The sequence below is a fragment of the Vibrio sp. FF266 genome (assembly GCF_041439695.1).
GTDB classification, from domain to species: Bacteria; Pseudomonadota; Gammaproteobacteria; order Enterobacterales; family Vibrionaceae; genus Vibrio; species Vibrio tasmaniensis_A.
Genome location: NZ_JBGOOO010000004.1, coordinates 1 through 94,031, shown reverse-complemented (window position 1 = coordinate 94,031; position 94,031 = coordinate 1). Strand labels below are relative to the sequence as shown.

The window sequence follows — 94,031 nt, the reverse complement described above, 5'->3', positions numbered from 1 at the left end:
TCGTCTTCGCCTTCTTGCTCTACCGCTTCAGCTTGTTCCGTTGCTTCTACTTGAGGTTCGGTTTCAACTTGTTGTGCAGCTTCAACTTGCGGTTCATGGTCTAACTGAGGTTCAGTATCTAACTGAGACTCAACAGCAGGAACCACCGGCTCTTCCGCTACTTCATCAACTTGTGCCAATGTTTCTTGTTGAGCCGTGTCATCTTCAATCAGCCAATCATCGTCTTCTGGCACACCGAATTCATTTGGAACAATCTCTGGCATATGCGCAGCACGCTCTGGCTCTGGCTCTGGCTCTGGCTCTGGCTCTGGCTCTGGCAAGGATTCAACGACATCTTCAAACTGATCGCTACCTTGGATTTTCGGTTCAAAGTCAAAATCAGAGGCAACGTTCGTAGGCGACTCTACATCGTCTATGGCTTCGGCTAACCAGTCTTCAACCGTCTCTTCATCATCTTCAGAGATATCATTTAAAGACGATGGCGATACTTGCTCTTCATAACTAGCAGCGATGTCTTCACGCTGTTCTTGGGCGTCGGCTTCTTTCGGCTCTGGTTCTGCTTCTTGTTGTACAGTTTCTTCTTGAACTCGCTCTTCAAAAACTGGTTTGTCAAAATCAGAATTCTCAGAGAGCAGTGAGTCGATATCCAGTTCATCATCTTCAACCGATGATGCGGTTTCTTCAGCGGATACTATTTCTTCCGCTGACACTTCATTGCTGGCTGAAAGAGACGCTTGCTCTGGTTCAACCGTATTTTCAATTAATGACTCAACAGGCTCTTCTGTCGCTGGCAATAAATCATTGTCATCAGAAGTCATTAACTCATCAATCAATGCTTCGTCTGTTGTTTCTAGCGAGTCATCAAGTAAAGCATCTGTTGCCGGCGCGACACCGAACAAATCATCGATAAAGTCATCACGATTAAAGGCTTCATCATTTTCTGGCTTAACGTCAGCACTGTCTTGAATCATTTCCGAATCTAACGATCCATCACTAACGACTTCAGCTTGTGGTGTTGCATTAATGTCCGATGCTTGCTCAGACTCAACTTCAGGTGTTTCTGAGGTTAACGGAGTAAGCTCGACGTCTGAATCCTTTTCAGACTCATCGCTGCCGTTGTCAAAACCAAAGGCTTCGTCTAACTCTTTATCAAACGCCTTCCCTTCAGGTTCAAGCTCGTCTTCAATGCCACTTGTCAGTAGATCATCAAATGGATCTAAAGATTCTGAATCTTGTTCATCGGTTTCACCGACTGATAGATCATTACCTAGCAGTTCATCTAACGTCTCGTCACCTTCGACGGTAACTTGAGCATCATTGGCATCATCGTCTAGAAAATCATCTAGTAGGTCTGTGCTCTCGGCATCGAGTTCAAAGTCATCATCAGAATCATCAATCAACTCATCCAAGGTTTCAGTACTGTCTTCCGAAATATCTAGCTCATCATCGGTCGACAAGCCTGAGAGTTCTTCGAGTTCAGATAATGAGTCAAAACCTAGAGGATCACTCTCAGAATCATCATCCGATTCATCTTCCAACATATCATCTAGGAGATCTGTTGAATTACTGAGATCAACATCATCCCCTGTCAATTGCTCATCGAGCAGGTCGACACTGCCTTGAGTTTCTTCACTTTCGGTTGGCAGATCAAACTGAGAAAGGATGTTATCGATATCATCATCAGACGCCAAAGCGCTGTTTAGATTCTCAGCAACCTCGTCATCATTATCGAGATTCACAGGCTCATTGACTTGATCGTTCTGAGCCGCAACCTGAGCGAAGATGTCATCAATATCATCTTCTACACTAGGAGCCGAAGGTTGTGACGTCTGCTGCTCTGAGATCAACGAATCAATATCAAATTCATCGTTGCTCACGCCCGAAGGTGCAGTATCGCTCTGTTGTTCAGAGATAAGCGCATCAATGTCAAAATCATCGGTTGCTGATGTGTCGGTATTAGAAATCGAATCACTTTGCTCTTCTGAGATTAAAGCATCAATATCGAAGCTATCATCATCTTCATCATCAAGCGCAAATAGATCGTCTAATAGAGATTGGTCTAGTTCGTTAGAGCCTAGATCTTCAGTCTCAGAATCCTGTGATAGTAGCGATTCAATATCTTCATTCGACATTGAGTTATCATCTGAAAGATCAAAGTCGGCCTCATCAGAACCGAGTTCGCTTTCTGATGTTTTATCAAGTGCGCGCTCCATCTCTTCAAGACCAAGCGCCTTGTCATCGCCATTGACACTAATGCCGTTACTGCTATCTAACTCCAGATCATCGAAGTTAGTGTCTAAGTCACCATTTTCGCCAATACTCGCAAATGGGTCATCATCGTCATCATCGAGATTAAAATCGAGATCAGAATCATCTAAACCTGCAAATACATCTTCTTCAGGCGATGCTTGGTCATCAAATAACTTATCAGCATCATCTTCATTGCCAAATTGTTCATCGTCTAAAGACAATTCATTATCAAAGTCGTCCATCTCGTCGCCTAAAGCGATAGGCGCGACGCTACTTGCATCTGATTGAATTGGTTGGTCTTGTGTCGGCTGCTGCTCATCATTTTTAGAACGGCGCCCCAACAAAATCACTATGATAAGACCAAGTAGCAGACCTGGAATAACCGCAAGAGCAGTAACTAACCAACCATTTGATAACAATTGATCCATGGCACTTGGAGCCATTTTTGCAATCTCAGCGTTCTTTCTACGCTCTTCATCAAGCAGCTTTTCCACTTCGCTACGAATGCGGTCTTCATCACTAAGTTCTGTTTTTAGCTCATCCACTTCCAATTGAACATTCGACAACATCAAACGAAGTTGATGGTTTTTCTCTTCAAGTGACAATAGCTCAGTTTCTGAAAGCTCTAGCTGTTTCTCTAGCTTGTTCATCTCTCGGGTTGGAGCCGATTGAGCTGGAGATGATTGAGTTGGAGACAATGGCTTTTTAGCGACTTCAGCTGTGCTTACTTGCTTTGCAGGAGCAACATTGTTTGAGCTTACATCAGGGCGGCTTGACGCTTGCGCTGTTTTTGGCTTTGACACTGCGGGTTTAGTCACAGGAGCATCGAGCTTAGCAAGGTGCGCATTCATGATGTTAACGGCTTGCTGTGTAGAACTCGCACGTGCTTGCTCTAAAGAAGGCACTCGTAAATTACTGGCAGGCAGCAAGCTGTGGATATTCTGGTTTTCAAACGCTTGTGGATTTAGACGATAAATAGCCAACAAGGTTTGCTGAACTGAAACGGAATTATCAGGGCGTAACTTTGAGGCAATTGACCACAATGTTTCCGACCCCAAAGTTGGGCCGTAAAAACGAGAAGGCCCAGCACGATTCAACTGTGCTCTTTGAAGAGGTTCGGAAAACGTAGGCGCTGATTGTATCTGACCATTAGGCCCTACAACTCGAATGGAATCTGCACGAACAACGGAAATCTGAGTCGCCATGAGAATGGCAAAAGGCATTAACCACGGCTTGAAAAATTGAAACATAAAAGGCTCAGCTAGGTGCTTAAATTCGAATAAATTGATGAACTGTTAAATATATCGGATAAACGACGTAAAGCTATAGAGATGAAAACAAAAAATGTGTTGCAGCGACAATATTCGCAGCAATTTCACACAATTTGACTAACAATATTTTCAATCGATTAAAAAAGCCCCACTAAAAGAGTGAGGCTTGTTTATCAAAGCAGTGAAGCTTAGAAGTAATCGCGAATCAGAACTTCCGCGATTTGAACTGCGTTTGTTGCTGCGCCTTTACGAACGTTATCAGCGACAACCCACATGTTCACACCGCTGTGATGGCTGATGTCGTTACGAATACGACCAACCATTACGTGGTCTTTACCACCAGCATCACGAACCTGAGTTGGGAAGTCTAGAGCTTGGAAAACTTCAACGCCTTCCGTGTTCTCTAGAAGCTGAATAACTTGCTCAGCACCGATTGGCGCGCGAGTTTCAATGTGTAGAGATTCAGCGTGACCATAGAACACAGGAACACGAACACAAGTCGGGTTAACGGTGATTGATGAATCAGCAAAGATCTTTTGAGTTTCCCAAACCATCTTCATTTCTTCACGTGTGTAGCCGTTCTCTGTAAATTCATCGATTTGAGGAATACAGTTGAACGCGATCTGCTGTGAGAACGCTGACTTGTCAGCTGGCATACCGTTAAGAAGCTTAGCCGTTTGACCTGCTAGCTCATCGATACCCGGCTTACCTGCACCAGACACAGATTGGTAAGTTGAAACGTTAATACGCTCAAGGCCCACTTCATCGTGAATCGGTTTAAGTGCTACTACCATCTGAATAGTAGAACAGTTCGGGTTCGCAATGATGTTGCGGTTACGGAACTCAGCAATCGCTTCAGGATTCACTTCAGGCACAACCAGAGGAACATCGTATTCGTAACGGAAACGTGAGGTGTTATCGATAACAACCACACCTTCGTCAGCGGCGATTGGAGCCCAACGTTCTGAAAGCTCGCTACCTGCAGAGAAAAACGCAATATGTACTTGAGACCAGTCGAAGTCTTCTACATTTTGTACTTGTATTGTTTTGCCGTTAAAACGGGAAGTTTTGCCTTCACTACGTTCACTTGCTAGTAAGTGCATTTCACCGACAGGGAATTTACGCTCTTTAAGTACTTCAAGAATGGTTTCACCAACCGCACCAGTCGCACCTAAAATAGCAATATTAAATTCTTGGCTCATTGTTTCTCTCTTTTATAAAGTTGGCTTTACCATAAAACCGAGTTTAGATAACGGCGTTAAATTACAAGATTCGTCGCCCGTTAACTCGACTGCACTGTACTCTCTGCGGTCCCAATATTCTTTACGCATCTTGTCAAAAGAACCCGGCGTAGAGATATTGCGACGGAATAAGGCGTCGTCTTTGCGCACATCATAGATCAACTGAGTCAAATTGTGCAGTGTTGCTTCATCCCAAGCTCTATCTAATTTCATTTGAGGCACTGGTGCTGTCGGCAGAAGGTCGCTTGCATAAGCACGCTGTTCAGTACCTAAAAACTCACAATAACTGTTGAAGATCATCGTGGTACCACGTGCTTTACCCTCTAAACCGTAGCCCGCTACGTGAGGAGTTGCAAAAGCAAGCAGTGGAAGTAGCTCAAAATCGACTTCAGGTTCAAACTCAAACACATCAAGAACGGCAGTGAAACCATCGGCTTTTTGCAAGCGAGCTTTTAACGCTTGGTTATCAACAACTGGGCCACGAGCTGCATTAATCAGAATTTGGTCAGCACGTAAATTGTTCAGTACTTGCTCATTGATCAAATGATGCGTTGGGAACTCACCTGTCTTAGTGATTGGCGTATGCAGAGTGATGACGTCTGACTGCTCAAGCAGAGTATCTAGCTCAGTAAATTCGCGAGTATCACCCTCTTGTTGTTTTAGAGGATCGCTCAGCAGAACTTTAATACCAATACCTTCAAGGCACTTTGCTAAATAGCTACCCACTTGGCCACAGCCGATAATACCGACCGTTTTTTCGAATACAGAGAAACCTTGCTGCTGAGCCAACACCATCATCGCGCTGAACGCGTACTCAGCTACACCCACCTTGTTACAGCCTGGGGCTGCAGTAAAGAAAATGCCACGTTCTTTCATCAATTCTTGGTCGACATGATCCATACCTGCCGTCGCTGTGCCGACAAACTTCAGCTTATTGGCTTTGCTGATCAATGACTCGTTCACCTTGGTGACAGAGCGAATCATCAAAGCGTCTACGTCAACTAGGTCGTCAGCCGTTAATGTGCGACCAGACTTCATTGTCACTTCACCTAGCTGGCTAAAAAGCGCTTCAGCATAAGGCATATTTTCATCGATTAAGATTTTCATTGGGAAGGTACTTTCGTTGGGGTCTGTCGACCTTAAATGTGAATTGAAATGATTGTGCAAAATTCCACACACGGTGTCGAGTCGCAATTGGAATACATTATAAATAAAGGGCTGAATCGCCTAGTCTGCACAAACAAAAGCAGTAATAAGAACCAAGACCTAAAATCAAAAAGCAAAAAGCAAAAGTCAGAAGACTAAAACGAAAAATGCCCGATTGAATAAACAATCGGGCAAACATCCAGAACAAAAGGATCCTATCTCGCTCTCCAGGAGACAGAGTCTTGCGTCTGTTCAACCAGTACTAACCAAAGCCAGTACTGATCAAGCTCTGGAAACCTTTCAACTTCTAAATCTTGATTTAAAAAGCTATTTTCTAAAGCGAAGCTTACAAAGCTAGGGTTAAAAAACACGCTTAAAACCATATTTATAAAAGCTATGTTCTGATGGTCATGATTACTGGGTGACCTGTGCGTGTTGAATCAGCACTCACGTCACCCATTAACGATTAACCTTTTATTAATTTAACCTTAGCTTCAATTAGCCTTGGTATTTTTTGATTACTAGCGTTGCGTTCGTACCGCCGAAACCAAAGCTGTTAGACATAACCGTTGTTAGCTCTTGTTCACGAGCTTCGGTTACGATGTCTAGGCCTTCGCCCGCTTCGTCTAGGTTTGCAACGTTAATGCTTGGTGCGATGAAGCCGTTATCAAGCATTAGCGTTGAGTAAATTGCTTCGTGTACACCAGCCGCACCTAGAGCGTGACCTGTCATCGCTTTAGTTGCTGAGATTGCAGGGCTGTTGCCGCCAAAGACTTCTTGGATTGCGCCAAGTTCTTTAACGTCACCTACAGGAGTTGAAGTACCGTGAGTGTTCACGTAGTCAACGCCATCAACGTTTTGCATTGCCATCTTCATACAACGAACCGCGCCTTCACCAGAAGGAGCAACCATGTCGTAGCCATCTGAAGTTGCGCCGTAACCCACGATCTCACCGTAAATTTTTGCGCCACGAGCAACAGCGTGCTCAAGTTCTTCGATAACTAGCATACCGCCGCCACCAGAGATAACGAAACCGTCACGGTCAGCATCGTAAGTACGAGAAGCCAATTCTGGCGTGTCGTTGTACTTAGTAGAAAGTGCGCCCATTGCGTCGAACATCATAGTCAGAGACCAATCTAGTTCTTCACCGCCACCAGCGAATACTACGTCTTGCTTACCAAGTTGGATAAGCTCCATTGCGTGACCGATACAGTGTGCAGATGTTGCACATGCAGAACTCATAGAGTAGTTCACACCGCGGATTTTGAAAGGTGTTGCTAGACAAGCAGAAACCGTAGAAGCCATTGTACGTGGAACCATGTATGGGCCAACGCGCTTCACGCCTTTTTCACGGATGATGTCTACTGCGTTTACTTGGTTTAGAGATGAAGCACCACCTGAACCCGCTACGATACCCGTGCGGTCATTAGATACTTGATCTTCAGTTAAACCAGAGTCAGCAATTGCTTGCTCCATTGAAAGATAAGCGAATGCCGCTGCATCACCCATAAAGCGCATTTTTTTGCGATCGATATGGTCAGCAGGGTTCATTTTTAGGTTACCCCATACTTGAGAGCGCAAGCCATTTTCCTTGAACTGCTCTGAAGTGGTAATACCTGATTTACCCTCTTTCAGTGATGCTAAAACTTCTTCGACGTTGTTACCGATACTTGAAACAATACCCATACCGGTGATTACGACTCGTTTCATGTGACATTCCTATAATTCTAAATTCAGCTAGATGATAACTAAGAAGCCTAACAAAAGTGGTCAGCTTTCCTAGAAATTCGTACAATCCCTACCAACATATCGCTTCAAATCACAAAATGATAGATTTTATGACTTCAATTACTAATGCAGAGCTGGAATGGAATGAGTCTGGCACGCCAGTTTCAGACCAATTTGACGACGTTTACTTCTCTAATGTTAACGGTTTAGAAGAAACTCGCTACGTCTTTTTAAAACAAAACCACCTTCCAGAGCGTTGGGTTGAACATCAACAACGCCGTTTTGTGATTGCTGAAACCGGTTTTGGTACAGGTTTAAACTTTCTCGCAGTCTGGCAATGGTTCGATGCTTTTCTTAAAGATAACCCACAAGCTATGACCAAAGAGTTACATTTCATCAGTTTTGAAAAATATCCTTTAAATAAAGATGATCTAATCAAAGCGCACCAATCGTGGCCAGAATTAGCGGAGTATGCGACACAACTCCAAGAACACTACCCGATTGCCCTGCCCGAATGTCACCGCATTGTGTTAGGCGATGGTGCTATCACGCTTGATTTGTGGTTTGGTGATATTAAGGATTGTATGCCAAACGTGCCGACCCCTAGCAAAGGTTTAGTCGCTGCGTGGTTCTTAGACGGTTTTGCTCCAAGCAAAAACCCTGAAATGTGGAATCAAAACCTATTCAACGGCATGGCCAAACTGGCAAAACAAGATTGCAGCTGTGCAACGTTTACCGCTGCCGGTTTTGTTCGCCGCGGTTTAATCGAAGCTGGCTTTGCGATGAAAAAAGTTAAAGGCTTTGGTACTAAGCGGGAAATGATTGCCGGGCGACTTGGTGAGAAGCACGCTCACACCAACATTAAACCTTGGTCTGGCCTTTCAGAGCACAGTGAATCACAAGACATTGCGATCATTGGTGGTGGTGTCGCCAGTGCTGCATTAGCCAAAACGCTAAGCCGACGTGGTAAAAACATCACCCTTTATTGTGAACACCAACAAGCTGCGGGCAATGCCTCTGGCAACAATCAAGGTGCCATTTATCCGCTACTCAGCGAAGCGACATCGAACGTGTCTCGCGTGTTTGGTCCAGGGTTACTGTTTGCTCGCCAATTTATGAATCAAGCGGCTCAGTCTGTCCAATTTGATTACAGCTGGTGTGGCGTGAACATTTTGATGTGGGATGAAGGTTCCACTAAAAAGCTCAATCGCATGTTAGAAGGCAATTTCCACACAGATCTGATTCAGCGTTTAACGCCAGAGCAAGCCAACGAAAAGATTGGCTTACCAGTCGATAAAGAGAGTGTCTACTTTCCACTGGGAGGTTGGTTAAGCCCTCTCCAATTGACTCAAGGTTTGATTGGCAGGTTAGAAGAGACCAACCAAGTGAGCGCACACTATCAACATCAAGTAACGCAACTTGAGTGGCTCGAAGCTGAACAACAATGGTTACTGACGATTGAGACACCTCAAGGCGAGATTCAAACCAAGCACGACCAAGTGGTTATTGCTAATGGGCACAAATTTACTCAGTTTGAACAAACTCGACCCGTACCTCTGACGCCAGTTAAAGGGCAAGTGAGTCATATCCCGACCACAGAAAATCTCAGCCAGTTAAAAACGGTATTGTGCTTTGATGGCTACCTGACGCCACAAAACCCAAATAATGGTCACCACTGTATTGGCGCGAATTACGATAAAACCAATATCGACCAAGAATTTGATATTGAGGTGCAACAATATAATGGCGAGCGCTTACACGGGTCGCTACCAGAACAAGCGTGGACCAAAGATGTCGATACCAGTGGCAACTTAGCGCGCCAAGGTATCCGAAGCGTGAGTCGAGATCACCTACCATTCGTCGGTAATGTTGGTGATTTTGAATCCATCAAAGAGCAATATCAGAATTTGCACAACTTTAATCCGCAGCGTGATGCTATCGACAGTATCGAACCTGTTATCAGCTATCCGAACTTGTTCTGCTTTATCGGTTTAGGTTCGCGTGGTTTGAGCTCTACTCCTCTTTTAGCAGAAGTCTTAGCATCACAAATTTGTGGCGATCCACTACCTCTTCCGGTTGATGTGCTCGAAGCCATTCATCCAAGTCGAATGTGGATTAGAAGATTACGTAAAGGCAAAGCGTTAACAGAAGGTTGGGTTTCAACGAAACAAACCAGTGCGGAATAGTCGATTCTAGACTAGGTCTAAATATTCAAATAAGTGTTAGTACAACCCACAAAAAAAGCCCGAGCATTTCTCAATGCTCGGGCTTTGTTTTTCTAATCTTGTTTACGTCGCTGCTTCTTATTCTAGAGCAGTACGTTACTTTGCAGCGGCTCGTAACTTTACATCAGCTGGCTACTTAGGAGCTATTCGCTTTACGTTCCGCTTTTATAGCTTAGCAATCGCGTCTTTAATTTGAGCTGCAATCTCTTCATTACTGATTGAACCCGACTCAAAATTAAAATTATCGTAGAAGCTAGGTACTGACAACGATGCTTTAACGTTACCGCCAAAGTATGGCGCTGAACCTGTTGCTGCGCCAAGTACTGTTTGTGCGCCGCCTGGGCCTGGTGATGTCGCTAGGTAAACCGCAGGCTTCTCACCAAACACTGAACGTTCAATACGTGTCGCCCAGTCAAATAGGTTTTTGTAAGCTGCAGGATAGTGGCCGTTGTGCTCTGCGAAAGAGATAACAAATGCGTCTGCTTCTGCTAGGTCACGCAAGAATGCTTGGGCGCCTTCCGCTTGGCCAATCTCTTTTTCAGTGTCTTCACTGAACATAGGAACGTTGTAATCGTTGATGTTTAGAACTTTGACTTCAGCACCTTCAATCAAGTTAGCTGCGTAAGTTGCTAGTGCTTTATTGATAGAGGTAGAGCTTGTGCTTGCGCCAAATGCGATAACTTTCATGATGTGACCTTTTCTGTAATTCCGTTAAGTGGGATTAGAATAACGTAGTCAGAAAATGGAACCATCACAAGAAATGAACGGACTCATTCAAAAATTTCGAATGAGTCTCAAATTATTGGTTCGCTCAAAAATGAGGAGGAAGAGTAATGAGCGAATTACGGTAGACGAATAATGCTAGACGAATAAAATTAAGCTTGGTTTTGCAGCTCAACCCAAAGGTCATTAACGATAGTGCGGTCTGCTGGCGTTAGTTCAGAACGCGCGTCTTCTAGGCTCTTCTCAATACGTAATTTAACTTCTGCTACGTCTTCAATGCCGTCTTCTTCACATGAAGCCACTGAGAGAGAAATATGACCACGTAAGTAACCACCAGCAAACAGTTCATCGTCTGATGCGTTTTCAATGCGAGCATCAATTACTTCAAGTAGTTTTTCTTCAAATTCGATAATCATAATATTCTCTTATTTCACAATAAATTGGCTAGTACATAAAGGTGCAACATCATAGAAACTGCGTAATGCTTCAGAGAGCATTTTCACGCGAGGCGGAAGGCCAGCTTCAAAGATACCCATGACTTCGCTGTGTACTTTATTCATAAAGGCCAAACGATCTGGCTCAAAATCGCCGTGTAGATTGTCACAGCTGACATTAAAAGGAAAGCCTGCACTGGTCGCAATGATCCATTCATACGCTTGTGGGCGAATTTCTACTTTTTCAAACTCAGCTTGAACCGACTCAGTTCGGCCATCAGGCTCATACCAGTAACCAAAATCTTCCAATAAACGACGCTCAGGACCAGCCACACACCAGTGTGCTATCTCGTGAAGTGCTGACGCGTAAAAGCCGCGAGCAAATACGATACGGTGATGAGAAACCTCCCCATCGGCTGGCAGGTAAATAGGCTCGTCCGCTCCCAGTTCTAGCTTGGTATTGAAGCTCTCGAAAAAGGTTTGATTGAAAATGTCGATGATATCTGGGTATTGGTACGTCATAAGATCAAATTTAAATAAAAAGAACTGGGGCATTTTGCGTTTTTTTAAGCGATCGGTAAAGCCCTATCACTGGCAATGACATTAGGTTCATCATAATACTTTACGATGACAATCGATTGCTGATCCCAGATTACACCATTTTGAGGTGAATGATTAGTTTAGCTAATCTGAAATGCCTATTCACGGTACAAATATTCATTCGTCAATCAGCGTTTTTACTACTACACTCGCGCTTCATTTTTATATCCCTATGGCCTATAAGACTCCAATTTATAGACCTAAATTATAGAGCTACAGCAATGCTACTAAGTGTTTTGTATATCATTGGCATCACGGCAGAAGCCATGACCGGCGCTCTCAGCGCTGGCAAACAAAAAATGGATTGGTTTGGTGTAATGTTGGTTGCAAGTGCAACGGCAATTGGCGGCGGAACAGTACGAGATATCTTACTCGGCCATTACCCTTTAGGTTGGGTTGAAAACCCACAATATCTGGCGATCACCTGTATCGCGGGTGTTATCACAACAGGACTGGCTAAATGGGTAATCAAGCTAAAAGGCTTGTTCATTCGTTTAGATGCTCTAGGTCTTATCGTGTTCAGTATCATTGGCACTAAAGTCGCGATGACCATGGGTCTGCACCCAATGATCTGTATGGTGTCTGCCTTGGTCACTGGCGTGTTCGGTGGCCTGTTGCGCGATCTTATCTGCCGTCAAACACCATTGGTTCTGCATGAAGAGCTGTATGCATCTGTCGCCCTTGTCGCTTCAGGTTTATACCTAGGTTTGCTTGAGCTTGGCATTAACGACGTAACCGCAACGATTGTTACGCTTGTGGTTGGTTACTTGCTGCGTATGGCGGCCGTAAGATTCAAATGGCGCTTGCCTTCGTTCCAGCTTGATACGGAAAGCTCTGTACATTAGATATTCTCAATGACGCAGAATATAAAAAGGGTTGCTTCAGTACGAAGCAACCCTTTTTGGTTTCTCTCAAATCTGTTCTGAATAAAACGAAGCAGAACTAGATTTTTGGCGTTTCTGTTGTCACACCAAAGTTTTGACCACGGTGACGCAGTAAGTGGTCAAGCAACACGATAGCCAGCATCGCTTCAGCAATAGGCACTGCACGGATACCAACACATGGATCGTGACGACCTTTAGTGATTAACTGCGTTGCTTCACCGTCTTTAGTGATCGTGTCACCAGGAACGGTAATGCTTGATGTTGGTTTAAGCGCAATGCTTGCCACAATATCTTGGCCAGTAGAAATACCACCTAAGATACCGCCAGCATGGTTGCTGCTGAAACCTTCCGGAGTTAATGGATCACGGTGTTCACTACCGCGTTGATTAACCACATCAAAGCCATCACCAATCTCAACACCTTTCACCGCATTGATGCTCATTAGAGCGTGCGCGATGTCTGCATCTAGACGATCAAAGATTGGCTCACCAAGGCCTACAGGCACTTTAGTCGCAACTACTTGAATCTTCGCACCGATCGAGTTGCCTTCTTTTAGCAAATCACGAATCAGTTGGTCAAATTCAGGTACTTTGTCGGCATCAGGACAGAAGAAAGCGTTGTTTTCGATCTCGTTCCAATCCACTTTATCAATTGAGATATCACCCATTTGAGAAAGATAAGCTTGGATTTCAACACCAAATTCTTGCTTAAGGTATTTCTTCGCAATCGCACCTGCCGCAACACGCATTGCAGTTTCACGAGCAGAAGAGCGACCGCCACCTCGGTAATCACGCACACCGTACTTTTGATGGTAGGTATAATCAGCGTGGCCAGGGCGGAACTTGTCTTTAATTTCGGAATAGTCTTTAGAGCGTTGGTCTGTATTTTCAATCAATAGACCAATAGAAGTACCCGTAGTCTGGCCTTCAAATACACCGGATAAAATCTTTACTTCATCCGCTTCACGGCGAGCCGTTGTATAACGAGAAGTACCTGGGCGACGACGATCCAAATCTCTTTGAAGGTCTGCTTCGGTAATTTCTAATCCTGGTGGGCACCCATCTACGATACATCCTAGTGCGATACCGTGACTTTCTCCGAACGTAGTCACGCGGAAATGTTGTCCGATACTGTTTCCTGCCATTACTTCCTCTAAATCAGCCATTGAGCAGAAGGTTTGATTCCTAAACCTACGGGTTAACAGCTTTACTTGTCTATTCTTCGTGAATTCATAGTGGCTTTATTACCAAATGATGTAAACCCCAAAAAACCAACAATTTTAACTTTCTATTACATGAGCCGAATGAAATGAATAACGAGGGGAAATGAGTGGTGCTTTAAAGTGGTGATTTTGAATAGTTTCATGGCCAGTTAACAAAGGTTAATGAACTCGGTTTGAATACTATCTATGTTGTAGCCCAAAATAATAAGGAGAAAAGTGATGATCGAGTGGAGAGTTAAAAAATTTTCGGAGCTGTCTGTTCAAGAGCTCTATGATTTCTTACAGCAAAGAGTCGATATTTTTATCGTCGATATGAACACACCCTATAGTGATCTAGACGGCAAAGATAGCCATCCAGAAACCTATCACGTCATGGGTTATGAGAACGGGCAACTAGTAGCTTACAGTCGAATTATGGCTCAGAAGCTTGGATACCCCGTAGATGTTCTCCCTCTGCTCGATTCTGATGCAGATGATGTTTGTATCGGGCGAGTGATCGTAGCAAAGGATTATCGCGGTAAACAGATTGGTAACCAGCTGATGCAAGTAAGCTTTGATACGACCCGCGAGGTGTATCCTGACTGTTCAATTTTTATTTCGGCACAAGCACACCTCAAAGACTACTATGGTAAATTCGGCTTCGACGTTGTCACCGACAGTTACTTGGAAGATGGGTGCAGTATGTTAGGTCTTAGATATACCCCACAGTTAGTAGTCGTTTAGCAATAACCGAAAGACAGAGACATCTAAATACAAAACATGGTATTGATAGATTAAGCTGTTCTGAAATGCAAAAAACCCGACAACTCAGAGACTTATCGGGTTTCTTTAAATAGTGGTACGCCCTGAAGGATTCGAACCTTCGACCACCTCCTTAGAAGGGAGGTGCTCTATCCAGCTGAGCTAAGGGCGCGCTACAGGAAAGGATTATACGAATTCGAATCAGTAAAGCAACGGCTTTGTGTAACATTCTGATCCAAGTGAGTAAAAAAAGGGCAATGAGATTATAAGTGTTGGAAAATAGAACAAAGCAAACGTTTGCTTGATGGTAATCAAAAAGATTTTCTGGAATAATGCGCCAAAAACATCAGCCACTAACTTGAATATCAATACTAAGGAAATTCATGACTGCTCAAAATATTGATGGAAAGCTAATTTCTCAAACGGTTCGCTCTGAAGTTGCGGCTCGTGTAAAAGCTCGCACTCAAGCTGGATTACGCGCTCCGGGCCTAGCGGTTGTTTTAGTGGGTGAAGACCCTGCTTCTCAGGTTTACGTAGGAAGTAAACGTAAAGCATGTGAAGAAGTTGGCTTCGTATCTAAATCTTACGACTTGCCAGCCACTGCGACAGAAGACGAATTATTAACACTGGTAGACCAACTGAACGAAGACCCGGAGATTGACGGTATTCTTGTTCAACTTCCTCTACCAGCTGGTATTGATAGCACTCAAGTTCTTGAGCGCATCACGCCGGAAAAAGACGTTGATGGCTTCCACCCATACAACGTAGGTCGTTTGGCTCAGCGTATGCCTAAGCTTCGCTCTTGTACGCCTAAAGGCATCATTACGCTGCTTGACCGTTATAACATCGACTTACGTGGCAAACACGCGGTTGTGGTTGGCGCATCAAACATCGTAGGTCGCCCAATGACGTTAGAGCTTCTTCTAGCCGGTTGTACGACGACAACATGTCACCGCTTCACCAAAGACCTTGAGGGTCATGTACGTCAAGCAGATGTTGTTGTGGTAGCAGTTGGTAAGCCTAACTTCATTCCTGGTGCTTGGATTAAGAAAGGGGCTGTTGTGGTCGATGTAGGCATCAACCGTTTGGAATCTGGCAAACTCGTTGGCGACGTTGAATACGATGTCGCGAAAGAGAGCGCAAGCTTCATCACACCAGTTCCGGGTGGTGTTGGTCCAATGACTGTAGCAAGCCTAATTGAGAACACAATGATCGCTTGTGAGCAGTTTCACTCGAAATAGTCCGCAATGACAGCTTCGATAGTAATACCGTTGGCATGAATTGCCTCGCCCTAGAGTAAAACAAGCTAGAGCAGAATTAGAAAGCCGCAACGTGATGAACGTTGCGGCTTTTTTGAATCAAGGCAACTCGCTTCTGATGCAGTGCTCGTTGCTACTTATCTGGTATCTCGATTTTTTCCGTCTGTTCAGAAGGCGGCAATAAACTAATGATCGCACACTCCGTTGATATGAGTTTTTCCAAATCAGAACCTTGTGTTACTAAACGGAAATCACCACCAGTAATCACACCGAGTGGAATCGCTTTAGGATACAGCGCGTTAAACTCATTAAGGTCAAACGCATCGGTCAATCCCGTGCTCTTAATTTGGCTGCCTTGAGCCATCAAGGAGTTAAGCTTGGAATAGGTAATTCCTTCCGAAAACAGGCTTCTGTTACCATCTCGGCTCACTGAATGCCTTTCGTGTTTAGTTTCTGTCGATTCAAGCTCAAACACCTTATTTTCACCAAACTCATCTTGATAATGCATGCTGACTAATGGATTGGTTTGACGATAAGGCGAGACGATCATCGCGCGCCCTATCCCGTCCAATTCCAGATTATTTTCCGCGTGGCTTGAGGCTGGGTTACCAAAATAGACACTCAGGTTATCCATACGCGCCAAACGAATGCTTTCCCAGTTGGTATCGGCAAGTACACTGTTGATATTTTGTGTCGCCAGCACCTTGGCAAACTGTCTTGCAAAATGAGTCGCGCCAAAGAAGATAACCCCTTGCGCTTTCTCTTGAGTCACACCCAACCTTCTCGCCCACCAACTTGCGGTAAGGCTTTGAATCACAACCGTACCGATGATGACCAAGAACACCATTGGCACCAGTAGATCAGCCCCTTCAATCAATTGCTTCTCTTGAAGTTTGATAGCAAACAGAGAAGAAACCGCGGCAGCCACGATCCCGCGCGGCGCCATCCAGCTCAAAAACCATTTATCCGCAGAAGTAAGATCCGTACCGATCCCGCTGACCCACACGCTCAAAGGACGCGCCACCAGCATCACTATCGCTAACAGGCCAACCCCACCCCAACCTATCGAGAGGAAGGTTCCTGAATCGAGCCTGCTCGCTAACAGAATAAACAACGCAGAAATAAGCAACACGGTTAAGGTTTCTTTGAATTCGATGATGTCTTCGATATCCAAGCCCTTCACGTTGGCAAGCCAGATCCCCATGATGGTCACGGTTAATAAACCCGATTCTTCACTCAGGTCATTGGAAAACGAGAACGCCGCCAACATTAGCGTCAGCACAGCCACATTACGTAAATAGTGCGGTACCCAATGCCCTTGCAGCATCTTGGCAATCAAATGGCCACCGATGATCCCTAAGCCTAAACCTATGACTAACGTCAGGCCCAGAGCTGACAGAACGTGTCCGGTAGGGTCGGCAGAAGAAACGATGTACTCGTAAACGAGAACCGCAAACAGAGCGCCAATCGGATCAATCACTATCCCTTCCCATCGCAAGATACTGCCTAAGGAGGATTTAGGCTGAATACTGCGAAGCATGGGTACGATCACCGTTGGGCCAGTTACCACGACTAATGCACCAAACAGTGCGGCTAACGGCCAACTAAAGTCCACAAAGTAGTAAGCACCCACCACGATACACGCCCATGTAATCAACATGCCGAAACTCACGAGATGAGTCACCATCCGACCATGGCCTCTGATTTCTTTGAAATTTAGGGTTAATGCCCCTTCAAACAGGATGATGGCAACGCCTAATGAAATCATAGGAAACAGCACATCACCGAAAATGGCATCGGGATTTAGAATATTCAGGCCAGGACCTAACAACAGGCCAACGATTAGGAGAGGAAGAATAGCGGGAAGACGTAAACGCCAGCCGAGCAGCTGACAAGCTAAAGACAAGAGTCCAATTAACGCCAAAGAAGAAGTAATCGACAAATCCATTTGTGCCCCTAAAAGGTTTGCACCACACCCTGTGGTACAAACTATTCAATGAAATAAGAAAGCCTACGTTCTTACACTATAGGCTCTCTTTTTCACGCTAACCGAATATTATTGTGATTAATCAGTCACTTTACTATAGGGGAAATAAAGTGACTGACTCATCCACTCTGTACTTATCATCTAGCTACAGAGAAAGCACCACGCCAGCGATCGCAGCGCTCATTAAGTTGGCAAGCACACCCGCACAAATCGCTTTGAAGCCATATTGTGAGATGAAAGAGCGACGCTCAGGAACTAAGCTACCCAAACCGCCAATCAGAATCGCCATGGTAGAGATGTTAGCAAAACCACATAGTGCAAAAGTAACGATCGCTTTTGAGTGCTCACTCAGTGCATCTTTTACGTCCATTAACTGGATGAAAGCCACAAATTCGTTCACAACAATCTTATTACCGATCAGCGAACCTGCAACCACAGCTTCAGACCACGGTACACCGATCAGCCATGCAACGGGTGCGAACACATAACCTAGGATAAGTTCGAAGCTTAGGTTTACGCCAAACCAGCCACCAACAATACCTAACAAGCCATTCAGCATCGCAATCACACTGATAAAGGCTAGAAGTGTCGCACCCACCGCAACGGCAATACGAAGTCCAGACATAGCCCCATCTGCCATTGCCTCAACTACGTTTGTTGCTCGTGGAATCTCTACACCAGACTCAATATTTTCTTGAACATCCTCTGGGCTGCCTGGTACTAAGATTTTAGCCATCAATAGACCAGCTGGTGCCGACATGAATGCCGCAGCGATCAGATAGTTTAGGTCAACACCCAGCGATGCATAACCCACTAGCGTGCCGCCAGCAACAGAAGCCAAACCACATACCATCACAGCAAACAGTTGTGAGTCCGTCATATGTTTTAGGTAAGGCTTAACCACCAATGGCGCTTCGATCATGCCAACAAAAATGTTTGCCGTTGCAGATAGTGACTCCGCACGACCTGTGCCTAGAAACTTCTGCAAAGCACCGCCGATTATGTTGATCACCTTTGGCATAAAGCCGATGTGATACAAACCTGAAATCAATGCAGAGAAAAAGATAATGATGCCGAGAACGTTAATAGCGAAAACAAATCCGTTATTCGTTAGGCCGCCGAATAGGAAGTTAATCCCCTCTTGACCGTAGTTGATCAAGCTAGACACCGCACCAGTAGCTGCATTCAGCGCTTCTTTACCCATTGGCACATAAAGAACCAATAGCGCGAATGAGATTTGCAGTAAGAAAGCCAAAGAGACAGTTCTTAGCGGGATATTTTTTCTGTCCGTAGATAGTAACCAAGCGGCTACTAAAATAGTGATAATTCCAAGTAGGGAAGCCATATGCGTCAACCTAAAAGTTGTAGGTAGGAAAGGCGACGCATTGTATAGAGGAAATCGTTTGCGGCAAGGTGCGGTTGTTAATGTGATGTTGGGATTATCAGCAACTTGCCCAAGATTAGATTAAAGCATTGAATTTTAATGGATTAACTTGTTCAAAAAGCATACTTTTTCCATATGGAAATTATATTTATGAATTAGGAAACAATTAACGATGCAGCTCAACGCAAGTTTTGAGGTTTTTGTCCCAATACGTCGGCGAACCAACATGCTGTTTGATGAACTCAATCACTGCTGAAAGCTTCTTTGGCATGTTCTTTCGACTCGGATAGACGGCATAGAATGGCATCAACTGACTGGCTCTCCATTCTGGTAATACTTGGATTAACTTGCCTGTTCTAAACTCCTCTTTGACTAAATAAGTCGCCAAATAAGCAACACCCCATCCAGATACAGCTGCGTCTCGTACCGCCTCAGCCAAATCCACCGAGTAATCGCCCGCCACTTTGACACTGAGGTTTTCTTGCCCGTTATCAAACGCCCATGACGTGTAGTCTCGTTCACGGCTGCGATAGATAAGACAGTTATGGTCAATCAGATCAGATGGCACATGAGGAGTACCAGCTTTAATCAGATAATCCGGTGATGCGGCTACCACAAATTGGCTGTCGGCTAAACGCTGCGCAATATAACCTTCTGGCAGGTCTTCATTATTGGTGATCCAAAGATCCAAGCGCTCCTCAATCATATCCACTTTGTAATCGAACAAATGCACTTCAATTCTCAGCTGCGGATAGAGCTGTCTGAGCTGATCAATCGCTGGAATGATATGCAGTGTGCCAAATGACTGAGACAAGCCTATGCGGAATATTCCAGAAATGTCGTCACGCTGGCTATCCATATCCATTTGAGCCGCTTTCACCGTATTGAACAGCTGCTCACAATGCTGATAGAACACTTCCCCTGCTTCAGTTAGTGTCAGGCTGCGTGTGGTTCTTTGCACCAGCTTGATACCTATCGAATCCTCGAGCAAAGCAACTTGCTTACTGATGTGAGACACCGACACATTCAAACTTTTTGCTGCACTGGTAAAGCCTTCATGCTTGATTAACGCATGGAATATCACCATCTGTGCGGCTCTATCTGTTAGCACAAGGTCACCTTTAAAAATCTCTGAAATATAAAAGAAAAAGGACTCCGAAGAGTCCTTTAGTTCGTTCTGCCTATGGTAGACCAAATGCTATTCAAAGCGACCTAAATCTGTTAATCAAATTAGGTCGATTAATCAAACTTAATTCTGTCTGCTAAGTGGCTAACTGCCAAAGCAAAGTAGTAAGAACGATTCCACTTCATTAACACATTGTAGTTGTTGTAAATGAGGTAAGAACGGCCAGTTTCATCGTCTGGCATAATTAGCCAAGCTTTAATATCTTCATCAAGCGTTGGTAGTGGGCGATCGTCAAAGCGCTTAATACCGAGTTCAGACCACTCTTTTAAGTATTTCGCTTTGTCTTCGCCTCGGCCTTGCATTTCAATAGACACAGTCGACGGTACGTGAACCTGACGGCCCCAAGTATATTTGTCATCCCAACCCGATTGGCTGAGATAATTCGCCGCTGAAGCAAATACATCTTCTTCAGTACCCCAAATATCTTTCTTGCCGTCGCCGTTACCGTCAGCGGCATAAGCTAAGAATGAGCTTGGCATAAACTGAGGCTGCCCCATCGCACCAGCCCAGGATCCTTTCATCTCTTGTGGTGCAATATGGCCTTGATCAAGAATCTTCAACGCCGCCATCGCTTCGCTACGGAAGAAGGCTTCTCTACGTCCTTCATAGGCCATAGTCGTGAGAGCATCAATAACACTGTAGTTACCCGTGAACTTACCAAAGTTACTCTCAACACCCCATAGCGCGACAATGAATCTTGGTTGAACACCATATTCATCACCAATGCGCTTCAACGCTGAATAATGCTTCTTATAAAGCGATCTCGCCTGCTTCACTTTCCAATCTGGAACCGCGCGTGGAATGTATTCATCCAGAGTCAGTTTTTTCTCAGGTTGATTCTTATCGGCTTTCACCGCTCTTGGCTTAAACGTCACACCATCAAAGGCCTGATCAATGATCGTTTCAGAGATGCCTTCTGCACGGCCTTGTTGCTTTAGTTTCTCTACATATTGCTCAAAGCTCAGCTCTTCAGCCTGAACTGAACCAATCGTCAGGCTATTACCCAATAGTAATGCCGACACAGCCAATATGGTTTTCGAAAATTTACTCAACGATCACTCCTCCCTGAATTAAGGTAGCTATCACTCTTCGTCTTGAACGTTTTGCTGAGCTTTACGCTCTTTATGAAGTTCAAGTTCATTAACCGGTGGTGGCGGAACCTGCAAAAAGAAACCATCGGTGTTCAGTGATTCTCTCACTTTATCGATGTTCACTTGCGCCAGTTTACGGCCATCCATTTTAATTACCATTACAAAACTAGGTTTACCAAACATTTGCATCAATGCGTCAGGAACTTGTGAGAAATCATCCTTCTTAGGGATATAAAGGTATGTTCCTTCTTTCTTTGAACTTTTATATATAGAACACAGCATGACAAACCTTTTTATTGTTTATGACTACAAAACTCTCACTTACGAGATCAATAGTTTATGTTAAGGGAAATATTGGGAACAAAACGTTCATTTGACAACAAGATTACTTGCTGTGCTTGGTTTGGGAATATAACATGATAAACCAAGTTTCAGGCAACGCCCTTTATTTTATTGATAAAGAAATTGTACCAATCCGCTATTGAGGTCCTGTAGTTTTCGATGTCTAGTAATCCAGATCTAAAAGGTAGCAGTTTTACGCTATCTGTTTTGCACTTATCCGATGATCAAGTCGAAAATGCGGTGTCTTTTCTTCAAGAAAAAGTAAACCAAGCTCCCACTTTTTTCGCTGCTGCGCCTGTTGTTATCAATATTAGCAAAGTCGCGGGTGATATCGATTTTGTGCAACTGAAAGAGGGTATATCTCAAGCGGGCATGATCCCAGTAGGTGTGGCTGGTTGTTCGGATAAACGTATGCAGAACCTAGCGAAAGAAGCTGGTTTTGCAGTGATGACAGCCAGTAAATCACCTTCTCAAGCTCCAGCGAAGATGGCTCCGATAAAAGTGGTGAGAACGCCTATTCGTTCTGGTCAGCAAGTGTATGCAAAAGATGGCGATCTATTGATCCTCAGCCATGTGAGTGCTGGCGCAGAAGTCATAGCCGATGGCAGCATCCATATCCATGGTACTTTACGCGGTCGTGCGATTGCAGGCGCGAGTGGTCAAACTGAAGCAAAAATAATTTGTAATGATTTACAAGCCGAGCTGGTCTCCATTGCTGGAAATTACTGGCTCAGCGATCAAATTGAAAGCGAGTACTGGCAGAAGAAAACCATGTTCAGTCTGGCAAACGATGTATTACACGTTGATGTCCTCGCAATATAAGAGAAATAAAAAGGAAAACAAAATGGCACGCATTATCGTTGTAACGTCAGGTAAAGGCGGGGTAGGCAAAACGACCTCCAGTGCAGCTATTGCCTCAGGCTTAGCTTTAAAAGGGAAGAAAACCGCAGTTATCGACTTTGATATCGGTCTGCGTAACCTAGATTTAATCATGGGTTGTGAGCGTCGTGTTGTGTACGACTTCGTTAACGTTATCAATGGCGAAGCGACACTGAACCAAGCGATGATCAAAGACAAGCGCACAGAGAATCTATTCATTCTTCCGGCTTCTCAAACTCGTGATAAAGATGCATTAACAAAAGATGGTGTTCGTCGTGTATTTGATGAACTAGATGAAATGGGCTTTGATTTCATCATCTGTGATTCTCCTGCAGGTATCGAGCAAGGCGCTCTGATGGCGCTTTACTTTGCTGATGAAGCGATTGTTACGACTAACCCAGAAGTTTCTTCTGTACGCGATTCAGACCGTATTCTCGGTATTCTTGATTCTAAGTCTCGTCGTTCAGAAGATGGCTTAGAACCAGTGAAAACGCACCTTTTACTGACTCGCTACAACCCAGCACGTGTAACTCAAGGTGAGATGCTAAGTGTTGAAGACGTTGAAGAGATTCTTCACATCTCTCTACTGGGTGTCATCCCAGAGAGCCAAGCAGTACTGAACGCGTCGAACAAAGGTGTTCCAGTTATTTTTGACGAAGCAACCGATGCAGGTATGGCTTACAATGATACTGTAGAGCGACTACTGGGTAGCCAAGTGGACTTCCGTTTCTTAACGGAACAGAAGAAAGGCATCTTCAAAAGACTGTTCGGGGGCTAATTCGCAATGTCATTACTAGAGTTTTTTAGACCACAAAAAAAGACAACCGCAAACCTAGCTAAAGAGCGTTTGCAGATCATTGTTGCCGAGCGACGCAGCCATGACGACCCAGCACCGTCTTATCTGCCGCAACTAAAAGAAGACATCTTGAAGTGTATTGCGAAGTACGTTGACGTCGATCCATCAATGGTTGATCTGACTTTCGAACACAAAGATGACGACATCTCAGTATTAGAACTGAACGTCAAACTTCCAGAAGAAGACCGATAAGCAGAGCTCGAGCTGTGCTTATCACGATTCAATAAAAAAGAGAGCCTAGGCTCTCTTTTTTGGTATTTGAACTTGTGTCTAAACGCTATAAAAGATTAAGAATTCTGCATACGCTTTTTCAGTCGAGCTAAATCAATTTCACTAGAGCGAACAGTCAACTTAATACACTCGTAATCGTACTCTTCTTTAACCACACTCATGTTTGAGCGAATCTCGCCGATAATGCCTTGTCCAGAATAAGGGATAGTGATCTCTTCTTCGATCATACCTTCTTCAGCAACACCAACGATGTACTTGTGCAGTTTCGTAATATCTAGCGGATCACGAGTCGACGTTAGCATCGCATCTGGGAATTCTTCGATCAGCTCTAATTGCTGTTCTTCAGTCAATCTATCGCACTTATTCAGCACTAATAGTTTTTCGCTGCCTTCAACACCCACTTGTGCTAATACGTCGTGTACCACATCAAGTTGTGCGCGGAATGAAACATCAGAAGCATCAACCACATAAAGCAACAATGAAGCATCGTGCGCTTCTGCTAGCGTTGAGTGGAATGATGCAACCAGATCGTGTGGCAATTTCTTGATGAAACCCACTGTATCTGAAACCAGAATACGCGGTTGAGTAATCGGCTGAAGCGCACGAACCGTCGTATCTAGCGTTGCGAACAGTTTATCTTCACCCACCACTTCGGTTGCGGTCATTGCACGCATCATCGAAGATTTACCGGCATTGGTGTAGCCAACTAAAGCAACAGTGAAAAGCTCCGCGCGCCTTGTGCGTCGGGTCTTCATTTCATCTTGTACGCTTACTAGCTCACGCTTAAGCGCAGCAATTTGGTCACGTACGTTACGACGGTCTAGCTCTAGTGAAGTTTCACCGGCGCCCTGACCCATTTGACGCTCTTTATCGCCCTCAGCCGTTTCACGAAGACGTGGCACTAAGTAGTTTAAACGAGCGATATCAACTTGCAGACGAGCAGTACGAGTACGAGCGTGGCGGCTAAAGATTTCGATGATGATGCCAGTACGGTCAAATACTTCCACACCCAAACTCGCCTCAACAGTACGCATTTGAGATGGACTTAAATCACAGTCAAATACCACAACATCAGCGGCACCGTATTGGAAATTGCCCGTTGGAAGATCATCAAAATCTAGCTCATCGATTTCAGAATCAAACAAACCCGACTCATCAAGAAAGTCTTCATCTTCAGCTTCTTCAATAGAGCCTTGGTAACCAGTTAGATGTGCAATTTCGGCGAGCTTACCTGCACCCAACACATTCTGTCTTTGAGATGAACTGTGGTGTTGCGATTGCGTACCGACGACTTTAAACCCTAGGGTTGTCACTAAGCGAGCAAGTTCGGCAAGAGACTCTTTTGCTTCGTCACCTTTAAAATCCGGTGTCGTAATAGAAATAAGTAAAGCGTTATTCGCCGCTGGTTTTGCTGTTAGTTTCATGTATTCTTCTGTTTATGCACCAAGGTGCAGCCTAGTTTCTGGTCTAAAGTAGTGTGATCCTACGCGTTTCTACGTCAGCTTTATAGAGCTAAGGGATACTAAATCACGATATTATTGCAGTAGAAGCATATATATCGTTTATCCCTCTGTTTTTATAAGGGATAAAAAGCAAGTATAGACAACGAAAAAGGCAGCATCACGTTACTTATTAGTAGTTGGTGATACTGCCTTTGATTTAGACATGAACTTTGATTGTTAAACTAACTCAGCAACTAGAAGTTAGAAGTCGATTCTCGCTTCGGTTTGAGCATCGAAGAATACCGCCTTTGATAAGTCAAAATGAAGCGGTGCCATTTGCCCAACCGACACTTCAAATTCTGGCGATAAACGACACGCGACTTCTTGGTCGTTCACTTTAACCATTGCGATGGTATCTGGCCCTGTTGGTTCTAATACTTCCAATTGCAGGTCTAGCTTTGTGGTTGCCGACACATCATCACCTTCTTGCTCGGTAATGTGCTCAGGACGTAGCCCTATTACCAATTCCTTGCCGTCTTGGTCGCGCATACTTTGTGGTAAACGAATGTGGTGTTCTTGATCTGCCGTGCCCACAACCTTAATGATTGGATTCTGGTCCTCATCCAAGTCCACCATGGTTTTAATGAAGTTCATTGATGGTGAGCCCATAAAGCCCGCTACGAACATATTGTTGGGTTTGGTATAGATCTCTTGTGGCGTACCTAGCTGCTGCAGTTCACCGTCTTTCATTACTGCGATGCGATCCGCAAGAGTCATAGCTTCGATCTGATCATGGGTTACATAAACAATTGTGGTATTCAGCTTCTGGTGCAGACGTTTAATCTGATGGCGCATTTCAACACGCAGCTTGGCATCCAAGTTGGAAAGCGGCTCATCAAACAGATACAGCTTAGGACGACGAGCTAGAGCACGTCCCATCGCGACACGTTGACGCTGACCACCAGAAAGCTGCGACGGTTTACGATCCAACAACTGTTCGATTTGCAGCATTTCCGCTACTCGGTTTACCTCTGCATCGATCTCTTGTTGCGGCATCTTACGAATCTTCAAACCGAAAGCGATATTGCCGCGTACCGTCATATTGGGATAAAGCGCGTAAGACTGGAATACCATCGCAATGTCGCGGTCTTTAGGTTCAACCTGAGCCACGTCAACACCATCAATCACGATTTCACCCGAACTAATATTTTCGAGCCCAGCAATGGTGTTCATTAGGGTGGACTTTCCACACCCCGAAGGGCCGACAAGTATCAAAAATTCCCCCGAATCGATACTGATGTCGATGCCCTTTAACGTTTCGTTGTCCGCGTTGCGATAGGTTTTACGGATCTGTTTTAAATCTAATGTTGCCATGGGTAATTATCCTTTTACTGATCCTGCCGTTAGGCCACGAACAAAATATTTTCCTGCGAAGACGTACACCAACAGCGTTGGCAAGGCGGCGATGATCGCGGCAGCCATGTCGACGTTATATTCTTTAACGCCAGTGCTGGTGTTGACTAGGTTGTTTAATGCTACGGTAATCGGCTGTGTCTCTGAGCCTGAGTACACTACCCCGAATAAGAAATCATTCCAGATTGCGGTGAACTGCCAGATCACTGTCACCATGATGATAGGTGTAGAGATTGGTAATAAGATCTTAAAGAAAATGGTAAAGAAGCCTGCGCCATCCAGTTTTGCCGCTTTGATCAATTCATCAGGAATCGAGATGTAGAAGTTACGGAAAAACAGAGTAGTAAACGCCATGCCGTAGATAACGTGCACAATCACCAAGCCAATAGTTGTGTTCGCCAAACCCATTTTTCCTAACATGGTTGCCATTGGAAGCAACACCACTTGGAATGGAATAAAGCAGCCAAACAACAACAAGCTAAAGAACAGGTTTGAACCTCTAAATTGCCATTTCGTCACGACATAACCATTGAATGCACCGAGCAATGTTGAGATCGCAACCGCAGGTATCACCATTTGGAATGAGTTCCAAAAGTAACCTTTGATGCCTTCACATTTCACGCCCGTACAAGCGGTGTCCCACGCTTTATACCAAGCATCAAACACCCACTCTTTCGGCAAGCTCATCAAGTTACCTGCCTTTATGTCTGGCAGAGTTTTGAATGACGTCAGAGCCATTACGAACAATGGCATCAAATACACCAAACAGAAGAAAAGCAGTGCTGAATAAATAAAGATTCGAGCAAAATTGATGTTATTCATCATGACTTTTTCTCCCTAAGTTCAGAGTAAAGATAAGGCACGAGAATCGCTAAGATACCAGCAAGCATCATCATGGCACTGGCAGCACCAAGGCCAATTTGTCCGCGAGTAAAAGAGTGTGCGTACATGAATAGCGCAGGAAGATCCGATGAATAACCGGGGCCACCCGCTGTCATTGCCGTCACAAGGTCGAAGCTCTTAATCGCAATGTGAGAAGTAATGATCACCGCACTGAAGACCACAGGGCGCAAACAAGGCAGAATGATTTTGAGATAGATGGTAGGTAAGCTTGCCCCATCAATTTGCGCCGCTTTGATGATTGAAGAATCGATGCCACGCAGACCTGCTAAGAACATCGCCATCACAAACCCTGAAGACTGCCAAAGTGCCGCGATAACCAAGGTATACACCGACATTTCGGAGTCGACTAGCCAGTCAAATTTGAAGTCAGTAAATCCCCAATCTTGCATCAGTTTTTCAATGCCAAGACCCGGATTAAGAATCCATTTCCACGCCGTACCCGTCACAATGAATGACAACGCCATTGGGTAGAGATAGATGGTACGAATCGCCCCTTCTTGACGGATATTCTGGTCAAGCAATACCGCTAAACCAACACCAAGCAAGATGGCAATCGCCATAAATAGAAAACCAAACACACCGAGGTTGGTGATTGAGGTAATCCAGCGATCGTTATCCATCAGCTTTTCATATTGGGTTAAACCAACGAAATTAAAGCTCGGCAGAAATCGAGAGTTGGTGAACGACAACGCTGCCGTCCAAAATATGTAGCCGTAGATACACACCACGGTCACTAACGCAGTCGGCGCCAGTACAATTTTAGGTAACCAATGTTGCAACCTGTCAGCAAAACTCGGTTTCGGTGCAGGCTGGCTCCTTGTGGGTTTTGGAGTCGACTCAGTCAAAACATGCTCCATAACTTATCCTTGTTGCACAATCGAGCCAATGGCTTACCTTTCGGCACCACATCAGCATCACGCATATCAGAATTGGGAGTGAAGAGCAGATAGGCTCCCTACGAGCCTACCCACCCTGGGGGTTCGATAAAGCAACACAGCCCGTCACTCACGTGCGTTGTGTGTCACTTATCAAGTTAGATTAGATAGCCGCTTTCACTGCTTTTGCTAACTTAGCTGCCGCTTGTTTAGGATCGGCATCTTTCTCGTTGAAGAAGTTGGTCACTACGTCATAGATAGCGCCTTGAGCATAGCTTGTTGTCGCTAGGCCATGAGCCATACTCGGAACAAGATCGCCCGATTCAGCACTCGCTTTGAAGGTAGCCATTGAATCCAACGCACATTGGTCGAATTTAGACATGTCCATATCTAGACGTACAGGGATAGAACCTTTGTTAAGGTTGAAGACTTCTTGGAAATCTTTGGTAAGAATGGTTTTCGCTAGGTCTTGCTGCGCTTTTTGGTTCTCTTGGTCGCTTAACTCAAAGAACGCAAAGCTATCGATATTGAAAGTAAATTGGCCGGCAGTACCTGGAGCTGGTGCACAGATGTAATCTTTACCCGGCACTTTGCCTGCCGCAGTAAATTCACCTTTCGCCCAGTCACCCATGATCTGCATCGCTGCTTCACCATTGATAACCATTGAGGTTGCTACATTCCAATCACGACCAGGAGAGTTGCTGTCGATGTAATCACGCATCTTTTTGAACTTGGTGAACACTTCCACCATTTTGTCGCCAGATAATACGTCCATATCAAGATCAACGAACGCTTTGTTGTAGTCTTCACTGCCTAGTACATCAAGTGCCACGGCTTCGAATACGGTCGCGTCTTGCCAAGGCTGACCACCGTGAGCTAATGGAATGAAGCCAGCCGCTTTAATCTTGTCTGCAGCAACAAAGAACTCATCTAATGTCGTTGGAACTGTCACACCCGATTTTTCTAAAACAACAGGGTTTGCCCAAAGCCAGTTAACACGGTGAACGTTGACAGGAACTGCCACATATTCACCATCCCACTTCATCACTTTAGTCACTACTTCTGGAAGTAGTTCATCCCATTGTTCTTGTTTAGCAGTCGCATCGAGAGACGTTAGAAAACCTAAACCACCCCACTCCTGAATATCATGACCTTTAATCTGCGCTGCAGAAGGTGGATTGCCCGATACTGCTCGCGTTTTCAAAACAGTCATCGCACTTTCACCGCCGCCACCAGCAACTGCGAAGTCTTTCCAAGTATGGCCTTGTTGTTCAATCATCTCTTTCAGTACGGCAGCGGATTTCGCTTCGCCACCGGCAGTCCACCAGTGGAGCACTTCCACTTCACCAGCTTGAGAAAATGTTGAGGCAGCAAGAAGAGATAGAGTAAGTAGGGTTTTATTGATTTTCATTATTATCTTCCATGTTTAGCGGACTCGACGTCCGGTTCATTAAAGAGTCTACTTATTCTGACTGGTAAGATTGAAACAAAAGGTAAGCCCAATGTAACAGGATTGTTACACTACACTTCTAAGCCTGTTGGGATATAGACTTTGACTTCCAAGCCACCTTGAGAGGAGTTGCGAATAATGAGATCTCCACCGTGTCCGTGCAGGATATTTCGGCAGATCCCGAGGCCAAGTCCGTGTCCTTGATCATCCGTTGCTAGCCTAAAATAGGGTTCAAAAACCATCTCTAACTTGTCTTCAGGAATGCCATTCCCACGGTCTTGAATAGTCACGACAACCCAAAGCTCATCACCACTAACTTCCACGACAGCTGATGAACCATACTTAACCGCGTTGTCAATTAAGTTGGTCAGTACACGCTTAATCGCCAGTGGTTTCGCGACCAGTGGCTCAATGACGACCGGCTCAAACTCAACTTTTGTCTGATACTGGTTATGAGATTCAATAACAGAAAGTACCATTTCGTTGAGGTCAATAATGGCATTATTCTCGTGTAGATCGGTGTCTCTCACCGCTTGCAAAGCACCTTTGACCATCATCTCGAGCTCATCGAGATCTTTATTGAATTTGTCTTTTTTTACTTCACTCTCCAACAACTCTGCACGCAATCTAAGGCGTGTTATTGGTGTCTTTAAGTCATGGGAGATCGCAGAAAAAAGGTGCTCTCGGTCGGCAACATAGCGACGAATCCGTTGCTGCATGCGATTAAAGGCTCGGGTTGCGGTGACCAGTTCAGTCGCCCCTTCTTCGTTTAGCGGAGGCTGCTGAATATCCATACTCATCTCATTGGCCGCCCTTGCTAACTTTTTCAGAGGACGCACTTGGCGACGAATCATTAAATAAGTCAACACCAGTAGAATAAGCGTTGAAGAGACTAAGAAGATCACCTGCTCTCTGCCAAGAATCGTATCGTCGAGTTTCACATATGGCGCTGGCAACAACGCAGCGATATATACCCATTCGTGGCTGGTTAATTCTATTTGAACCACCAGAATTGGCGGATTAAGAGGCTCTAACGTTAAAGTATGATGTGCCCACGATCGCGGGAGATCGCTTAAATAGATGTCATTTTTGAGCAAGCGAAGGTGTTCAGGTCGAGAAAAATCTACCCGAACTGATTCGACTTTATTGAGCTTGTTACTTAAAACACTTTCTATAGCTTCTATCGATGCGGTTTTTAAGCGGGTGTCAGGGATAGGCTCAACAATCAAAGCCTCTTTATTGAAAGAAACAAAGAAACGCGTACCGCCCATATTGCGGATTTGATCCAACACGATATGACGATATTTAACGGGTAGAGATTGGAAAAAAGTCACCGTTGAAGCAAACATGTTCGCCATGCTCGACGAAGCAGAACGAATCCCTTCCAGCTCTTTGTGTTTTGATTCGCTATACCATATAGACGTTGCGATGCCCTGAGCTATTACTACGGCTAACAGCGTCAACAATAAGGTTCTTGCGACTAACGAATTTGGTTTCAACCAACTCATCCAGTTCATACGAGATATTTCATCCAGAATACTTCATTGGAAATACTTTATTAGCGTTACTTGATTAACAGTAGGTCATACTTAGTGTTCATACTGAACCGGCACAGCAAGAATGTAGCCATTACCGCGCATGGTTTTGATGTAGTGAGGGTATTTACCACTGTCACCCAGTCGGCTTCTCAGGCGACTAAGCTGTACATCAATACCACGTTCAAAAGGCAGCGCTTCACGGCCTCTGGTAGCGAAAGAGATGGTGTCACGGTCGAGAACTTCGTTAGGGCGAGTTAAAAACAACATCAACAAAGAAAAGTCACTGCCCGATAAGTCCATCTCTTCTGAGCTTTCATTGTGATAGATTCGATGCGCGAGCGTATCGAGCGTCCAATCACCAAAAATAATCTGCTTTGGCAATGCATCACTTGGCTTGTCGTCCACCACTTGTACACGGCGTAATAGAGCTTTGATTCGAGCCATTAACTGACGAGGACTAAACGGCTTGGCGATGTAATCATCTGCACCAATTTCTAAGCCGATAATCTGATCGGTTTCATCCGATACCGCTGTCAGCATAATGATAGGCACATTGGATTGTTTTCGGACTCGCTGACACAAGGTAAAACCGTCGTCACCGGGGAGCATCACATCAAGCAGAATCAGGTCTGGATAACCATTGTTTTGCAGATGAGTTTCGAGTTCAACACCATCTCCCACCGAAGAAACATCGAAACCCGATTTTGTGAGGTACTCTTCCAGCAGCTCGCAGATTTCTTGATCATCATCCACCACGAGAATTCGAGTATTTGTTGGCATCGCCCAAACCTATTAAATTTACAACTTATTCACATAGTGTATAGGCTGGCCGATTATTTGATTATTGACATGTTTGTAAAGTTAGACGAACAAACAGATAAAGATCACATCTTAGTGACCTCTACCTGTACTTAGCGACTCAAAGAATCATAGGAGGTTAAGAGGAACAGCTGATTTCCATGGCTTTGCCCCACTCAGGCGGCAAGGCAGCAAGATGTTCGTAGTCAGGATGTTCCGCATAAGGGTCTGCCAGCACCACCATTAGTGCATCAATATCGCTGCTATCACCGCGCTCAGCTTTATCTATCGCAAGCTGGGCTAGGTAGTTTCTGAGGATGTATTTCGGGTTTACTTGTCGCATCTTTTCACAGCGATCGGCCACTGAACTCTCTTCCAATTCACAGCGTTGCAAGTAGTTATTCACCCATAGCTTTGCGGCCTCGCGGTCGATAACCAAATCAATCACGTCTTGCGGCGGCAATGTATCTAGGTTCGACAACGTTCTAAAGAATCTTGGGTAGTCGACTTTGTTTTGTGACATCAGTTCGAACAACGATTCAAACAAGCGACTGTCACCTTCGTGTTTCGAAAGCAATCCTAACTTACGGCGCATCAGCTGACTGAAATAACCGTTCATTTGTGGCTCGTACTGTTCTAACGCGGCCTCTAGATCTGCTTTATCCACCAGCGGCGAAAGCGAGTGAGCCAGTGCCGACAAATTCCATAATCCAATTCTAGGCTGCTGATTAAAGGCATAACGACCTTGATAGTCGGAGTGATTACAGATCAAGCGAGGGTCATATTCATCTAAGAAGGCGAACGGGCCATAATCGAAGGTTTGGCCGATGATCGACATGTTATCGGTGTTCATCACCCCATGAGCAAAACCATTCGCTTGCCACAGCGCGACCATTTCCGCAGTACGATCAACAATCTGATAAAACATAGCAGCGTAGGGTTTCTCTTCATCGAGGCATTCCGGGAAGTGCCATTCGATGACTTTATCGGCCAGTAATTTATGTTCTGCCAACTGATTGGTATAAAACAGATGTTCAAAGTGACCGAAACGGATGTGTGACTCAGCAGCACGCACCAGCAATGCGCCCCACTCTTGTTTCTCTCGATAAACGGGCGTGTCGCTAGTCATCATTGCCAATGCGCGAGTGGTTGGGATATTAAGCCCTGCCATCGCTTCACTACATAAGTACTCACGAACCGTTGAGCGAATAACCGCACGACCATCGCCCATACGTGAATAGGGGGTTTTACCTGCACCTTTAAGATGCAAGTCGAACGTTTCACCACTTTTTGCGACAACTTGAGCCAATAACAGCCCTCTTCCATCACCTAAATCCGGATTATAAGAACCAAACTGGTGGCCTGCGTATTTCATTGCTACAGGCGAAAACTGCTCAGGCTCAACATTGCCAGATAACGTCTCAAGCAATTCCTCTGAGGCACCTTCAAATAGCGGAAAGCCGAGTTCATTCGCAAGGTTATGGTTCCATGCGAGCCATTGGACATTGCTGAGCGGTGTAGGTTGAATTGGGGTATAGAACAGTCGAGGTAATGCAGTAAATCGATTGTTAAATGAAATAGAATCCCAGACAGACATGAGAGATACATTGTAGATAAAAGATAACTTAAGATTATCACAGTTTGATAACAACTTCAGATCAGGTTATGCAGTGAGTCTATTGAGATAAAGGGGTTAATGAGACAAAGAGATTATTCAGAGAAAAAGGTTACTGAGAGGAAGGTACAGCTAAGAAAAGGTTAAGTGGCTAGCCTGATGAGAAGAGCCACATTTACGAGTGTAAGAGTTCTAACTTTGAAGACTTTTTGAAAAGTATATTCATAATAAAACTGAAAATATAGAGCCATGAAGCTGACTACATTAGAGCAAGAATACCCAGAAGAGAAAGGGTAGAGAAAATCCAAGTACGACTGATTACGCCAAAATTACTGTGTTGAATCATTTCTTGATGCTGCATATATCTCTCCTGAGAATGTGATGGTGTAACACCAATATATCGACTTTATGCCGATATCAGCAAGCACATTAATATTAACCTTTTATTACAGCCTGAATAATTTTCTGTAACTATTCAGGCCTTTGATAAATTGAAAATTACGCTCGGCTTGTAGTAGAAAGCAGCGCCCCTGCACCGATAAAGACACCACCAGTCACAAGATTAAAAACCTTGGCTCTACCTTTAGCAAACAACCAATTTGATGATTTCGCACCTAGGTAGGCATAAACCAGTAACCAAGACAATTCCATCACAACGAAGGTCAAAGCGAACACCAAAAATTGAGGAAATAGCGCTATCGATGGGTCAATAAACTGAGGAAAAAGTGCGGTAAAAAACAGGATAGCTTTTGGGTTACTCGCACCAACAATAAAGCCACTGACATAATGCTGTGCAGCGCTTTCTTTAACAGGTTGAGAGCCTGCTTGTTGATTCGATAACTTGTCGTAATCTTGCTGACTCGATCGTAACGACTTCCAACCGAGATAAATAAGGTAAGCAGCCCCCGTCCACTTAATGATATTAAACACCACTTCAGACGAAGCAATAATTACCCCTAGCCCGGTAAACGATAAGGTTAGAATGCCAGTAATCGCAGTTAAGCTCCCCAAGGCGGTAAATATCGATAACTTAAAGCCAGATTGCACACCCTTAGTCATGCACAACAAAGAGCTTGGCCCTGGTGATGCCGTTAAGATCAACACCGCTAGCAAATAATAAATCCATGTATCAAAGGTCATCGCGAATTCTCCTTAACTCACTAAAACGACTAAATATTGAGCACCAATATGTGATAGCTATTCATATTAAGCAACTAAATATTGAGCACGTTCACTCTGTGTTGCTTACTTATCCATTAAATTTTGGCAATAAAAAACGCCATGCATTACTGCATGGCGTTTAAATTCAAACGTTTCAAATAGAACGTCTTATCAGGTTCTAACCTTAAGTTTCCAGCCTAATCTCTAAGCTAAATCCCTAAGCTAACGACTAATAGTAACCTAGTCTTTGTAGATAGAGAACTCATCCGCGCAAGCAACAAGCTGCTCACGAGTGATCATGAATACGCCATGACCACCGTTAGAGAATTCAATCCAAGTGAATGGAATCTCTGGGTACTGATCCATCATGTGAACCATTGAGTTGCCCACTTCACAGATAAGAATACCGTCGTCAGTTAGGTAGTCAGGTGCGTTAGCTAAGATACGACGAACCAATTTCAGACCGTCTGTACCCGCTGCTAGGCCAAGTTCTGGCTCGTGAGTAAACTCATCTGGCAGGCTGTTCATATCTTCTTCGTCCACGTAAGGTGGGTTAGATACGATCAGGTTGTATTTCTCTTTTGGCAAGTCACGGAAAAGATCTGAACGGATTGGGAACACTTGCTGCTCCATGCCGTGATCTTGGACGTTCTGCTCTGCAACTTGCAATGCATCTGTAGAGATATCAATCGCATCTACTTCTGCGTCAGGGAATGCATGAGCACAAGCAATAGCAATACAACCACTACCTGTACACATATCCATGATGCGAGTTGGCTCTTCAATTAACCAAGGTTGGAATTGAGCTTCGATCAGCTCACCAATTGGAGAGCGAGGCACAAGAACGCGCTCATCAACGAAGAACTCAAGGCCACAGAACCAAGCTTTATTGGTTAAGTAAGCCGTTGGTGTACGCTCATTGATACGCTTGATTACGCGCTCAACAATACGCAGACGTTCGCTACTTGTTAGACGAGAGTTCATCACATGCGAAGGAACATCAATCGGTAGATAAAGAGTAGGTAAAATTAGTTGTACCGCCTCATCCCACGCGTTATCAGTGCCGTGACCATAAAATAGGCCCGCTGCGTTAAAGCGACTAACAGTCCAACGAATCACATCTTGAAGCGTGTGTAGTTCTGATACCGCTTCTTCTACAAAAATCTTATCCAAAATTGTCTCCGAAAAGCGCTACAATACTGCTAATTACGTTTCTAATTAGAATTCATAACCTGATGAGCAAAAAAGACACCGACTTCGATGACGATTTCGCCCTGTTCAACGATGCAGTAAAGGGCGTTAAAAAGTTGCAACAGGATACCATAGTCCAGCAGCCAAAAAGAAATGCCAAGCAAAAAGAAATTACTCGAACGGCAAGACAAGCCAGTGATAGCGAGTTTTATTTCTCGGATGAGTTCATTCCGCATCTTAGCGAAGAAGGGCCGACACGTTATGCACGCGATGATGTCTCTAAATATGAGGTGAAGCGCTTACGTCGTGGTGTCTATGTACCGGATGTGTATCTTGATATGCACGGTATGACTCAACAAGAAGCCAAACGTGAACTTGGGGCTATGATTGCACACTGCGTGAAAGAGAGCGTAGCTTGTGCCTGTGTACAGCACGGCATTGGTAAACACATCCTTAAACAGAAAGTGCCTTTGTGGTTAGCGCAGCACCCAGATGTGATGGCTTTTCACCAAGCACCTTTAGAGTTCGGTGGCCATGGGGCGCTACTGGTTTTACTTGCTATCCCAGATAAATAGCCATCGACTTGCTCTTTATTCTAAAAAGTACGTCCAGCACCTTGTCGTTTGGTCGAAATAATCCGTTAGAAACAACAAAGGGCATCTCAATAATCATGAGGTGCCCTTAAATTTATCTTGAGGAAACGGGCTCAGCTATGGATTAATGTTCCAAAGCAACTCGCCTTTTTGTTTTTCAAGGTCGAATTCAATACACGCGAGCCCTGAGGTTGGGAACATAGGTGGCGCCATGCCCGTCGCAAATTCAGCCGTTAAATAGCCCACTAGAGGTAAATGAGAAACAAATAAAATGGTCTCTAGCTTTTCTACTTCAGCCATTGCTATGGTCAAATCAAACACATCGTCAGACATTCCGTAAGGCGTAATGTCATCACAGGTTTCTACTTTCTTTCCAGAAAACGCTTGAGAGATTTCTAACCACGTTTCTTGTGCCCTCAAGTAAGGGCTCACAAGCACTTTATCGAACTGGCTAAACCCTTGCTCATTTGCAGCTTGTGCTACCGCAAGAGACGCCATTTTACCGCGCTTCGTTAACGCACGTTCTGCATCCGAGTTAGCAAAATGTTCTGCTTCACCGTGGCGCATTATGAATATTTTCATGTTCAGTCCTGTCTACGTAACATTTCGAAAGTCGATATATCCCATATCAGCGATACGCTACTTAGCGTTTGGCTCTCAAACTAGAGAAACCGCAGTCTATATAAATAATTATATCAAGTCACTTGCTAAAGAGTTCGACTTTCTTAACAATCTTATTAAAAGAAAATAAATCACTGATAAAAATCGATAAAAGTGATTTAGAAGTCGCCAAAAAGCACTTCATATCCCAAAATATGATCGCGAGGTTTGCACCTTAAATCATCGCGTACATAATTTAAAAACCACCTTCTCTGGAGATGCATCTGTGCATTTAAGCCCTAATGATGAACATCAATACCGTTACGTAACATTGGATAACGGGTTGAGAGTACTGTTAGTTCACGATCAGAACGCTCAAAAAGCTGCAGCCGCACTCGCCGTTAATGTCGGGCATTTTGATGACCCTACAGACCGAGAGGGTTTAGCTCACTACTTAGAGCATATGCTATTTTTGGGAACTGAAAAGTATCCAAAGGTCGGAGAGTTCCAAAGTTTTATCAGTCAGCATGGTGGTAGCAACAACGCTTGGACAGGAACCGAACACACCTGCTTCTTTTTTGATGTTGAATTGAATGCCTTTGAAAATGCACTCGATCGCTTCAGCCAATTTTTTACCGCCCCCCTGTTCAACGAAGAAGCCTTAGACAAAGAACGCCAAGCCGTTGATTCAGAGTATAAAATGAAATTCAACGACGACTCGCGACGATTGTACCAAGTGACCAAAGAGTTGGTGAATAACAATCACCCATTCTCGAAGTTTTCTGTCGGTAATATCGATACGTTGGGTGACCGAAACGGCGAGACGATTCGACAAGAGATCTTAGCTTTCCACCAGCAGCAGTACTCTTCAGACTTAATGACACTGACGCTGTCTGGCAATCAATCACTGGACGAGATGCAAAGCTGGGTTGAAGAGCGTTTTAGCTCGATCACCAACCACAAACTACAAGGCAAGAAGGTTGAAGTACCGATTGTTGGCGAATTAAGCACGGGTGTACAAGTACACGTTAAACCGATCAAAGAAGTGCGCAAACTTATCTTAACCTTCCCAATGCCAAGCATGGATGAACACTACGGTATTAAACCATTATCGTTCTTTGCACACCTTATCGGTTACGAAGGCGAAGGCAGTTTGATGATGCAACTCAAAGAGAAAGGCTGGATTACTTCCCTCTCAGCAGGTGGCGGCGCAAGTGGCAGTAACTATCGTGATTTTACGGTCAGTTGCTCATTAACCATCGAAGGTTTAACCAAAACCGATAACATCATCCAAGCGGTGTTCCAGTACATTAAGTTGATTGAACAACAAGGTATTGAAGAGTGGCGTTACCTCGAAAAACGGGCTGTTTTGGAATCAGCCTTCCGCTTTCAAGAGCCCTCAAGACCACTTGATGTCGTCAGCCATCTCGTTATCAACATGCAGCATTACCAAGAGCAAGATGTAGTGTATGGCGATTACAAAATGTCGCATTTCGACGAAGAGTTACAACGTTCTCTGCTTCCTTACTTAACCGTCGACAACATGCGGGTCACCATTGTTGCTCAAGGGTTCGAATATGACAGAGAAGCGAAATGGTACTTTACGCCCTATTCGCTCACACCATTTAGCGCTGAGCAAGTTCAATGCTTTACATGCATTAACCCCGGCTGGCAGTTTGAGCTCCCAAGCAAAAACCCATTTATTTGCTACGACTTAGACCCTGCAGAGCTCGAAGGTGACGCTAAGCACCCACAACTGTTAGAAGAGCTGGACGGCTTTAAGTTATGGCACCTCCAAGACCATCAATTTCGAGTTCCAAAAGGTGTGGTGTATATCGCTATAGATAGCCCACACTCAGTTGCCACCCCGAGAAACATCGTTAAAACACGCTTGTGTGTAGAGATGTTCTTAGACTCGCTTGAAAAAGATACGTATCAAGCTGAGATTGCTGGCATGGGCTACAACATGTATACCCATCAAGGTGGTGTCACACTTACTCTATCTGGATTTAGCGAGAAACAGCCACAGCTGCTCAATATGATTCTTGAACGTTTCCAAGCACGCGACTTTAGTTCAACACGATTCGAAACGATTAAGCATCAATTGCTCAGAAACTGGAATAACGCATCGCAAGACCGTCCTATCTCGCAGCTATTCAATGCGATGACGGGAATCTTACAGCCAAATAACCCGCCCTATTCCGTCTTAATTGAAGCGCTGGAAACAATAGAAGTCGACGAGCTTTCTTCTTTTGTTCAAGCTATTTTGGCTGAACTGCATGTCGAAATGTTTGTGTATGGTGACTGGAAAAAATCCGATGCGAACAAGATGGCTGAAACGCTAAAAGATGCCCTGCGTGTTCAAGACCAAGCTTACGAAGAGTCACTGCGCCCTTTAATCATGCTGGGTGATAACGGTAGTTTCCAACGCGAAGTGGTGTGTAATCAAGATGATTCAGCCATCGTGGTTTACTACCAATGTTCAGATATATCACCTACAAATATTGCACTGTATTCATTGGCCAACCACTTGATGTCAGCCACTTTCTTCCACGAGATTCGTACCAAGCAGCAGCTAGGCTATATGGTCGGCACTGGTAATATGCCATTGAACCGACACCCAGGTATTGTGTTGTATGTGCAATCGCCTAATGCAGCCCCAGCAGATCTGTTGGCTTCAATAGACGAGTTCCTCAATGCCTTTTACATGGTATTGCTAGAGCTTAACGACTATCAATGGCACAGCAGTAAACGCGGTCTTTGGAATCAAATTTCAACGCCAGATACCACCTTGCGTGGTCGCGCTCAACGCTTATGGGTTGCGATAGGCAATAAGGATTTGGAATTCAATCAGAGGGATCGTGTGTTAGAAGAGCTCAAAGGTCTGACTCGCTCAGACATGATGCGCTTTGTGGTTAGCCAACTAAAACCTCGTACAGCGAATCGTCTGATTATGCATGCGCACGGCAATGCTCATAATGAAGAAGAGAAGTTGTCGGCAGGTGTTGAGATTGGCTCAATTGATGAGTTTCAGTTGCGTCCTAAAGACTGTGAGCTTGGTTAGTCGTTCTTATTAAAAAGATCAGAAGGTTGATGTGAAAGCATCAACCTTTTTTATTGAATGCAGCACAAGAGCAGATCTCCTATTACGCTCCTTCGTCGCTTTAGGAGATGACGGTAGTTTTGATTGAGTTGTGTTTGACCACTTTCCTAATTAACACAATAGCTTACTTGTTACATCTCAATCGTCATTCCCGAGAAGGAGAAACGACTGAGTCGGGAATCTCCTTCTTTTGCATACTCCCATAAAAATGAAGCCCGCATCAATTGCTTGATACGGGCTTTATAATCAAAGTGCTAGAAAGTTACTAATAGAAAGAGTTACTTGTAGAAAGACTCATCCAACCCTGCACGTGTCAGTAGGCCATCACATGGCGCGAAACGATCACCGTACTTTTTGGCGAAATCGTTCATCATCTCTACCAGTGACTTAATACCGAGTTGATCCATATAACGGAACGGACCACCTAGGAATGGCGGGAAGCCGATACCGAAAATAGCACCAATATCGCCATCTCGCGGGCTACGGATAATGCCATCATCCAAACAACGAACCGCTTCGTTGAGCATAGGCAGTACACAGCGCATTGCGATATCGTTGTCGCTTAGCTTAGGTTCAGGTTGCAGCTTAAGCAGCTTGTAAACTGACTTATCGACTTCCTTCTTTTTACCTTTGTAAGTGTAGAAACCTTTGCCTGTCTTACGGCCTTTACGGTTGTCATTCAAAAGAATGTCGAACACATCAGGGCCTTGGAAACGTTCGCCTAATTCATTGACCAGAATCGGGATGATCTTCGCACCGATATCAACACCCACCTCGTCTAACAAAGTAATTGGGCCTACCGGGAAACCGAAATCCAACAATGTGCTGTCGAGCTTTTCAATCGGCTCATTTGCCAATAACAGATGCGCCGCTTCATTCATGTACGGAGCAAGGATACGGTTCACGTAGAAACCTGCCGTGTCTTTAACAACAATCGGCGTTTTACCTTGCTTCTTCGCTAATGCAACCACCGTCGAAATCGTCTCTTCTGACGTTGTTTCATGAGGAATAACTTCAACCAGTGGCATTTTTTCTGCTGGGCTGAAGTAGTGAAGACCGACTACGTTTTCTGGTCGCTGCGCCTTCTCTGCAATCTTATGGATTGGCAGTGAAGACGTGTTGGTCGCAAAGATAGTCTCTGACTTGGCATTGGCTTCAATGTCTGCAACCATTGATTGCTTAAGGTCGAGATCTTCAAATACCGCTTCAATCACCACATCCGTGTGGTTAAAACTCGTAAAGTCGATGCCACCAGACAGTTGTAACATCTTACTCTCAAGGCCAGCTCGGCTCAGAATACGACGTTTACGTTGCTTATCGAACAACTTGTAATTGTAGTTAAGTGCATTGAGCACACCTTCATTAGACACATCTTTAATACGAACCGGTACTTTCGCTTTAGCAACACTGACGTGGCTGATACCAGCGCCCATTAGACCGCCACCTAGCACACCAACACGCTTAACCGCTTTCGGTTCTGCGTCTGCGCCGTGTTCTTTTTTCATTTCAGTCGTTGCAAAGAAAATCGAACGAAGGGCTTTGGATTCTGCGGTCATCACCAATTCAGAGAAACGCTTCGCTTCGTACTGAAGACCTTTATCAAAGCCGTTCTCTAAGCCATAACGAATCACATCAAGAATCGCATCAGCGGCTGGGTAATTACCGCGTGTTTTCTGATTGGTCTTCTTTGAAGCCTGTTCAAAAATAACCTTGCGACCAAGACCCGTACGTGAAATTAGTTTTTCTTTGGCCGAAGCTTGGCTTTTAGACGCCAAGCGCTTACCTTTTTTCCCGCCTGAGTTCTTTTCAACAAAGCTCTTAGCCACTTCCAGCAAGATAGTTTCTGGCACACAAGCATCCACGACACCTAGCGATTTCGCTTTTTTAGCACGCAGTTGCTTACCCGTAAGAATAAGGTCAAGAGAAGGCAGTAAACCGATAAGACGAGGAAGACGTTGCGTACCACCAGATCCTGGTAACAGACCAAGTTGGACTTCTGGCAGACCTAAGCGAGTCTTATCTGAATCAGTACATACGCGGTAATCACACGATAGTGCCAGCTCTAAGCCACCACCTAAACATGGGCCGTGAATCGCTGCAACAACAGGATAAGGCAAATCAGAAAGTGCTTGGAACATCTCCTGCCCCTGACGAGCAAGAGATTGCGCTTCATCTGCTGTCTTGCAAGCATCAAGCATTCGTACGTCAGCGCCAGCAATAAAATTATCTGGCTTCAATGAATGAACGATTAAGCCTTTAACTCGGCTTTGCTTTTCCTTCAACTGCTCGAAGATTGCTTTCATTTCTTCGGCAAATGCCGCTTGTAGCGTGTTCATTTTTTCGTTTGGTACATCGATCGCAAGCCATGCAATATCTTGGTCATCGATAGTTAAAGAAAACGCGGTCGCCGGTTTTACGGCTTCATCATTTGAAACCGTCTTATCACTTTTAGATACAGTCACTGGCTTTGAACCCGTTTTTTTGACTGCTTTCTTTTCTTTTTTCACATCAAGAGTCGTAGACATTATTCCACCTCCAAGATCATTGCTGCACCTAAGCCACCAGCCGCACAAGCAGTATTCAATGCTAGGCCACCACCACGACGTTTAAGTTCACGCAGTGTCTGAGTCATCATACGCGCGCCAGTCGCTGCAAACGGGTGTCCGTAAGCAATTGAGCTACCCAGCACGTTGAACTTCTCCATATCAATCTCACCGATCGCTTTGTCACGGCCAAGATTCTTCTGAGCAAATTCATCGCTTGCGAACATTTTGACGTTAGCCAGAACTTGAGCTGCAAACGCTTCGTGCATCTCGATAAGTGTTAGGTCTGATAATTCTAGTCCTGTGTTCTTCAATACTTGAGAGGTCGCGTACGTCGGCCCCATCAGCATATCCGTTTCAACACCAATCGCTGAGAACGCGTAACCACGAATGTAACCAAGCACTTCTAAGCCTAGCTCTTTCGCTTTTCCTTCGCGCATCAACATCACTGCGGCACCGCCATCGGTAAGAGGCGTGGCATTGGCTGCCGTTACACTGCCGTATTGTCTGTCGAATGCAGGGCGCAATTTAGCGTAACCTTCAACCGTCGAGTCGTGGCGAATGTTGTTGTCTTCTGCTAGGTACTTTTTATAAGGCGCGGGGAATGCCGTCATCACTTCGTCTTTAATCTTGCCTTCTTTCCATGCTTGAGAAGCCAAAGAGTGAGAACGGTGAGCAAGTGCATCTTGAGCTTCGCGAGTAATACCATGTGTCTTAGCCATCTGCTCAGCAGTTTGTCCCATAGACAAACCTGTCGAGTATTCTGCGACTGCTGGTGGTACTGGCATCAAATCTTTGACTGAAAATGTTTTAAGAATCTTCAGTTTTTGACCTATGGTTTTCGTTTTACTCAGTGCTAATAAGTTCGCCGCTAACTTTTTCGAAACACCGATTGGCAATACAGAAGAAGAATCCGCGCCGCCCGCAATACCAACATCAATCGTGCCAGCCATAATGCTCTCGGTCACGTTGACTGCAGCTTGGAAGCTAGTCGCACATGCTCGCGTCACACTGTAGGCATCAGTATTAATGTCCATGCCTGTACCCAGCACGATTTCACGTGCAATGTTCGGTGCTTCTGGCATTTGCACTACTTGCCCGAACACGACTTGTTCGATAAGCGCAGGATCGACATCAGTTCTTGCAAGCATTTCGCTCACCACCATTTTGCCTAGGTCAACCGCAGGCACTTGGCTAAATTCTGTGCTCTGACGAGCGAATGGGGTTCGTAGTCCAGCGACAACGGCAACACGTTCTCCAGAACGCGTTTTGACTTCCTGTTTGCCCATGGTTTCTCCTTAAGGTTAAGAGGTCTGACCTGAATCATTGTAAACAAGTTGTTAATTAAATCAAACAGGCGTTTAAATAAACGTGATACGAGTATCCCACTGCTTGAAAATCTAACTGAACATTCAGGCGAACCTTTTTGAGGGAAAGGTTGTCGTAAGATACTAAACTATTGCAAGCAAAGCTGTTATCGCTATGTAAGGAATGGTTTTCTTGAGGCAAAAAAAAACCACACAAAACTGTGTGGTCGGAATGTATATAAAGCAATTAACTTAACGCCAATTGAAATAATCAGTTTCCTGATTAGGAGAAAGTAAAGTCAGCCTTCAAAAGGAAGTGTCGTCTTGCTCAACATGCTAGCCACGAATGACTAACTAGACGACAAGGTGTACTATAGCGTTTTCGAGGGCTTAAATTTTGAAGTAGATCAATTTTAATGTGATTTTACGACTTCCTGCCGACGTTAGCCCTAAAAACGAAACAGCATATGTAACGAAGCACAACGTATAGAAGACAGCTATACGCAGAGCAATTATGGAGGCTCGTGTGTCAATAATAAAAATGTTTGGAAAGAAAACAGCCAAGCGTCCGGTCAACTCTGATATGGACAAACAAAGAAAATACGAAGCACTCGTGCGCGCCTATCATCGTGACCTCTTTCGCTATGCCTATTGGCTATGCAAAGACAAAAGCATTGCCGAAGATTTAGTTCAAGAAACTTGCCTTCGTGCATGGAAGTCACTCGATAGCCTACAAGATGAAAAAGCCGCAAAGTCATGGCTGATTACTATCTTGCGCCGCGAGAATGCTCGACGTTTTGAACGCAAACAATTTGATCTGGTTGATATCGACGATCATGGTAACGATGCTAGCATCAGTGATGACCCACATCATCAACACCAATGGTTGCAAGCGCAGATCATGAAACTTGAAATCGAATACCGTGAACCCCTCTTCTTACAAGTGATTGGTGGTTTTAGTGGTGATGAGATCGCCGATATTCTCGATCTTAACAAAAATACGGTGATGACACGTTTATTCAGAGCTCGAAATCAGTTGAAAGAGATGCTGGATACAGAAGAGGCAGAGAGGGGGCAACATAATGGATGATTTGGAATTTCGTCGTCGTGTATTGTCGGAACCTAAGCAACGTACACAAGACATTATTGATGCAGCAGCGAATAGTGAAGCCAATAGTAATTTCTTAGACGATGTACTATCACTTGATAAGCAAATCCATTCAGCATTGAATGTGGATGTGCCAGACGATCTGGCAGATCGTATCCTATTCAATCAGACCTCAAGCGAAGAGAGCAAAGTAGTAAGGCCTACGTTTGCTCGACGAGCGATGGCAATGGCTGCTTCTGTGGCATTCGTTGCAGGTTTATTGGTTGGTCAAGTCAACTGGAGCAACGCGTTGGTATCTCCAGCTCAAGCAAGCTTGGCGGATACTGCAATGAAACATGTTGTTGATGAAAAGAGCTTCGTTAGTGCACTTGATGAAAATGTATCATCTCAACAAATCAACGCAAAAATGAACCCGTTTGCTTTTCAGTTTGATGAAGCCTTCCCTTACCACGTCTATTACCTGAACCACTGTGGTTTTGGCAAATCCAACGCAATGCACATGGTTTTCCAAGGCGAAAAAGGCAAAGTCACGCTGTTTTTAACTGGCATTCCGACTGACAAGTCTATCGACTTTGATGAAAAAGGCATGTCAGGCTCGGTAACACCGATCGATGGCAGCAGTTTGATCCTTGTAGGGGAAGATGGCGAGGATGTATCTAAAATCGCCGAAAAGCTGACAAAAATGATCAAACCAATGAGCTAATTTGCTCTCAAAGCCCCGTAATAAAAGGCCCAGCAAGTATATCACTGATATTGCTGGGCTTTATTTATCAATAAATCGCAAAACCATTCACCACACCAATACCTCTAGAGTTAAAACTCTAAAAAACAGCATTTCTCTCCATTTTCGTGCCAGATAGGCGTCATTTCCATAATTTTACCCTCAAAATTTCCAATGGTCGGATTTGTATATCGTATACTTCCGAATAGGATCAGCCAACATTGAGCAATTGCTCAAATTAATCGCCCTGTAGAGGCGGATATATAAAGGAATAAATGAATGACTACCAACAACACGCGTCTGTTTAAAAAGTCTCTTTTAGCAGTAACAATCACACTGGCATCTTCGCAAGCGATGGCAGCAGGTTTCCAACTTAACGCACAATCAGCAACCGGCATCGGCCGTGCTTTTGCTGGTGATGCAGTAATCGCAGATAACGCGTCAGTAATGGCACGTAACCCTGCAGCAATGGCACTATTTGATAAAACTGAGCTATCTCTTGGTTTTGAAAGCATCACTTCAATGATTGAAGTCAACGACGTTAACTACGTTGGTGGCAAAGTTCCGGTAAATAATACTGATGATGTAGGTGACACATCAATCGCGCCTAACATCCACCTTATCGTTCCAGTAAATGATAAATTTGCTTGGGGTATCAATGCCTACTCAAACTTCGGTACTAAAACAGAGTTTGACGACAACTACCCGGCAGCTGAATACGGTGGCTTAACGGATGTTAAGAGCGTCAACTTTGGTCTTGCAGGTTCTTACCGACTAGACGACCAATGGAGCTTCGGTGCAGGTTTAGACCTTATTTATGGTCAAGGTACGATGAAACGTACCGCTGGTGCTGGTTTTGGTAAAGGAAATCCATCTAAGGGAATTCCACCGGCAGGCACCTCTTTATTAAACGTCGACAAAGCTGATGGTTGGGCTGTTGGCTTTAATGTTGGTACCGTTTACGAATTAGATGAAAACAACCGTTTTGGTCTAGCGTACCGTTATAGCCCTGAAATCACCGCTAAAGATGACAAGGGCCAAGAAATCACGCTACCACTACCAGACATCGCTGAATTCTCTGGTTTCCACAAAATTGAAGATACTAAGTTCGCAGTTCACTACTCTGTACAATGGATCGGCTGGGGTGACTTCGACCAGATCGAATTTAGAAACTTAGATCTAGCAACATCACCAGTTGGTGGGGCAAATGGTAGCTACAATAAAGAATACAAATGGCAAGATGGTTGGCACTACGCAATTGGTGGTACTTACTACCTAAACGATACGTGGACACTACGTACCGGTTACATGTATGACACCAGTGCGCAAGACGAACTGACATCTATCTCTGTTCCGGATTCAGACCGTCAGTGGTTCTCTGCTGGTTTCACTTACCACATTGATACCGCTTCAAACGTAGACTTCGGCTTTACATACTTGTTAGGTGACGATGTGAAGGTTTCAGAAACCTCTTCAGGTACGCCACTAACAGCGACGACACATGCTGATGCAATCCTATTAGGTCTTCAGTACAGCCGCAGCTTCTAATATAAAATTAGCTATAACCCCAAAGGGTCGCATTATGCGACCCTTTTTTGTTTTCCTAAACCACTGACCAACCTAAATTTAAGCTTACAACTGTAGCCTGCAGAGCAAATATACAGCTACAGGTGTACGCTCAAACCTCGCAACACAGCCGAAACATTTAGATGATTTCTCTAATAATTAAACACATTTGCTCATTTAATCCCTAAAACACTGTTTTATTCGAATTTCATTTTTAAAGTAATAACTCTAAAAGTAGAATCACGCCACTAAATACTTATGATTCAGTGAACATAATAATGAAAATGAATAAAACTCTTCTATCTTCTGCAGTGGCAGTTGGATTACTTTCGACTTCTACCGTAACTAACGCGGCAGGTTTTCAACTAGCAGAATACTCAGCAACAGGTTTAGGCCGCGCTTACGCTGGTGAAGCAGCAATGGCTGACGGTGCAGACGCGCAATGGCGTAACCCTGCTATGCTGACTTACCTAGAAGGCACACAGGTTTCTGTGGGTGGTATCTACGTTGACCCAAATATTGATATTGAAGGGACTTCTACAACTCCTCGCGGAAAAACAACATCTAACTCTAGTGACTTCGCGCACAGTGCTTTTATTCCAAATTTTTATGCTTCTCATAAGTACAATGACAAATTTGCGTTGGGTTTTGCTGCAGGCACAAACTACGGTATGGCAACGGACCTGGGTAAAGACTTTGGTGGTGCAAACCATGGTAACGAAGCAAGTGTGACTACTATGGAGCTGAACTTGAACGCTGCATACCAGGTACTAGAGAGTGTTTCTATTGGTGGTGGCGTACGTTACATCATGGCTGAAGGTAGCTTTGGTGCAGTATCAACTAAAAACTCTCTTATTCCAGTGAAGTCTGGTACCTCTTTGAAATACATGGAAGGTGATGACACGGCATGGGGTTGGCAAGTTGGTACCGCTTGGGACATTAATGAAGACAACCGCCTTGGCTTTACCTACAAATCAGAAGTTGACCTGACTTTAGAAGGCTATGCAAAAGGCTTTGGTTTCAACCCAACAAAACCAGAAGCACACAAAAGTGGTTCAATGGACCTCGCTCTTCCGGCAACAGCTGAACTTGCTAGCTTCCACCAGCTGACAGACACTGTAGCGGTTCACGCAAGTATTAACTGGACGAACTGGAGCAGCTTTAAAGAGCTTGTTGCTGATTTCCCTGGCGAAAAAAGCGTAGAGATCAAGCAAGAGAACTGGGAAGACAACTACCGTTTTGCAATCGGTACTACTTACCAAATGACCTCTAAACTAGCACTGCGTTCTGGTATTGCCTACGATACTTCAGCGGTAAGCGAAGAGCACCGTACTGCGACGATCCCAGAAACAGACCGCACTTGGTTAAGTATCGGTGCGGGCTACCAATGGTCTGAACAGCTAACTCTGGATGCAGGCTTCACTTACATTCTAGCGAAAGACGCGAAAATGCATGAAAAAGATCCAAAAGCAGATTACTTTGGTGGTAGCTTCGAAGGCGAAGTGACAGGCAGCATCTGGTTAGTCGGTATCCAAGCTAACTACCGCTTCTAGACTAGTTACCTAATTATCTACTTACCGAAAGGTAGAAAAGTAGAAAACATTAAAAAGGCTCGATGTTGAATTAACATCGAGCCTTTCTCTTATCTGCTTATCTAAGCTTTGTATTTAGTAATCTTCGAGATACTCATCAATGAAATCTTCCTCCTCAAGATCAACCTCTTCTGGCTCGATCTCAGCTTTAAAATCTTGACGTTGGATGTAAATATCACGAGTCAAAGCATATGGATCTGGAGAGTCATCTAATAAGGCTTCTTGCGAGGCCAACTGAGCACGTGTTTCCATACCTTCAAAGGCCCACTTCCCTAACTTTGCCCAAAAGGTAAACAGAGACAAAGGTACATATAAGCTATCCACTTGCTCTGTTACTTGTCGGGTCGTCACAGGGCCATATCCCGGCAGCATAAAATACGGTCCATTCCCTACCCCATAATGACCAATCGCATCAGAAAACGACTTTTCGTCATATTTGGTGATCCCCGCTTCGCTAGCAATATCAATCAGACCAAGAAGACCAAAGGTAGAGTTAATCCAAAAACGATTGAAATGATCGAGCGCTTTCCCACCATTACCCATAATGAGATTATTGAGCATACTTGATGGCTCATCTAAGTTGGCTAAAAAATTGGAAATACCAGAGCGAATTGGTACAGGGGTATAGTCAACATAGGCAAGAGAAACAGGTCGAACCAAATAAGGGTCGAGATACTCGTAGTTGATATCCCACATCGCTCGGTTGAAACCTTCAAAAGGGTCGTTCGGATGGGACTCTTCTACATATTCAGAGGTTTCGAGGTTATCACCGCCATTGCTTTCATCTGGTACGCTCGAACAACCTACCGTTAAGCTTGCGATGAAGAGTAAACTCGAAAGTCTTAAAACACTGATAGACATATCACCTTTTCCATAAGGAATAATAAAAAAGGCCAGCAATCGCTGGCCTCAATTGGTTGCGTAAGTCTATACCGTTTTTTAATAAATCGGAATAGCTAACACCTATGCAAAGTAATGATTAATATTGCTTATTGATATCAATGGTAACTGGGGCACCCAGTTCAACCACTTCACTTTCACCGTACCAATCACCGTCTCGAGTTGAAACGTTACCATCTGTATCAAGCCTAGCTCTAACCATTAGAGTTTCAAGGCTGGACAGCTTCTGCCCTTCCAACATGCTGTTGCCATCATCAAGAACGACAGTACGAGGGAAAGTTCCTAGCGGATAACGAGCCGCAGCAATCGGCATTGGTGAGCCGTCTGCTCTGTGCACTGATACAACTAACACTGAACTAGGGGCAGCATTCACATCACCAGATAATTCAAGCGTTACAGCAACAGTTTTACCTTGGTCAACGCCCATAGCATTGCCCATTTTCTTCTGTGCACTTTCAATACTGCGCGACAACATTTCATAGCGACTGTCTTGTGGACCAATCATCTGTTGCATGATGCTCCAGTACTTAACAGCACCTGGGTAGTCTTGACGCTCAAACGCATCAAACGCTAGCAACGAGAACACACGAAGATCAACATAGTCGTTTTGAATCAAACGGCTCAAAATTAAACGAGCTTGGTTTTGATCCGCATCATCAGGTGAAAGCATCAATGCTTGTGCATAACCTAGCTGAACATCTTCATTCTTTGGCTCAAGCTTGTAAGCTCTTTGCATCGAATCTTTCGCAGTTTCCGCGTCGCGGTTAGCCAATGCAATACGACCTAATAGTAACCAACCTGTCGAATCTTTTGGTTGATAGTGCAGACGAGTACGAAGTGCCAGAGTCAAGTCTTCTAGTTCATCATCCGTTAATGCACCACCTTCCGATGACATTAGCTTTTTAGACAACTCAGGAAGGTTTGAACTCACTTCTTGCCAGTGTTGGACTTTATCCAGAGCACCAAACTGAAAGTACATACCATATGTAACAACCACGACTAGGACAATAGATGGTACTACGACGCCCAATGTTGAGATTTGGGTCTTCTTCATCTCTTTCTGCGCAGGTACATCATCAAGTAGAGACTGTTTCAAATCAGCGATCAGCTCTTGTTGGTTATCAACAAGGCCTTCTTCTGCTTCTACTTCGAGCTCAACGAGACGATCTTTATAGAATGCTTTGTTCAACTCGTCGCGAAGCATTTCATCATTGTTCGCCTTCTTATTTATGAAGGGCAGAACAATTAAGAAAATAGCTGCTAGCGAAAGGATAATGGTAGAAATCCAAAATAGAGTCATTACTTCTTATCTCCGTCGTTCTCTTCATCGAGTAACGCTTTTAAACGAGCTTCTTTGTCTGCATCCCAGTCTTTATCTGACTCTACTGCTTTCGACTTTGACTTTCGGCTTCGTAAAATGATCAAACCGAAACCAAACACGACTACCGCAAACGGACCAACCCAAAGGATTGATGTGGCTAATGTGAGTGGTGGGTTGTAAGTAACAAAGTTACCGTAGCGAGCAATCATGTAATCAATGATGTCTTGCTTCGACTTGCCATCTTTTGTCATTTCATACACTTTTTGGCGTAAATCAACCGCAAGCTCTGCGTTCGAATCACCAATGGTGTTGTTCTGACATTTAGGGCAACGCAGCGTGTTGCTTAGCTCTTTGAACTGCTGCTCTTGATCAACGGTATCAAATTCATGAAATTCGATAGGCGCAGCAGAAACAGTCGCCGAAATAGCAAATGTAGCGAATAGAGCAATCAGTGTCTTCTTAATCATTTCGCTTCCTCCAACAACTCTTGGTACATCGGCTCAAGCGTCGATGCCCAGTTAGTTGGGTTCACGTCACCAACATGGCGATAACGAACTACGCCGTTAGCATCAATGAGGAAAGTCTCTGGAGCGCCATACACACCAAGGTCAAGACCTAGCATGCCGTTACCATCGAACAGGCTGATCAAGTATGGATTGCCCAGCTCTTTTAACCAACCTACCGCTTTATTGCGATCATCTTTGTAGTTAAGGCCAATAATCTTAACGCCTTGACCCGCTAACTTATTCAAGTAAGAGTGCTCTGCATAACAAGTAGGACACCAAGTCGCCCACACATTTAGAAGCAGTGGCTCACCTTTAAAGATAGCTTGATCATGGAACTTACCCGGTTGCTCTAAGTCTTCTAAACCGAACTCAGGTACTGGCTTACCAATCAATACCGATTCAAGTTTAGTCGGGTCATCGCCCGACTGGTTACGCATTAATTGAGTCGCAAAGATTCCAGCTAGAACCATGAACGCAATCAATGGAATGAATAAAATCTTCTTGTTCATTCGAATTAAGCCTCCTGCTCTTTAGTAGACTTTTTCGTTGGCTTACGGAAGCGGTAACGACGGTCACTGATAGCAATAACACCACCAATCGACATAATCAGAGAACCAGCCCAGATCCAACGTACAAATGGTTTGTAGTAGATACGCACAGCCCAAGATTTATTGTCGTCTAAACGCTCACCCATTGCGATGTAAAGGTCGCGCGTTACGCCACGATCAATCGCCGCTTCTGTCATCATCGACTTAGCGGTTGTGTAGAAACGTTTTTCAGCGTGAAGCGTGTTGATGTATTTGCCTTCTTTGGTAATTTCAAAGTCAGCAATGTAACCATCGTAGTTAGGGCCATCTTTGTCACGAACTCCTGTAAACAGGAAGCTGTACTCTTCAAGTTGGTAGCTTTCACCTGGTGCTAAGCGTACGTCACGTTCGATGCTGTAGTTTTGCACCATCGCAATACCAATCACTGTCACGGCCAAACCAATGTGACCACACATCATCGCCCAGTGGCTACGAGGTAGCTTAGTCAGGCCTTTCAGGAATGTATGACGGTGTGTCGCACGTTCATGAAGCTCAAAGCCATGCATGAAGATAATCCAGAATGCCATTACCCAACCGGCAAAAGCGGTACCGCTGAAACGGTCAGCCAAAATCGTAACCATTAGCGCACTTAAGCCCAGTGAGAATACACCTGAGATCAGCATAGGTTTAACGAGCTTAGATAGGTTGTCACGTTTCCAACGGATCAGTGGACCGATACCTAATAGGAACGAGAACGGGATCATTAACCAGAAGAACAACATATCAAAGAATGGTGCACCGATAGATACCGAGCCCAAGCCTAACTGTTTATGAACTAATGGCAGCAAGGTACCAACTAACACAACCACAAGTGCAGCAATCAATAGGATGTTGTTGCCGAGTAGCGCGTTTTCACGAGAAACCAAATCGAAGTTACCACGTACACGAACCGATGCGCCTTTAACAGCAAACAACAACAGTGAACCACCGATAACGAACACTAAGAAACCTAGAATAAACATACCACGGGCAGGATCCGACGCGAATGCGTGAACCGATACCAAGATGCCCGAACGAACTAAGAATGTACCTAGTAAGCTTAGTGAGAATGCAGAGATAGCCAGCAAGACTGTCCAAGCTTTAAATGTGCCACGCTTTTCGGTTACCGCTAGTGAGTGCATTAGAGCAGTACCAGCTAACCAAGGCATGAATGAAGCGTTTTCTACTGGATCCCAGAACCACCAGCCACCCCAGCCAAGTTCGTAGTAAGCCCACCATGAACCAAGTGCGATACCTACTGTTAGGAATAACCAAGCAGCGATTGTCCAAGGACGAGACCAACGAGCCCATGCCGTATCTAAACGACCGCTCATTAGAGAAGCGATTGCAAAAGAGAACGCTACCGAGAAACCTACATAACCCATGTAAAGCATTGGCGGGTGAATAATCAAACCCGGATCTTGCAGTAGTGGGTTCAAGTCACGGCCATCAACAGGGAAGAAAGGCAATGTACGTAAAAACGGGTTAGACGTTACGATAATGAACAGCAAGAAGCCGACAGTAATTAAACCCATAATCGCCAGTACGCGAGCCACAGACTCTTGAGGCATACCACGACTAAACGTTGCAACTGCTACCGTCCAACCCGCTTGGATTAGAACCCAAAGCAGTAGTGAGCCTTCATGAGCCCCCCAAACCGCGGTAATTCGGTAGTACCAAGGTAGTTGGCTATTCGAGTTACTTGCTACGTATTGAATCGTAAAATCATTTGTGTAGAACGCGTAACACAAGATAAAGAACGAAATCGCTAGGAATCCGAACATACCCCACGACAGCGGTCGTGCACTGTTCATCAATAATGTGTTATTTCGAGCGGCTCCATACAGTGGGAGCACGCTTAGCAGCAGTGCAAGTCCCAAAGACAGGATCATCGCAAAATGGCCGATCTCGGCTATCATTGAGCATTTCCTTCTTTTTGTTCAGTCGTGTATTGCAAAGGCTCATGAGTTTTCTTCATTGCTTCAGCAACTTCAGAAGGCATATATTCTTCATCGTGCTTTGCCAACACCTCAAACGCTTCAATTGTCGTTGCATCCTTAAGGACACCTTGAGCAACAATACCTTGGCCTTCACGGAAAAGATCAGGAAGGATGCCATCATATAGAATCGTCACTTTAGGGCCTACATCAGCCAAATCGAAGCTAACACGCAATGATTCATTGTCACGGCTTACAGAGCCGACTACAACCATGCCACCAATACGTAAGCGTTGACCCACTTCAGGTTTTTTACCATCTTTGCCGTTGACTAGCTCGGTTGGTGTATAGAACAGATCCATGTTCTGGTTAAGTGCATAAACCATCAATCCAACAGTTGCACTGATACCAAAAAAGATCGCTAAGATAATGCCTAGCCTCTTTTTGCGTCTTGGGTTCATAGAGTGTTCTCCATATTTTTTGCTGCATCAATACGAGCTTGACGGTCAATCTTAGCTTGTACTTCATTTAATAATTGCTTACCACGACGAACGCTTACGACCAGTAAAATGATCATCGCGAGGAATGTGATTCCAAATGCACTCCATACATATGAGGCGTAGCCACCCATGGCAAAGAAATCACTCAGAGATTCAAAATACATAATTACCTACCCTACTACGCTTTATTAGCCGCTAGCTTGCGAACCCATGGACGGTGACTCTCTTTACTGATGATTTCGTTTCTAAAACGAACCATAGTCACAGCACCAAAGAAAAAGGCAAAACCGAAGATGTTAAGAAGAAGCGGCCATAGCATGTCACTTGAAATAGAAGGCTTATCAAACTTAGTAATTGTTGCGCCTTGGTGGAGTGTGTTCCACCACTCTACTGAAAAGTGAATGATAGGTAGGTTGATGACACCAACGATGGCCAAAATACCGGCTGCTTTTGCTGCGGTTTTTTGGTCGTCAAACGCATGGTGCAGTGCAATAACACCTAAATATAGGAATAGAAGAATCAGCTCTGAGGTTAAACGTGCATCCCAAACCCACCAAGCACCCCACATTGGTTTACCCCAAACAGCGCCAGTTAGTAACGCAATAAAGGTAAATACAGCACCGATAGGCGCCATAGCCAACGCAGCCATGTCTGACAGCCTTACCTGCCATACCAAACCGATAAAGGCGGCAATTGCCATCGACATGTATACACCCATAGACCAAATTGCAGACGGAACATGGATATAGATAATTCGGAAGCTATCGCCTTGCTGGTAATCAGAAGGGGCAAATGCAAGCCCCCATACAGTACCGGCGGATAGACACAATAGCGCTAGGATCGAAAACCATGGCAGAAGTTTACCAGCAAGCTGATAAGAGGTTTCTGCTTTAGCGTAGGGATGGAGCCATTTCCACATGTTGTAATCTCACTCTTACTTCATATTGCTTACAGCTATCACAGCTATAATTATTATAATTTATTTGGCTTACAGCTTCTTTCAGTGACTCTAGGAGTTTGAAGGCTTTAAATAGTTCACTTTGAACATGCAAAGTGCTAGTGAGTGCGTAGTTAATCTTAACCAGGTAATTAACTAGTTAACACTCACTCTCAGTGCTGCACTGATGGCAAATGGGGTGAGCGTCATCGCGCCCATTAACATTGCCCCTAACACCGCTAATTGTCCGTTATACGCAACGCCTAACGCTGCGGCATCAATCGCTGATGTAGCAAATATAAGAATTGGGATATACAACGGCAAAATAAGCAGACTTAACAGCACACCACCTTTTTGTAACCCAACCGTTAAAGCCACACCAATCGCACCAATAAAGCTTAATGCAGGCGTACCGACCGATAACGTTAAGACTACCGATAACCAAGTATCGAAATCCAAGGACAGCAGTACCGCCAACAACGGACTGATCAATATTAATGGTAACCCTGTCAATAACCAGTGCGCTATGACCTTGGACAAGACTACCAACTGCAACGGGATGGGCATCAACATCATCTGCTCAAGCGCGCCATCTTGAAAATCATCACGAAACAAACGCTCTAAAGAGAGCAATGCAGAAAGCAAAGCCGCTACCCAAACAATACCTGCAGCAATACGTGCAAGTAGGTTTGGCTCAGGGCCGATACTCAATGGGAAAAGGGTGATGACAATAATAAAAAACCACAGAGGGTTAAAGATATCGGCTTGGCGACGAAATGCGATCAATAGCTCACGTCGGATGATCGTTGTCATTGAAGAGATCATATTACTCACCCAACTTTATTTTTCTTAGTTTCGGGCTATCAGCAAACATATCTTGGTGTGTGGTTAATAACACAATGCCACCGTTATCTGCATGCTGAGAAAAAAGAGACTCCAAAACCTTAACACCCTGCTTGTCTATTGCAGTCAGCGGTTCGTCTAGAATCCATAACATTTGCTTACTCAACCAAAGACGAGCCAATGCCACACGGCGCTGTTGCCCCGCTGAAAGTTGCCCTGCTGGTACGTCTTCTCTACCAGCAAGCCCCACTTGAGCCAATGCATTGTAAAGTTCTTCCTTACTCGTTCCACTGCTGTGAATCGATTGATAGAAGCTCAGATTTTCATAGGCACTGAGCTCGCGTTTCACGCCAGTTTGGTGACCAAGAAAAAGCAAATTTTGGTGATACATATCTCGGTTCGACTCAATAGATTCGCCATCCCAAGAGATAGTGCCGTCATCGCGGTCGCCTAGCCCGGTGATAATCCTAAGGAGTGTCGTTTTCCCAGTACCGTTACGACCTTCAACTTGAACCAGTTCACCGGGTTTCAATTGAAAAGACAACGATTCAAACAGAACCCTGTCGTCACGAATAGCAGTTAAATTTGAGACTTCTAGCATAGGTAAATTTAGTCGAGTAATGAGGGGGCTATAGTAGCACACCAATAAGGTGACAAAACAGGACTAGGCGTTTTCGAAAGGACAAACTCCGTAAGAAACTGTTACCACCGCATCACAATTTACACATTTTCATCAACAAACAATATATTGCATTAGATACAAATACTTATAAACATCGTTCTATATAGGTATAACAGGCACAAAAAAAGAAGCCGAAGCTTCTTTTAAGAGGTGTACGTGATGAACATCAATTGCTCATTACGCAGTAAGCGCTAAATTTAACGACGTCGAGTCGGGTCTCTACGATCACGAGAGGATGCAGGTGGTTCATCATACGATGAAGGGTTACTTCTTAACGAAGGGATTTTTTCCTTACCTGCGAGCTTATTCTGCAGAGACATCATCAGCTCAGCTTCTGCCTTAGGTAATTCACACTCTTCGATCAGTTCGTTTATCCCAGCACCAAGCTGAACCATTTTAGTTGCACGTGTATACAAACGCCCATCGGTGTCCGCATGTTCCAACTCAACAATACGTTCATTCAAGTGTTTTATCAGATCTTGCTGTTCCGTCACTTTCTGACCAAGGCCAACCACAACAGAGCGAACTTCAAGTAATTGCTTACTCGATTTTTGAAGCTCTTTGTCCAAGTTACGAACTTGCAGGCGTGACGTATCGATCTGCTTTTGAATTGCACTTTTTACTTTGCTAATCAAAATCACGATGAATAACGTAAAAACCCCAACTCCGACTATCAGAGCAATAGGGTTTAAAGGAAGCGCTTCAAACATTACAGGTGAGCCATCTCATCCCATTCGTCTTCACTTAACAGCTTGTTCAGATCGACTAAGATAAGAAGCTTGCCATCACGGTTACTAACACCTTGGATGAACTTAGCACTTTCATCAGTACCAACACTTGGTGTCGTGTCGATCTCAGAAGAACGCAGGTAAACAACTTCAGCAACACTATCTACTAAAATGCCAATAACTTGACGCTCAGACTCAATAACGATAATACGTGTGTTATCTGTGATTTCACCTTGCATCAAACCAAAACGAGAACGAGTGTCAATAACAGTAACAACGTTACCACGCAGGTTGATAATACCTAACACGTAGTCTGGAGCACCCGGTACTGGAGCAATCTCGCTGTAACGCAATACTTCACGTACTTGCATTACATTGATGCCGTAAGTTTCTTCTTCTAGTTGAAATGTCACCCATTGAAGTACTTCATCATTTGTTTGATCTTTTCTTACTTCAACTTCACTCATATGAGACATAGATAATCCTCTTGCCGTCGTTACCGACCACTGTTGTTAACTTGATGCTTATATTGTACCAATCGTAGTACTAGCCCAATGCTTTTACGTCTAGCCCTGCATTTAGCATGGCGGTTAATGCTTCAACATGGATCAAAGCACACATTTTTTCTTTTACCATACCAGCGAGCCATGGCCGTTTCCCTGCCGTTTCTCGCCAGCGTACTTTATCTGTATTAAGCAGTTCGGTACCTTTAAGCTCTGTGCTCGCAAGCCCCCATAAGCTTTCGCCAAGCATGACTATATATTGATAATTTTCTTTATAATCATCACATAATAGCTTTTCAGGCATCACCCATTTGGCGGTATCAACCACGTCTAGCTTACTATCTCGATTAGTTTGCAACCCCAAATACCAAGCAGGTTTGCCAATAATATGACTTAACTCTTCAAGGCGATGAATACCCCCGAGCTCATCAAGTGGCACAGCAAACGTCACACCGTTCACATCAAAATACAACACTTGAAAATCTTCAGTTCTAGCCGTCGTTTCCCATGATGTAAACTGATCTGCTCCACCGGCGTGAGTTTCAAGTTCGGTAACTGGCTCAATTTGAGGAGATTCAAGATCGGGTTCAGTAGCCTTAACTTCAATGTGCTCAGTTTCGACCACTTCCGTTTCGACCGCTTCGGCGAGTAGTTCACTTTCAACGGCTAATTCTGGTTCAGGAAGATCCCAATCTTGAATTTCAGGGTCTACAGACACTTGAACTGATTCGACTGCAGCATCAAACATTTGCATGTCTGCCTGTTGAGCAATTTGCTGCGTGTTCTGATCCATCAACTCATCTAGATTCAGCTCATCGACAACATTAGTCGCTTCTAAACGACTCAGAAGTTTCTGAACATCCTCAAGATTCGGCACTTCAAATTCTGCAGCGCGTATTTCGGCGTAGCTTGAATAATGACTTGTCGTTAATTGTAGCTCTGGCTCTGGCTCTGGCTCTGGCTCTGGCTCTGGCTCTGGCTCTGGCTCTGGCTCTTTAGTTTGTGATTCGCCGCTAGACTCGTCAACAAGAAAAGCATCAGATTCAAAGTTTTCATCGCCTAACAGCGCGGTAAAGTAATCATCGATTGCTTGTTCACTCGATAAACTTGGTTGCGTCAATGTCGATTCGTTATTCGCGCTCATTTATCGCTAACCTCTCGAGATAAATAAGCAGCTGTTTATAAGCAAATACACCACGGCTACCCGATGCGAAATGAGATGCTGGCAAACGTTTTAGACTGGCATCGCGAAACTTGGTATCAATCGGCACAGCAGAGGTCCAAACTTGGTTTGGATAGTCATCTTTAAGCTGAGTCAATGTTTGCAATGATGCTTTCGTTCGCTTGTCGTACATCGTCGGGACAATCGTCACCTTAAACGGTGTTTTGCGAGACTTCTGCATAATGGTTAGAGTGCGAATCATGCGCTCTAAACCCTTCATCGCCAAAAATTCAGTCTGTACCGGAATCAAGATACGATCACTGGCAGCCAACGCATTCACCATCATCACACCAAGAATAGGCGGACAATCGATAAGCACGTAGTCATAGTCATCTTTCAAAGCGGCTAAAGCACGCTTTAAGATCAAGCCCATACCACTTCGATTTCCCATTACACGGTCTAATGTCGCCAATGACATGTGTGCGGGAATAATATCGATACCTTCAATTTCGGTCTGTATAGTCAACGCTCTCACAGCTTGCGTAGAAAACTCACGCAGCTGGAACAGATCAAACAGGCTCGATTCCACCGTATCTGAGTCGTAACCCAGATAGGTGGTTAGTGATGCATGTGGGTCAGTATCAACCAACAACACACGATGACCCTTTAAGGCAAGTAAGCCAGCTAGGGTCACTGTCGTCGTCGTTTTCCCAACGCCACCTTTTTGGTTTGCAACACTCCAAACAATCATGTCGATTTACCTAAGCTAACCCAACTTCGACCAAAATCCGTTCCGCAACGCGGTCTAGAGGTAGGTCTTCAGTAGAAATGCCAGCTTTTGCTACAGCTTGAGGCATACCATATACAACACAACTATCTTCGTCTTGCGCCCAAATGGTCGAACCCGCTGTTTTTAACATGCGAGAACCTTCTCGACCATCAGCACCCATACCGGTCAGTATCATAGACAACACTTTATCGCCGTAGATCTTAGCTGCAGAACCAAAAGTGACATCCACACAAGGCTTGTAGTTCATTCGGTCACCACCATCGATAATCTTCAGACGCGCCGAACCCGGGCGACCATCAATCATCATTTGCTTTCCGCCTGGAGCAAGATAAGCCACCCCAGGTTTCAACAGGTCTCCATCTTGAGCTTCACGAACTTCAATCTTACACAGGGTATTCAATCGGCTAGCAAAAGCAGCGGTGAACGTTGCTGGCATATGCTGCACTAACACAATCGGATGCGGGTAGCTGGCAGGGATGCGTGTCAAAATTTTCTGTAGTGCAACTGGCCCACCAGTAGAAGTACCAATTGCAGTTAATTGATACTTTTTACCCGAAGCTCTGAATTTCGCGGTTGAAGCAACCGCGGGTTTAGCAGCAGGGGCTGTTGCTGAAATAGATTGGCGCAATGGCGCTGATGTTGACGCCGTAGCTGTTGCGGTAGCTCTTGGCGCAACAGGAGTGCGTCGCATAAACGCGCGCTTTGCAGCAATCTGAATCACGCGCTGTTGAAGCAATGCGACAGCATCGTCACGGTTACGAGCGATGTCTTCAAATTTCTTAGGTAAGAAATCTAGAGCACCCGCGTCTAACGCATCTAACGTTGCTCTTGCACCATCATGCGTTAACGATGAAAACATCAAAATAGGCGTTGGAGACGCAGCCATAATTTCACGAACGGCAGTAATACCGTCCATGACAGGCATCTCGATGTCCATGGTAATTACGTCAGGTCTTAGCTTTTTCGCTTTCTCAACCGCTTCTTTACCGTTTACTGCTACATCGATGACTTCTAGGCGAGCCTCCGAGTTGATGATCTCGCTTACTCTACGACGAAAGAAGCTCGAATCATCAACGACTAATACTTTAATCGCCATATTTATCCTTAAGTTAAATTCTTGATGCAGCTGCGTACTGCTTCAACAAGTCCGGCACATCTAAAATCAATGCTATGTGACCGTCACTTGTAATTGTCGCACCTGCCATTCCTGGCGTGCCTTGTAGAAGCTTATCAAGTGGCTTAATAACCACTTCTTCTTGGCCGATAAGCGCATCGACAACAAAACCAACACGTTGACTACCAAGTTGCACAATAACAACATGACCATGACCTTGACGTCCTTCAACAAGACCTTCTTTAGGTGTAAGCCAATTTTGTAAGTAGAACAGTGGAATAGACTTATCACGAACGATAATCGTTAGCTGGCCATCAACCACGTTTGTGCGGCTTAGGTCTAGGTGGAAAATTTCATTTACAGAAGCCAGTGGCAATGCGAACGGGTGACCCGCAACACCGACCATTAAGGTTGGTAGAATCGCAAGTGTCAACGGAACCTTAATGGTTATCTTGGTGCCTTGGCCCATCTCTGAGTCGATATCAATTGAACCATTCAGTGTGTTGATCGCTGTTTTCACAACGTCCATACCTACACCACGGCCAGAGATATCTGAGATCTTTTCTTTACTTGAAAAGCCAGGAGCAAAGATTAGATTGAAACACTCTTTATTTGTTAGGCGAGACGCTGCATCATCATCCATCAGACCGCGCTTAACCGCGATAGCACGAAGCTTATCAGGGTCCATACCGCCGCCATCATCAACGATAGCCAGTTCAATGTGGTCGCCTTCTTGAGAGGCAGACAGAATCACTTTACCGGTTTTAGATTTACCCGCAGCAACACGGTCGTCCGGCATTTCGATACCATGATCGACAGAGTTTCTCACCAAGTGAATCAGGGGATCAGCAAGTGCTTCTACTAAGTTTTTATCAAGATCCGTTTCTTCGCCACGCATTTCAAGAACGATGTCTTTCTTCAAGGTACGAGCAAGGTCACGGACAACGCGTGGGAATCGACCAAATACTTTCTTGATCGGCTGCATACGCGTCTTCATTACTGCACCTTGTAGGTCAGCAGTAACAACGTCTAAGTTAGAGACAGCTTTCGACATTTCTTCGTCATTGCTGTTTAAACCTAAGCTAACAAGACGGTTACGGACCAATACTAGCTCACCCACCATGTTCATGATGGTATCCAGTGTTGATGTATCAACACGAACTGTGGCTTCAGCTTGCTGCTTCTTCGCAGGCGCTTTAACTTCAGCTTTTGCTGGTACGCTAGGCTTAGGCTCTGCTTTTACAGCAACAGGAGCAGGCTGTGGTTTAGGAGCGACTTTCGGCGCAACAGGCTCAGGCTTCGCTTGTACAGGCTTAGTCGCAGCATCCAACTCTTCAATTGAAGGGCCGTTACCTGAACCGTGTAACTGGTCAAGTAAACTCTCAAACTCAGCATCAGTCATTAGGTCATCGCCTTCAGACTTTACTGGTGCTTTGGCTACCGGAGCGACTGGAGGAGGTGGTGGCGTTGAGCTTGCAGCTGTCGGGCTTTGACCTGCACCATGCAACTCATCTAACAACTTTTCAAATTCGTCGTCAGTAATGTCACCACTCGCAGCTACTGGCTGAGGTGCCACAGGTGCTGGCGCTGGTGTGTCTACAGATGATGTCGTTGGTGAACCACCCTTACCGTGAAGTTCATCAAGTAAACGCTCAAATTCATCTTCAGAAATATCATCCACGGAAGATGCACTGATGTTTGAACTTTCAACAGTAGGTTCCGGAGCAATAACAGGCTCAGGAGCTGCAACGATAGGCTCAGAGATAACCGGTGCTGGAGCTTCTACTGCCACAACTTCATCTTCAGACTCTGGCTTACAGAGGCGATGAAGTTCATCCAGTAAAGATTGGTCTGCTGGTACTAAAGCTTCCTCATCTTGCACGGCTTTAAACTGTACATTGACTGTATCTAAAGCCTGTAGCATCGTATCCATCAGTCCTGATGTTACACTGCGTTGGCCATTTCTTAGAATGTCGAACACATTCTCAGCACCATGACAAGTATCCACCAGCTCGGTCAATGCTAGGAAACCAGCACCACCTTTTACTGTATGGAAACCACGGAAAATAGCGTTTAGTAGTTCTTTGTCGTCAGGGTTATTCTCTAGCTCTACCAGTTGTTCTGATAGAAGTTCGAGGATCTCTCCTGCTTCGACTAAAAAGTCCTGAAGAATATCTTCGTCTAAATCGTAGCTCATACGTTACCTTTAAAATCCAAGACTGGATAACAAATCGTCGACTTCATCTTGAGATGCAACAGCATCCTCACGAGCTTCTGGGTTCATGATCGGACCCTCTGGAGTAATAGATGACTTCTTATCTGTCTCTGGTGTTGGTTCTATTTGATTCGCACCGAATACGGTGAGAATCTCTACCAGACGTCCTTCAACCTCATTCACCAAGGTAATAACTTTGCTAATAATCTGCCCAGTTAAATCTTGGAAATCCTGAGCCATCAAGATTTCAGTCAGTTGTCCACGTAGTTCAGTACTATCACCTTCTACTTGGACAAGTAATCCATCAATGCGGTGGCATAAAGCTTTGAATGTTACTAGCTCAATGCGGCCATGCATCAGTTCATTCCATTGAGGCCTTACTTGAAGTAAACACTCGTGTAAATTAGTTGCAATTGGCATACAGCGATCGACAGCGTCCATCGTTTTGTTCGCCGCAACTTCCGTTTTATCAATGACATATTGAAGGCGATCCCTGGCGTCAGGGATTTCATCATTTGCGATAACGTTAATACGCTCGTCAAAGTTGAATTGTGTCAAAGAATCATGGAGGTCACGAGTCAGACTGCCTATTTCTTGAAGCATTGGGTTATCTTGAAGATTAAAATTATCTTCATAAATGCTTCTAACAAGAGAATCAGCACCTTGCTGCTCGTCGTTTTCAAGCAGCTCTACTAATTTTTTTGCTTGTTCTAATGAAATCATCCTGAGTCCGGCCTTACTCCGCATAGTTTGTGACGCTTCAGCTTTAGAGGTAAACGGGAAACAAAAAAGTTAATGTCTCTCTATGAAGCGCCTGAAACAGGTTATTATGAGTGCTTATAAACGCTCAAAAATCTTGTCGAGTTTCTCTTTTAGAGTTGCGGCAGTGAACGGCTTCACAATGTAACCATTAACACCCGCTTGCGCTGCTTCGATGATCTGCTCACGCTTAGCTTCTGCTGTGATCATAAGCACTGGAAGGTGCTTAAGTTCAGCGTCTGCACGGACGTGTTTTAGAAGATCAATACCTTGCATACCCGGCATGTTCCAGTCAGTTACCACGAAATCAAATTCGCCTTTTTTCAGCATAGGTAACGCGGTCAAGCCATCGTCTGCTTCTTGAGTGTTGTTGAAACCTAAATCACGAAGTAGGTTTTTAACAATTCGGCGCATCGTTGAAAAATCATCAACAATGAGAATTTTCATGTTTTTGTTCAAATTAGCCTCCACTGAATAAAATCAGTGTTGTTAGTCGTTCTGTGTCCAAGCACTTAACTTAGTGCGTAAACGCTGCATAGATTGGCTTAGTATTTGGCTGACACGAGATTCGCTGACACCTAATACTTCCCCAATCTCTTTTAAATTGAGTTCTTCGTCGTAATAAAGTGAAAGCACGAGGCCTTCTCTTTCCGGAAGTTGTTTTATCGAGTCGATCAAAGCTTGGCGGAATGATTCATCTGCAACCCCTTGAAAAGGCGTATTATCTTGAGAATCTTCATTCGGAGATATTACATCATCAGAGACACCTAAGTCTTCTATCCCTACCAATTTTGAGCAATTAATATCAGTTAAAGCACTGTGATACTGGTCTAAACTCAGCCCCATGTGCTTTGCCACCTCAGCATCACTGGGATCGCGATTGAGAGTGCCCTCTAATTCCGCGATTGCACTACTGATTTCTCGATTGTTTTTATGAACCGATCTCGGGACCCAATCCCCGCGGCGAATGTCATCCAACATTGCTCCACGAATTCGAATACCTGCGTACGTCTCAAAGCTTGCGCCTTTGGTACCATCATAGTTCTGTTGTGCTTCAATCAGGCCAATCATGCCGGCTTGAATCAAGTCATCAACTAATACATTAGGCGGTAATCGCCCCAACAAATGATGAGCGATACGCTTAACCAACACAGAGTACTTCTCAAAAAAAGCCTGCTGGCTATTGTGATTAGCATGTTGATCGTAAGTAAGCGCTTTATTCACCAAATGGTTCCTCTATAAATTCAGTACGGTTCAGCAGCCTTTCAACAAAAAACTCCAAGTGTCCGCTTGGTGTTTTTGGTATTGGCCAGGTCAATGCCTTATTAGCCAAAGAGCTGATTGCCAATGCAGCTGGAGAGCGAGGAAACGCATCGACTACGATTTTCTGTCTCTTAACTGATTGACGTACTTTATCATCTAAAGGAATACATGCTACGAGTTCGAGGCTCACATTCAAGAAGCGCTCTGTGACCAAAGTCAACTTTGCAAATAATTCTCGGCCTTCGCGGTAGCTTCTGACCATATTTGCAACAATTTTGAATCGCTGTACTTGGTGCTCTCGACTCAACAGCTTAATCAATGCATATGCATCAGTAATCGACGTTGGTTCATCACAAACCACCACAACCACGTCCTGCGCAGCTCTTGAGAAGCTGATGACCATATCGGATATACCCGCTGCGGTATCAACCAATAAGATATCCATCTCGTCTTCAAGCGAACCAAAAGCACGAATCAATCCAGCGTGTTGAGCGTGTGAAAGTTCAGTCATGCTTTGTGTGCCTGATGTCGCTGGAATAATTTTAATTCCGTGCGGCCCTTCGACAATCGCATCCTTAAGTTCACACTCGCCAGCCAACACATGCCCAAGATTTCGTTTAGAACGAATGCCGAGCATGATGTCTACGTTAGCTAATCCTAAATCGGCATCCAGTACCATGACTTTCTTGCCTTGGCGAGCCATACAAATAGCCATACCTAACGTTACATTCGATTTACCTACGCCTCCCTTGCCACCCGTTACAGCGATAACTTTTGTTAGTGAAGGCTGGGTTAAGCGACGGAGGCCGCTAGCTTGATCGTGTATCATATTCTCATTCATATTTATCCGCCGCCTAGAGCCCTTCAGAATCGCTATTCCAGTAATGAGGTTCATTCTCTGTCGATTTTTCTAATAACTCATTGGCCTTAGCAATCATGTACTTTGGCTGAGCAATAACGATATCTTCAGGAACTCGTTGACCATTTGCTATATAAGCAACTGGCAATGCATTTTGTATTACCACACTGATGAACTCACCCAAACTAAGCGATTCGTCCAGCTTCGTCAGGATACATCCCGACAGCGGGATTCTTCTAAAGTGTTCAATGGTTTCTTGTAGTACTTTGCGTTGCGCGGTTGCGGGTAACACAAGGTAACTATTGATAACGGAACCACTCTCTTGCATCAATGTGTCTAACTGCTCAGATAGGCGAACATCTCGCTGCCCCATACCGGCAGTATCGACTAGAATCAGGCGACGATTACGTAACTGATATATTACATCGGCCAATTCACTAGAATCTTTAGCAACTCTTACAGGACAACCCATAATTCGACCATAAATCGATAACTGCTCATGTGCACCTATGCGATATGTGTCTGTTGTCACAAGAGCAACGTTGTCTGCACCGTACTCCATTGCAGCACGGGCTGCGAGCTTAGCAACGGTTGTTGTTTTACCTACGCCAGTCGGGCCAAGTAAGGCCACAATACCGCCGCGTTTTAAAATATCTTTTTGTGTTACTGAGATTTGATCAGCGACCAGAGCAAGCAAGGCTTTCCATGCTCGTGCTGGTTTTGTGTCTTCTGGAATGTAACAGGCCATTTGATCGGCGAGTTCTGCCGAAACACCCATACGTTCTAGGCGCTTGATAAGCATCGCTCGCAAAGGTTCGCGACGTTCGACTTCTTGCCACATGAGCCCAGATACTTGATGCTCTAACAAACGACGAATTGAAGTCATCTCGTCGCGCATCGTTTCCATTTCAGTATCTGAACCTTTGAATTGAGTGTTCTCTCGACCACGATCATAACGGGTAGGATCTAAGCGAGGTGCTGGACGTTCTACTCTGCGATCTTCGGCAATCAATTTAGATAAACCCGTTTCACGAGCAAAGGCCGAGTCAAGGCTGCCGCTAGAATGCTGGCTACTCTGAGGTTGATGACCGTTACTTGACTGGCGATTGAGCAATGCTGATAACGAGTCTTCGTTTTCAGCGCGATGTTGTTGCTCATCGTCGGCGCCATGACTGTATTGCTTTAGCATATTCGCAAAGCGCTTGGTCATTGAGCGTCCACCTTCTGCATTTGGCTGGATGCTAACCTTGTCATCATCTAATTGACGACGCCCAGTTGGCAATTTGGGCTCAGACATTTGAGTGTACTGGCTTTGCGTAGGCTGCTGAGGTTTATTGAGTCTGGGACTTGCTGTCGACGGGCTGGAATCGCCATCAATAGCGGCAACAATTTCCACACCACCTGCGACCTTTTTGTTAGACATGATCACCGCTTCTGAGCCAAGTTCTTCTTTAACTTGGAGCAGAGCTGTTCGCATATCTTTTGCAAAAAATCGTTTAATTTTCAATTCGATCGTCCGTTCTAATTAGGCGGCTTAATTACCAACAGCTTGTACTATGCGTATCTGCTTTTCGTCTGGTATCTCTTGGTAAGATAATACTCTCAAGCTTGGGATCGTGTTTTTCACGAACTTAGCCAGAGTCGAACGTAAAACACCAGAGGTCAATAATACCGCTGGCTCACCTTTCAGTTCTTGCTCTTGTGTCGCGTTACTGAGTGAGGTCTGTAAACGTTCGGCTAAACCAGGTTCAATACCAGCAGATTCTCCGCCGGATGCCTGCATGGTTTGATGCAAGATTTGTTCCAACTCGGGAATTAAGGTTATAACTGGTAATTCTGGCTCTATACCATTGATTTCTTGAACAATTAGTCGTTTTAGTGAGATACGAACAGCTGCAGTTAATATGTCAGGTTCTTGACTCTTAGAAGAGTACTCCGACAAAGTTTGGACAATGGTTCGAATATCACGAATTGGAATCGCTTCATTCAGAAGGTTTTGCAGAACTTTCACAACCACACCAAGCTGTAATTGATCCGGTACAAAACCTTCCACCAGCTTAGGTGTTGATCGGCTAAGCATCTCAAGTAAGTTTTGAACTTCTTCGTGGCCAATCAACTGTGAAGCGTTATTCGTTAATTGCTGGCTAAGGTGTGTGGCAAGTACGGTTGAAGAGTCTACAACCGTATAACCTAAGGCTTGTGCGTGTTCACGCTGCTCTTCACGAATCCAGACGGCTTCAAGGCCAAAGGCAGGGTCAATCGTCGGCTCTCCATCTATCATCCCATAGACTTGGCCAGGGTTAATCGCGAGCTCCATGTCCGGCTTGATCTCAGCCTCACCAACCGCTACCCCCATCAGGGTAATTCGATAGCTATTTGGTGTCAGTTCCAGATTATCGCGAATGTGTACTGCTGGAATCAAGAAACCAAAATCTTGAGACAGCTTTTTCCGTACACCTTTCACGCGCTCAAGCAATTCACCACCTTGGTCTCTATCGACCAAAGGAATCAAGCGGTACCCCACTTCGAGACCAATAATATCTACCGGTTGAACATCATCCCAAGACAGTTCTTTTTGCGATGCGGGCTTATCACCATTGGCATTAGCGGTTGCAGGTAGATTTTTCTCTTCTACCTTTGCCTTGTTCTTTTTATCGATAAAGTAAGCCCCAGCCCCAGCAACCACAGCAAGGCTCAAGAAGGAGAAATGTGGCATACCAGGAACAATACCCATGATGCCGAGGATAGCAGCGGTGATCATTAGGGCTTTAGGATTATCGAACATTTGGAAGACAAGTTGTTCGCCCATGTCTTCATCAGTATTTTGACGCGTTACCATCATCGCCGCAGCAATAGAAAGTAACAGCGATGGAATTTGTGCAACCAGACCATCACCGATAGTCAGTAGCGTGTAGATTTCGATGGCTTCACCAAAACCAAGGTCAAACTGAGCCATACCGATACTCAAGCCGCCAATGATGTTGATGAACAATATCAAGATACCGGCTATTGCATCGCCTTTAACAAACTTAGATGCACCGTCCATCGAGCCGTAAAAGTCAGCCTCTTTGGTCACTTCAAAACGTCGAGTACGAGCCTGATCTTGGTCGATCAAACCCGCATTCAAGTCGGCATCGATTGCCATCTGTTTACCTGGTAGGGCATCTAGGGTGAAACGCGCACTTACTTCCGAAATACGACCCGCACCTTTGGTTACAACCATGAAGTTGATGATCATCAAAATCAAGAACACCACTAGACCTACCGCGTAGTTGCCGCCGATAACCACGTTACCGAAGGCTTCGATAACGTTACCGGCCGCGTCACCACCTTCGTGACCATGAAGCAATACCACACGCGTCGAAGCAACGTTCAAAGCTAATCGAAGTAGAGTCGCAATCAAAAGTACGGTCGGGAATGCAGCGAAGTCCAAAGGCCTGCGGGTATAAACCGAAACCAGTAACACAACCATGGACAGTGCAATGTTGAAAGTGAAGAACATGTCCAACAAGAAGGCTGGTATTGGCAACACCACCATAGCGAGCGTCGCAAGTACCATAACGGGTGCGCCAATTGCAGGCATCGCACGATTAGGGATTTTAGGCAGCTTGTCCGCAAAAGGCAGGGAGAATTTCATAAGTCTAGACAGTTTCGCTATGTTGTAGCCATCTCACTAAGCTATTTGAGGCTCAGGTCTAAGCTATGTTGCTATGGTTTATAGTGCATAGGTTCAAATGCACAGGTTTATAATACTAAGCTTTATATGCTCGGGATTTATAACGCTAGGATTTATAATGACTGGGCTTATAATACTCAGATTTACAATGCTAAGGTTATTAATGATCGGCTTATAATATTCGGGGTTGATATAGCAAACACTGTACCAACACTTTTCGTCAAATTATTGCCATCGCCTCTTTAAAAAGAGGATTAGCTAGCCCGCTATTATCAGGGTTCATCAAGCAGAGCTCAAGCAATTGATCTAATGTCGTAAATCAGGTGGGATCGGCATATTAGAATCTTGGAGTTTTGGCCTCTCTCCGCCTCGTTTTCGGTACTGTTTCAGCTGAAATACATATGCAAGAACTTGAGCAACCGCTGTAAACAGACCGTCAGGAATTTGTTGTTCTAACTCGGTAGTGTGATAAAGCGCCCTAGCCAATGGTGGCGCAGGAACAATATAGATGTCATTTTCACGTGCAATTTCACGAATCTTCATTGCCATATGATCAACACCTTTAGCCACTACAACGGGGGCTTTGTCTTGATTCTGCTTATAGCGTAGAGCCACCGAGAAGTGCTCCGGGTTGGTCACTATCACATCCGCTTGAGGTACGTCAGCCATCATACGGCGCTGGGCTGCTTCTCTTTGCAACATACGAATGCGGCCCTTAACTTCAGGTTTACCTTCAGTATCTTTGTGCTCATCTTTAATTTCTTGTTTGGTCATCTTCAGCTGATCGGCGTGTTGCCAAATCTGGAACGGGATATCAATCGCCACCACGATAAGCAAAGAGCAGCTGATCAGTAGAATAAAATTGAGCAAGATATCTAAAGCGTGGAAGATATTCTGTGGGTATACCTCCATGCTCAGTTGCATTAAATCGTGTTGAGAAGCTTGAATAAGATAGATGGCCATTCCCGAAACAAGTGCCACTTTCAAGATAGATTTCAACAGTTCAACCCAACTCTGCAGGCCAAACATACGCTTAATACCACTGAGTGGGTTTAGCTTAGACGCCTTAGGCATCGCCGCCTGCATAGAGAAATTAATCCCCCCGACACCCGCCGCACCAATGACGGCTGCAACAAATAAGGTTATCAGGATTAAGAACAGCGGGAACAACAGGTTCACTAATGCGCCACCCGCAATTTCGAGAAGTTTTGTGGTATCAAAAACTTCTTCCCGACTCAGAGAAAACAGACGTTGCATTGTTTCGAACAAAGCTTTCGCCATCGATTCACCAAACCACATTAAAGCAATCGCACCAACAATAAGTACCGACGCCGACGCTAACTCTTTTGACCTTGCAACCTGCCCTTTATCTTTGGCCTGTTGCAAGCGTTTGGGCGTGGCGTCTTCCGTGCGTTCTTGACCGTCTGACTCTGCCATTTTAGTCTCCTAGCACTCTAACCTGATTAGACGACATATCTGTTGTTCGGTTTGTATCCAGAATAACTCATAGTGACTAAACAAGCCGCCAAGGATATACCAACAAAGCAATAGGCCCACGAGTAGCGCAAATGAGAAACCCAAAGAAAAGATATTTAGTTGAGGCGCCGCACGCGTCATTACACCAAACGAAAGGTTAATCGTCAGCAGCGCAATAATACCAGACAATGACATTGCTAATGCTGTTTTGAACATGATACCCAACCACAGAGCAAGCTCTCTATAATCAACAGAGGTCAAACTTCCACTGCCAATGGGTAAAGTCTTAAAGCTGAACACCACCAGCTGCAGCATTTTCAAGTGACCGTCAGTCTCCAAAAAAAACATGGTCGCTAGCAACATAAACAATTGGCCCAGTACTGGCGTGTTTTGCCCGTTAGCCGGATCCACCATAGAGGCGAAACCCAAGCTTGATTGCATACCCAAGATCTGGCCGAGCATTACGAAAGTTTGAATCATAAATTGGGTGACAAACCCCATGGCAACGCCAATCACGATTTGTTCAAATACAGTCAAGAAACCTTGGAAAGAGAGCAGTTCAATCTCTTTAGGAACAGCGGGGATCGCAGGCATCACCGCAAAGGTGATCGCTAAACCTAAATACAGACGAATACGCGGCGACACAAAGCGTGCACCGGTTACTGTCATCACCATCAGCATGGCTGAGATGCGAGTGTAGGGCCAAAAATAATTGGCTAACCACTCTAGTACAAGGCTCGTTGGGTATTCCATATCGGTTTAGTAAAGAACTTGTGGCAAGCGTTCGATGAGTTCGAAAAAGAACTCCATCATCATTTGGGTCATCCAATGCGCAAACATCATCAACGCTAATAACGTCACGATCAAACGTGGTAGGAAACTTAAAGTTTGTTCATTGATCGAAGTAGCCGCTTGGAAAACAGCCACAACCAAACCAATCAGCAGGCTAGGAATAATTATGGCGCACACCATAATTAGTACCATCCAAAGGGCATCTTGGAACAAATCTACGAATATTTCAGGATTCATGCTTCCCCCAGCTACAAGGCAAAACTGCCGGCGAGTGTGGAGAGTATCAAATTCCAACCATCAACAAGGACGAACAACATCAACTTAAACGGCAACGATACAATCATTGGTGACAACATCATCATACCCATGGCCATCAAAACTGATGCCACCACCAAGTCGATAATTAGGAACGGCAAGAACAACATAAAGCCTATCTGGAAAGCTGTTTTCAATTCAGACGTGATAAACGCAGGAATCAGAACCGCCATTGAAACATCTTCTGGGTTAGTTACTTGCGCACCGGATATCTCAACAAAAGTTTCAAGATCTTTGATTCGAGTCTGTTTAAGCATAAAAGACTTAATCGGCCCTTGGGCAACATCAAACGCCTGTCGCGCTGATATCTGTTCATTCAAATAAGGCTGAACAGCTTGTTCATTGACCTGACTGATTACTGGCGACATGATGAAGAAGGTCAGAAATATCGCAATGCCAATAATCACTTGGTTTGAAGGTGTTTGTTGGAGACCCATTGCCTGACGCAAAATAGACATCACAACCACAATGCGGGTGAACGATGTCATCAAAATAACCATCGCCGGCAAGAAGCCAAGCATGGTCATTAACGCAAGAATTTGCAGGTTAATCGAGTAGTCTTCACCGCCATTGGCATTGGTGGTCATGGTAAATGCAGGTATGCCGCCACCATTACCGGTTAAGCTACCAGTGGTCATAGTCTTCGATTTGGCTTGATCTTGCTGCATCGTACTGATGGTGACCGACTCAGATCCAGCGGTATTCGCAGGAATGACAGTGCCATCTTCAACCTGTGCAAATACTGACACGCTAAATACGAGAGAGCAGAATATGATGAGCTGAACCAACCACACTTTCACCGTACGGAAAAATCCGGCATGGCAAAAGTAAAATGGATTCAAAAATCCGTTACTTGTTTGCATCTTTTTTTATTAGCTGGGAAAGCTGACTTGAAAATGTACTTTTTTCCAGCATCTCCTGAGTGAGAGGTTTATCGAGCTTAGAGATCAGCTGAATCGATTGTGTGGTAATGCCTACCAAGAACTGTTCATCACCCGCTTGTACAATAGCGATACGTTCTTTTGTGCCTACCGGAATTTGCCTAATAATAGCCAAACCTTGTTGATTCGACATCGCAGGCACTTGCATTCGCTTCAGTAGCCAAGCAATAAATAAAATGAAGGCTATAACGAAAATTAGCGACCCAAAGGTGGTCGCTAAATCGAGAGAAGGAGGCGTTGCCGCAAAGGCAATAGAAGGAGTAGCAAGTAGCCCTACTCCCAAGACTCTACGAGACAAACCTGTCATTCCGAGAGAAGAGCCCGCCAGTCTTTGAGACAAGAAGCCCATTAACGCAACTTCTTAATTCGTTCTGTTTGACTAATAACGTCTGTCAAACGAATACCAAATTTGTCATTCACCACAACCACTTCTCCATGAGCAATCAGAGTGCCGTTAACCATCACGTCAAGTGACTCACCAGCAATTCTATCTAGCTCAACAACCGAACCTTGGTTCAATTGAAGTAAGTTACGGATACTAATTTGAGAGCGGCCGACTTCCATTGAGATAGTCACTGGGATATCCATAATGGTATCCAGCTTACGACGCTCATCTTCTGAAATTGGAGACGATGAGTCGGTTAACTCATCAAGTGGTGCCGCGAGAACATCATCAACATCGATTGACGGTGCTGAAGGGTCTTCACCAAGTGCTGCAGCCCATTCGTCTGCTAGCTTTTGATCTTCACTAGGTTCCATTACCAATTCCTATACTTTTATCTACTTTGCTATTCTTCATCTTCGCTATTTTCCAACTCAGACATTAAGTCTTTGCCAAGAAAGGCGAGATCGGTTTTGACCACATGAGGTCTTTCAATTTTTTCAGAAATCTGTACCGCGAGCTTCTCTCCGGAACGGCCCATTTTAACACGATAGGTCGGCAGTTCTTCAACAAACATGGTTGCATGCTCAGGCATATTCATCGGGATAACATCCCCAGGACGAAGTTCCATCAAATCACGCAAAGAGATATCTTGCTCGAGCAAATTGACACGGAAGTTGACTGGCACATCCATGATTTCATCACGCAATGCTGAACTCCAACGAACGTCGGTTTCCATTTTATCTGATTGGACACCAGCATCCAGCAGTTCACGAATCGGCTCAACCATTGAGTAAGGCATAACCACATGGAAATCACCGCCGCCGCCATCGACTTCAATGTGAAATGAACTCACAACAATCACTTCGGTTGGACTCACAATGTTAGCCATACTTGGGTTTACTTCAGAGTCCAAGTATTCAAACTCAACGCCCATAACGGGAGACCAAGCTTCTTTGTAATCTTCAAAAACAATTTTCAGTAGTAACTGAATAATTCGTCTTTCTGTTGGTGTAAATTCGCGACCTTCAATCTTGGCATGAAAACGACCATCACCACCAAAAAAGTTCTCTACGAGAATGAAAACTAGCCGAGCTTCCATCGTAATTAGCGCAGTACCTTTTAACGGGCGGAAGCGAACCATGTTTAAACTTGTGGGTACATAGAGTGTGTTCTGGTACTCACCAAATTTCATCATCTGTACGCCGTTGATCGACACTTCAGCCGTCTTACGCAACATATTAAACAAGCTAATACGCATATGGCGTGCGAAACGCTCGTTAATAAGTTCAAGGGTCGGCATTCGACCACGAACGATTCGATCTTGTGATGAGAAATCAAAATTGACCGTATTGTCACTTTCGGTTTCTAAGACATCTTCAACGTCTTCAACATCATCAACGCCATGTAATAGCGCATCAATTTCGTCTTGGCTTAATAAATCGGTCACATATTACCTATTGAATTACAAAGTCAGTGAATAACACTTTTTCAATTACCGGCTGGCCAACAGCTTGAGTTAAGCTTGCTTTAATATCTTCAGTCGCCTTGTTCCGCAGTTCAACTCTCCCGGCAGGAGATCGTAATTGATCGACCGTCGCCGAAGCGAATGTGGCAAGTAGTGCGCTTTCAACAAGTGGAGAGTGGTATCGAGCGAGAACTTCATTCTTCATACCACGTACCATCAGCTGTACTTTTATCTGAACTAAGCGATCTTTCTTATCGCCCGTAACGTTAAATAAGAAAGCTTGAGGCACATTAACATAGACCACTGGATCGGCACCCATGAGTTGAACCTCAGCTGACGACCCAGCACCCTCAGCCTTATCATCGGAACCCATTAAGAAAAATGCGGCACCACCACCTCCAAGTAACAGCACAACAACCGCGATAGCGATAATGAGGAGCTTACTCTTTCCTTTCGGTGTTTCTTGTTCTTCTGCCATATTCAGCTCTAACTTCCTGTTCTTCTATTAACTAACGGTACTTTCTATTAACTAACTGTTCTTCTATAAACTAACGGTTCTTTCTATTAGCTAAGTGTTTTAGCCTGATACTAGGCATAATAACTAATTCCATCACGCTTTGACGTGACATTCAATTCAAGATTGCTGTTGCTATCAAGGTTTTCATCACCTTGACCATCATTTATACGGTTAGAGCCTGATTGTTGCTCGCCATTATTGTACCTGTCTTGCCCCTGACCAGTATTCTGTTGCTGAACTGAAGACTCAGCAAGCTGCATCCCTTGCTGAGCGAGCATCTCCCTCAAACGAGGTAAAGTTTGTTCAATAACCTCTCTCGCTTGTTGGCTACCGACAGTAAAGTGCACGTTCGCCACATCATTATTCATGGTCATGCGAATTTTCATCTGCCCCAACTCTGGTGGGTCAAGACGGATATCCAAGTTCTTAAGATTCTTAGACATCATCATTTGGACTTTTTCCGCCACCTGGTCGTTCGCTAACTCTTTAGTGAGTTGCAAAGGAGCCTGTTGCGCCGCTTGAATTTCAGCTCGCGTAGGTGCTGAACCCACCGTAGCTGTACCTTGTGCGCCAGCGGCCGAGGCTATCTGCTGAGCAAAGGTCGAATCTTTAGAATCTTCTTTAGCACCGGCTTTGCCCAAACCAGACAATGCCGCGGCACCTGCGCCCGCTTTAAGAAGCGCATCAGTAGAGCCTGCTTTTGTAGTGACTGGCGCTGCATTCATCGCGATCCCTTGCGCGGTTAAAGCTGGATCCAACGTTGCTTGCTGCTGAGGTGAAGCAACATTAGCTTGTTGAGCGGCTGCATGTGCATTGTTGGCGTGCAGCATTGCTGCCTTATCCGTAAGAGCATTGTTTGTTGATTGAGAAGCGGCCTGCGCTGACACTTGTTGTGCAGCCGTCGCTACAGCTGCTGTTGATGCCGCCGCAGCTAAAGCTTTAGTTTCGCTTGAATCCGTATTATCCCAATCAATAGCAGCGGGGTCACCAGACGCGCTGTTCACAGCCGGAGCTTGATTTAGCAAAGCCGTTGCTTGTTGTTGAACGTTAGTGAGCTGTTGATTCAACAGGTCTAAGTTAGAGGTCGCTTTAGCCAAAGCGGCTTGCTCATCAACCGTCAACTTAGCACCACTTTGTTGCTTCTTAAGCAAGCTATCGACAACAGACTGTTCTGATTCGATTTGTCCATTCAATTGTTTTAGTGCTTTGGTATGGGCATCAACCTGCTTGGCGAGTTCAATATCCGCAGCTGAGATCGCTTGGCTCTGTTCGGCCACCGCGGCGCTAGCCGCATTCTTTTGACTCAGCTCTCGGTTCATACTGGCTTCAATTTGTTCTGGAGTGACGCCTTTATCCATCAACTGTCGGATTTCATCATCAGTCAGCTGAGACACACCCTTACCTCCGGTAAGAACAGCGATTTCAGAATCCACCTCAAGACTATTCTCTTGGATTGCTGCATTCGTTTGTTGTCTCGCCTCATCCGTAACGGAGGCTACTGCAACTGAAGCACCGGAGATATTACCTTGGGCGTTATCTACCTGACCTTGCTGAGGCAAGCCTTTGCCGTTTGGCGCTTGATTTAGAGTTTTGTTTGCCTCATCCAATTGACCAAGCAATTTATTGCCTTCATTCATCGCTGCATTAGCTTGCGATGCTTGCGTAGAGCCATCTACAGCTGATGTACCCTGAGTTTGGGATTGAGCAACCTGTTCTTTAGAATCATTCGTCGTAACCTGCGCATCTTTACCATCCGCCTTATCAGCGACAGTGCTATCAGTGCCCGAATTGGCTTTGAGCTTAGCCTCAGTTCCAGACACAGCCTCTGCAGATGTTTCCTCAGCAGCTTTCTCGCCTTCTACTTCTGAAGCTGCTTGCTTGCTTTGCGCTTCGCTTACTTCGTCAGTAGCCTTTGATTCAGCTGAATCACCTTTGTTCGCTTCGGCTGACGCTTCACCTTCGGTAGAGGCCTGTTTAGCATCAGGTTTCGCGGTGCTTTCTGTGTCTTTTGCTGCGACTTTACTGTCACTTTCTTCAAAGCCTAGTGCTTCTTTGAAAGACTCAAAGAAACCTTTAGAGTCTCCAGTTTCTTCTACCTTTGAAGAGGCAGAACCGGAGTCCAACAACGATGACGTTTTGTTGGTCGCTGAATTTGAGGAAAGACTAACATTCATATATACAAGCTCTATCTACTAGCTTTGCTGCCTTGAATCAGACAACAAAAAGAAAGTCGGGTGCTTTTTATGCCTTTGGTGAGCATAACTCGCAATTTGATATAAAACAGAGCAAGAAACATGCCTATAAGTTTTAAGTCTGCCATCTGCAGAGCAACACTTGCGTCATTCGTGAATTAGGTTCAAATCTTCTTTCGGCTATATAACAGAGTCGAGAACTCATCCATTTGCTTTTGCTCTCTTTGATCTTGCAGCTTTGCTTTTTCTTTCTGCTTTTTCTCCATCAACCATTCGTAGGATTTACGCTTTTTTCGTAACTCCATCCAATAGTTTTGGCAGTTATCGACCTGATTTTTAAAGTGGTGTTCCGCTTCTCTCTGCTTAGAGAGCGTTTCATCTAATTGCGTTAAGAAACGGTTTAAGTGACCATATTGGCTAGCCGTTAATCCGGCCTTACCTCGGTCAACAAGTTGCTGGCAGTAATCAAGTCGATATTTTTCAATCTGTTCGACCTGTTCGTAGTAACCCTGCAGCTCGACATTCGCTTGATTCAGCGCCAATACAGCTTGGTTCTCTTGGTCTTTCGCTTGATCGAGAAGAAATTCTAACGCGTTATCCATGATTGACCTTATTCAACACGACCTAACCGCCTAACACATGCTTTAACATGTTGACGCACATATCATAGGGAACCGTTTCTTTCATTTTCTGTTGTAAGTACTCGTCCAACCTCGGTTTCAAAGTGAAAGCACTGTCGATTGCAGGGTCTGTTCCCGGCTTGTAAGCACCAATCGAAACCAAATCTTGATTTTTCCGGCATATAGACAGCACTTGTCTAACGGCTTTCGACATCAAGACATGTTCTTCGGTGGTGATTTGAGGCATAACACGACTGACGGATTTCTCAACATCAATCGCGGGATAGTGACCAGCATCAGCCATCTCACGAGATAAAACAATGTGACCATCAAGAATCGCTCGCGATGCATCGGCAATAGGGTCTTGTAAATCATCACCTTCTGTTAACACGGTAAAGAAAGCAGTGATAGAACCTTGTTCATCGTTACCATTACCTGCTCGCTCCACCAGCGCAGGAAGCTTGGCAAACACAGACGGCGGATAGCCTTTGGTTGCTGGCGGCTCACCCACAGACAGAGCGATTTCACGCTGCGCCTGAGCGAAACGAGTCAATGAGTCCATCAGTAGTAGAACATCTAGACCTTGGTCTCGGAAATACTCGGCTACAGCCAGTGCGGTTTGACAGCCTTTTAAACGCATCAATGGAGACGAATCCGCAGGAGCGGCGACCACAACAGAACGCTTACGACCATCTTCGCCAAGGATCTCTTCAATAAATTCTTTTACTTCACGTCCACGCTCACCAATCAATCCCACCACAACCACTTGTGCGGTTGTGCCACGAGTCATCATCCCAAGCGTGACCGACTTGCCTACACCGGAACCTGCAAACAGGCCGATACGCTGCCCTTTGCCCACCGTTAGTAAGCCATTAATCGCTTTTAAGCCAACATCAAGTGGCTCAGAGATAGGTTTACGAGCTAAAGGGTTGATTGGCTCAGCATTAAAGGAAGCGCGTTGCTCGGTATAGATTGGACCTAAACCGTCAAGCGGATTACCTACGCCATCGATAACACGACCAAGCAACTCCATTCCAACAGGGATACCGCTTTCTGATGTCATCGGTGTCACGCGAGCGCCCGGTAAGATCCCGGTAATTTGTTCACTGGGCATCAAAAACAGGTTATCGCCAGAAAAGCCAACCACTTCGGCTTCCATCTGACCAGACATGGTCTCTACTAAGCATAAGCTGCCAATTGGCGCTTTGCAGCCGGTCGCTTCAAGCGTTAGACCAACAACACGAACTAGTTTGCCTGATGCAATTGGTCGCGACTTTAGCCCCTCGACTTTGTATTGGCTAAGACGGTTCGCTAACTCAAGCATTACTCATAACCTTGATGACGATTTACACCACAGAAGCTTTGAATGACGTTCTTCACGCGCTCTTCCATGCGGTAGTTAACACTCGATTCACCCGCTTCAATTTGTACGTCGCCGCGATTAAGTGCAGGCTCTGATACCAACGTCCAATTACGAGAGTCCAATTCCGTTTCGCCATACGCTGAGCGTATTATTGCAACGTCTTCAGGGTTTAGCTTCAATGTGATCGCGTGACCTGAGATTGGCAATGACTCTACCGATTCTTTCACGGTATCTAGTATGATTTGTGGGTTGGTTTGCACTTCAACATGAACCACTTCTTTGACCATAGTCAGCACCATGTCCACCAGTTGCTTCTCTACCTGAGCATTCATCAGCTCTAATGGCTGAGCGAACTGGTTGGCTAGCCCCATAAAGATGGCGACTTGCTGCTGAATGTACTCTTGACCAGCAGTAACGCCTTCAAGTTTGCCGGCTTCGTTACCCTCTTCGTGACCTGCGGCAAACCCTTCTTCTTTGCCTTTTTCGTAGCCCTGTTTAAAGCCAGCCTCTTGTCCTTGATGAAGCCCTTCCTGATAAGCGCCTTGCTTGATCAGTTCGATTTGGTCTTCAGTTAGAACCAGCTCTTCGTCTTCAATGGCTTCTTCAACCGTTGGCATCCAGCCAGGATCGTAGTTAAAAGCCGTTTCTTTGGCTTGTTTGTTCACATCAGAGGTATAGTCAGGCAGCCCCCATTTCTGAGGTTGGGCAACCGTATTATCTTCTTCAGGGCGAAGGAAGCCACGTTTTCTATCACCTGACATATCAGTACCTATCTATGAGTTCGTCCAACTGCGTTGTAGATTCAAGCAATTACACGGTAGTTAATCTGTGGTTTGAAGTTGGATAAAGAAAAGCCCCAACAATGTGGGGCTCTTGAGGTTTCTGTATTAAAGGAACTCGTCGGCGCCACCAGACAGCATAATCTCGCCACTGTCTGCCATCTTCCTCGCAATACCCAAGATCTCTTTCTGAGCCGCTTCTACATCAGAGACTTTAACTGGCGGCATCGCCTCAATATCGTCTCTCATCATATCAGCTGCACGCGTAGACATGTTCTTGAAGATCTTCTCACGTAGGCTTTCATCAGCACCTTTAAGCGCTTTCTGTAGAACGTCTTGTGGGACATCACGCAGCAATCGCTGAACACCTTGGTCATCAACTTCAATAAGGTTTTCAAAGACAAACATAAGATCTTGGATCTGTGTTGCCATGTCTTCGTCTTGATCTCGAATTTGCCCCATCAAGATGCCTTCTACATTATTGTCCATGTAGTTCATGATCTCAGCAGCGGCTTTCAGGCCACCAATTTTGGCAGCTTGAGCACCCGCTTGACCCGCAAACTGTTTCTCCATGATTTCATTCAATTCAGCGAGAGCTGAAGGTTGAACTTCTTCAAGGTTAGCAATACGCATCATCAAATCAAGACGAACACGCTCAGGGAATTGAGACAAGATCTCAGCAGACTGATCCGATTCCAAGTAAGACAGTACGATCGTTTGAATCTGTGGGTGCTCGTTGATAATGATGCTTGCCACCTGACGAGGGTCCATCCACTTAAGAGAATCCAAACCTTTAGAACCAGTACCTAAAAGGATCTGATCAACAAGGTTATTCGCCTTATCTTCACCTAGAGCAGCCACCAACGCATTACGCATGAAGTCTTCACTGCCCATACCGATGTTGGTGTACTTCTGAATATCATCTAAAAAAGCGCGGTGCACAGCACCTACTTTTTCTTGAGACCAATCCGTTGAACGAGCCATTGCACTACCAACACGCTGAACCTGTTTAGGTTCCAGGTGGCGAATGATACCCGCAGCATCTTCTTCACTTAAACTTAGCAACAAGATCGCAGCGCGCTCTTCGCCTGAGATAGACTCGATATCGACACTTGCGACATCAAGCTCACCACCTTCTGCTTGTTGTGGAACAATTTCGTTAGCCATCTGCCACCCAATTCTTAACTACTTGAGCTGCTAGCTCTGGTTCATTCGCTACAAGTGCACGTACTGCTTTCAGTACGTCCTCATCTTTGTGAAGGTTAGGTAGGTCGATACTTGAACCAAATTCAAATAACTCACCACCTTCAATATCACCACCAATTAAACTGGTTTCGCCGTCAGCACCAATTGGCATGCCATCGGGGCCGTACATTTGATCGTCATCGTCTGCTGCTGGGTTAAGCAGTTTTTTCATTGCAGGGCGAACCAGCACCAATACGACAACAATAATAACCAACGCACTCGCAAACCAACGAACCCAATCATTAAAGTGTTGATGCTCCCAAATTGGTACGTCAGCAACAATATCCGTTACTTGAGGTGCAAATTGCATGCTTAAAACATTGAGTAAATCACCGCGGTTTTCATCAAAACCCACAGTGCCAATCAATACCTGACGTATCGCGTTAATTTCGCTTGCTGGAATTGGGGTGTGAACCACTTCTCCCGTATCAGGGTTCAATGATTGGCGATCTTTGATTGCAACAGATACGGTCTGACGATTAACCGTGCCGCTCTGTTTTCGCTCATGACTAATGGTAGTATCCAGCTCAAAGTTGCGGGTCGCTTCTTTGTGAACCGAACCTTGCCCCATCATCGTACCATCTTTCATCTGAGCCACATCCTGAGGAATCGAAGCATCAGCAGGAGGCTGGTTACTCAAAGCCCCTGGAATACCAGCCACAACGTTGCCGTTATTATAGTCTTCTAATGTGTATTCACTTCGGGTTGCTGGAGTATTCGGATCAAAACGCTTTCTTGTTTGTTCCACAGCACTAAAGTCGAGTTGAATATCAACCTGAGCCGTGTAGTTACCAAACCCAAGAATCGGAATCAAAATAGAGTCAATTTTTTCACGTAGCGCTTGCTCTTGATTACGCTCTAACTCGTGCTCTTTTCGGCGTGCCGCTGACATCGGATCCTGAGAGCCAGAGCTCAAAAGTCGGCCATGCTGATCGGTCACCGTAATTCGCGAAGTTTTCATCCCCGGAACGGCACTGGCCACCATGTCCACAACAGAATCAACTTCTTGCTGCTTGAGGTTCGTCCCCGTTTTAAGTGTCAGGAATACTGAGGCAGAGGCTTCTTGATTGTGACGAACAAAGACACTTTGCTTAGGTAAGGCAAGTAAAACTTGAGCTTTACGTACCTGCTTCATCTGTTCAATAGCTTTAGCAAGCTGTCTTTCACGGCTTAATTTAAGACGCTCTTTCTCTAAACGTTGTGATACTCCGAAACCCATGTCTTGCATGAGGATATCATCACCGGTGTTTCGCTCTTGGTTCAAACCCGCTCGAACCATATTTAGCTTTAATGAGTTATATTCACTCGCTGGTACCGAGATGGTATTCCCTTCAAGAGAGTACTCAATCTTCTGCGTATCCAAATAATCAAGAACCGGGATCAACTCTTCTGTTTCGTAAGCCCCTAATGGACGCATTTCTGGCTCTTTCACCCAGAAAAACAGCATTACAATAAGCGCTACACAGATCGAGATAGAAAGAACTAAGACGACTTGACGAAGCAAATCGAGATCACCGACGGCCATATCGAACTTAGATGAACTGCGCTCACCTAAATCGGTATTTTGCCCTTCTCCATCTAGATCAGAACTTGCAATAAGTGCGTGGTCGTTGCTATCGCTTACGGTTAAATCTGTTGTTTGACTGTTATCTGCCACTATTTACTACCCAACTTATACCGGCATGTTCATCAGCTCTTTGTACGATTCGACCAATTTATTTCTAATTTGGATCGTCGCTTCAAAAGCCACACTAGATTTATTACGAGCAATCATCACGTCAGATAAAGACACGCTTTGATCGCCACTGTCAAAACGAGTTTGAAGATTACCAGAGGTCTTTTGTAATGAGTTCACATTATTGATGGCATTAGTCAGCATGTTGCCAAAATCTGCACCAACCGCTTGGCCCGTTGCAGCAGGACGCGTGCTGGCAGCTTCAACCATCATTGCCTGCATTTCGCCTTGTAAACCATCTATTCTCATTTACTACCTCAGGAGTCAAAATTATGACTATCTATTTAGCTGTATTATTGACAGAGCAATTAACGTGCCATGCATCAATTTGACTAGCTATCGTAATACACTAGTCAGAAAGCTGACACTACTAATTTATGTTCAATTTGGAATGTCTATTCCAGCATCACGCATTTTCGCTAATTTATAACGCAATGTACGAGGGCTAATGCCTAGCTTTTCAGCCATATCTTTACGTCGACCATGACAAGCAATCAATGTTTCGAGAATGATCGCATACTCTTGATCTCTAAGTTCATTTCCAAGCCCTTCGCTGCCTGCCACGACTTTATTGATAGGATTCGCTTCAGCAATCGGCTTAATTTCTGGCGCTGCAACACTGTTCCCTTCAACGATCTGTTGTAGTCCAGTTGCGTCTTGCCAATCCACACCTTCAAGTAAAATATGTTCGCCTGAAATATTTTCTTGCTCACTCAAAATTAGAGCGCGCTGCACGACATTATCCAGCTCACGTACATTTCCCGGCCACGGATAATTGACGAGTTTACTAATGGCTTGCTCAGACAGAACAGGAACAGGCATTCCAAGCTTGGTACAATGACGTTCCACCAAATGCTTCGCAAGCGGCTCAATATCACCTTTACGTTCACACAGTGCTGGCCAAGTAATTGGAAATACATTCAGTCGGTAGTATAAATCTTCACGGAAATTCCCTTCAGAAACATACTGTTTTAGGTCGCGGTTACTGGTTGCTAGAACACGGACATCCAATTTGATGCTCTTGCGGCTACCAAGACGTTCAACTTCGCGCTCTTGCAACACTCGCAGCAATTTCGCTTGTAGGCTGAGATCCATTTCGCTGATCTCATCCAACAAAATAGTACCGCCTTGAGCTTGCTCAAATTTACCCGGACAAGCTTGAATCGCCCCGGTGAACGCACCTTTATCGTAGCCAAACAGTGTTGCTTCCAACATGTTATCTGGAATCGCGGCACAGTTAATCGCAACAAAAGGACCGTCTTTACGGCTCGAGGCGTTATGAATATAGCGAGACATGACCTCTTTACCAGAGCCACTTGGCCCTAGCACCATCACGTTGGCATCGGTTTTAGCCACTTTGTCAGCCAGCATCATTAGTTTGATACTTTTCTCATCGGCAACGATAGCATCGCCATTGTCATCCGACTTTACGGGAGCGTAACGGCTCACCATGTTTAACAGCACTTCTGGAGCAAATGGCTTTGCCATGTAATCGATAGCGCCTTCTTTCATTGCCGCGACCGCATCTTCAATATTGGCATAGGCCGTCATCAATAGAACCGGAAGATTTGGCCAATGCTGCTTGATGTTTCTTAGCAATGCTAAACCGCCCATACCGGCCATCTGTACATCAGAGACCACGATATCAACAGAGTTTGATTTCAATTTTACCAGAGCATCTTCCGCACAATCCGCTTCCAGCCATTCATAACCAGCAAGCGCGAGTGTATCGACAAGGGCTTCGCGTAGACCTTCATCATCTTCGACGATTAACACTTTGCTTTGAGCCATAGGATTCTCCAGTGTAAATTCAGTTAAAACTTATTAGTCTTCAGAAGAAGAGCTTCTTTCCAACGGTAGACACATGGTAAAGCATGCGCCGTCACCCTCTTCTGATATCAATTCCAGTCGACCTTCATGTGCTCGGCATACCATTTGTACAACCGCTAAACCTAGACCTGTGCCTTGAGAACGAGTGGTAAAGAAAGGTTCCATAATCTTACCTTGTAGTTCTTTAGGCACTCCGGGGCCACTGTCTTGCACTGATATCTTAAGTTCACCGTTTACGGGTCTAAAAAACACATCAATCTGCGATTTCTTGCCAGCAATTTGAACCGCGTTCAAAACTAGGTTACTTAAAGCAGAAGCGATAGCATTGGCGTTGCCAAACATTTGAGTCTTTTCATCTTCAACTTCCTGACAATAATCAATCTGGTTGCTTTTTAACGCAGCCTCCACCATAGGATGAAACTCAATGATGAGTTCCGCGATGGTGAATGGCTTAACCACCTTGTTGTCGCCACCTTTGGCAAACAACAGCATGTCATTCACTTGTTTCTCTAGATCATGCAACCTATCCATCAGCTTAGATTGAAAACGCGTTTTTGTTGCCGGCGGCAAATTTGGCGCGGCAAGGTTTGATGCATACAGCATCGCACTAGAAAGCGGCGTGCGAACCTGATGGGCAAGCGAAGCGGCCATTCTACCAAGTGAAGATAAGCGCTGAAGATCGCTCACACGAGACTGAAGTAGGCGAGTTTCTGTCAGGTCTGTAATCAAAATAAGCTGACCTGTAGTCGAGGCTGAAATCGCTAAGCGCACTTTTCGCCCATTCTTCAATGAGATCTCATGCCCATCATCGTCCCTTGGTTCAAAGGCATTTTGTATTACCGAAAACCATTTCTCGCCAACCAGCTCAACCCCGAGAATACGGTGTGCTTCAGGATTCGCTTCTCTCACTTCACCATGCGTATCTAACAAGATAACCCCCGCAGGCATAACATCGAGCACTTGCTTATAGCGCTCAACCTGTTGCTCAACAGAATCTAGGTGTGATTGATTTTCTGGTTCGTTAGATAGGTGCATGTCAAAAATTTGCCTCAAATACTAAAACAGCCTGACATGTACAACACAAGTCAGGCCATTTGCTATATTTATCAAATAGTTAAGCAAGCAACAACTCGACTATGGTTTATCTGTTCGTTTAGCTAAAGTTGCCAAAAAAGCTAAAATGCTAAAATGCTAAAGTGTGTACTAGTTTTCGTTTTCATCGAAAATAGGCACTAACGCTGCAAGTTATATTTACGCATTTTTTCGACCAGAGTGGTTCTGCGCATTCCAAGCATGTCAGCAGCGCGAGCAACAATACCGCCCTGAGCCTCCAACGCTTGATTGATCATATTCACTTCCATGTCAGCGAGCAGTTCTTTCAAGTTAACCCCTTCAGCGGGTAAATCTTGAGGTGCGTTCGCATTGTCAGCAAGCTCATCGTGCTGCTCAAAACTGAAGTCTTCTGAGAACAAGTCAGAAAGAGCATCTCGCTCTTGCTCTTCCTCTGATACAAAATTATTAAACTCTGGCTGAAACTCTGGGATATCACTGTATCTATATTTAGTTGGTAGATGATTCACATCAACCAAGCTATTTGGATATAAAATAACCATTCGCTCAACTAAATTAGCTAACTCACGTACGTTGCCCGGCCAGCAATGCTCCATCAAAGAGTTGATTGCACGGGGAGTAAAACAGATTGGCATGCCACCTTCAGCTTCCATTCTGGTCATCAACTCCTGAAGCAATAGGGGAACATCTTCTTTTCGCTCCTGAAGCGATGGCATTTCAATTGGGAAAACGTTCAAGCGATAGTAAAGATCTTCACGGAACAAATCATCTTCGATCATGTTTTCAAGATTGCGGTGTGTTGCCGCAATCACTCGAACATCAGCTTGAATGGTACTATTGCCACCTACACGTTCAAAACTGCGTTCTTGTAAAACGCGAAGCAACTTAACTTGCATCGCCATTGGCATATCACCAATTTCATCAAGAAACAGTGTACCACCTTCAGCCAACTCAAAACGGCCTTTACGTGCGGTAATTGCACCAGTAAACGCGCCCTTCTCATGACCAAACAGTTCACTTTCGAGCAAATCTGGCGGTATAGCGCCACAGTTTACGGGAACGAAAGGTCCTGAACGACGTTTAGAATGATAGTGTACATTACGTGCTACAACTTCTTTGCCCGTGCCTGACTCACCAAGAATCAGTACGTTTGCTTCAGTAGAAGAGACTTGTTCAATCAAGTGACGAACTTCTTGGATACCAACACTCTGCCCAACTAGACTACGAAAAAGCGTATTCTTACGCGCTGAAGGTACAATTTGAACGCCTTTACGGCCTAAGAAGTCTTTACAGTGTCTTAGTGCATCACTTAATTGCGGGTAGTTAAGAGGAAGTTCGAGTTCACCAACAAAGTTAGTAAGTTCGTCAACCGGGTAATCGTTTTTGCCAATCACCAGTAAAGGGATGTGATTAACATGAACAAGCTTTTCATTCAGTAATGCGAAGCCTTTGGCTTTAATTGAACCAATGATGCAACCGGCCCACTGTAGGGACCAGTCAACTTTGTGGGCTTGTTCAGAGCTGATTACTTCGCAGCTCTCTCCTACAAACTCTAATATTGTGCTTAAATTGTGACGATTTTGAGCGTTATCATCGACGACAAGCAGTTTTGCCAAACCTTGCATAAGTAGGAATTATTGCCTTTATTTTGGTGCGATGCGGAAATTGGTAAGCGACGTAAGAGACAAAACAGAGAAAATATCAATGATTATGATCTACGTGGACAAATCTAGGAAACCAGCAACGAAAAAAGCCATTAGGCTATCTAATGGCTTCTATTTTATTTGATTATAAAAATAAGGCAACCAAGCAATTCAGAGATATGCGATTGGTTTAAACTGGGATGTTTCTTTAAATACCAACATCCGCAGACGTTAAATTGTGATATTCATTCGGAATTTGGTCCCAAGCGCTCTTAATTTCGCGGATAATATCGATAACATCATCAATTGGCTGAGGATCATTTTTGTGATTTGCAGCAGAAATTTGCGTGATCATAAACTCATAAAGTTGATCTAGATTTTTCGCAATGTCGCCACCATCAGACATTGATAGGCAACTACGTAGGCTAATAATGATATCTAGAGCCTTACTCAGTCGCTCACCTTTCACCGGGATGTTGCCCGCTTGCATTGCCGCTTTACCTTGAATTAAGCGCTCGATAGCACCAGCCATTAGCATCTGAACAATTTTATGCGGTGAGGCAGCTGTAAGCTGGCTATCCACTGATACCTTTTTATATGCCTGTAAAGAACCGCGCATAGTAAACCTCTTCTATAAAAACTTTTTGTATTGTTGAACTGATTTGGCAGCATGTCGGTATTTATGTAAGTTTTTACCTACTAGACCAGTCTCAGACTGCATCAGTTCGACCAATTGTCTTGTTCTCGAAATGGCTTCAAACCACTCGGAGCTTTGCTTAACGTCGGGATATGAATCGATTAATTGAAGCACGTTTTGCAATAACTGTTCTCTGTTATCGACAAGATGCACGATTTCTTCAGCATTAATTTCACTAAATTCGAGCTTAGACATAATTAATTGATCGAGCTCACAAAGCTCTTGAAGCAGTTTGCTCATCTATTAGCCCATTGCACTCATCATGCTGCCTAACTGAGATTGCATCTTGCTGGTCGCATCCTGCATAGCAGTGAACTTGGAGTGCGTGCGATTCTGCAGGCTATCCATACGGCGATCGAGTGCGACTTGGTCATCAACCAACCGATAGTTTTGTTCGACCAAGCTCTTCTCTCTCGTACGGATAGAACCGGTAACACCCGTGATCCCTTGAATCGCATCTTCGACTTTTTTAGCGAAGCCATTGTTACCACCAAAGAACTCACCCAACTTATCAAAGTGATTGTTGAGTTGACGGTCAAGCATATCGTAATTGATTTCTAGCGAGCCTTGTCTTGTGGTGGTGATGCCAAATTCAGTCAAAGACTTTAGATTGTCTGGCGCGTCTTCAATACTTGATGAGAACACACCTTTCAATCGTGAATCTGCACTGCGTACTGTACTGTCGCCAGAGAGAGGGCCTTTTTGACCAGTCAGTGGATCGACACCCGCTAAGTCTTTAGATACTTGGTAAAACTGATTATAAGAGTTAACAAAAGCTTCAATATCTTCACGAACACGATTACGGTCGTACTCAACACCAATCTCTGCTGGCGGCTTATCTTTAGGGGTTTTACCTTTAACCGTAATATCAATACCTTCAACGGCATCTTCAATCACATTGTTATTGCTAGAGAGCTGAGCAATGCCGTCTAGAACAACCATAGAATTTTGTCCTGCTTGCACTTCAGTCATACCGCTGTATTGGTCAAAAGACTGTTGAGCTACCGCAAGGTCAGCTTGAGCTTTATCAACCTTCTCTAAGTGTGCTCGCTCTGCTGGAGATAATTTAGCTCTCTCTAATTGCTGAGCCTGTAGTGGGGTTAGTTCACCCCTTTCAACTCTCTTCGCTAACTCAGAACGTTCATCAACCAATTTACTTTCTATTCTGGCTTTCTCGGCATCGAGTTTCTGCTGCGCTTCTTTGGGAGTAACATAAGAATCCGTCAACGTACCAGCGGCAGTATTTGACCACCCTGGAATATCAGCGGCTTTCTCTATGGCTTTTTCGTCAAGCTCAAGTTCAGGCCTAAAAAAAGAATCGAGTAATGTACCTGAAGCGGTATTGTTCCACCCAGGGATTGTATCTTCTGGCATCCCTGAAGCCGCTAAAGCTGCCGCATCTAGCGCCTTCTGACCAGCCATTGCCGCAGCTTGACCATAAGTTAAATTGTCACGGTCAAACTCAGCGAAAGGATCTTCGGGTTCAACGACGGGTTCCGATTTTCTTTCATAAATAGGATTACCGTTTACATCAAATATAGTGTTTCCGTTAGCGTCTCGCAGAGGAACAGCGAAGCCGTCTGGAATAGGGTTACCGTCGGCATCCAATTTGGGAGGAGCATCAGCCAAGACGCCTTGCGCTACTGAGCGAGCATCTTCTAAGGCTTTCAGTCTTTCCGATAGGGTTTTATATTCTAATTTTTTTAGAGGGTTGTTATCTTCAGAGTCAACGTGGAGTTTTATTTGATTGTCTTCACCAGACATATTTGAAGCGAGGACTAACCGTGGTCCTTCTTTATCATTAATAATAGAAGCTCGAACACCCGGATTATCCCCGGCACTGTTAATTGCTCTAACAACATCACGCAGTTTTGAGTTAGCACTAACTTGTGTCTCGAAGCTCTCTTTACCAAGCGAAACCTGCAGCTTACCAGGGCCAAATTTCATGTCCTCTGATAGTACATCAGAAGCCACTTTATGGCTCTGGGCAAGCTGCAACACATCGATAGCATATTTGCCAGCGATCGCTTCGGTAGTCGCGGTTGCAGAGACAAGACCTTCATCAGAGCTTTCTACTGTTCGTACAGCAAAAGCTTTATCCTGGCGAAAGCTTGTCATCAGATTTTTCATCGAATCAAGGGACTCTCTGAGTCTTCCATAGGCACTAATGCTGGTGTCGATTCGCGTTCGTTCATTGTTGATTTGTTGCTGTTTAGGCACACGCTCCGAATCAACAATTTTGCTGACCATGGAATTGATATCCATGCCAGACGAAATCCCCATTGGGCCAAAACTCATTAAACCACCTCAATAATACGACTTAAACCTTAGCCTCCAATATTCCACTATTCGAGGTTTGGGCTGCTAGGCGCCTTAGAATTTCGAGCATTTCTTCATCGGGAATTTGGCGAATAATATCGCCCGTTGTGGTCTCATAAATGGTAACCACATCTCTCCCAGTCTCTTCATCAACCTTAAAAGCAACACCCTTGTTGAGAGAAGATATAAATTCGTTTACCTTCTCCACCATTTTGACTCGCTCCGCATCATTTAACTCTTGTCTATGTTGAGCTAATTTAATCGCCGCTTCGGTAGCCATCTCTTTCGATTTTTCTACCTTGTCATAAGATGTTGTTTCTTTCGGTTGTAAAGTACTCGACGCACTACTACCTTTATCGCTTGCAAATTTAATGCCATTAGGTGAGCCATAAGGCTGGATGTTCGATGCGTTAGATAATATTTCCATAACACTCTCCCTCCCAACTTTATGAGCCTAACAGTAAAACTCCACCTACAGTAGAGTTTACCGTTACTTACTGAAGTAAGTTTAGCCCAATAAGCTTAAAGCTGCTGATGGTGATTGTTTTGCTTGAGCTAAAATAGAAGTACTCGCTTGTTGTAAGATTTGAGACTTCGTCATTGCCGTTGTTTCTTTTGCGTAATCAGTATCTTTGATTCGGCTCTTAGACGCATTAACGTTTTCGTTAATATTTTCTAAGTTGCTGATTGCGTGGTCAAAACGGTTTTGGAATGCACCAAGAGAGGCACGATTACTGTCTACTGCCTTTAAGGCACCGTCAATAATAGATACAGCGTTGTTTGAACCTGCAACAGAAGTTACATCAATGTCGTTAACAGTAACATCCGTTACAATAGCCTTGCTGCTGCCAGGAATCTCTTTACCTTCTGCATCTTTACCAGAGCCAAGACCTAGCTCTTCAGCAAGAGAGCCGCCAAACTCAACATTACCATCAACTTTTTGGCTTGAAGCGAAGAGTTGCAATTTACCGCCTTCACCTACCGAAGCTTGAACATCCGGGCTTTGACCGTTTAGGTAAGTGGCAAGTTCTTCCATGTCATTACCTTTTTTCGCAGTAATCGACAGATCTTGAACGTCACCAAACTGATCTTGGTACTTCATCGTTAGGACAGAATCTTCACCTACGCGCCAAGACGTATCTTTCCCCTCAGCAACGCTATAACTCTTACCGCCCATCGCTTCAGTATCGGTACGCATATTATTCATTGTCAGCATTACTGCTTCACCAGAATCTGCACCAATTTGGAAAGATTGACTACCGAAAGTTCCGTTCAAAAGCTTATTACCACCAAAAGAGGTCGTTTCAGCGATACGGTTAAGCTCAGTGTTTAGAGCAGAGACTTCTTCTTGAATTGCAACACGTTCAGATTTCGTGTTTGAACCATTTGAAGATTGAAGAGAAAGGTCACGCATTCGTTGCAGGATATTGGTTGACTCATTCATTGCACCTTCAGCTGTCTGTGCAATAGAGATACCATCGTTCGCGTTTTTTACAGCCATATCTAGGCCACGACTTTGCGACGTTAAGCGGTTAGAGATTTGTAGGCCTGCAGCATCATCTTTTGCGCTATTGATTTTATAGCCAGAAGACAAACGCTCCATTGATTTTTGAGTACCTTCAGCCGCACTATTTAGGTAGCGCTGAGCCGTCATTGCAGACACATTTGTGCTTACATTAATCGCCATAGTTGATCTCCTTTAGGCATTTTTTCATGCACTTATGTGACTCTCACCTCACAAAAACACATGTTATTTTGTTTTATATACCAGTGTCTCTCTCACCTTACATTGGTACATATCATTTCTCTCAATCCCTTTAACGGCCCCTTAACTAGAAGCTTTAATAAAAAATGCATTTTTTTTCGTATTATTTTCAATGTTAAAAAAAACGCGAAGTAGATCATCATTTCCCGACTCGGTCATTCCCTACTGTGAGGAACGAACGTGATAGAGGATCTCGCTTTTTCTTCTATCAACCAACATTGCACTTTTTCCAAATTCACCCTAGCCAAATAGCAGGCAATAAAAAACCCAGCCGAAGCTGGGTTTATTTAGCGCTCATCTCTCACCACGAGCTAATTTGTGGAAGCCTGACATTGACGATTATAAACAATAATGCACATGGTCAATGTGGCCTTTCAACCGATTAACCTAGTAGGCTAAGTGCCGAGTTCGGAGCTTGCTT

84 protein-coding genes, 1 tRNA gene and 1 pseudogene are annotated in these 94,031 nt (G+C 44.7%); 14 read left to right on the top strand and 72 right to left on the bottom strand.

The genetic code is table 11. The annotated features are described in order from the left end of the window. The 3 genes from ACED59_RS05080 to ACED59_RS05070 all read right to left on the bottom strand — a co-directional run. A partial coding sequence (locus ACED59_RS05080; protein WP_371731357.1) for a FimV/HubP family polar landmark protein occupies positions 1-3,500 on the bottom strand: 3,500 nt, incomplete at its 3' end. Between the two features lie 209 nt (positions 3,501-3,709). Then, on the bottom strand, positions 3,710-4,723 hold the full coding sequence (locus ACED59_RS05075; protein ID WP_012603484.1) for an aspartate-semialdehyde dehydrogenase: 1,014 nt from the start codon (positions 4,721-4,723) through the stop codon (positions 3,710-3,712). 12 nt (positions 4,724-4,735) lie between these two features. Next, on the bottom strand, positions 4,736-5,869 hold the full coding sequence (locus tag ACED59_RS05070) for a 4-phosphoerythronate dehydrogenase (RefSeq protein ID WP_017099199.1): 1,134 nt from the start codon (positions 5,867-5,869) through the stop codon (positions 4,736-4,738). Between the two features lie 48 nt (positions 5,870-5,917). On the opposite strand from ACED59_RS05070, the pseudogene ACED59_RS05065 reads away from it, so the two are divergent. Continuing rightward, positions 5,918-6,266: pseudogene (locus ACED59_RS05065) on the top strand (hypothetical protein). A gap of 140 nt (positions 6,267-6,406) precedes the next feature. Here ACED59_RS05065 and fabB read toward each other — a convergent pair. Continuing rightward, positions 6,407-7,618 carry a beta-ketoacyl-ACP synthase I gene (gene fabB / locus ACED59_RS05060; protein WP_017099197.1) on the bottom strand — a complete coding sequence of 404 codons (1,212 nt, stop codon included), beginning with the start codon at positions 7,616-7,618 and terminating at the stop codon, positions 6,407-6,409. A 56-nt stretch (positions 7,619-7,674) separates the two neighbouring features. Here fabB and mnmC point away from each other — a divergent pair, with 56 nt between their 5' ends. Beyond that, a complete protein-coding gene (mnmC, locus tag ACED59_RS05055; protein ID WP_371704896.1) occupies positions 7,675-9,822 on the top strand; it encodes a bifunctional tRNA (5-methylaminomethyl-2-thiouridine)(34)-methyltransferase MnmD/FAD-dependent 5-carboxymethylaminomethyl-2-thiouridine(34) oxidoreductase MnmC in 2,148 nt (715 codons plus the stop codon). A gap of 204 nt (positions 9,823-10,026) precedes the next feature. Here the strand turns inward: mnmC and ACED59_RS05050 are convergent, their stop codons facing one another. The 3 genes from ACED59_RS05050 to ACED59_RS05040 form a co-directional block, all read right to left on the bottom strand. Continuing rightward, a complete protein-coding gene (locus ACED59_RS05050; RefSeq protein WP_017099195.1) occupies positions 10,027-10,548 on the bottom strand; it encodes an NADPH-dependent FMN reductase in 522 nt (173 codons plus the stop codon). A 188-nt stretch (positions 10,549-10,736) separates the two neighbouring features. Then, on the bottom strand, positions 10,737-11,000 hold the full coding sequence (locus tag ACED59_RS05045) for a YfcL family protein (RefSeq protein WP_004734185.1): 264 nt from the start codon (positions 10,998-11,000) through the stop codon (positions 10,737-10,739). A 9-nt stretch (positions 11,001-11,009) separates the two neighbouring features. Continuing rightward, positions 11,010-11,540 carry an elongation factor P hydroxylase gene (locus tag ACED59_RS05040; protein ID WP_017099194.1) on the bottom strand — a complete coding sequence of 177 codons (531 nt, stop codon included), beginning with the start codon at positions 11,538-11,540 and terminating at the stop codon, positions 11,010-11,012. A gap of 299 nt (positions 11,541-11,839) precedes the next feature. Between ACED59_RS05040 and ACED59_RS05035 the strand changes: the two genes are divergently transcribed. Then, complete coding sequence (locus tag ACED59_RS05035) at positions 11,840-12,463, top strand: trimeric intracellular cation channel family protein (RefSeq protein ID WP_029224082.1); 624 nt, start codon at positions 11,840-11,842, stop codon at positions 12,461-12,463. A gap of 97 nt (positions 12,464-12,560) precedes the next feature. Here the strand turns inward: ACED59_RS05035 and aroC are convergent, their stop codons facing one another. Next, on the bottom strand, positions 12,561-13,646 hold the full coding sequence (gene aroC / locus ACED59_RS05030) for a chorismate synthase (protein WP_004734182.1): 1,086 nt from the start codon (positions 13,644-13,646) through the stop codon (positions 12,561-12,563). 297 nt (positions 13,647-13,943) lie between these two features. On the opposite strand from aroC, the gene ACED59_RS05025 reads away from it, so the two are divergent. Continuing rightward, complete coding sequence (locus tag ACED59_RS05025; protein ID WP_029224081.1) at positions 13,944-14,447, top strand: GNAT family N-acetyltransferase; 504 nt, start codon at positions 13,944-13,946, stop codon at positions 14,445-14,447. A gap of 113 nt (positions 14,448-14,560) precedes the next feature. On the opposite strand, the gene ACED59_RS05020 is transcribed toward ACED59_RS05025, so the two are convergent. After that, positions 14,561-14,637: transfer RNA gene (locus tag ACED59_RS05020), tRNA-Arg, on the bottom strand. A 211-nt stretch (positions 14,638-14,848) separates the two neighbouring features. On the opposite strand from ACED59_RS05020, the gene folD reads away from it, so the two are divergent. Further along, positions 14,849-15,706 carry a bifunctional methylenetetrahydrofolate dehydrogenase/methenyltetrahydrofolate cyclohydrolase FolD gene (gene folD, locus ACED59_RS05015; protein ID WP_012603477.1) on the top strand — a complete coding sequence of 286 codons (858 nt, stop codon included), beginning with the start codon at positions 14,849-14,851 and terminating at the stop codon, positions 15,704-15,706. Between the two features lie 151 nt (positions 15,707-15,857). Here the strand turns inward: folD and ACED59_RS05010 are convergent, their stop codons facing one another. From ACED59_RS05010 to ACED59_RS04990, 5 genes are all read right to left on the bottom strand, one after another. Continuing rightward, positions 15,858-17,672 carry a sodium:proton antiporter gene (locus tag ACED59_RS05010; protein ID WP_017099192.1) on the bottom strand — a complete coding sequence of 605 codons (1,815 nt, stop codon included), beginning with the start codon at positions 17,670-17,672 and terminating at the stop codon, positions 15,858-15,860. Between the two features lie 184 nt (positions 17,673-17,856). Next, positions 17,857-19,056, bottom strand: coding sequence for a NupC/NupG family nucleoside CNT transporter (locus ACED59_RS05005; protein ID WP_009848493.1), 1,200 nt, complete (start codon positions 19,054-19,056; stop codon positions 17,857-17,859). 205 nt (positions 19,057-19,261) lie between these two features. Continuing rightward, the gene (locus ACED59_RS05000; protein WP_009848494.1) at positions 19,262-20,182 is read right to left on the bottom strand and encodes a LysR family transcriptional regulator; all 921 of its coding nucleotides are present in this window, start codon (positions 20,180-20,182) and stop codon (positions 19,262-19,264) included. Positions 20,183-20,334: 152 nt separating this feature from the next. After that, entirely contained in the window at positions 20,335-21,333 is a 999-nt protein-coding gene (locus ACED59_RS04995) for a lytic transglycosylase domain-containing protein (RefSeq protein WP_009848495.1), read from the bottom strand. 30 nt (positions 21,334-21,363) lie between these two features. Then, positions 21,364-21,654 carry a YcgL domain-containing protein gene (locus ACED59_RS04990; RefSeq protein ID WP_009848496.1) on the bottom strand — a complete coding sequence of 97 codons (291 nt, stop codon included), beginning with the start codon at positions 21,652-21,654 and terminating at the stop codon, positions 21,364-21,366. A gap of 219 nt (positions 21,655-21,873) precedes the next feature. Here ACED59_RS04990 and minC point away from each other — a divergent pair, with 219 nt between their 5' ends. Genes minC through minE form a run of 3 tightly spaced genes read left to right on the top strand, consistent with a single transcriptional unit; the run spans position 21,874 to position 23,641 of the window. After that, complete coding sequence (gene minC / locus ACED59_RS04985) at positions 21,874-22,536, top strand: septum site-determining protein MinC (RefSeq protein ID WP_371704897.1); 663 nt, start codon at positions 21,874-21,876, stop codon at positions 22,534-22,536. Positions 22,537-22,558: 22 nt separating this feature from the next. Next, on the top strand, positions 22,559-23,371 hold the full coding sequence (minD, locus tag ACED59_RS04980; RefSeq protein WP_009848498.1) for a septum site-determining protein MinD: 813 nt from the start codon (positions 22,559-22,561) through the stop codon (positions 23,369-23,371). 6 nt (positions 23,372-23,377) lie between these two features. After that, positions 23,378-23,641, top strand: coding sequence for a cell division topological specificity factor MinE (gene minE / locus ACED59_RS04975; protein ID WP_009848499.1), 264 nt, complete (start codon positions 23,378-23,380; stop codon positions 23,639-23,641). Between the two features lie 95 nt (positions 23,642-23,736). On the opposite strand, the gene hflX is transcribed toward minE, so the two are convergent. The 10 genes from hflX to prmB form a co-directional block, all read right to left on the bottom strand. After that, positions 23,737-25,104, bottom strand: coding sequence for a GTPase HflX (gene hflX / locus ACED59_RS04970; protein ID WP_012603471.1), 1,368 nt, complete (start codon positions 25,102-25,104; stop codon positions 23,737-23,739). Positions 25,105-25,383: 279 nt separating this feature from the next. Next, complete coding sequence (locus tag ACED59_RS04965; RefSeq protein ID WP_017099189.1) at positions 25,384-26,496, bottom strand: ABC transporter ATP-binding protein; 1,113 nt, start codon at positions 26,494-26,496, stop codon at positions 25,384-25,386. Positions 26,497-26,502: 6 nt separating this feature from the next. Continuing rightward, the gene (locus ACED59_RS04960) at positions 26,503-27,360 is read right to left on the bottom strand and encodes a carbohydrate ABC transporter permease (RefSeq protein ID WP_009848502.1); all 858 of its coding nucleotides are present in this window, start codon (positions 27,358-27,360) and stop codon (positions 26,503-26,505) included. Beyond that, a complete protein-coding gene (locus ACED59_RS04955) occupies positions 27,357-28,295 on the bottom strand; it encodes a carbohydrate ABC transporter permease (RefSeq protein ID WP_009848503.1) in 939 nt (312 codons plus the stop codon). The genes ACED59_RS04960 and ACED59_RS04955 overlap by 4 nt, the downstream gene beginning before the upstream one ends. Positions 28,296-28,476: 181 nt before the next feature. Next, positions 28,477-29,724, bottom strand: coding sequence for an ABC transporter substrate-binding protein (locus tag ACED59_RS04950; RefSeq protein WP_009848504.1), 1,248 nt, complete (start codon positions 29,722-29,724; stop codon positions 28,477-28,479). 110 nt (positions 29,725-29,834) lie between these two features. After that, the gene (locus tag ACED59_RS04945; RefSeq protein ID WP_017099188.1) at positions 29,835-31,280 is read right to left on the bottom strand and encodes an ATP-binding protein; all 1,446 of its coding nucleotides are present in this window, start codon (positions 31,278-31,280) and stop codon (positions 29,835-29,837) included. A gap of 72 nt (positions 31,281-31,352) precedes the next feature. Further along, positions 31,353-32,081: a response regulator gene (locus ACED59_RS04940; protein WP_017099187.1), complete on the bottom strand. Its 729-nt coding sequence runs from the start codon at positions 32,079-32,081 to the stop codon at positions 31,353-31,355. A 157-nt stretch (positions 32,082-32,238) separates the two neighbouring features. After that, positions 32,239-33,696, bottom strand: a complete 1,458-nt coding sequence (locus tag ACED59_RS04935; RefSeq protein WP_017099186.1) for a protein adenylyltransferase SelO — start codon at positions 33,694-33,696, stop codon at positions 32,239-32,241. Between the two features lie 516 nt (positions 33,697-34,212). Then, positions 34,213-34,854: a LysE family translocator gene (locus ACED59_RS04930; protein ID WP_017099185.1), complete on the bottom strand. Its 642-nt coding sequence runs from the start codon at positions 34,852-34,854 to the stop codon at positions 34,213-34,215. A gap of 261 nt (positions 34,855-35,115) precedes the next feature. After that, complete coding sequence (prmB, locus tag ACED59_RS04925; RefSeq protein ID WP_009848509.1) at positions 35,116-36,048, bottom strand: 50S ribosomal protein L3 N(5)-glutamine methyltransferase; 933 nt, start codon at positions 36,046-36,048, stop codon at positions 35,116-35,118. A 62-nt stretch (positions 36,049-36,110) separates the two neighbouring features. Here prmB and smrB point away from each other — a divergent pair, with 62 nt between their 5' ends. Next, positions 36,111-36,641: an endonuclease SmrB gene (gene smrB, locus ACED59_RS04920; protein WP_009848510.1), complete on the top strand. Its 531-nt coding sequence runs from the start codon at positions 36,111-36,113 to the stop codon at positions 36,639-36,641. A 135-nt stretch (positions 36,642-36,776) separates the two neighbouring features. Here the strand turns inward: smrB and sixA are convergent, their stop codons facing one another. Beyond that, positions 36,777-37,241, bottom strand: a complete 465-nt coding sequence (gene sixA, locus ACED59_RS04915; RefSeq protein ID WP_012603460.1) for a phosphohistidine phosphatase SixA — start codon at positions 37,239-37,241, stop codon at positions 36,777-36,779. Positions 37,242-37,545: 304 nt separating this feature from the next. Between sixA and ACED59_RS04910 the strand changes: the two genes are divergently transcribed. Further along, on the top strand, positions 37,546-40,323 hold the full coding sequence (locus tag ACED59_RS04910; RefSeq protein ID WP_017099184.1) for an insulinase family protein: 2,778 nt from the start codon (positions 37,546-37,548) through the stop codon (positions 40,321-40,323). Between the two features lie 317 nt (positions 40,324-40,640). Here the strand turns inward: ACED59_RS04910 and fadJ are convergent, their stop codons facing one another. Both fadJ and fadI read right to left on the bottom strand, forming a co-directional pair. Beyond that, positions 40,641-42,887: a fatty acid oxidation complex subunit alpha FadJ gene (gene fadJ, locus ACED59_RS04905; protein ID WP_017099183.1), complete on the bottom strand. Its 2,247-nt coding sequence runs from the start codon at positions 42,885-42,887 to the stop codon at positions 40,641-40,643. Beyond that, the gene (gene fadI, locus ACED59_RS04900; RefSeq protein ID WP_009848514.1) at positions 42,887-44,194 is read right to left on the bottom strand and encodes an acetyl-CoA C-acyltransferase FadI; all 1,308 of its coding nucleotides are present in this window, start codon (positions 44,192-44,194) and stop codon (positions 42,887-42,889) included. Before fadI ends, fadJ begins: the two co-directional genes overlap by 1 nt. A 559-nt stretch (positions 44,195-44,753) precedes the next feature. On the opposite strand from fadI, the gene ACED59_RS04895 reads away from it, so the two are divergent. The 4 genes from ACED59_RS04895 (at position 44,754) to ACED59_RS04880 (ending at position 49,160) form a co-directional block, all read left to right on the top strand. Then, entirely contained in the window at positions 44,754-45,302 is a 549-nt protein-coding gene (locus ACED59_RS04895; protein ID WP_009848515.1) for a sigma-70 family RNA polymerase sigma factor, read from the top strand. After that, complete coding sequence (locus tag ACED59_RS04890) at positions 45,295-46,023, top strand: DUF3379 domain-containing protein (protein WP_009848516.1); 729 nt, start codon at positions 45,295-45,297, stop codon at positions 46,021-46,023. The genes ACED59_RS04895 and ACED59_RS04890 overlap by 8 nt, the downstream gene beginning before the upstream one ends. Positions 46,024-46,320: 297 nt before the next feature. After that, a complete protein-coding gene (locus tag ACED59_RS04885) occupies positions 46,321-47,589 on the top strand; it encodes an outer membrane protein transport protein (protein ID WP_017099182.1) in 1,269 nt (422 codons plus the stop codon). Between the two features lie 296 nt (positions 47,590-47,885). Then, entirely contained in the window at positions 47,886-49,160 is a 1,275-nt protein-coding gene (locus tag ACED59_RS04880) for an outer membrane protein transport protein (RefSeq protein ID WP_029224080.1), read from the top strand. 114 nt (positions 49,161-49,274) lie between these two features. Here the strand turns inward: ACED59_RS04880 and ACED59_RS04875 are convergent, their stop codons facing one another. The 45 genes from ACED59_RS04875 to ACED59_RS04655 form a co-directional block, all read right to left on the bottom strand. Continuing rightward, positions 49,275-50,060, bottom strand: coding sequence for a VacJ family lipoprotein (locus ACED59_RS04875; protein ID WP_009848519.1), 786 nt, complete (start codon positions 50,058-50,060; stop codon positions 49,275-49,277). Between the two features lie 118 nt (positions 50,061-50,178). Further along, positions 50,179-51,399, bottom strand: coding sequence for a c-type cytochrome biogenesis protein CcmI (gene ccmI / locus ACED59_RS04870; RefSeq protein ID WP_012603452.1), 1,221 nt, complete (start codon positions 51,397-51,399; stop codon positions 50,179-50,181). Next, entirely contained in the window at positions 51,399-51,887 is a 489-nt protein-coding gene (locus ACED59_RS04865) for a cytochrome c-type biogenesis protein (protein ID WP_009848521.1), read from the bottom strand. The genes ccmI and ACED59_RS04865 overlap by 1 nt, the downstream gene beginning before the upstream one ends. Next, the gene (locus tag ACED59_RS04860) at positions 51,884-52,435 is read right to left on the bottom strand and encodes a DsbE family thiol:disulfide interchange protein (protein ID WP_009848522.1); all 552 of its coding nucleotides are present in this window, start codon (positions 52,433-52,435) and stop codon (positions 51,884-51,886) included. The genes ACED59_RS04865 and ACED59_RS04860 overlap by 4 nt, the downstream gene beginning before the upstream one ends. A 5-nt stretch (positions 52,436-52,440) precedes the next feature. Beyond that, positions 52,441-54,411, bottom strand: coding sequence for a heme lyase CcmF/NrfE family subunit (locus ACED59_RS04855; protein ID WP_009848523.1), 1,971 nt, complete (start codon positions 54,409-54,411; stop codon positions 52,441-52,443). Continuing rightward, positions 54,408-54,890: a cytochrome c maturation protein CcmE gene (ccmE, locus tag ACED59_RS04850; protein WP_009848524.1), complete on the bottom strand. Its 483-nt coding sequence runs from the start codon at positions 54,888-54,890 to the stop codon at positions 54,408-54,410. Before ccmE ends, ACED59_RS04855 begins: the two co-directional genes overlap by 4 nt. After that, on the bottom strand, positions 54,887-55,093 hold the full coding sequence (gene ccmD / locus ACED59_RS04845) for a heme exporter protein CcmD (protein WP_009848525.1): 207 nt from the start codon (positions 55,091-55,093) through the stop codon (positions 54,887-54,889). The genes ccmE and ccmD overlap by 4 nt, the downstream gene beginning before the upstream one ends. A 14-nt stretch (positions 55,094-55,107) precedes the next feature. Further along, the gene (locus ACED59_RS04840; protein ID WP_009848526.1) at positions 55,108-55,848 is read right to left on the bottom strand and encodes a heme ABC transporter permease; all 741 of its coding nucleotides are present in this window, start codon (positions 55,846-55,848) and stop codon (positions 55,108-55,110) included. Positions 55,849-56,022: 174 nt separating this feature from the next. Then, entirely contained in the window at positions 56,023-56,691 is a 669-nt protein-coding gene (ccmB, locus tag ACED59_RS04835) for a heme exporter protein CcmB (protein ID WP_009848527.1), read from the bottom strand. 1 nt (position 56,692) lies between these two features. Next, positions 56,693-57,310 (bottom strand): cytochrome c biogenesis heme-transporting ATPase CcmA, encoded by a 618-nt coding sequence (gene ccmA / locus ACED59_RS04830; protein ID WP_009848528.1) that lies wholly within the window; start codon positions 57,308-57,310, stop codon positions 56,693-56,695. A gap of 278 nt (positions 57,311-57,588) precedes the next feature. Beyond that, positions 57,589-58,101 (bottom strand): DUF2802 domain-containing protein, encoded by a 513-nt coding sequence (locus ACED59_RS04825; protein WP_017099180.1) that lies wholly within the window; start codon positions 58,099-58,101, stop codon positions 57,589-57,591. Further along, positions 58,101-58,595 (bottom strand): chemotaxis protein CheW, encoded by a 495-nt coding sequence (locus tag ACED59_RS04820; RefSeq protein WP_009848530.1) that lies wholly within the window; start codon positions 58,593-58,595, stop codon positions 58,101-58,103. Before ACED59_RS04820 ends, ACED59_RS04825 begins: the two co-directional genes overlap by 1 nt. 70 nt (positions 58,596-58,665) lie before the next feature. Then, positions 58,666-59,766 (bottom strand): chemotaxis protein CheW, encoded by a 1,101-nt coding sequence (locus tag ACED59_RS04815; protein WP_371731356.1) that lies wholly within the window; start codon positions 59,764-59,766, stop codon positions 58,666-58,668. Continuing rightward, positions 59,753-60,535, bottom strand: a complete 783-nt coding sequence (locus ACED59_RS04810) for a ParA family protein (protein WP_009848532.1) — start codon at positions 60,533-60,535, stop codon at positions 59,753-59,755. Before ACED59_RS04810 ends, ACED59_RS04815 begins: the two co-directional genes overlap by 14 nt. A gap of 10 nt (positions 60,536-60,545) precedes the next feature. Beyond that, on the bottom strand, positions 60,546-61,670 hold the full coding sequence (locus ACED59_RS04805; RefSeq protein ID WP_009848533.1) for a chemotaxis response regulator protein-glutamate methylesterase: 1,125 nt from the start codon (positions 61,668-61,670) through the stop codon (positions 60,546-60,548). A 13-nt stretch (positions 61,671-61,683) separates the two neighbouring features. Then, a complete protein-coding gene (locus ACED59_RS04800; protein WP_012603447.1) occupies positions 61,684-63,885 on the bottom strand; it encodes a chemotaxis protein CheA in 2,202 nt (733 codons plus the stop codon). Positions 63,886-63,894: 9 nt separating this feature from the next. Then, the gene (locus ACED59_RS04795) at positions 63,895-64,626 is read right to left on the bottom strand and encodes a protein phosphatase CheZ (protein WP_017099177.1); all 732 of its coding nucleotides are present in this window, start codon (positions 64,624-64,626) and stop codon (positions 63,895-63,897) included. A 114-nt stretch (positions 64,627-64,740) separates the two neighbouring features. Beyond that, the gene (gene cheY / locus ACED59_RS04790; protein WP_012603445.1) at positions 64,741-65,109 is read right to left on the bottom strand and encodes a chemotaxis response regulator CheY; all 369 of its coding nucleotides are present in this window, start codon (positions 65,107-65,109) and stop codon (positions 64,741-64,743) included. A gap of 42 nt (positions 65,110-65,151) precedes the next feature. After that, entirely contained in the window at positions 65,152-65,886 is a 735-nt protein-coding gene (locus ACED59_RS04785) for an RNA polymerase sigma factor FliA (RefSeq protein WP_009848537.1), read from the bottom strand. After that, on the bottom strand, positions 65,879-66,766 hold the full coding sequence (locus tag ACED59_RS04780) for a MinD/ParA family protein (RefSeq protein ID WP_009848538.1): 888 nt from the start codon (positions 66,764-66,766) through the stop codon (positions 65,879-65,881). The genes ACED59_RS04785 and ACED59_RS04780 overlap by 8 nt, the downstream gene beginning before the upstream one ends. A gap of 13 nt (positions 66,767-66,779) precedes the next feature. Next, positions 66,780-68,291, bottom strand: coding sequence for a flagellar biosynthesis protein FlhF (gene flhF, locus ACED59_RS04775; RefSeq protein WP_017099176.1), 1,512 nt, complete (start codon positions 68,289-68,291; stop codon positions 66,780-66,782). Between the two features lie 27 nt (positions 68,292-68,318). Further along, positions 68,319-70,421 carry a flagellar biosynthesis protein FlhA gene (gene flhA / locus ACED59_RS04770; RefSeq protein ID WP_009848540.1) on the bottom strand — a complete coding sequence of 701 codons (2,103 nt, stop codon included), beginning with the start codon at positions 70,419-70,421 and terminating at the stop codon, positions 68,319-68,321. Positions 70,422-70,766: 345 nt separating this feature from the next. Next, on the bottom strand, positions 70,767-71,897 hold the full coding sequence (flhB, locus tag ACED59_RS04765) for a flagellar biosynthesis protein FlhB (RefSeq protein ID WP_017099175.1): 1,131 nt from the start codon (positions 71,895-71,897) through the stop codon (positions 70,767-70,769). 9 nt (positions 71,898-71,906) lie between these two features. After that, positions 71,907-72,689, bottom strand: a complete 783-nt coding sequence (fliR, locus tag ACED59_RS04760) for a flagellar biosynthetic protein FliR (RefSeq protein WP_009848542.1) — start codon at positions 72,687-72,689, stop codon at positions 71,907-71,909. Positions 72,690-72,695: 6 nt separating this feature from the next. Further along, positions 72,696-72,965 (bottom strand): flagellar biosynthesis protein FliQ, encoded by a 270-nt coding sequence (gene fliQ, locus ACED59_RS04755; RefSeq protein WP_009848543.1) that lies wholly within the window; start codon positions 72,963-72,965, stop codon positions 72,696-72,698. Between the two features lie 11 nt (positions 72,966-72,976). Continuing rightward, entirely contained in the window at positions 72,977-73,906 is a 930-nt protein-coding gene (gene fliP / locus ACED59_RS04750) for a flagellar type III secretion system pore protein FliP (protein WP_009848544.1), read from the bottom strand. Further along, the gene (gene fliO / locus ACED59_RS04745; protein ID WP_009848545.1) at positions 73,893-74,333 is read right to left on the bottom strand and encodes a flagellar biosynthetic protein FliO; all 441 of its coding nucleotides are present in this window, start codon (positions 74,331-74,333) and stop codon (positions 73,893-73,895) included. Before fliO ends, fliP begins: the two co-directional genes overlap by 14 nt. Beyond that, on the bottom strand, positions 74,333-74,743 hold the full coding sequence (gene fliN, locus ACED59_RS04740; protein ID WP_004739851.1) for a flagellar motor switch protein FliN: 411 nt from the start codon (positions 74,741-74,743) through the stop codon (positions 74,333-74,335). Before fliN ends, fliO begins: the two co-directional genes overlap by 1 nt. A gap of 29 nt (positions 74,744-74,772) precedes the next feature. Then, the gene (fliM, locus tag ACED59_RS04735) at positions 74,773-75,816 is read right to left on the bottom strand and encodes a flagellar motor switch protein FliM (protein ID WP_009848546.1); all 1,044 of its coding nucleotides are present in this window, start codon (positions 75,814-75,816) and stop codon (positions 74,773-74,775) included. 7 nt (positions 75,817-75,823) lie between these two features. Then, complete coding sequence (gene fliL, locus ACED59_RS04730; RefSeq protein ID WP_009848547.1) at positions 75,824-76,312, bottom strand: flagellar basal body-associated protein FliL; 489 nt, start codon at positions 76,310-76,312, stop codon at positions 75,824-75,826. A 110-nt stretch (positions 76,313-76,422) separates the two neighbouring features. Next, positions 76,423-78,525, bottom strand: coding sequence for a flagellar hook-length control protein FliK (locus ACED59_RS04725; protein WP_017099173.1), 2,103 nt, complete (start codon positions 78,523-78,525; stop codon positions 76,423-76,425). A gap of 182 nt (positions 78,526-78,707) precedes the next feature. Continuing rightward, complete coding sequence (fliJ, locus tag ACED59_RS04720; protein ID WP_009848549.1) at positions 78,708-79,145, bottom strand: flagellar export protein FliJ; 438 nt, start codon at positions 79,143-79,145, stop codon at positions 78,708-78,710. Between the two features lie 22 nt (positions 79,146-79,167). Then, positions 79,168-80,487 (bottom strand): flagellar protein export ATPase FliI, encoded by a 1,320-nt coding sequence (gene fliI, locus ACED59_RS04715; protein ID WP_009848550.1) that lies wholly within the window; start codon positions 80,485-80,487, stop codon positions 79,168-79,170. Beyond that, entirely contained in the window at positions 80,487-81,287 is an 801-nt protein-coding gene (gene fliH / locus ACED59_RS04710; RefSeq protein ID WP_017099172.1) for a flagellar assembly protein FliH, read from the bottom strand. Before fliH ends, fliI begins: the two co-directional genes overlap by 1 nt. Before the next feature lie 126 nt (positions 81,288-81,413). Next, positions 81,414-82,472 carry a flagellar motor switch protein FliG gene (fliG, locus tag ACED59_RS04705; RefSeq protein WP_012603439.1) on the bottom strand — a complete coding sequence of 353 codons (1,059 nt, stop codon included), beginning with the start codon at positions 82,470-82,472 and terminating at the stop codon, positions 81,414-81,416. Beyond that, the gene (gene fliF, locus ACED59_RS04700; protein ID WP_017099171.1) at positions 82,465-84,207 is read right to left on the bottom strand and encodes a flagellar basal-body MS-ring/collar protein FliF; all 1,743 of its coding nucleotides are present in this window, start codon (positions 84,205-84,207) and stop codon (positions 82,465-82,467) included. Before fliF ends, fliG begins: the two co-directional genes overlap by 8 nt. A 15-nt stretch (positions 84,208-84,222) precedes the next feature. Next, entirely contained in the window at positions 84,223-84,534 is a 312-nt protein-coding gene (gene fliE / locus ACED59_RS04695) for a flagellar hook-basal body complex protein FliE (RefSeq protein ID WP_009848554.1), read from the bottom strand. A 132-nt stretch (positions 84,535-84,666) separates the two neighbouring features. Next, on the bottom strand, positions 84,667-86,076 hold the full coding sequence (locus tag ACED59_RS04690; RefSeq protein WP_017099170.1) for a sigma-54 dependent transcriptional regulator: 1,410 nt from the start codon (positions 86,074-86,076) through the stop codon (positions 84,667-84,669). Between the two features lie 33 nt (positions 86,077-86,109). Further along, positions 86,110-87,150: a PAS domain-containing sensor histidine kinase gene (locus ACED59_RS04685; RefSeq protein WP_371704900.1), complete on the bottom strand. Its 1,041-nt coding sequence runs from the start codon at positions 87,148-87,150 to the stop codon at positions 86,110-86,112. 197 nt (positions 87,151-87,347) lie between these two features. Next, entirely contained in the window at positions 87,348-88,811 is a 1,464-nt protein-coding gene (locus tag ACED59_RS04680; RefSeq protein ID WP_017099169.1) for a sigma-54 dependent transcriptional regulator, read from the bottom strand. A 226-nt stretch (positions 88,812-89,037) separates the two neighbouring features. Then, positions 89,038-89,448, bottom strand: a complete 411-nt coding sequence (fliS, locus tag ACED59_RS04675) for a flagellar export chaperone FliS (protein WP_009848558.1) — start codon at positions 89,446-89,448, stop codon at positions 89,038-89,040. Positions 89,449-89,460: 12 nt separating this feature from the next. Then, positions 89,461-89,766 (bottom strand): flagellar protein FliT, encoded by a 306-nt coding sequence (locus tag ACED59_RS04670; protein WP_009848559.1) that lies wholly within the window; start codon positions 89,764-89,766, stop codon positions 89,461-89,463. A gap of 3 nt (positions 89,767-89,769) precedes the next feature. Beyond that, positions 89,770-91,776 (bottom strand): flagellar filament capping protein FliD, encoded by a 2,007-nt coding sequence (gene fliD, locus ACED59_RS04665; protein WP_371731360.1) that lies wholly within the window; start codon positions 91,774-91,776, stop codon positions 89,770-89,772. 70 nt (positions 91,777-91,846) lie between these two features. After that, positions 91,847-92,272 carry a flagellar protein FlaG gene (flaG, locus tag ACED59_RS04660; protein WP_017099166.1) on the bottom strand — a complete coding sequence of 142 codons (426 nt, stop codon included), beginning with the start codon at positions 92,270-92,272 and terminating at the stop codon, positions 91,847-91,849. A gap of 81 nt (positions 92,273-92,353) precedes the next feature. Beyond that, positions 92,354-93,532, bottom strand: coding sequence for a flagellin (locus tag ACED59_RS04655; protein WP_009848562.1), 1,179 nt, complete (start codon positions 93,530-93,532; stop codon positions 92,354-92,356). Positions 93,533-94,031 lie beyond the last annotated feature (499 nt).

Excerpts from the sequence above, each read along its gene's own strand:
- ACED59_RS05075 (WP_012603484.1), bottom strand. The coding sequence starts at position 4,723 with ATGAGCCAAGAATTTAATATTGCTATTTTAGGTGCGACTGGTGCGGTT.
- ACED59_RS05070 (WP_017099199.1), bottom strand. The coding sequence starts at position 5,869 with ATGAAAATCTTAATCGATGAAAATATGCCTTATGCTGAAGCGCTTTTT.
- fabB (WP_017099197.1), bottom strand. The coding sequence starts at position 7,618 with ATGAAACGAGTCGTAATCACCGGTATGGGTATTGTTTCAAGTATCGGT.
- ACED59_RS05050 (WP_017099195.1), bottom strand. The coding sequence starts at position 10,548 with ATGAAAGTTATCGCATTTGGCGCAAGCACAAGCTCTACCTCTATCAAT.
- ACED59_RS05045 (WP_004734185.1), bottom strand. The coding sequence starts at position 11,000 with ATGATTATCGAATTTGAAGAAAAACTACTTGAAGTAATTGATGCTCGC.
- ACED59_RS05040 (WP_017099194.1), bottom strand. The coding sequence starts at position 11,540 with ATGACGTACCAATACCCAGATATCATCGACATTTTCAATCAAACCTTT.
- ACED59_RS05035 (WP_029224082.1), top strand. The coding sequence starts at position 11,840 with ATGCTACTAAGTGTTTTGTATATCATTGGCATCACGGCAGAAGCCATG.
- aroC (WP_004734182.1), bottom strand. The coding sequence starts at position 13,646 with ATGGCAGGAAACAGTATCGGACAACATTTCCGCGTGACTACGTTCGGA.
- ACED59_RS05025 (WP_029224081.1), top strand. The coding sequence starts at position 13,944 with ATGATCGAGTGGAGAGTTAAAAAATTTTCGGAGCTGTCTGTTCAAGAG.
- folD (WP_012603477.1), top strand. The coding sequence starts at position 14,849 with ATGACTGCTCAAAATATTGATGGAAAGCTAATTTCTCAAACGGTTCGC.
- ACED59_RS05010 (WP_017099192.1), bottom strand. The coding sequence starts at position 17,672 with ATGGATTTGTCGATTACTTCTTCTTTGGCGTTAATTGGACTCTTGTCT.
- ACED59_RS05005 (WP_009848493.1), bottom strand. The coding sequence starts at position 19,056 with ATGGCTTCCCTACTTGGAATTATCACTATTTTAGTAGCCGCTTGGTTA.
- ACED59_RS05000 (WP_009848494.1), bottom strand. The coding sequence starts at position 20,182 with ATGGTGATATTCCATGCGTTAATCAAGCATGAAGGCTTTACCAGTGCA.
- ACED59_RS04990 (WP_009848496.1), bottom strand. The coding sequence starts at position 21,654 with ATGCTGTGTTCTATATATAAAAGTTCAAAGAAAGAAGGAACATACCTT.
- minC (WP_371704897.1), top strand. The coding sequence starts at position 21,874 with ATGTCTAGTAATCCAGATCTAAAAGGTAGCAGTTTTACGCTATCTGTT.
- minD (WP_009848498.1), top strand. The coding sequence starts at position 22,559 with ATGGCACGCATTATCGTTGTAACGTCAGGTAAAGGCGGGGTAGGCAAA.
- minE (WP_009848499.1), top strand. The coding sequence starts at position 23,378 with ATGTCATTACTAGAGTTTTTTAGACCACAAAAAAAGACAACCGCAAAC.
- hflX (WP_012603471.1), bottom strand. The coding sequence starts at position 25,104 with ATGAAACTAACAGCAAAACCAGCGGCGAATAACGCTTTACTTATTTCT.
- ACED59_RS04965 (WP_017099189.1), bottom strand. The coding sequence starts at position 26,496 with ATGGCAACATTAGATTTAAAACAGATCCGTAAAACCTATCGCAACGCG.
- ACED59_RS04960 (WP_009848502.1), bottom strand. The coding sequence starts at position 27,360 with ATGATGAATAACATCAATTTTGCTCGAATCTTTATTTATTCAGCACTG.
- ACED59_RS04955 (WP_009848503.1), bottom strand. The coding sequence starts at position 28,295 with ATGGAGCATGTTTTGACTGAGTCGACTCCAAAACCCACAAGGAGCCAG.
- ACED59_RS04950 (WP_009848504.1), bottom strand. The coding sequence starts at position 29,724 with ATGAAAATCAATAAAACCCTACTTACTCTATCTCTTCTTGCTGCCTCA.
- ACED59_RS04945 (WP_017099188.1), bottom strand. The coding sequence starts at position 31,280 with ATGAACTGGATGAGTTGGTTGAAACCAAATTCGTTAGTCGCAAGAACC.
- ACED59_RS04940 (WP_017099187.1), bottom strand. The coding sequence starts at position 32,081 with ATGCCAACAAATACTCGAATTCTCGTGGTGGATGATGATCAAGAAATC.
- ACED59_RS04935 (WP_017099186.1), bottom strand. The coding sequence starts at position 33,696 with ATGTCTGTCTGGGATTCTATTTCATTTAACAATCGATTTACTGCATTA.
- ACED59_RS04930 (WP_017099185.1), bottom strand. The coding sequence starts at position 34,854 with ATGACCTTTGATACATGGATTTATTATTTGCTAGCGGTGTTGATCTTA.
- smrB (WP_009848510.1), top strand. The coding sequence starts at position 36,111 with ATGAGCAAAAAAGACACCGACTTCGATGACGATTTCGCCCTGTTCAAC.
- sixA (WP_012603460.1), bottom strand. The coding sequence starts at position 37,241 with ATGAAAATATTCATAATGCGCCACGGTGAAGCAGAACATTTTGCTAAC.
- fadJ (WP_017099183.1), bottom strand. The coding sequence starts at position 42,887 with ATGTCTACGACTCTTGATGTGAAAAAAGAAAAGAAAGCAGTCAAAAAA.
- fadI (WP_009848514.1), bottom strand. The coding sequence starts at position 44,194 with ATGGGCAAACAGGAAGTCAAAACGCGTTCTGGAGAACGTGTTGCCGTT.
- ACED59_RS04895 (WP_009848515.1), top strand. The coding sequence starts at position 44,754 with ATGTTTGGAAAGAAAACAGCCAAGCGTCCGGTCAACTCTGATATGGAC.
- ACED59_RS04890 (WP_009848516.1), top strand. The coding sequence starts at position 45,295 with ATGGATGATTTGGAATTTCGTCGTCGTGTATTGTCGGAACCTAAGCAA.
- ACED59_RS04885 (WP_017099182.1), top strand. The coding sequence starts at position 46,321 with ATGACTACCAACAACACGCGTCTGTTTAAAAAGTCTCTTTTAGCAGTA.
- ACED59_RS04880 (WP_029224080.1), top strand. The coding sequence starts at position 47,886 with ATGAAAATGAATAAAACTCTTCTATCTTCTGCAGTGGCAGTTGGATTA.
- ACED59_RS04875 (WP_009848519.1), bottom strand. The coding sequence starts at position 50,060 with ATGTCTATCAGTGTTTTAAGACTTTCGAGTTTACTCTTCATCGCAAGC.
- ccmI (WP_012603452.1), bottom strand. The coding sequence starts at position 51,399 with ATGACTCTATTTTGGATTTCTACCATTATCCTTTCGCTAGCAGCTATT.
- ACED59_RS04865 (WP_009848521.1), bottom strand. The coding sequence starts at position 51,887 with ATGATTAAGAAGACACTGATTGCTCTATTCGCTACATTTGCTATTTCG.
- ACED59_RS04860 (WP_009848522.1), bottom strand. The coding sequence starts at position 52,435 with ATGAACAAGAAGATTTTATTCATTCCATTGATTGCGTTCATGGTTCTA.
- ACED59_RS04855 (WP_009848523.1), bottom strand. The coding sequence starts at position 54,411 with ATGATAGCCGAGATCGGCCATTTTGCGATGATCCTGTCTTTGGGACTT.
- ccmE (WP_009848524.1), bottom strand. The coding sequence starts at position 54,890 with ATGAACCCAAGACGCAAAAAGAGGCTAGGCATTATCTTAGCGATCTTT.
- ccmD (WP_009848525.1), bottom strand. The coding sequence starts at position 55,093 with ATGTATTTTGAATCTCTGAGTGATTTCTTTGCCATGGGTGGCTACGCC.
- ACED59_RS04840 (WP_009848526.1), bottom strand. The coding sequence starts at position 55,848 with ATGTGGAAATGGCTCCATCCCTACGCTAAAGCAGAAACCTCTTATCAG.
- ccmB (WP_009848527.1), bottom strand. The coding sequence starts at position 56,691 with ATGATCTCTTCAATGACAACGATCATCCGACGTGAGCTATTGATCGCA.
- ccmA (WP_009848528.1), bottom strand. The coding sequence starts at position 57,310 with ATGCTAGAAGTCTCAAATTTAACTGCTATTCGTGACGACAGGGTTCTG.
- ACED59_RS04825 (WP_017099180.1), bottom strand. The coding sequence starts at position 58,101 with ATGTTTGAAGCGCTTCCTTTAAACCCTATTGCTCTGATAGTCGGAGTT.
- ACED59_RS04820 (WP_009848530.1), bottom strand. The coding sequence starts at position 58,595 with ATGTCTCATATGAGTGAAGTTGAAGTAAGAAAAGATCAAACAAATGAT.
- ACED59_RS04815 (WP_371731356.1), bottom strand. The coding sequence starts at position 59,766 with ATGAGCGCGAATAACGAATCGACATTGACGCAACCAAGTTTATCGAGT.
- ACED59_RS04810 (WP_009848532.1), bottom strand. The coding sequence starts at position 60,535 with ATGATTGTTTGGAGTGTTGCAAACCAAAAAGGTGGCGTTGGGAAAACG.
- ACED59_RS04805 (WP_009848533.1), bottom strand. The coding sequence starts at position 61,670 with ATGGCGATTAAAGTATTAGTCGTTGATGATTCGAGCTTCTTTCGTCGT.
- ACED59_RS04800 (WP_012603447.1), bottom strand. The coding sequence starts at position 63,885 with ATGAGCTACGATTTAGACGAAGATATTCTTCAGGACTTTTTAGTCGAA.
- ACED59_RS04795 (WP_017099177.1), bottom strand. The coding sequence starts at position 64,626 with ATGATTTCATTAGAACAAGCAAAAAAATTAGTAGAGCTGCTTGAAAAC.
- cheY (WP_012603445.1), bottom strand. The coding sequence starts at position 65,109 with ATGAAAATTCTCATTGTTGATGATTTTTCAACGATGCGCCGAATTGTT.
- ACED59_RS04780 (WP_009848538.1), bottom strand. The coding sequence starts at position 66,766 with ATGAATGAGAATATGATACACGATCAAGCTAGCGGCCTCCGTCGCTTA.
- flhA (WP_009848540.1), bottom strand. The coding sequence starts at position 70,421 with ATGAAATTCTCCCTGCCTTTTGCGGACAAGCTGCCTAAAATCCCTAAT.
- flhB (WP_017099175.1), bottom strand. The coding sequence starts at position 71,897 with ATGGCAGAGTCAGACGGTCAAGAACGCACGGAAGACGCCACGCCCAAA.
- fliR (WP_009848542.1), bottom strand. The coding sequence starts at position 72,689 with ATGGAATACCCAACGAGCCTTGTACTAGAGTGGTTAGCCAATTATTTT.
- fliQ (WP_009848543.1), bottom strand. The coding sequence starts at position 72,965 with ATGAATCCTGAAATATTCGTAGATTTGTTCCAAGATGCCCTTTGGATG.
- fliP (WP_009848544.1), bottom strand. The coding sequence starts at position 73,906 with ATGCAAACAAGTAACGGATTTTTGAATCCATTTTACTTTTGCCATGCC.
- fliO (WP_009848545.1), bottom strand. The coding sequence starts at position 74,333 with ATGGGCTTCTTGTCTCAAAGACTGGCGGGCTCTTCTCTCGGAATGACA.
- fliN (WP_004739851.1), bottom strand. The coding sequence starts at position 74,743 with ATGGAACCTAGTGAAGATCAAAAGCTAGCAGACGAATGGGCTGCAGCA.
- fliL (WP_009848547.1), bottom strand. The coding sequence starts at position 76,312 with ATGGCAGAAGAACAAGAAACACCGAAAGGAAAGAGTAAGCTCCTCATT.
- ACED59_RS04725 (WP_017099173.1), bottom strand. The coding sequence starts at position 78,525 with ATGAATGTTAGTCTTTCCTCAAATTCAGCGACCAACAAAACGTCATCG.
- fliJ (WP_009848549.1), bottom strand. The coding sequence starts at position 79,145 with ATGGATAACGCGTTAGAATTTCTTCTCGATCAAGCGAAAGACCAAGAG.
- fliI (WP_009848550.1), bottom strand. The coding sequence starts at position 80,487 with ATGCTTGAGTTAGCGAACCGTCTTAGCCAATACAAAGTCGAGGGGCTA.
- fliH (WP_017099172.1), bottom strand. The coding sequence starts at position 81,287 with ATGTCAGGTGATAGAAAACGTGGCTTCCTTCGCCCTGAAGAAGATAAT.
- fliG (WP_012603439.1), bottom strand. The coding sequence starts at position 82,472 with ATGGCTAACGAAATTGTTCCACAACAAGCAGAAGGTGGTGAGCTTGAT.
- fliE (WP_009848554.1), bottom strand. The coding sequence starts at position 84,534 with ATGAGAATAGATGGTTTACAAGGCGAAATGCAGGCAATGATGGTTGAA.
- ACED59_RS04690 (WP_017099170.1), bottom strand. The coding sequence starts at position 86,076 with ATGGCTCAAAGCAAAGTGTTAATCGTCGAAGATGATGAAGGTCTACGC.
- ACED59_RS04685 (WP_371704900.1), bottom strand. The coding sequence starts at position 87,150 with ATGCACCTATCTAACGAACCAGAAAATCAATCACACCTAGATTCTGTT.
- ACED59_RS04680 (WP_017099169.1), bottom strand. The coding sequence starts at position 88,811 with ATGCAAGGTTTGGCAAAACTGCTTGTCGTCGATGATAACGCTCAAAAT.
- fliS (WP_009848558.1), bottom strand. The coding sequence starts at position 89,448 with ATGCGCGGTTCTTTACAGGCATATAAAAAGGTATCAGTGGATAGCCAG.
- ACED59_RS04670 (WP_009848559.1), bottom strand. The coding sequence starts at position 89,766 with ATGAGCAAACTGCTTCAAGAGCTTTGTGAGCTCGATCAATTAATTATG.
- fliD (WP_371731360.1), bottom strand. The coding sequence starts at position 91,776 with ATGGTCAGCAAAATTGTTGATTCGGAGCGTGTGCCTAAACAGCAACAA.
- flaG (WP_017099166.1), bottom strand. The coding sequence starts at position 92,272 with ATGGAAATATTATCTAACGCATCGAACATCCAGCCTTATGGCTCACCT.
- ACED59_RS04655 (WP_009848562.1), bottom strand. The coding sequence starts at position 93,532 with ATGGCGATTAATGTAAGCACAAATGTGTCTGCAATGACGGCTCAGCGC.